Origin of the sequence: Streptomyces klenkii (genome assembly GCF_003626645.1) — a bacterium.
GTDB lineage: Bacteria > Actinomycetota > Actinomycetes > Streptomycetales > Streptomycetaceae > Streptomyces > Streptomyces klenkii.
On record NZ_RBAM01000007.1, the window covers coordinates 337600 to 451553 of the forward strand.

The 113954-nt window shown below is 72.9% G+C and carries 100 protein-coding genes and 2 tRNA genes (1 of these 102 running past the window's edge); 64 read left to right on the top strand and 38 right to left on the bottom strand.

Annotated elements, in window-relative coordinates; genetic code table 11:
* Positions 1-94: 94 nt before the first annotated feature.
* Positions 95-646 (bottom strand): MarR family winged helix-turn-helix transcriptional regulator, encoded by a 552-nt coding sequence (locus tag D7231_RS19140; RefSeq protein ID WP_120756672.1) that lies wholly within the window; start codon positions 644-646, stop codon positions 95-97.
* A gap of 140 nt (positions 647-786) precedes the next feature.
* On the opposite strand from D7231_RS19140, the gene D7231_RS19145 reads away from it, so the two are divergent.
* Positions 787-1557, top strand: coding sequence for a dioxygenase family protein (locus tag D7231_RS19145; protein ID WP_228774223.1), 771 nt, complete (start codon positions 787-789; stop codon positions 1555-1557).
* 194 nt (positions 1558-1751) lie between these two features.
* Here the strand turns inward: D7231_RS19145 and D7231_RS19150 are convergent, their stop codons facing one another.
* The gene (locus D7231_RS19150; protein ID WP_120756674.1) at positions 1752-2198 is read right to left on the bottom strand and encodes a hypothetical protein; all 447 of its coding nucleotides are present in this window, start codon (positions 2196-2198) and stop codon (positions 1752-1754) included.
* Positions 2199-2701: 503 nt separating this feature from the next.
* On the opposite strand from D7231_RS19150, the gene D7231_RS19155 reads away from it, so the two are divergent.
* The gene (locus D7231_RS19155; RefSeq protein ID WP_120756675.1) at positions 2702-3703 is read left to right on the top strand and encodes a sigma-70 family RNA polymerase sigma factor; all 1002 of its coding nucleotides are present in this window, start codon (positions 2702-2704) and stop codon (positions 3701-3703) included.
* A 113-nt stretch (positions 3704-3816) separates the two neighbouring features.
* Here D7231_RS19155 and D7231_RS19160 read toward each other — a convergent pair whose 3' ends face one another.
* Entirely contained in the window at positions 3817-4776 is a 960-nt protein-coding gene (locus D7231_RS19160; RefSeq protein WP_120756676.1) for a helix-turn-helix transcriptional regulator, read from the bottom strand.
* Positions 4777-4890: 114 nt separating this feature from the next.
* Here D7231_RS19160 and D7231_RS19165 point away from each other — a divergent pair, with 114 nt between their 5' ends.
* The 4 genes from D7231_RS19165 (at position 4891) to D7231_RS19180 (ending at position 7908) form a co-directional block, all read left to right on the top strand.
* On the top strand, positions 4891-6378 hold the full coding sequence (locus tag D7231_RS19165; RefSeq protein WP_120756677.1) for an MFS transporter: 1488 nt from the start codon (positions 4891-4893) through the stop codon (positions 6376-6378).
* 179 nt (positions 6379-6557) lie between these two features.
* Positions 6558-6806, top strand: coding sequence for a hypothetical protein (locus D7231_RS19170; RefSeq protein WP_120756827.1), 249 nt, complete (start codon positions 6558-6560; stop codon positions 6804-6806).
* Positions 6803-7204 (top strand): DNA-binding protein, encoded by a 402-nt coding sequence (locus D7231_RS19175; protein ID WP_120756678.1) that lies wholly within the window; start codon positions 6803-6805, stop codon positions 7202-7204. Before D7231_RS19170 ends, D7231_RS19175 begins: the two co-directional genes overlap by 4 nt.
* A gap of 110 nt (positions 7205-7314) precedes the next feature.
* Positions 7315-7908 (top strand): Uma2 family endonuclease, encoded by a 594-nt coding sequence (locus tag D7231_RS19180; protein ID WP_120756679.1) that lies wholly within the window; start codon positions 7315-7317, stop codon positions 7906-7908.
* 12 nt (positions 7909-7920) lie between these two features.
* Here the strand turns inward: D7231_RS19180 and D7231_RS19185 are convergent, their stop codons facing one another.
* The 5 genes from D7231_RS19185 to D7231_RS19205 all read right to left on the bottom strand — a co-directional run bounded on the left by D7231_RS19185 (position 7921) and on the right by D7231_RS19205 (position 11081).
* Positions 7921-9084 carry a methyltransferase domain-containing protein gene (locus D7231_RS19185; protein ID WP_241999793.1) on the bottom strand — a complete coding sequence of 388 codons (1164 nt, stop codon included), beginning with the start codon at positions 9082-9084 and terminating at the stop codon, positions 7921-7923.
* Positions 9081-9416 (bottom strand): hypothetical protein, encoded by a 336-nt coding sequence (locus D7231_RS19190; protein WP_147449763.1) that lies wholly within the window; start codon positions 9414-9416, stop codon positions 9081-9083. Before D7231_RS19190 ends, D7231_RS19185 begins: the two co-directional genes overlap by 4 nt.
* Before the next feature lie 84 nt (positions 9417-9500).
* Positions 9501-10343 (bottom strand): helix-turn-helix domain-containing protein, encoded by an 843-nt coding sequence (locus D7231_RS19195; protein WP_120756681.1) that lies wholly within the window; start codon positions 10341-10343, stop codon positions 9501-9503.
* Positions 10340-10876: a DUF6879 family protein gene (locus tag D7231_RS19200; protein WP_120756682.1), complete on the bottom strand. Its 537-nt coding sequence runs from the start codon at positions 10874-10876 to the stop codon at positions 10340-10342. Before D7231_RS19200 ends, D7231_RS19195 begins: the two co-directional genes overlap by 4 nt.
* Before the next feature lies 1 nt (position 10877).
* On the bottom strand, positions 10878-11081 hold the full coding sequence (locus D7231_RS19205) for a hypothetical protein (protein ID WP_120756683.1): 204 nt from the start codon (positions 11079-11081) through the stop codon (positions 10878-10880).
* A 357-nt stretch (positions 11082-11438) separates the two neighbouring features.
* Here D7231_RS19205 and D7231_RS19210 point away from each other — a divergent pair, with 357 nt between their 5' ends.
* The 6 genes from D7231_RS19210 to D7231_RS19235 all read left to right on the top strand — a co-directional run bounded on the left by D7231_RS19210 (position 11439) and on the right by D7231_RS19235 (position 16425).
* A complete protein-coding gene (locus tag D7231_RS19210) occupies positions 11439-12332 on the top strand; it encodes a hypothetical protein (RefSeq protein ID WP_120756684.1) in 894 nt (297 codons plus the stop codon).
* Between the two features lie 97 nt (positions 12333-12429).
* Positions 12430-12888, top strand: a complete 459-nt coding sequence (locus D7231_RS19215; protein WP_120756685.1) for a GntR family transcriptional regulator — start codon at positions 12430-12432, stop codon at positions 12886-12888.
* On the top strand, positions 12885-13802 hold the full coding sequence (locus D7231_RS19220) for an ATP-binding cassette domain-containing protein (protein WP_120756686.1): 918 nt from the start codon (positions 12885-12887) through the stop codon (positions 13800-13802). The genes D7231_RS19215 and D7231_RS19220 overlap by 4 nt, the downstream gene beginning before the upstream one ends.
* Complete coding sequence (locus D7231_RS19225) at positions 13799-14764, top strand: ABC transporter permease subunit (RefSeq protein ID WP_120756687.1); 966 nt, start codon at positions 13799-13801, stop codon at positions 14762-14764. The genes D7231_RS19220 and D7231_RS19225 overlap by 4 nt, the downstream gene beginning before the upstream one ends.
* Before the next feature lie 91 nt (positions 14765-14855).
* Positions 14856-15641, top strand: coding sequence for a class I SAM-dependent DNA methyltransferase (locus tag D7231_RS19230; RefSeq protein ID WP_120756688.1), 786 nt, complete (start codon positions 14856-14858; stop codon positions 15639-15641).
* A 55-nt stretch (positions 15642-15696) separates the two neighbouring features.
* Positions 15697-16425 (top strand): VIT1/CCC1 transporter family protein, encoded by a 729-nt coding sequence (locus tag D7231_RS19235; protein ID WP_120756689.1) that lies wholly within the window; start codon positions 15697-15699, stop codon positions 16423-16425.
* 59 nt (positions 16426-16484) lie between these two features.
* Here D7231_RS19235 and D7231_RS36555 read toward each other — a convergent pair whose 3' ends face one another.
* The 4 genes from D7231_RS36555 to D7231_RS19250 form a co-directional block, all read right to left on the bottom strand.
* On the bottom strand, positions 16485-16631 hold the full coding sequence (locus tag D7231_RS36555; protein ID WP_158673784.1) for a hypothetical protein: 147 nt from the start codon (positions 16629-16631) through the stop codon (positions 16485-16487).
* A 55-nt stretch (positions 16632-16686) separates the two neighbouring features.
* Complete coding sequence (gene lanL, locus D7231_RS19240) at positions 16687-19527, bottom strand: class IV lanthionine synthetase LanL (RefSeq protein WP_147449764.1); 2841 nt, start codon at positions 19525-19527, stop codon at positions 16687-16689.
* Positions 19528-19618: 91 nt separating this feature from the next.
* Positions 19619-20722, bottom strand: a complete 1104-nt coding sequence (locus tag D7231_RS19245) for a P1 family peptidase (RefSeq protein ID WP_199739411.1) — start codon at positions 20720-20722, stop codon at positions 19619-19621.
* Between the two features lie 13 nt (positions 20723-20735).
* The gene (locus D7231_RS19250; RefSeq protein ID WP_120756692.1) at positions 20736-21950 is read right to left on the bottom strand and encodes a low temperature requirement protein A; all 1215 of its coding nucleotides are present in this window, start codon (positions 21948-21950) and stop codon (positions 20736-20738) included.
* A 319-nt stretch (positions 21951-22269) separates the two neighbouring features.
* On the opposite strand from D7231_RS19250, the gene D7231_RS19255 reads away from it, so the two are divergent.
* Positions 22270-22476, top strand: coding sequence for a hypothetical protein (locus D7231_RS19255; RefSeq protein WP_120756693.1), 207 nt, complete (start codon positions 22270-22272; stop codon positions 22474-22476).
* A gap of 29 nt (positions 22477-22505) precedes the next feature.
* Here the strand turns inward: D7231_RS19255 and mscL are convergent, their stop codons facing one another.
* From mscL to D7231_RS19280, 5 genes are all read right to left on the bottom strand, one after another.
* The gene (gene mscL, locus D7231_RS19260; RefSeq protein ID WP_120756694.1) at positions 22506-22979 is read right to left on the bottom strand and encodes a large conductance mechanosensitive channel protein MscL; all 474 of its coding nucleotides are present in this window, start codon (positions 22977-22979) and stop codon (positions 22506-22508) included.
* Positions 22980-23064: 85 nt separating this feature from the next.
* Positions 23065-23916 (bottom strand): S-methyl-5'-thioadenosine phosphorylase, encoded by an 852-nt coding sequence (locus tag D7231_RS19265; RefSeq protein ID WP_194959971.1) that lies wholly within the window; start codon positions 23914-23916, stop codon positions 23065-23067.
* 115 nt (positions 23917-24031) lie between these two features.
* Positions 24032-24352: an FmdB family zinc ribbon protein gene (locus D7231_RS19270; protein ID WP_120756695.1), complete on the bottom strand. Its 321-nt coding sequence runs from the start codon at positions 24350-24352 to the stop codon at positions 24032-24034.
* Positions 24353-24418: 66 nt separating this feature from the next.
* Positions 24419-25687 (bottom strand): MFS transporter, encoded by a 1269-nt coding sequence (locus tag D7231_RS19275; protein WP_120756696.1) that lies wholly within the window; start codon positions 25685-25687, stop codon positions 24419-24421.
* A gap of 216 nt (positions 25688-25903) precedes the next feature.
* A complete protein-coding gene (locus D7231_RS19280) occupies positions 25904-27427 on the bottom strand; it encodes a potassium/proton antiporter (RefSeq protein ID WP_324196804.1) in 1524 nt (507 codons plus the stop codon).
* A gap of 317 nt (positions 27428-27744) precedes the next feature.
* Between D7231_RS19280 and D7231_RS19285 the strand changes: the two genes are divergently transcribed.
* Positions 27745-30636 carry a penicillin acylase family protein gene (locus D7231_RS19285; protein ID WP_120756697.1) on the top strand — a complete coding sequence of 964 codons (2892 nt, stop codon included), beginning with the start codon at positions 27745-27747 and terminating at the stop codon, positions 30634-30636.
* A gap of 177 nt (positions 30637-30813) precedes the next feature.
* Here D7231_RS19285 and D7231_RS19290 read toward each other — a convergent pair whose 3' ends face one another.
* Entirely contained in the window at positions 30814-31407 is a 594-nt protein-coding gene (locus D7231_RS19290; RefSeq protein WP_241999794.1) for a 5-formyltetrahydrofolate cyclo-ligase, read from the bottom strand.
* Between the two features lie 81 nt (positions 31408-31488).
* Here D7231_RS19290 and galU point away from each other — a divergent pair, with 81 nt between their 5' ends.
* The 7 genes from galU (at position 31489) to D7231_RS19325 (ending at position 36906) form a co-directional block, all read left to right on the top strand.
* Positions 31489-32391 (top strand): UTP--glucose-1-phosphate uridylyltransferase GalU, encoded by a 903-nt coding sequence (gene galU, locus D7231_RS19295; RefSeq protein WP_120756699.1) that lies wholly within the window; start codon positions 31489-31491, stop codon positions 32389-32391.
* A 4-nt stretch (positions 32392-32395) separates the two neighbouring features.
* Entirely contained in the window at positions 32396-33745 is a 1350-nt protein-coding gene (gene glp / locus D7231_RS19300; RefSeq protein WP_120756700.1) for a molybdotransferase-like divisome protein Glp, read from the top strand.
* A 74-nt stretch (positions 33746-33819) separates the two neighbouring features.
* Positions 33820-34323, top strand: a complete 504-nt coding sequence (gene moaC, locus D7231_RS19305) for a cyclic pyranopterin monophosphate synthase MoaC (protein ID WP_120756701.1) — start codon at positions 33820-33822, stop codon at positions 34321-34323.
* Positions 34320-34829 (top strand): MogA/MoaB family molybdenum cofactor biosynthesis protein, encoded by a 510-nt coding sequence (locus D7231_RS19310; protein WP_120756702.1) that lies wholly within the window; start codon positions 34320-34322, stop codon positions 34827-34829. Before moaC ends, D7231_RS19310 begins: the two co-directional genes overlap by 4 nt.
* A 56-nt stretch (positions 34830-34885) precedes the next feature.
* Positions 34886-35449: a GNAT family N-acetyltransferase gene (locus D7231_RS19315; protein WP_228774222.1), complete on the top strand. Its 564-nt coding sequence runs from the start codon at positions 34886-34888 to the stop codon at positions 35447-35449.
* Between the two features lie 151 nt (positions 35450-35600).
* On the top strand, positions 35601-36740 hold the full coding sequence (gene sepX / locus D7231_RS19320; RefSeq protein WP_120756704.1) for a divisome protein SepX/GlpR: 1140 nt from the start codon (positions 35601-35603) through the stop codon (positions 36738-36740).
* Between the two features lie 92 nt (positions 36741-36832).
* Positions 36833-36906 (top strand) — tRNA-Ala (locus tag D7231_RS19325).
* A 107-nt stretch (positions 36907-37013) separates the two neighbouring features.
* Here D7231_RS19325 and D7231_RS19330 read toward each other — a convergent pair.
* Entirely contained in the window at positions 37014-39374 is a 2361-nt protein-coding gene (locus D7231_RS19330; protein WP_120756705.1) for an alpha-N-acetylglucosaminidase, read from the bottom strand.
* A 263-nt stretch (positions 39375-39637) separates the two neighbouring features.
* On the opposite strand from D7231_RS19330, the gene D7231_RS19335 reads away from it, so the two are divergent.
* From D7231_RS19335 to D7231_RS19345, 3 genes are read left to right on the top strand one after another with little or no spacing between them, the layout of a single operon-like run.
* Positions 39638-40192, top strand: coding sequence for a hypothetical protein (locus tag D7231_RS19335; protein WP_120756706.1), 555 nt, complete (start codon positions 39638-39640; stop codon positions 40190-40192).
* A 22-nt stretch (positions 40193-40214) separates the two neighbouring features.
* Positions 40215-41471: a sensor histidine kinase gene (locus D7231_RS19340; protein WP_120756707.1), complete on the top strand. Its 1257-nt coding sequence runs from the start codon at positions 40215-40217 to the stop codon at positions 41469-41471.
* A gap of 37 nt (positions 41472-41508) precedes the next feature.
* Positions 41509-42003, top strand: coding sequence for a DUF1269 domain-containing protein (locus D7231_RS19345; protein WP_120756708.1), 495 nt, complete (start codon positions 41509-41511; stop codon positions 42001-42003).
* A 36-nt stretch (positions 42004-42039) separates the two neighbouring features.
* Here the strand turns inward: D7231_RS19345 and D7231_RS19350 are convergent, their stop codons facing one another.
* Positions 42040-42525 carry a GNAT family N-acetyltransferase gene (locus D7231_RS19350; RefSeq protein WP_120756709.1) on the bottom strand — a complete coding sequence of 162 codons (486 nt, stop codon included), beginning with the start codon at positions 42523-42525 and terminating at the stop codon, positions 42040-42042.
* A gap of 35 nt (positions 42526-42560) precedes the next feature.
* Between D7231_RS19350 and D7231_RS19355 the strand changes: the two genes are divergently transcribed.
* The 3 genes from D7231_RS19355 (at position 42561) to D7231_RS19365 (ending at position 44180) form a co-directional block, all read left to right on the top strand.
* Positions 42561-43352, top strand: coding sequence for an exodeoxyribonuclease III (locus tag D7231_RS19355; RefSeq protein ID WP_194959968.1), 792 nt, complete (start codon positions 42561-42563; stop codon positions 43350-43352).
* Positions 43353-43512: 160 nt separating this feature from the next.
* A complete protein-coding gene (locus D7231_RS19360; RefSeq protein WP_120756711.1) occupies positions 43513-43860 on the top strand; it encodes a hypothetical protein in 348 nt (115 codons plus the stop codon).
* Positions 43857-44180 carry a hypothetical protein gene (locus tag D7231_RS19365; RefSeq protein ID WP_120756712.1) on the top strand — a complete coding sequence of 108 codons (324 nt, stop codon included), beginning with the start codon at positions 43857-43859 and terminating at the stop codon, positions 44178-44180. The genes D7231_RS19360 and D7231_RS19365 overlap by 4 nt, the downstream gene beginning before the upstream one ends.
* Before the next feature lie 213 nt (positions 44181-44393).
* Here the strand turns inward: D7231_RS19365 and D7231_RS19370 are convergent, their stop codons facing one another.
* Complete coding sequence (locus tag D7231_RS19370) at positions 44394-45263, bottom strand: MerR family transcriptional regulator (RefSeq protein ID WP_120756713.1); 870 nt, start codon at positions 45261-45263, stop codon at positions 44394-44396.
* 164 nt (positions 45264-45427) lie between these two features.
* Here D7231_RS19370 and D7231_RS19375 point away from each other — a divergent pair, with 164 nt between their 5' ends.
* The 4 genes from D7231_RS19375 to D7231_RS36560 all read left to right on the top strand — a co-directional run bounded on the left by D7231_RS19375 (position 45428) and on the right by D7231_RS36560 (position 48302).
* Positions 45428-46954 carry a flavin-containing monooxygenase gene (locus D7231_RS19375; RefSeq protein ID WP_120756714.1) on the top strand — a complete coding sequence of 509 codons (1527 nt, stop codon included), beginning with the start codon at positions 45428-45430 and terminating at the stop codon, positions 46952-46954.
* A complete protein-coding gene (locus D7231_RS19380; RefSeq protein WP_120756715.1) occupies positions 46951-47829 on the top strand; it encodes an SDR family oxidoreductase in 879 nt (292 codons plus the stop codon). The genes D7231_RS19375 and D7231_RS19380 overlap by 4 nt, the downstream gene beginning before the upstream one ends.
* 99 nt (positions 47830-47928) lie before the next feature.
* Positions 47929-48114, top strand: coding sequence for a hypothetical protein (locus D7231_RS19385; RefSeq protein WP_120756716.1), 186 nt, complete (start codon positions 47929-47931; stop codon positions 48112-48114).
* Positions 48115-48128: 14 nt separating this feature from the next.
* Entirely contained in the window at positions 48129-48302 is a 174-nt protein-coding gene (locus D7231_RS36560) for a hypothetical protein (RefSeq protein ID WP_158673785.1), read from the top strand.
* Between the two features lie 76 nt (positions 48303-48378).
* Here the strand turns inward: D7231_RS36560 and D7231_RS19390 are convergent, their stop codons facing one another.
* Entirely contained in the window at positions 48379-51723 is a 3345-nt protein-coding gene (locus tag D7231_RS19390; protein ID WP_241999795.1) for a S41 family peptidase, read from the bottom strand.
* 158 nt (positions 51724-51881) lie between these two features.
* On the opposite strand from D7231_RS19390, the gene D7231_RS19395 reads away from it, so the two are divergent.
* From D7231_RS19395 to D7231_RS19405, 3 genes are all read left to right on the top strand, one after another.
* Positions 51882-52481: a TetR/AcrR family transcriptional regulator gene (locus D7231_RS19395; protein WP_241999796.1), complete on the top strand. Its 600-nt coding sequence runs from the start codon at positions 51882-51884 to the stop codon at positions 52479-52481.
* A 115-nt stretch (positions 52482-52596) separates the two neighbouring features.
* The gene (locus tag D7231_RS19400) at positions 52597-54813 is read left to right on the top strand and encodes an MMPL family transporter (RefSeq protein ID WP_120756719.1); all 2217 of its coding nucleotides are present in this window, start codon (positions 52597-52599) and stop codon (positions 54811-54813) included.
* Between the two features lie 227 nt (positions 54814-55040).
* Positions 55041-56237: a MarP family serine protease gene (locus tag D7231_RS19405; RefSeq protein WP_120756720.1), complete on the top strand. Its 1197-nt coding sequence runs from the start codon at positions 55041-55043 to the stop codon at positions 56235-56237.
* A 55-nt stretch (positions 56238-56292) separates the two neighbouring features.
* On the opposite strand, the gene D7231_RS19410 is transcribed toward D7231_RS19405, so the two are convergent.
* Together D7231_RS19410 and D7231_RS19415 are read right to left on the bottom strand one after the other, a co-directional pair.
* Positions 56293-57198 carry an HNH endonuclease family protein gene (locus D7231_RS19410; RefSeq protein ID WP_120756721.1) on the bottom strand — a complete coding sequence of 302 codons (906 nt, stop codon included), beginning with the start codon at positions 57196-57198 and terminating at the stop codon, positions 56293-56295.
* Between the two features lie 144 nt (positions 57199-57342).
* Positions 57343-59367, bottom strand: a complete 2025-nt coding sequence (locus D7231_RS19415; RefSeq protein WP_120756722.1) for an MDR family MFS transporter — start codon at positions 59365-59367, stop codon at positions 57343-57345.
* 158 nt (positions 59368-59525) lie between these two features.
* On the opposite strand from D7231_RS19415, the gene D7231_RS19420 reads away from it, so the two are divergent.
* The 6 genes from D7231_RS19420 (at position 59526) to D7231_RS19445 (ending at position 66002) form a co-directional block, all read left to right on the top strand.
* A complete protein-coding gene (locus tag D7231_RS19420; protein WP_120756723.1) occupies positions 59526-60731 on the top strand; it encodes an energy-coupling factor ABC transporter permease in 1206 nt (401 codons plus the stop codon).
* Between the two features lies 1 nt (position 60732).
* Positions 60733-61500, top strand: a complete 768-nt coding sequence (gene cbiQ, locus D7231_RS19425; RefSeq protein ID WP_120756724.1) for a cobalt ECF transporter T component CbiQ — start codon at positions 60733-60735, stop codon at positions 61498-61500.
* Positions 61497-62309, top strand: a complete 813-nt coding sequence (locus D7231_RS19430) for an energy-coupling factor ABC transporter ATP-binding protein (protein WP_120756725.1) — start codon at positions 61497-61499, stop codon at positions 62307-62309. Before cbiQ ends, D7231_RS19430 begins: the two co-directional genes overlap by 4 nt.
* A 92-nt stretch (positions 62310-62401) precedes the next feature.
* Positions 62402-63583: a serine hydrolase domain-containing protein gene (locus D7231_RS19435; RefSeq protein WP_120756726.1), complete on the top strand. Its 1182-nt coding sequence runs from the start codon at positions 62402-62404 to the stop codon at positions 63581-63583.
* 99 nt (positions 63584-63682) lie between these two features.
* Complete coding sequence (locus D7231_RS19440; RefSeq protein ID WP_422396740.1) at positions 63683-65053, top strand: acyltransferase family protein; 1371 nt, start codon at positions 63683-63685, stop codon at positions 65051-65053.
* A 97-nt stretch (positions 65054-65150) separates the two neighbouring features.
* A complete protein-coding gene (locus D7231_RS19445) occupies positions 65151-66002 on the top strand; it encodes a DMT family transporter (protein ID WP_120756728.1) in 852 nt (283 codons plus the stop codon).
* Between the two features lie 44 nt (positions 66003-66046).
* Here D7231_RS19445 and D7231_RS19450 read toward each other — a convergent pair whose 3' ends face one another.
* The 3 genes from D7231_RS19450 to D7231_RS19460 all read right to left on the bottom strand — a co-directional run bounded on the left by D7231_RS19450 (position 66047) and on the right by D7231_RS19460 (position 70685).
* Positions 66047-66832: an SDR family NAD(P)-dependent oxidoreductase gene (locus D7231_RS19450; RefSeq protein WP_120756729.1), complete on the bottom strand. Its 786-nt coding sequence runs from the start codon at positions 66830-66832 to the stop codon at positions 66047-66049.
* 246 nt (positions 66833-67078) lie between these two features.
* The gene (locus D7231_RS19455) at positions 67079-68719 is read right to left on the bottom strand and encodes a penicillin-binding transpeptidase domain-containing protein (protein WP_120756730.1); all 1641 of its coding nucleotides are present in this window, start codon (positions 68717-68719) and stop codon (positions 67079-67081) included.
* Between the two features lie 205 nt (positions 68720-68924).
* Positions 68925-70685, bottom strand: a complete 1761-nt coding sequence (locus tag D7231_RS19460; RefSeq protein WP_120756731.1) for a dolichyl-phosphate-mannose--protein mannosyltransferase — start codon at positions 70683-70685, stop codon at positions 68925-68927.
* Positions 70686-71354: 669 nt separating this feature from the next.
* On the opposite strand from D7231_RS19460, the gene rsmI reads away from it, so the two are divergent.
* The 17 genes from rsmI to D7231_RS19545 all read left to right on the top strand — a co-directional run bounded on the left by rsmI (position 71355) and on the right by D7231_RS19545 (position 92277).
* Positions 71355-72212 (top strand): 16S rRNA (cytidine(1402)-2'-O)-methyltransferase, encoded by an 858-nt coding sequence (gene rsmI, locus D7231_RS19465; protein WP_120756732.1) that lies wholly within the window; start codon positions 71355-71357, stop codon positions 72210-72212.
* Between the two features lie 183 nt (positions 72213-72395).
* Positions 72396-72938, top strand: a complete 543-nt coding sequence (locus D7231_RS19470) for a hypothetical protein (protein ID WP_120756733.1) — start codon at positions 72396-72398, stop codon at positions 72936-72938.
* Between the two features lie 30 nt (positions 72939-72968).
* Positions 72969-73931, top strand: coding sequence for a TatD family hydrolase (locus D7231_RS19475; protein WP_120756734.1), 963 nt, complete (start codon positions 72969-72971; stop codon positions 73929-73931).
* Positions 73932-74103: 172 nt separating this feature from the next.
* Entirely contained in the window at positions 74104-75699 is a 1596-nt protein-coding gene (locus D7231_RS19480; protein WP_120756735.1) for a resuscitation-promoting factor, read from the top strand.
* Positions 75696-76577 (top strand): 16S rRNA (adenine(1518)-N(6)/adenine(1519)-N(6))-dimethyltransferase RsmA, encoded by an 882-nt coding sequence (rsmA, locus tag D7231_RS19485; RefSeq protein WP_120756736.1) that lies wholly within the window; start codon positions 75696-75698, stop codon positions 76575-76577. Before D7231_RS19480 ends, rsmA begins: the two co-directional genes overlap by 4 nt.
* A 779-nt stretch (positions 76578-77356) precedes the next feature.
* The gene (locus D7231_RS19490; RefSeq protein ID WP_120756737.1) at positions 77357-78256 is read left to right on the top strand and encodes a 4-(cytidine 5'-diphospho)-2-C-methyl-D-erythritol kinase; all 900 of its coding nucleotides are present in this window, start codon (positions 77357-77359) and stop codon (positions 78254-78256) included.
* A gap of 49 nt (positions 78257-78305) precedes the next feature.
* Positions 78306-78716, top strand: a complete 411-nt coding sequence (locus D7231_RS19495) for a hypothetical protein (protein WP_120756738.1) — start codon at positions 78306-78308, stop codon at positions 78714-78716.
* A 113-nt stretch (positions 78717-78829) separates the two neighbouring features.
* On the top strand, positions 78830-79639 hold the full coding sequence (locus D7231_RS19500; protein ID WP_241999797.1) for a helix-turn-helix domain-containing protein: 810 nt from the start codon (positions 78830-78832) through the stop codon (positions 79637-79639).
* A complete protein-coding gene (locus tag D7231_RS19505; RefSeq protein ID WP_338419866.1) occupies positions 79636-79818 on the top strand; it encodes a DUF397 domain-containing protein in 183 nt (60 codons plus the stop codon). The genes D7231_RS19500 and D7231_RS19505 overlap by 4 nt, the downstream gene beginning before the upstream one ends.
* Positions 79819-80194: 376 nt before the next feature.
* A complete protein-coding gene (locus D7231_RS19510; RefSeq protein WP_120756741.1) occupies positions 80195-82747 on the top strand; it encodes an ABC transporter permease in 2553 nt (850 codons plus the stop codon).
* A 61-nt stretch (positions 82748-82808) separates the two neighbouring features.
* On the top strand, positions 82809-84623 hold the full coding sequence (locus D7231_RS19515; RefSeq protein WP_120756742.1) for an ABC-F family ATP-binding cassette domain-containing protein: 1815 nt from the start codon (positions 82809-82811) through the stop codon (positions 84621-84623).
* A 401-nt stretch (positions 84624-85024) separates the two neighbouring features.
* Positions 85025-86815 (top strand): outer membrane protein assembly factor BamB family protein, encoded by a 1791-nt coding sequence (locus D7231_RS19520; protein WP_120756743.1) that lies wholly within the window; start codon positions 85025-85027, stop codon positions 86813-86815.
* 312 nt (positions 86816-87127) lie between these two features.
* Entirely contained in the window at positions 87128-87826 is a 699-nt protein-coding gene (locus D7231_RS19525) for a response regulator transcription factor (protein WP_120756744.1), read from the top strand.
* 74 nt (positions 87827-87900) lie between these two features.
* Positions 87901-88947 carry a galactose-1-phosphate uridylyltransferase gene (galT, locus tag D7231_RS19530; protein WP_120756745.1) on the top strand — a complete coding sequence of 349 codons (1047 nt, stop codon included), beginning with the start codon at positions 87901-87903 and terminating at the stop codon, positions 88945-88947.
* Positions 88944-89918 carry a UDP-glucose 4-epimerase GalE gene (gene galE, locus D7231_RS19535; RefSeq protein WP_120756746.1) on the top strand — a complete coding sequence of 325 codons (975 nt, stop codon included), beginning with the start codon at positions 88944-88946 and terminating at the stop codon, positions 89916-89918. The genes galT and galE overlap by 4 nt, the downstream gene beginning before the upstream one ends.
* Positions 89915-91075: a galactokinase gene (gene galK, locus D7231_RS19540; protein ID WP_120756747.1), complete on the top strand. Its 1161-nt coding sequence runs from the start codon at positions 89915-89917 to the stop codon at positions 91073-91075. Before galE ends, galK begins: the two co-directional genes overlap by 4 nt.
* Before the next feature lie 332 nt (positions 91076-91407).
* Positions 91408-92277 (top strand): response regulator transcription factor, encoded by an 870-nt coding sequence (locus tag D7231_RS19545; RefSeq protein ID WP_241999798.1) that lies wholly within the window; start codon positions 91408-91410, stop codon positions 92275-92277.
* On the opposite strand, the gene D7231_RS19550 is transcribed toward D7231_RS19545, so the two are convergent.
* Entirely contained in the window at positions 92236-92733 is a 498-nt protein-coding gene (locus D7231_RS19550) for a MarR family winged helix-turn-helix transcriptional regulator (RefSeq protein ID WP_106682081.1), read from the bottom strand. The two genes, D7231_RS19545 and D7231_RS19550, sit on opposite strands and share 42 nt — an antisense overlap.
* Positions 92734-92806: 73 nt before the next feature.
* On the opposite strand from D7231_RS19550, the gene D7231_RS19555 reads away from it, so the two are divergent.
* Positions 92807-93598, top strand: coding sequence for a trans-aconitate 2-methyltransferase (locus D7231_RS19555; protein ID WP_120756748.1), 792 nt, complete (start codon positions 92807-92809; stop codon positions 93596-93598).
* 309 nt (positions 93599-93907) lie between these two features.
* Here the strand turns inward: D7231_RS19555 and D7231_RS19560 are convergent, their stop codons facing one another.
* Both D7231_RS19560 and D7231_RS19565 read right to left on the bottom strand, forming a co-directional pair.
* Complete coding sequence (locus D7231_RS19560; protein ID WP_194959945.1) at positions 93908-94600, bottom strand: TetR/AcrR family transcriptional regulator; 693 nt, start codon at positions 94598-94600, stop codon at positions 93908-93910.
* Positions 94597-95577 carry an acyl-CoA desaturase gene (locus D7231_RS19565; protein WP_194959944.1) on the bottom strand — a complete coding sequence of 327 codons (981 nt, stop codon included), beginning with the start codon at positions 95575-95577 and terminating at the stop codon, positions 94597-94599. Before D7231_RS19565 ends, D7231_RS19560 begins: the two co-directional genes overlap by 4 nt.
* Positions 95578-95771: 194 nt before the next feature.
* Here D7231_RS19565 and ppc point away from each other — a divergent pair, with 194 nt between their 5' ends.
* Complete coding sequence (gene ppc / locus D7231_RS19570; protein WP_120756750.1) at positions 95772-98495, top strand: phosphoenolpyruvate carboxylase; 2724 nt, start codon at positions 95772-95774, stop codon at positions 98493-98495.
* Between the two features lie 72 nt (positions 98496-98567).
* Here the strand turns inward: ppc and pth are convergent, their stop codons facing one another.
* The 5 genes from pth to D7231_RS19595 all read right to left on the bottom strand — a co-directional run bounded on the left by pth (position 98568) and on the right by D7231_RS19595 (position 102751).
* Positions 98568-99161, bottom strand: coding sequence for an aminoacyl-tRNA hydrolase (gene pth / locus D7231_RS19575; RefSeq protein WP_120756832.1), 594 nt, complete (start codon positions 99159-99161; stop codon positions 98568-98570).
* A gap of 98 nt (positions 99162-99259) precedes the next feature.
* The gene (locus D7231_RS19580) at positions 99260-99835 is read right to left on the bottom strand and encodes a 50S ribosomal protein L25/general stress protein Ctc (RefSeq protein WP_120756751.1); all 576 of its coding nucleotides are present in this window, start codon (positions 99833-99835) and stop codon (positions 99260-99262) included.
* Positions 99836-100057: 222 nt separating this feature from the next.
* On the bottom strand, positions 100058-101032 hold the full coding sequence (locus D7231_RS19585) for a ribose-phosphate diphosphokinase (protein ID WP_030365148.1): 975 nt from the start codon (positions 101030-101032) through the stop codon (positions 100058-100060).
* A gap of 73 nt (positions 101033-101105) precedes the next feature.
* Positions 101106-102560 carry a bifunctional UDP-N-acetylglucosamine diphosphorylase/glucosamine-1-phosphate N-acetyltransferase GlmU gene (gene glmU, locus D7231_RS19590; protein ID WP_120756752.1) on the bottom strand — a complete coding sequence of 485 codons (1455 nt, stop codon included), beginning with the start codon at positions 102558-102560 and terminating at the stop codon, positions 101106-101108.
* Positions 102561-102679: 119 nt separating this feature from the next.
* Positions 102680-102751: transfer RNA gene (locus D7231_RS19595), tRNA-Gln, on the bottom strand.
* Between the two features lie 195 nt (positions 102752-102946).
* On the opposite strand from D7231_RS19595, the gene D7231_RS19600 reads away from it, so the two are divergent.
* Positions 102947-104344: a sensor histidine kinase gene (locus tag D7231_RS19600; protein ID WP_120756753.1), complete on the top strand. Its 1398-nt coding sequence runs from the start codon at positions 102947-102949 to the stop codon at positions 104342-104344.
* Between the two features lie 264 nt (positions 104345-104608).
* Here D7231_RS19600 and D7231_RS19605 read toward each other — a convergent pair whose 3' ends face one another.
* Both D7231_RS19605 and D7231_RS19610 read right to left on the bottom strand, forming a co-directional pair.
* Positions 104609-105118, bottom strand: a complete 510-nt coding sequence (locus D7231_RS19605; RefSeq protein WP_120756754.1) for an SUKH-3 domain-containing protein — start codon at positions 105116-105118, stop codon at positions 104609-104611.
* 8 nt (positions 105119-105126) lie between these two features.
* A complete protein-coding gene (locus D7231_RS19610; RefSeq protein ID WP_120756755.1) occupies positions 105127-105702 on the bottom strand; it encodes a YwqJ-related putative deaminase in 576 nt (191 codons plus the stop codon).
* A 401-nt stretch (positions 105703-106103) separates the two neighbouring features.
* Between D7231_RS19610 and D7231_RS19615 the strand changes: the two genes are divergently transcribed.
* The 3 genes from D7231_RS19615 to D7231_RS19625 all read left to right on the top strand — a co-directional run bounded on the left by D7231_RS19615 (position 106104) and on the right by D7231_RS19625 (position 110943).
* A complete protein-coding gene (locus D7231_RS19615; protein ID WP_120756756.1) occupies positions 106104-107081 on the top strand; it encodes an HNH endonuclease in 978 nt (325 codons plus the stop codon).
* Between the two features lie 7 nt (positions 107082-107088).
* A complete protein-coding gene (locus tag D7231_RS19620; protein ID WP_120756757.1) occupies positions 107089-109845 on the top strand; it encodes an SUKH-4 family immunity protein in 2757 nt (918 codons plus the stop codon).
* 207 nt (positions 109846-110052) lie between these two features.
* Positions 110053-110943 carry a coiled-coil domain-containing protein gene (locus tag D7231_RS19625; RefSeq protein WP_324196803.1) on the top strand — a complete coding sequence of 297 codons (891 nt, stop codon included), beginning with the start codon at positions 110053-110055 and terminating at the stop codon, positions 110941-110943.
* Positions 110944-111176: 233 nt separating this feature from the next.
* Here the strand turns inward: D7231_RS19625 and D7231_RS38130 are convergent, their stop codons facing one another.
* Positions 111177-112973, bottom strand: a complete 1797-nt coding sequence (locus D7231_RS38130) for a lytic transglycosylase domain-containing protein (RefSeq protein ID WP_158673786.1) — start codon at positions 112971-112973, stop codon at positions 111177-111179.
* 607 nt (positions 112974-113580) lie between these two features.
* On the opposite strand from D7231_RS38130, the gene D7231_RS19635 reads away from it, so the two are divergent.
* Positions 113581-113954: the 5' end (the start) of an ABC transporter ATP-binding protein gene (locus D7231_RS19635; RefSeq protein ID WP_120756760.1), read on the top strand. Its footprint extends 415 nt past the window's final position; only the first 374 of its 789 coding nucleotides appear in the window; its start codon is at positions 113581-113583; the stop codon falls past the right edge of the window.

The following is a 113954-nucleotide window of genomic DNA, read 5'->3' on the forward strand; positions in this document are numbered from 1 at the left end:
CGTTTCCGTGAACGAGGCCCCCGCCGTCCAGGCGGGGGCCTTCGCGCATGTACGCACGGGGCGCAAGCCCCTCAGGCGTACATGCGTACGTACGTCAGCGCAGCCACGGCAGGTCCGCCCCCGCCGGCTGCAAGCCCGTCGCGATCGTCCGGCACATCTCGCCGAACTGGCTCACCTGCTCGGGCGAGAGCCGGTCGAAGAGCGCGGCCCGGACCGCGGCGACGTGCCCCGGCGCGGACCTGCGCAGCATCTCGAAGCCCTCGTCCGTGAGGACGGCCAGCTGGCCGCGCTTGTCGGACGGGCAGTCCTCGCGGCGCACCCAGCCGTTCTTCTCCAGCCGGGCGACGGCGTGCGAGAGCCGGGACCGGGTGATCTTGGCGTGCCGGGCGAGGTCCGTCATCCGCAGCCGCCGCCGCGGGGCCTCGGACAGCTCGACGAGCAGCCCGTAGTAGACGTGCGGCATCCCGGCGTCGCGCTGGAGCTGCCGGTCGAGGTGGTCCTCCAGGAGGGTGGTGGCGTGCAGGTACGCCCGCCAGACGTCCTGCTCGGCATCGGTCAGCCAGCGCGGCCCGGCGGCGGCGCTGCTGTTGCCGGAGGCGGTCTCCCCCTCCGGACGTGCGATGTCCTCTTCGGATCGCTTGGTCATGGCATCCACTGTTTCACCCACTGGTTTCCCGTCGCTCCCGCACTGTGTCCTTGAAGTTTAAATAAGCGAGAGCTAAGCTCGCTCTTAGAGCTTGAACATTCAAGCATTGAGTCGCATCCCGCCATGCCTCGGAGGGCAACATGTCACGCATGCCCGCGCTCTACCTCTCGCACGGCGCCCCGCCCCTCGCCGACGACGAGCTGTGGACCGCCGAGCTCGCCGCCTGGTCCGCCGACCTGCCCCGGCCGGCCGCGATCCTCGTCGTCTCCGCCCACTGGGAAGAGGCGCCCCTCGCCCTCGGCGCGACGGAGACCGTCCCGCTCGTCTACGACTTCTGGGGCTTCCCCGAGCGCTACTACGGCGTCCGCTACGCCGCCCCCGGCGCCCCCGACCTCGCCGAGCGCGTTCGCAAGACGCTGCGCGGCGCCGGCACGCCCGTACAGGACGTCCCGGACCGGGGCCTGGACCACGGCGCGTACGTCCCGCTCGTCGAGATGTACCCGGACGCGGACGTCCCCGTTCTCCAGATATCCCTGCCCACCCTCGAACCGCGCCGGCTGATGGAGATCGGGCGCAAGCTCGCGCCGCTGCGCGACGAGGGCGTGCTGATCGTGGGCAGCGGCTTTTTCACCCACAACCTGGCGGCGCTGCGGCACGCGGGCTCCGGGCCGCCCGGCTGGTCGGCGGAGTTCGACGCGTGGGGGCGGGAGGCCCTCGCGGCGCAGGACGTCGACGCGCTCCTGGACTTCGAGCGCAAGGCCCCGGCGGGCCTGCTCGCCCACCCCCGGACCGAGCACTTCGCCCCGCTGTTCGTCGCGCTGGGCGCGGCCGAGGACGAGCTGGACGGCCAGCGCAGCGTCATCGACGGGTTCTGGATGGGGCTGGCGAAGCGTTCGGTCCAGTTCGGGTAATCCGGGTAATCCGGGTAATCCGGGTAATCCGGGTAAGGCGCGTACGCGGTTGGCAGCGGCGTCAGCGTCGGCGTAGGGGTGCATCGGCCTTCACGCTAAGGCCGGTTGCGGGGCCGCGAAACCGTCTGAGGTCCTACGTCGCAGGCCTTGCCGGCGCCATCCGCTGCCCCGCCGCGTCACATGTCGGCACCGCGTCACATGTCGGCCCGGTGCTCGTGCCAGTAGAAGACGTAGTACGAGGCCAGCCCCATGCCCATCGCCGTCAGCAGGCCGATGCCCGCGGAGCGCAGCACCGTACCGCCGCTGAGCGCGTGCAGGAATCCGATGCTGCCGCCGAAGAGCGCCCCGAAGGCCGCCGCGCGGACCTCGGCGATCATCGTGTTGCGCTCGTGGAGCAGGGCGTAGCCGGCCGCCATGGCGATCAGACCGGCGACCACGCCGATGACGACCGCGGCGCCCGTGGTGTAGCCGTTGTTGCCGGCCAGGAAGATGGCGAAGAGGCCGAGGACGATTCCGCCCGTGACGGGCACGGCCCAGGTCCAGCGGGCCCGCTCCCCGGCGGGGAGGTGAGTGCCGCGCGCCACCGGGCCGGGTCCCTCGTGGGCGGGGTGGTGGCGCCCGGGCATGATCGAGTGCGTCATCGCGGGGCTCCTCTCTCGTCCCACCAGCGCACACCCGCGCCGGGGCGTGAGCAAATCGATCAAACGGAGCAGCGCTCGGGCACCGGGCAAAGCAGCGCTCGGGCACCGGTCAAATCGGGGCATCGATCAAACGGAGCGTGGCAACCGCGGAGCCGCTGCCGCCGTCCTTGAGGGTGGGAGACCGGTCAAGGGCGACGCTCCCGCCGGTGTGACGACCGTCTCGGCCGGCTGCGGCACCAGTGGTCCGAGGGGCTGCCGGGACACCCCCGCCGTGCTGTCTGACCTGCGCTTCCGTGGGTCTCCTCGGCACACCTCCAGGCCTGCGGCCGCGCAGGATACTGCATGGTCACCAAAAAGAAGATGTTCCGTGGGAATTCTGTCCGGATTCCAGTCGTTCTTTCCATCGGACGGGGCAACCGTGGCAGGGTCCGCTCGTACAGGGAAGCCCTACTGGGCCGCGCGCTCCGCCCGTCCCGCGACCGACTCATCGCAAGGGAGTACGCATGGCAACCCGTGCCGTCGCCCGTCGTCAGGCTGCCGACAAGGGCGCTGAGGGGGCGAGCAGTATGCGCGCCTCCGGGGAGATCGCCGACCGCGATCTGGTGGGCATGTATCTCGACGAGATCGCGCGTACGCCCCTGCTCGACGCCGCCAAGGAGGTCGAGCTCTCCCAGACCATCGAGGCGGGCGTCTATGCCCAGCAGATTCTCGACGGCCTGGAGGACCCGGGCAAGGGCGCGAAGGCGGCCTCGCGCGAGGAGCTGGAGGTCATAGCGGCCGAAGGCGCGCGGGCCAAGGACGTCTTCATCAAGTCGAACCTGCGCCTGGTCGTGGCGGTCGCCCGCCGCTACCCGCGCAGCGGCCTGCCGCTCCTGGACCTGATCCAGGAGGGCAATGCGGGTCTCGTGCGCGCGGTGGAGAAGTTCGATTACACCAAGGGCTTCAAGTTCTCCACGTACGCGACGTGGTGGATCCGTCAGGCGATCACCCGTTCGATCGCCGACCAGTCCCGTACGATCCGGCTGCCCGTCCACCTCGTGGAGGAGCTCGGCCGGATCCGGCGCGTCCAGCGCGAGTTCAACCGTGAGAACGGGCGCGACCCCGAGCACGCCGAGATCGCCGAGGAGCTGGGCAGCACCGCCGAGCGCGTCGGCGACGTCCTGGACTGGGCCCGCGACCCGGTCAGCCTGAACATGTCCGTCGATGACGAGGGCGAGACCCAGTTCGGCGACCTGCTGGAGGACACCTCCGCGGTGTCGCCCGAGCAGTCGGTGATCGCCCTGCTGCGCAGCGAGGAGCTGGAGGACCTCATCGGCCGCCTCGACCAGCGGACCGCTTCGATCATCAAGGCGCGCTACGGCATCGAGGACGGCCGCGAGCGCACCCTCACCGAGGTCGGCAAGCAGCACGGCCTGACCCGGGAGCGGATCCGGCAGATCGAGAAGCACGCCCTGCTGGAGCTCAAGAAGATGGCCCACGACACGGGCTTTGACGCGGCGGCGTAGTGACGTAGCGGCTTAATAGGGCATAACCTCATAGACCGGGCCCCGGCGCCACCCCCCCCTGCGCCGGGGCCCTCCTCTGCCCTATCGCCCCCGTCGTCCCTGTCGTCCCTGTGTCATCCGGCCGCGCGGCTGATCCGCGCGCCCAGCTCGCGCAGGTGCTCCACCAGCTCCCGCGGCTCGTGGACGGTGAAGTCGCAGTCCAGCAGGGCCAGCCGCAGGGCCAGCCACTCCAGGGAGTCGGCGACCTCCAGGTCGAGCCGGCAGGTCATCGCGTCGATGGGCTGCGGGGCCCCGAGGTGCTGCGGGAGCCGCGCCGCGACGAACTCCGCGGGGGCCTGCACCGTCGCGACGACCCGGATCTTCGGCTGCATCCGGCCCAGCGAGCGGTTCATGAACTCGGCCGCGTTCGCCGCCGGCAGCTCGCGCGGGGCGAAGCGGGCGCCCGTGGCGAACGGCTCGCTGACCCGGTCGACGCGGAAGGTCCGCCAGTCGCCGCGGTCGATGTCGTAGGCGACCAGATACCAGCGGCGCCCGGTGCTCACCAGGCGGTGCGGCTCGACGAGCCGCTGCATCTCGGTGCCGTCCCCCTTGCGGTACGTGAAGCGCAGGCGCTCGTTGCCGGTGGCCGCCGAGGCCATGGTCGTCAGCGTCCGCGGGTCGACCGTGGCGCCGTCCCCGGAGGTGATCGGGACCGTGGCCGCTTGCAGGGCCGAGACCCGGTGGCGCAGCCGGGACGGCAGCACCTGTTCCAGCTTGGCGAGGGCCCGTACGGACGCCTCCTCGATGCCGTCGACGGCGTGCCCGGCGCCCGCCCGCAGGCCCACGGCGATGGCCACGGCCTCCTCGTCGTCGAGGACGAGGGGCGGCAGTGCGGCGCCGGCCGCGAGCCGGTAGCCGCCGACCGCGCCCATGGTGGCCTGCACGGGATAGCCGAGGTCCCGCAGCCGCTCGATGTCGCGCCGGATGGTGCGCGTGGTCACACCGAGCCGCTCGGCCAGCTCGCTGCCGGGCCACTCGCGGGGCGTCTGGAGCAGGGAGAGCAGGTTCAGCAGCCGTGCCGGAGTGTCGGTCATGACACCAGGGTGGCAGCGAAGTGGGACACAAGCTGTCCTATATGGGGTCTACGGTCGGGTCATACGCCGAAGCACACGCATCCCCTCCACCCCACTGAAAGGCCAGGTCCGTCCATGACCACCGATTCACCGCCCACCGACCGCCGCCGCTGGCTGGCGCTCGCGGTAGTGATGACCGCTTCCTTCATGGATCTGGTCGACGTCACGATCGTCAACATCGCGATGCCCAGCATCAAGCGCGACATCGACGCTTCGTTCAGCGTCCTCCAGTGGCTCAGCGAGGGTTACGCGCTGGCCTTCGCGATCGGCCTGATCACCGGTGGCCGGCTGGGCGACATCTACGGCCGCAAGAAGGTCTTCCTGCTGGGCATGGGCGGCTTCACGCTGGCCTCGATGCTGTGCGGCGTCGTCAGCGACCCGCAGCTGCTGGTCGGGGCGCGGGTGCTGCAAGGCCTGATGGGCGCCCTGATGGTGCCGCAGGTGCTGTCGATCATCCACGTCACGTTCCCCGCGCACGAGCGCGGCAAGGTCTTCGGCATGTTCGGCGCGATCATCGGCCTGGGCGCGGTCTCCGGTCCGCTGCTGGGCGCGCTGCTCACCCAGTGGAACCTCTTCGGCCTCGAATGGCGCCCGATCTTCCTGATCAACCTGCCGGTCGGCATCGCCGGCCTGCTCCTCGGCCAGCGCTTCATCACCGAGTCCAAGGCCCCGAAGGCCCTCAAGCTCGACCTCGTCGGCGTCGCCCTGGCCAGCGTCGGCCTGCTGATGCTGCTCTTCCCGCTCACCCAGGGCCGCGAGCACGACTGGCCGCTGTGGGGCTTCATATCCATGGGCGCGTCCCTGCTCGTCTTCGCCGCGTTCATCGCGTACGAGCGCCACAAGACCCGCAAGGACGGCTCGCCGCTGGTCGAGCTGTCGCTGTTCAAGGTCCGGAGCTTCACGGGCGGCGTCGGCGTCCAGCTGGTCTTCGGCATGACCACGGGCATCTTCTTCATGGTCTGGACGATGTACATGCAGATCGGCCTCGGCTGGTCCGCGCTGCGGGCGGGCCTGACCGGCATCCCGTTCTCGATCGCCGTCTCGGCGGCGGCCGGCATGTCCGTGCAGAAGCTCGTGCCGCGCTTCGGGCGCAAGGTGCTCTCGACGGGCGCGGTCGTGATGGCCGCCGGCGTCCTGATCTACATCTGGGAGGCGAAGCACTACGGCGCGGGCATCGAGTCCTGGCAGATGGCGCTCCCGCTCATCGTGATGGGCGCGGGCATGGGCCTGATCGTCTCCCCGATCACCGACGCGATCCTCTCCGAGGTCCCGCGCGAGCACGCCGGCTCGGCGTCCGGCCTGATCAACACCACGATGCAGCTCGGCAACGCGATCGGGCTCGGCCTGGTCTCCGTGGCCTTCTTCTCGGTCGTCGACGACGCGGACCCGCGGCGCGAGCCGGTGGCCGACATCTTCGGCGGCGCGTTCACCCACGCGATGTGGTGGGTCGCGGGCGGCCTGGTACTGGTCTTCGCACTGCTGTTCCTCCTCCCCAAGCGGCGGACGACGGAGGACGTCCCGGCGATGGAGCAGGAGCCGGAGGCGGAGCTGGCGGCGGCCTGAGCGGTCTCTTTCTGACCTCTGACGTGTGACGTGCCCTGGGCGGGCTGGATGCCATCCAGCCCGCCCAGGGCTTTTCCGCGTACCCCCGCCGCGTACCCCCGCCATGCGGCCCCACCGTGCGCGGAGTCATGCCGGGCCGGACGCCCCGCAGGGCGCGCATACCGCAGTATGCTCGCGTCATGGCGGATACGACACGCATCACGGTGACGCTGCCGACCGAGCAGGTCACCGAGCTGAGGAAGCTCACCGACAACGTCTCCGGTTATGTCGCCGAGGCGGTGGCGCGTCAGCTGCGGCACCAGCTGCTCGGCGCCGATTTGGAGCGTCACCAGGAGGAACACGGGGCCTTCACCGAGGAGGAACTGGCAGAGGCTCGCTCCAGGATCCTCGGGGTGACGGAGGCGGGCGGGTCGGCGAGCGCGGCGTGAACGAGCGCATCGAGACCGTCGTCCTGGACTCTCAAGGACTCTCCGCCTGGATCGCACAGGACCGCAAGATCCTCGCGATGTTCCAGGTGTTCCACGCCATGGGCGCTGATCTCGTCATCGGAGCCGACACCATCGTGGAAGTCAGCCACGCGCGGGTGAACGTGCCTCGGCTGCACCGGGTGCTCTCACGCGTCAAGGTCGAGCCGCTGACCGAGGACGCGGCGAAAGCGTCTGCGGAACTGCTCAAGACCGCAGGTCTGCACGGCCACAAATACGCGATCGACGCGACGGTCGCCGAGGCGGCACTGCGCCAGCCGGGTCCGGTGGCCGTACTCACCTCCGACGTCGATGACATGGCCCGGCTGTGCGGTGACCGCGTCCGGATCATCGGCATCTGAGGGGAGCACCGAAGGTCTTTCGGTTCCGGCCCTCAGGACGCGCGCCGGAAGGTGAGGACGACCCGGACGATCCCGCGCCGCGGACCTGTCCCGGTCGCTACGGTTGAGCCATGACCGCCTTGCCCGACTGGATGCGCCCGCCACGTGCGGAAGGCTGGTTCGCGGAGGACCTGGACCACCTGCCGGAAGCGCCGCGCCACACCGAGCTGGTCGATGGAGCCCTCGTCTTCATGATGTCGCCCCAGCGGTCGTGGCACGGCCGACTCGTCACGGCTCTGACCACGGCTCTCATGAGCCAGGCGCCGGGCGGCATCGAAGTCGAACGCGAGATGACCATCCGGCTCGACGCCCGCAACCGCCCGGAGCCGGGCCTCCTGGCGACCAGGGCGCCGTACGACCCCGATCGCACGTGGTACGACCCCGCCGACGTTCTTCTGGTCGTCGAAGTGGTCTCCCCCGAGTCCGCGCACCGCGACCGCACGGTCAAGCTCCGCAAGTACGCGGAGGCCGGAATCCCGCACTACTGGTGCGTCGAGGACGAGGACGGCCTTCCTGCCGTCCACGTCTACGAGCTGGATATCCCGACGGGCGCCTACGCCCCGGCCGGAATCTTCCGCCGGACATTGGAGCGCCCCGTGCCGTTCACGATCGGCCTCGACCTGGCCTCGCTCGTGCCGGCCAGGATCCGGCAGCCGGGCGCGTAGCCCTGCCATCTCCTATAGAAGATGGTCCGGGCCGTCCAGCCAGACGCGGGTTTGTCCATCCCGCCCGACGGTCAGCCCGAAGCGCTCGTAGCCGGGTCTTTCGTTGGCCTTCCACCACTGGTGTGCGGTCTCCGCTTCCTCCCAGAGCCGGCGCGGTCCGGACTGGTAGACCTTGGCCTCCTTCCGGCCGTCACGGAAGACGGCGACCGCCCATGACGTGTCGGACAGCCCGTAGAGCCATACGGCGCGCCGGCCGCCATCCCGCTCGCGGTCGGCGACGTGAGTGACGTCCCGTACGAGCAGGCCCATGACGAATCCGTCGAGGTCGGTCGCGGGCACCGACGTGAACGACACCTCCGCGCGGTCCATCGCCCCCGGCGGCACGTACGCCGCGTGCTGCCGCCGCACCAGCCGCTGCGCCCGCATCCGCATGAAGCCCACCGGTCGTGTGAAGGGCCCGGACGCGCTCCGGCCGTCCTCGTCGACGACCAGCCGCGCCGTGGCCTCCGCGGGCCCGTAGTACGTGCCCCAGGGGACGAGGATGATCCCGCCCGGCGCCGTCTGCTCGACCCACGCGTACGGGATGTCGCGCACGCCGCACGTGACGATGATCCGGTCGTACGGGGCGCGCTCGGGGAAGCCCAGGTACCCGTCGCGGTGCAGGACGCGGACCGGCAACCCGGCCCGCCGCAGCGCCGCCCTTGCGGTGGCGGCCACGACGCCGTCCACGTCCACGGTGACGACGTTCCCCGCCCCGAGCCGGTGCGCGAGCAGCGCCGCGTTCCAGCCCGTGCCCGTGCCGATCTCCAGCACCCGCTGCCCTTCGCGGACGTCCAGGTCCGCGAGCATGGAGAAGACGAGGCTCGGCATGGACGACGAGGAGCTGAACGACCTTCCCGGCTCGGGTCCGTTGTGGGCCCCGTCGTCCCACTGCGTGACGATGGGGCAGTCGGAGTCGGCGTACCTCTGCCACGCGTCCGGGGCGCGCGCCTTGTCCACTGTGCGGCTGCTGCCGGTTGCCATGTCGTGCGGCCACATCACGTCGGGCAGGAAGCCGGCCCGGCGTACGGCGTCGAAGGCGGGAACCCATGCGGGTTCGAGGGCGCCTGTGCCGAGGAGGAGACGGCGGAGTCCGTCCCGGCCGGGGTCCACGGCGGGCGCGGTCGGCGGCGTCACTTGCCGTGCGTCCCGCCGCCGGGAGGCGTCGACCCGTCCGGGGTCGGCTCGTCGGTCGGGGTCCACGGCTGCCCGGGGTGCCCGTCGCCGTCGTCCTGGGGCTTTCCGTGGCCGCCGGCCTGCGCGTACGGGGTGGTCGATCGGGCGCTCATCATCATGTGCTCCTCCGGTTGATCGGCGTGCTCCTGCTCGTGCTGCGCCCTCGCCTCCGAGAGTGCGATGACGTCGCCCCAGCGGCCGTCCCGCACGGCGGTCGCCCGCGCGAGGGTGAGCCGAATGCACGTCCTGCACAGGACGGTGCGCGTGGCAGGTGCTGCAGTCCTTGTGGTCATGCCCAGAACGTAGGGACGGCGGATGTGCGCCCGCCCGCCGATTGCGTGCGATTGCGCAGGGCTCTGCGCCGTTGCCAAGATTGTTCAGTCCGACGCCAGAGCGGTCCTGGCACGGGCGATCAAACGATGCGCTTGGGCGCCGGATACGGCAGACCGGTGAAGCCGGTCCCAGACCCGTCTGTACAAGGCGACGTCCTCATCCGACTCAAGGTGCAGTTCGGTATTGACGGTCTCGACGATCACGCGCCTGTCATCGAAGATCCAGAATCCGTGCTTCGGGGACAGCGCGAGTGGCGCGCCGAGCGGGATGATACTCAGGTGCACGCGATCCAGTCCGATCAGGCTGACGAGACGGTCGAGTTGTCCGGCCATGACCTCGCGGGGGCAGATCAGCGCGTGCAGCGCGCCCTCCCACACCATGACGTGGAAAGTACGGCCAGGCTGGTACAGCACCTCTTGCCGCTGCATGCGAGCCCGCACCGCTTCCTCGGTGTCCCTTGGCGATTGCATCAACTCGGCGTTGTGCAAGAGCAGGTTCCGGGCGTAGTCCGGGGTCTGGAAGAGACCGGGGATGACAGTAGCCTCGTATCCGCGCACCGTCGAGGTACTGCGGTACTCGACGACGTAGCGCTCTTGGACGCCGCGATGGCCGGAGGCGAGCTGCCGACGCCAGGACCGCTGTTGCGACTCCAGCCCCTTCAGCCGGGCCAGCAGGTCATCGGCCTCGCCGGGGGCTTCGGCCTCCCGTGCCCACGCCTTCAAGTCATCGTCGGTGGCGGTCTGTTTGCCGTGCTCCAGACGGGACACCTTGGAGCGCTGCCAGCCGAGACGGGCGGCCATGTCCTTTCCATTGAGGCCGGCCTCGGTGCGCAGCTCGCGCAGCCGCGCACCGAGGGCTACCCGGCCTGCCTGGAAATCGGTGCTCACACAGTCGAAGGTACCTGTGCCTGGAACTCGGTTGTGGCGATTGCGTAGTGCCAGGCCCTGTCCCGTGCCTGACAGGCCTGGACGACCGTCTCGGCGTCTTCGAGAACGTACACGCCGAGCGTCTCGTCCCGATCGTCGATGACGAACTTCATGACGATGCGGGAGTCGAACAGCCAGAAGTCGTAATCCGGCAGCCCAAGGCGATGAGCCTCGGCTCGGTACATGTTCCGGATGTCCTCGCCCGCCTCGACGTTGCCCAGGCCGGAGGCCAGAAGGAAGCGCTGGCCTTCGGTCGGCGGGTCATCGACGAGTCGAACTCGTTCGAATCGCTTGCCTTGCTCGGTCTGCCGCCGAACACTGGTGTGCCACGGGTTGTCCGAGTTGTAGCTGAATGCTTCCCCGCGCTGGAACCGTCCCCAGCTGGGGCTCAACCGGTCCGAGGCGTACCCGCGCTGGGTTTCCAGACGCCATGCGGTGTGCTCGAATTCCTCGAAGAGGTGTGCGACCTCCTCGAACGGGATCAGCTCGGCCACGTCACTCCTCGGGTGCGAAACGGATCAGTAGCTCGCGCGGGACCACGACGAATGTCTCGGAGCCCTTGACGTCCCGCAGCTGATCGAGGTGCTGGGGGTCGACGAGGCGCTCGCCTTGAACGACGATGTCGCCCGTCTCCTCGACTTCGTACAGGGTGGGGCAGTTCCCGTGCTCGGAGGTCGTGCCCAGGAATCTGAGCGCCATGACCACATCCCTTCGCGGTAGATGCTGAGATCACAGCATGCTGGCCCCTGCCGCGGCGCGAAGCCCGTTTGCCGAACATTGCGCGACTTCCCAAGTCCGGTGTCGATTGCGCGCAATCCCTGAGCTCCGGGCCGCGGGGGTCGGATCCCGAGTGCTTTTTCTGAGGAATGGGTGGTGGGCTCAACCCGCCCTCCCTCCCAACCCCGCCTATACCACGGTCCGTTCACTTTCGGTGATCGGGTTGCGACATCCTGTCGCCGCGCTCTAGCGTTCGCAGCAACAAACAACCCCGGTCAGGTGCTGGAACACCTGCCGGGGTTTGACCATCGAGATCGACAACGGTAGGAACCGATCCCCATGGCTGACGCCGACCTTAGCGCTGCCCCGCGCCCCCCGCACCCCCACCCCTCCGCCGTCCGCGGCTACGGCAAGCGCACCGCACCCGATCAAGCCCCCCGCCGACGCGACGACTTCGCTCATCTCCGGGCCCGCGAAGCCTCCATCGCCGCCTTTATTGACCGGCTCCCCGACGGGGCCGCGATGGATGCGAAGACCCTGGCCGCCCACCTCGCCGACTACGGGCAGGCCGCCTGCCGGACCGCCCTGCGGCGGCTTTCGGAGGCCGGGCATTTGCGGCGGGTGACGGAGCGGATCAAGGGTGACAGTGGTAGCTGGCACTGGGTTACTCGGACCTACTTCTCCCGTACCGCCCGGGATGACGCCTGGTGGGGCGCCCTCCTGGCTGACGGCCTTCCGCCTCGGCCCGTCGATGACCGGCCCGCTCCCCGCCCGCCCCGGCGGGCCCGCTCCCGGGCTTACCTCCTCCTCGCCGGGGTCGGTCGCGTCGACCCCCGTATGACGCTCTCCGCGGCCGAGTGCCAGGCCCTCGAAGGGCTCGTCCGGCAATGGCTGGATCTCGGTGCCGACGACGAGGAAGTCGTACGGGCCCTCACCGGCGGACTGCCGCCGGAAGTGCACAGCGCCGGGGCGCTCGCCCGGCGGCGGCTCACGGACAAGATGCCGCCCGAACGGGCGCCCGCACCGTCCCCGCACCGCCCCCTCCGCATCCTTGAGTGCACCGTCTGCCGCACCCCCGGCCGCCCCGAAGCGCTTCCCGGTGGGCTCTGCCGGGACTGCCGGGGTGAGAGTCCTGCCGATCACCGGCCCGATCCGGCCGCCGTCCGGGAGCGGGCCGACGGCATTCGGCGGCTGGTGAGGGCCGCCGCGCGGGCCACCACCCTTCCCTCGTAACCCAGCGTCACCACCCACCCACACATTGTCTGATTTGACGACCCCCGCACCCCCTCCGCATCATTCCACTAACACGTTAGTGAAACGAGGGTGCCGAATGATCGCGTTCCGGATCGACCGGCGCAGCGGTGTGGCCACCTACCTCCAGCTCGTTCACCAGGTCAGGCAGGCGCTCCGGCTGGGAGTGCTGGAGCCGGGGGACCGGTTGCCGACGGCCAGGGAAGTGGTGGAGGCCGTCGCCGTGAACCCCAACACCGTGCTCCGGGCCTACCGGGAGCTGGAGCGCGAGGGGCTGGTGGAGCCGCGGCCGGGGCGGGGCACGTTCGTGCGGCGGTCCCTGGCGCGGCCCGCCGCGGCCGCGGATTCGCCGCTGCGGGCCGAGGCCGCCGCCTGGGTGGGCCGGGCCCGCGCGGCCGGACTGGAGCGGGAGGACATCGCGGCGCTCGCCGCCTCCGTCCTCGACGACTCCTTTCCGCCCCCCGAGCCACCACCTCCCTTCATCCCGGCCCCCCGGCCACCGCAGACGCACACGCACACGCAGGAGGAAGACACGTGACCGACGACCCCACCACCGCCTTGCGGGCGACCCGCCTGGGGCGGAGGTTCCGCGGTGGCTGGGCCCTGCGCGACTGCGACTTCGCGCTTCCCGCCGGCCGGATCACCGCTCTCGTCGGCCCGAACGGCGCGGGCAAGAGCACGCTGTTCCACCTCGCCACCGGCCTGCTCCGGCCGACCTCCGGCGAGCTGCGCGTCTTCGGCGCCGAACCGGGCACCCCGGCGGCCCGCGACCGCACCGCGTTCCTCGCCCAGGACAAGCCGCTCTACCCCCGCTTCACCGTGGACGACACGCTCCGCTTCGGCCGCGAGCTCAACAGCGACTGGGACCAGGCCTCCGCCGAACGCATCGTGCGGGCGGGCAACATCTCCCTCGACGCCCGCGTCGGCGCCCTCTCGCAGGGCCAGGCCACCCGCGTCGCCCTCGCGCTCGCCTTCGGCAAGCGCCCCGACCTGCTGCTCCTGGACGAACCGCTCGCGGACCTCGACCCGCTGGTCCGCATCGAGGCCATGGGCCTGGTCATGGCCGAGGTCGCCGACCGCGGCACCACCGTCGTCATGTCCTCCCACGTGCTCTCCGAGCTGGAGAACGCCTGCGACCACGTCCTGCTGCTCAAGCACGGCGCCGTGCGCCTCGACGGCGACGCCCAGCGGCTGTGCGACAGCCACCTCCGGATCACCGGGCTCGCCGACCCGGCCACGGACGACGGGCTTCCGCCGGACGTCGACCGCGCCGGCGTCGTCGAGGCCACCCTCACCGGGCGGCAGGTGCACGCCCTCCTCCGTCACAGCGACTGGTCCCCGGGCGCCCCGTGGATCGTCGAGAACCCCTCCCTGGAAGATCTCTTGCTCGCGTACCTGCGCTCCGACAGCACGCCCGGCACCTCCAGCACGTCCGCCGAGGCCGCCGCATGAAGGGAACCCTCTGGCTCGCCTGGCGCCAGCAGCGCGCCCTGATCCTGACCGGCGCCGCCCTCCTCCTCGCCGTCACGGCCTGGGTCGTCGTCATGCGTACCGGCATGACCGGCTTCATCAGCAGCCACCACATCCCCACCTCCACCTGCAAGGGCTGGGACGGCGACTGCGAGAGCGAAGCCGCCCGCACGCTGCTGGACGACTACAACGGCCCCCTGCGCGCCCTCGGCAGCCTGAGCACCGCCCTGCCCGTCCTGATCGGCATCTTCTGGGGCGCGCCGCTCCTCGGCCGCGAACTGGAGAGCGGTACGTGGAAGCTCGCGCTCACCCAGGGCGTCGGCATCGGCCGCTGGTTCACCACCCGTTACGCCCTCGCCGCCGCCTGCACGGTGCTCGGCTCGGCCGTCCTCGCCGCGCTCGTCGCCTGGTGGTGGTCGCCGGTCTCCAACATGCTCAACGGCCTCTATTGGCACGACGGCTACATCTTCAACGCCACCGGCCCCGCCGCCATCGCCTGCGCCCTCTTCGGCCTCGCCGCCGGCACGGCCGCCGGCCTGCTGATCCGGCGCACACTGCCCGCGATGGCCGCGGTGCTCGGCGCCGTCGTCGCCGTCCGGTTCGCGCTCAACAGCTTCCGCTCCGACTGGATCTCGCCCCAGCTGTGGATCAGCCAGGGCGACGCGCCCCGCCGGGAGGTCGGCAGCGGCTGGTCGACCGGCGAGTTCGGCTTCGTCGACGCCGCGGGCCGCAGGCACGCCATCGCGGACGCCTGCCCGTGGGGCGAGGGCCTGCCCGACCTCAAGACGTGCATGGCCCAGAAGGGCTTCACCGGCCGCTACCGCACGGTCTACCCCAGCAGCGACTTCTGGACCTTCCAGTGGATCGAGACCGGCATATTCCTCGGCCTCGCCGCCGTGCTGACGGTCCTCATCGCCTACGTCCTGCGCCGCCGCCTCCTCTGAGCCTTGCCGCCTTGCCGCCTTGCGGCCTTACGGCCCCGTCCCGCCCCGCGTGTCCCGCCACGTCCGCCAACCCCCTACGGAGGTCCCGCCCGTGTCCTCGCGCAAAGCAGCCGCCCTGCTCAAGAACCGCAGCAACCTCTCCCACAAGGTCCGCTACGCGGTGACCCACCCCGCCCGCATCGCCCCGTACCTCAAGCGCACCGCCCGCGACGGCTGGCTGCGCCTGAAGCACCCCGACCACGTCGGCTACTACCGCGCCGTGATGGCCTCCGACACCGCCCGCAACCCCGAGGCCGCCGTCGGCAGCAAGACCCACGACCGCTGGCTCGCCCTCGGCAAGATGCAGTTCGACTACCTCACCGAGCACGGCCTGGCCCCGCGCCACCGCATGCTCGACATCGGCTGCGGCAACCTCCGGGCCGGCCGGCTCTTCATCGACTACCTCGACGCCGGCCACTACTACGGCATCGACATCTCGCCCGACATCCTCATCTCCGCCAAGCGCACCCTCACCACGTACGGGCTCCAGGAGAAGCTCCCGCACCTCACCATCACCCAGAACCTCACCCTCGACTTCCTCCCCGACGCGCACTTCGACGTCGTCCACGCCCACAGCGTCTTCTCGCACTCGCCCGTCGAGGTCATCGAGGAGTGCCTGGCGCACGTCGGCCGGATCCTCGCGCCCGGCGGCTTCTTCGACTTCACGTTCGACCGTACGGAGGGCGCGGAGCACCAGGTGCTCCGCGAGGACTTCTACTACCGCACCGGCACGCTCATCGCCCTCGCCGAGAAGCACGGGCTGCGGGCCCGCTTCATGGACGACTGGGAGAAGCGGCCGCACGGCCAGTCGAAGATCCGGGTGAGTCTGCCCGAGTGAGCGCGGGGTGCGGTGGGAACCTCGCTTCGTGAGCGATCAGACCCCCACCGCGCCCATGCCCTCCGGGCGGGAACCCGGCCAGGAATCCCACCACGAGCCCCACGAGGGCTCCCTCGGCAACCGCCTCAACCGGCTGCGGGCCGCCGTCCTCGGCGCCAACGACGGCGTGGTCTCGACGGCCGGCCTCGTCGTCGGCGTCGCCGGCGCCACGGACTCCCGCGGCACGCTGCTGACCGCCGGGCTCGCCGGACTGCTGGCCGGATCCATGTCCATGGCCGCCGGCGAGTACGTGTCGGTGAGCACCCAGCGCGACTCCGAACAGGCCGCGCTCGCCCTCGAACGGTGCGAGCTCGCTGTCGCGCCGCAGGCGGAACTCGACGAGCTCACCGGCCTCCTCGAAGGCAAGGGGCTCACCCATGACCTCGCCCGCGAGGTCGCCGAGCAGCTCACCGAGCACGATGCGCTGCGCGCGCACGCCGAGGTCGAGCTCGGGATCGATCCCGACGAGCTCACCAGTCCCTGGCAGGCCGCCGGGGCGAGCTTCCTCGCCTTCACAGCCGGGTCGCTGCTGCCGCTGCTCGCCATCGTGCTCCCGCCTCCGTACGTACGGCTGCCGGTCACTGTGGTGGCGGTGCTCGCCGCGCTCGTGGTGTGCGGGTGGGGGAGTGCGCGGATGGGGGATGCGCCGGTGGGGCGGGCGATGCTGCGGAACGCCGCGGGCGGTGCGCTGGCGATGGCGGTCACCTACGCGGCGGGGTCCCTGCTGGGGGCGGCCGGGGTGTGACACGGGCTCTGACATGGGCCCTGGGCGGGCGGCGTCGCCCGCCCAGGGCCGTGAAGCGCTCAGACCTCGATGCCGCCCCCGTTGAGGGTGATGAGGCAGATCCCCGACTCGGCGTGGCCGGCCGGACCCTGCGGTGCCGCGTCCGGCAGTTCCTCCAGGGCGTAGTGGAGCTGTTCGAAGGACTCCAGGGATTCCATGTCGGCCATTTTCGTCTCCTTTGTTCCGGTGTCCGGGTGTTCCGGTCTTCATGCCTGCTGCGGACTACGCATCCGTCCACATGCGCGGCTCGCCGTGTCGCAGCCGCAGCAGGAACGCCAGCGCTCCCGCGGTGCCGGTCCCGTACGCGGCGGCGGAGCCGTGGCCGGTCTCGTCGAGGGTCACCAGGAGCCCGCCGGGGGTGATGGTGCTGCGGGCCGCCAGCAGGGCCGCGACTGCCCGGGCTCCGGCGTGGAAGCGGGCCGAGCCGGTGGCGCGGGCGAGGTCGAGCAGGAACTCGCCGTCCCCGGCCAGCCCGTGACAGGCCGCGGTCGTACCGCGCCAGCGGGCGCGCAGCACCGCTTCCCCGGCCGCGAGGGCGAGTTCGAGGGCGCGCGCGTCACCCGTGGCCTGCCAGAGCCGGACGAGGAAGGTGCCCACGCCGGACGAGCCGCCGCACCAGTGAGCCGACGGGGCGGTCGGGGCCGGAGTGTCCGTACGCTCGGGCCACCAGGCGGCGCCCCCGTGCGGTCCGTCGTCCCTGCGCGCCGTCGCCGCCAGCGTGCCGCCCGCCCGTACCGCCGCCTCCAGGAACGCGCCCTCGCCGGTGGCCTCCGCCGCCGCCAGCAGGAAGGCGCCGATGCCGGCGACCCCGTGTGCGTACCCGAGATACGTGCCGCCGGCGAACGCGGAGTCGAAGCCCTCCGGCACCGGCCACTCCAGCCCGTGCGGGGTGCGGCGCGCGGCGGCGAGCAGCCCTCGTGCGCAGGCCCCGGCCCGGCCGGTCGCCAGCCGCAGGTGCATGAGCCCCGCGCCCGCCGCGCCGTGGCACACGTCCGGCTGGGGCCCGCGCACGGGCAGGGCGCGGGCGAGGGCGCCGGCGTACGCGGCGAGGCCGTCGTCCGCCAGGAGGCCGGCGGCGTCACACAGGGCCCACGCCGTGCCTGCCCGGCCGAAGTACAGGCCCGGCAGGCGGGCGGGGTCGGCGGCCGTCCGCCGGACGATCCAGTCGGCGGCCGCCCGCGCGGTCGTACGGGCGGAGGCGCGTACGTCCGCGGGCAGCGTGCCGGTGGCGGCGGCGCGGACGAGGACGCCCAGGACACCGGCCGCCCCGTGCTGGATGTTGCACGGGTCGGTACGCAGCCCGCCGGGTGTGGTGGGCCACAGGCGCTCGGGGCTGCGGGGTCGGGCGGTGGCGGCGAGGTGGGCGACACCGTCGCAGAGGAGGCGGCCGAGCAGGGCGTCGGACAGAGCGCCGGACAAGCCCTCGGACAGAGCCTCAGGCGAGGCCTCGGGCGGGGCGTCCTGGACGACGTCGGGCGAGGCCTTGGGCAGGGGGTTCTGTACCGCAGCGGGCAAGGCCCCGGGAGAGGCTTCCGGTACGGCGCCCGGCGAGGCCCCGCCGGCACCGGTCACCGGCCCCCGCGGCCCCGCCGTGACGCGGTTCCGCGCCCCGCCGCAGGGCCGCGGCCCCACCCAGCGGAGCTCCGCCCTCGCGTGCGGCAGTGGCATCCGGCTTCCCCGTGCTGTGCTCCTAAGGCCGTTGATCAGGGGTGTCAGGCGTCGCGCCGCCTCCCCTTCGCGCGCTGTGAGCCGCAGCCATCCGTGGGGGACGCCGCCCGCCGCGTCCGGCGGCGGAGGGTCGTGGCCGGTGGCGAGCAGGAACAGCAGGCCGCCGAGGGCGAACAAGTCGTCCCGCGGGTCGGCGTCCGTTCCCCTTCCCGGCGCCCGGTAGCCCGGCGTGCCCGCAAGGCCCACCGCCTCGCCCGCCCGCGCCGCCGACTCCAGGTCGATGAGCCGCAGACCGCCGTCGGGCCGCACGATCACATTGCCCGGCGCGAGGTCCCCGACGGCCACCCCGGCTCCGTGCACGGCCTCCACCAGCGCGAACAGCGCCTCCACGAGGGGCGCGGCCACCGGCCAGGGCACGCCGGGGCGGCCGTCCCCGCCGCGGTCCTGCTGCCGCGTCACTTCCGTCACCCGGCAGCACAGCGCTGTACCGGGCACCTTCTCGCGGACGAGGAAGACCTGGCCTTCCCGCTCGATGAGTTCCAGGAGACGGGGCGTGAGCCCCGGGGCCGCTCGTGTCAGCACGTCCGCCGTCTCCGCTTCGTGGCGCAGGGCGGTGCACGCGTCACGCCCCGAGCCGTCCACCTCGATGTGCGCGAGGGCCTGCTTGACCACGACCTCCTCGCCGGTCATCGTGTCCGTCCCGGCGTAGACGCCGCCCCGGGTCGAGCGCCGGAGGGCGCCGGTGAGGGCGTAGCGCCCGGCGAGGAGCGAGGGCGGCCCCGGCCCGGCGGGCGGCCCCGGGCCGAGCGGGTCGGCGGCCCACGGCGGCGGGCGGAAGCGCGGCCCGCGGACGTCCTCTGTCCGCTGCCCGCCGGGCGCGGTGAGCATCGTCCGGTACAGGCCGTCGGGGCTGAGCTCGGGGCGGCCGGCGAAGGCCCCGTAGCGGTAGTGCACGCGGCTGCCGGGCCGGTAGGGCCGGTCGGAGAGGACGGCCGGGCCGGGCAGCCCGGCCGTGGCCGCGTGCAGGGCCTCGGCCAGCGCGAGGAAGCTGTCGTCGTCGGCGGGGTAGAGGGTGATGAACTTGCCCGCCGAACCGCGCTCGCAGTTCCGTGAGTTGACGCCCGCGAGCTGCGCGGGTCCCGCCGCGAACTTGAAGGCGCACCGCGCCCCGGCGACGACCCCCGCCACCCGGTGCAGGACCTCGGCGCCCGCGCCGGTCGCCGCGCTCACGTGGATCTTCCAGCCTTGGGTGCGCGGTACGTGGAGGGGCGGGCGCGCCGTCGCCCACAAGTCGCCCACGGACACCTGCCATTCGCCCCCGGGCATCTGCCGCGCGGGCTCACCGGTGCCCTCCAGAGCCGTGACCACCGCGCCCACGAAAGCGTTCTCGCTCATGACGGGAAAATGCCCATGGGGCAAACCGACTCGCCCACAGCGACGAGTTGTTCATCCGAACGAGTGAGGGCTTCCGGTGTCTGTTCGCCGCTCAGTCGTACAGCTCCCCGTACGACGGGAAGACCCCTCCCGGGCCGTCCACCGACTCCGCTGCCAGCACTCCCTTTGCCACCGCGCGCGTTACTACGTCCGCTCCCGCCGCCAGGATTTCGTTCACCGCGCCCGCCGCCAGCAGCGTGGCCGTGTCGCCGAAGACGTCTTCGGCGATCAGGGGGCGGTCGCCCGTGGCCAGGGCGAAGACCGTGTCGCCGTCGTTGAGCAGGTGCACCGGGCGGATGGCGCGGGCCAGGCCGTCGTGGGCCGTGCCGGCGAGCTTCTGGGCCTGGGCGCGGGTCAGTTCGGCGTCGGTGGCGACGACCACCAGCGTGGTGTTGAGCGGCGGCCGCACCGACGCGGCCGAGCGCTTGGCGGACTCCTCCCGGGCCGCGGCCAGCCGCTCCTGCGCGGCTGCATGGCGGTCCGCCGACGGATATTCGACCCGGCCCTCGTAGAACTGTCCGTACAGGACGCCCGTCGCCGGATCGGCCGCCGAACCCGCGGCGTTGACGACCGCCAGCGCCGCGACCGTCGTCCCCGAGGGCAGCACGGCGCTCGCCGTGCCGACTCCGCCCTTCATGCCGCCGGCCACCGCGCCCGTGCCCGCGCCGACGTTGCCCTGCGCGACGGGCGCCCCCACGTCCTCGCGGGCCGCGGCCTCGGCGGCCTCGCGGCCCAGGGCGGCGTCCGGGCGGGCCCGCCAGTCGCCGCCGCGGCCGAGGTCGAAGAGGGCGGCGGCGGGGACGACCGGGACGACCTGCGCGGGGTCGGGGCCGACGCGGAAGCCGCGGCCGCAGTCCTCCAGCCAGGCCACCACGCCGGACGCGGCGTCCAGTCCGTACGCGCTGCCGCCGGAGAGGACGACCGCCTCCACGCGCTGGACGAGGTTGCGCGGGTCGAGGGCGTCGGTCTCGCGGGTGCCGGGGCCGCCGCCGCGCACGTCCACCGCGGCCACGGCGCCGCCTTCCGCGGTGAGGATGACGGTGGTGCCGGTGAGCGCGCCGGGGCCGGTGCGACGGGCGTGTCCCACGCGGATGCCGGGGACGTCGGTGAGCGCGTCCATGGGCCCGCGGGCGGGTACAGCGGCTGCATTCGTCATACAGCCATGCGTATCACGCCTCTGCGAGCGGCGGGTTCTTTGTGGACAACCAGACCCCCACCGCCACCGTCACCGACGCCACCAGCCCCGTCAGCAACACCGCGCCGCCACCCGCGAACGTGCAGGCCAGAATGGCCAGTGCGGACAACGGGAGCACCAACTGCTGGGCCGTGCCCCGCTTGTAGTGCCGGGAGTGGAACAGCCAGACCAGGAACATGAACAGCGCGCCGGGGACCGTCACCGCGCCCGACGCCGCGAACGTGGAGACGTGCGCCTTGCCGACGGCCTCCTCGACCGCCACCTCGATGCCGGCGCCGATCGCCGCCGCCGACGCGAACACGAAGTAGTGCCCGTAGCCCCACAGGAACGACTGCCGGTTGGACGCCAGGTGCTGGTGGATGGGGACGGCGAAGTAGATCCAGAACGCGGCGAAGATCAACAGCAGGCCGCCCGCCGCCATCGGCAGCAGCTCGCCCAGCGCCTCGCTCTCCTCCAGCGCCGACTGCACGGCCACCGTGGCCGCCGAGACCGTCTCGCCCAGCACGATGATGGTGAACAGCCCGTACCGCTCGGCGATGTGGTGCGGGTGCCAGGCCGTCTGCCAGTGCCGCTCGGCGAACATCGGCACGGCCAGCTCCGCGCAGGCCATCGCCAGGAACACCCACGGCTTGGCCCGGTCCGGCAGGAACAGCAGGCCCAGCCAGCCCACCTGGCACAGCGAGACCCCGGCCGCGTACTTCAGCGCGGTCCGCCGCTCCGCGCCCCGCGTGGAGCACGCGGCCCGCAGCCACTGCGACACCAGCGCCAGCCGCATCACCAGATAGCCGAACCACACCACCGAGAAGTCGCTGTGGTCGAAGGCGCGCGGAATGCCCGCCGACAGGATCAGTACGCCGGTGATCTGGATCAAGGTCACCACGCGGTAGAGGACGTCGTCCGTGTCGTACGCGGACGCGAACCACGTGAAGTTCAGCCACGCCAGCCAGATGGCGAAGAACGCCATCAGATAGCCGGGCACGCCCTGTGCCGCGTGTCCCTCGGCGAGCGCGTGCACCAGCTCGCGGCCCGCGACGGCCACCGCGACCACGAAGCACAGGTCGAAGAAGAGCTCCAGCGGCGTGGCCGCCCGGTGCTCCTCCTCGCGCCCGCGGCCCGCCATCCGCCGCAGCACGGGTCCGCCGTGCGGCGGGGCGGGGCCGCCTCCCGGCGGGGGTGCGTCCTCGCTCATACGGCGATTCTCACCGGGCGCGGGGTCGCTCGCGCGGCGGAGGAGTGCGTACGGGTTCGCCCGCGCGGCGGAGCGGTACGCACGGGGTCCCGCCCGGTCCGGCACCGCCGATTCACGTACGGGGTGGTTGCTCGCCGTGGGGCGGGGACATCTCCGGGGGAGCGGGTACGGGGTGCGCCCGGTCCGGCACCGCCGGTCCGTGCCGTCGTGGGTCTCGCCGTGGTGGCGGGGACGGCTTTCCGCCGTGACGGCGAGCGCCCCGCGGAATCCGTGGTCAGCGCGGCCGGGGCAGTCGCTGCACGACCCGTACCCTGGGCGTATGAGTGACACCGCCCCCGAGGCCGCCGCGCAGCCCGCCCCGCGGCCGCGCAACCCCGCAGCCGCGGCCCTGATCTTCGACGACCCGCTGGCGCAGCAGTCCTCGGACGACACCGACCGCGGCTGGGGCGACCGGCCGGCCGGCGGCGGCGGGTCCGCCGCGGACCTCGCCCGCTTCCTGGACGAGAAGCCCCCGCACCACATCTGAGCCGCACCACACCCGACGGGCGCCGGCGGCTACCTCTGCGCCGGGACCGTCTCCGAGCCCGGCTCGCGCCGCTGCTCCACGAGCGCGTCGCGGATCTGGGCGAGCAGCTCCAGCTCGGTCTCCTTGGCCGGGGCGGCCGGCTGCCGCGCCGCCTGCCGGTCCTGCCAGCGCTTCATGGGCAGCAGCATCAGGAAGTAGACGACCGCGGCCGTGATGAGGAACGTGAGGCTCGCGCTGAGCACCGAGCCCCACTGGATGAAGACGCCCTTGGTGACCTCACCGGCCGCGTTCTTGACGCAGGGGCCCTTCAGGCAGGATGCGTAGTGGTCGAGGTCCTTCGTGCCGAAGGCCCCCACCACGGGGTTGATCACGCCCTTGACCACCGAGTTCACGATGTTCGTGAACGCGGCGCCGATGACGACGGCGACGGCGAGGTCTATGACGTTGCCCCGCATGAGGAACGCCTTGAATCCGCCGAGGATCCCTGTCTTCGTCGTCGTCACTGCACAGCCCTTTCGCTCCTGTCTCCGGCCGAATGTCCCGGAACTTCCGGAATAGAGGATTCCACATCGGCCGGGGACACCGTCGTCAAGGCAGTTCGATACCCAGGTCCCAGCCCTTGTGCGCGTCCGCGCACAGGCAGTTGCGCTCCTTGGTCTCCGGCAGCGCGGTCACGGCCGCGAAGAGCACCTCGCGCAGCCGGCCCACGTTCTCCCCGAAGACCCGCATGACCTCGTCGTGCGAGACGCCCTCGCCGCTCTCGGCGCCCGCGTCCAGGTCCGTGACCAGCGCCATCGAGGTGTAGCAGAGCTCCAGCTCGCGGGCGAGGACGGCCTCGGGGTGCCCGGTCATGCCGACGACCGACCAGCCCTGGGCGGCGTGCCAGCGCGACTCGGCGCGCGTGGAGAAGCGCGGCCCCTCTATGACGACCATCGTGCCGCCGTCCACCACCGGCTCCCAGCCCTTGCCGCGCGCCACCGCGACCGCCACCGCGCGGCCGGTGGGGCAGTAGGGGTCGGCGAAGCTGGTGTGGACGACGTTGGGCACCCGGCCGTCGGGCAGCATCTCGCCGTCGAAGAAGGACTGCGCCCGTGCCTTCGTGCGGTCCACGAGCTGGTCCGGCACGACGAGCGTGCCCGGACCGTACTGCGGCTGGAGCCCGCCGACCGCGCACGGGGCGAGGACCTGGCGCACGCCGAGCGAGCGCAGGGCCCACAGGTTGGCCCGGTAGTTGATGCGGTGGGGCGGCAGGTGGTGGCCGCGGCCGTGGCGGGGGAGGAAGGCGACCCGGCGCCCGGCGAGCTCGCCGACGAAGACGGAGTCGCTCGGCGATCCGTACGGGGTCATCACCGTGACCTCGGTCACGTCCTCCAGGAAGGAGTAGAAGCCCGACCCCCCGATGACGCCGATGTCCGCCCGCGCGCTCTGCATTTCGACCATGGACGTCACCCTAACGGCGGTGGCCCGTACGCCACAGGGCCCTTCACCGCCGTACGGGATCCGTAAGGGATCCGCAGGGAGATGAAGGGCCCTGTGGGGAAAGCGCGGGACGGCCTCAGGCGGCCGACGAGCCGGTGGCGGCAGGCGCCGACGACTTCGACTCGCTGCTCTTCGCGGCCGGAGCCGCGGTCGAGGTGCTCGACGACGAGGACGACGAAGAAGACGACGAGGACTTCGCGGGCGAGCTGCTGGACGACGAGCCGCGGCTGTCGTTCCGGTAGAAGCCGGAGCCCTTGAAGACGATGCCGACCGCAGAGAAGACCTTCTTCAGGCGCCCCTCGCAGCTGGGGCACTCGGTCAAGGCGTCATCGGTGAACTTCTGCACCGCCTCGAGGCCCTCGCCGCACTCGGTGCACTGGTACTGGTAAGTCGGCACTTGCTCCTCCTGGCACTCTCACTCATTGAGTGCTAACGACGCTCCATAGTGCAGTATTCCGGTCCGTCAGTCCACCGATACCGGCTCACGGTGACCGACCCCACGTGCCGCGACGACCGACTCCGAGCGCGGAGTCAGCGCCTTGCGCATCGCCAGCAGGACCAGCAGCGCGACCGCCGTGCCGCCCAGCGGCACCAGGAAACCGGCGCTCGCGTCGTGGGCGTCGATCAGCCGGCCGCCCACGGTCGCACCGGCCGCCTGGCCGAGGCCGACGGCGCCGGTGAGCCACGTGAACGCCTCGGTGCGGGCGCCCGCCGGGACCAGCTTCTCCACCAGCGTGTAGCCGGTGATCAGCGAGGGCGCGATGCACAGGCCCACCAGCATGCCCAGGGCACCCAGCAGGACCATGTGGTGCGCCGCCCACAGCGGGGTCGTGGCCAGCACCAGCAGCGGGAAGCCCAGCAGCAGGCGGCGCTGCGGGCTCAGCTTCCAGGCGATGACGCCGCAGGCGATGCCGGCGATCATGTTCCCGGCCGCGAAGGCGCCGTACATCAGGCCGTTGAGGCCCGGCTCGCCCATCTCCTTGGTGAAGGCGGTCATCGAGACCTGCATGCCGCCGAAGACGGTGCCGATGCCCAGCATGACGACCGCCAGCACCCGCACGCCCGGCACGGACAGCGCGGAGACGCGCTCGCCCGCGCCCGCACCGGCGGCCCCGCGGCTCGCCTGCGGCTGCGTGCGCCGCTGCGAGGCGAACAGCAGACCGCCGGCCAGCGTCAGCGCGGCCTCCGCGACCAGGCCGGCGGCCGGGTGGACGCCGGTGCACAGCGCCGTGGCCAGCACCGGGCCGATCACGAAGGTGAACTCGTCGGTGACGGACTCGAAGGCCGCCGCCGTCGACATCAGCGGGGAACCGTCCAGCTTGGCGGCCCAGCGGGCCCGGACCATCGGGCCGATCTGCGGGGTCGACGCACCGGCCGGCACCGCGGCCACCAGCAGCGCCCACAGGGGCGCGTCCGACAGCGCGAGCACGGTCAGCAGCGAGATCGCCGCCGCGTGCACGATGACGCCGGGGATCAGGACCGCGGACTGGCCGAAGCGGTCCGCGAGCTTGCCGCCCTGCGGCGCGAACAGGGCCATCGCCACGCCCGCGGTCGCCGAGACGGTGCCCGCGGTGCCGTAGGAGCCGGTGGTGTCGTTGACCAGCAGCAGGATGCCGATGGTCAGCATGGCGAACGGCTGCCGGGCCAGGAAGCCCGGCAGCAGGAACGTCCACGCGCCGGGGGTGCGCAGCAGCTGCCCGTATCCGGGCCGTTCGTTGACCGTGGATGCCACGGCCCAGGCCTTTCCGCCGCCTGGTAGCGCGCCACCGGAACGGCAAGCCGCCACGGAGCGCGCCGAGAGCTGTCCTCTCGCGCAGGACCGTGGTAGATGCCTTCCGGCCGCCTCTTGCGACCGCGGCCGCCGTGCGGTCGCGCCAGCCCTGCATCAGGCAGAGTTGGTTCGGTGTGAATCTGGGGGAATCCTCCCGCGGGGAGCGGGAGTGAATGATTACTTCCTCTTTATCATACGGGGACCCTTGGATATGCCTATGGCCTTCGTCACAGAGGGCCCCGCGGAGTGCTCCGCGTGCTCCTCGCCCGTCCCCAGCCAGCCCGCCAGCTTGCCGCCCTCGCCGACCGCCCGCAGCCGCTTCTCGGTCGCGTCGCGCACCGGGTTCGTGGCCACCACCAGCAGCTCGTCGCCCAGCCGCAGCACCGTCGAGGGCCCGGGCACGAAGCTCTTGCCCTCCCGTACGACGAGGGTGACCGCCGCCCCGGCGGGCAGCCGCAGCTCCGAGACCTCCACGCCGTGCATCCGCGAGCCCTCCGGGATGGAGACCGACAGCAGGTGGCCGCGCAGCCGCTCCAGCGGCGCGGACTCGATGCCGAGGTCCTCCGGCGGCTCGTTCTCGCCCAGCCGCAGGTGCCGGGCCAGCCACGGCAGCGTCGGCCCCTGGACCAGCGTGTAGACGATCACCAGCACGAAGACGATGTTGAAGATCGTGCGGCTGTCCTCCACCCCGGCCACCATCGGGATGGTGGCGAGGACGATCGGCACGGCGCCGCGCAGCCCGGCCCACGACAGCAGCGCCTTCTCCTGCCAGGGGGTGCGGAAGGGCGCCGTGCTGAGGAAGACGGACACCGGCCGCGCGACCATCGTCAGGACCAGCCCCACGACCAGCGCGGGCAGGATGTCGTCGCCCAGCTCGTGCGGGGTGACCAGCAGGCCCAGCAGGACGAACATGCCGATCTGGGCGATCCAGCCGAGCCCCTCGGCGAAGCCGCGCGTGGCCGGCCAGTGCGGCAGCTTGGCGTTGCCGAGGATCAGCGCCGCGAGGTAGACGGCGAGGAAGCCCGAGCCGTGCGCGAGGGCGCCGCCCGCGTAGGCCGCGGTGGCGATGGCCATCACGGCGATGGGATAGAGGCCGGAGGCGGGCAGGGCCACGCGCCGCAGCCCGTAGGCGCCGAGGAAGCCGATGGCGAGGCCGACGGCGGCGCCGATCGCCAGCTCCAGGGCGATCTTCCCGAGGAGCAGGTACCAGTGCTCGACGGGCCCGGCCGCCGAGAAGGCGACGACGAGGATGACGACGGGGGCGTCGTTGAAGCCGGACTCGGCTTCGAGGACACCGGTGAGCCGGGACGGCAGGGGAACGTTGCGCAGGACGGAGAAGACGGCAGCCGCGTCCGTCGAGGACACCACCGCACCGATGATCAGGGCCTGCCGCCAGTCGACGCCCGCCAGATAGTGCGCGGCGGCGGCCGTCAGGCCCACGCTCACCGCGACGCCGAAGGTGGACAGCACGGCCGCCGCGGGCAGCGCGGGTTTGATTTCGTGCCACTTCGTCCCGAGTCCGCCCTCGGCGAGGATGACGACCAGGGCGGCGTAGCCGATGACCTGGGTCAGCCCCACGTCATTGAAGGAGACGCCGATGCCGTCCTGGCCGATGGCGACCCCTATGCCGAGGTAGATGAGCAGGCTGGGCAGCCCGCTGCGCGAAGAGATGCGCACCGCCGCCACCGCGACGAGCAGCACGAGGGAGCAGATCAGCAGGAGTTCGTTGAGGTGGTGGACAGTCAGGGGCCGGTCCCTTCACGCGCGCACCGGAGTGCGTGGTCGGTGCAATGGCGGAGCGCATTGCCATGGGCAGGGCCGGAACGTTCCTCCGGCCGGGCGGTAGTTCATTTCCTCATCTAATATTTTACGGGTTCTTAACGCGTTACGGGCGGGTGAGGGCGCCAAGAGGGATTGATGTCACTGCACGGTCCGGCATCCGCGTCCGGCCGCTCAGCGCCCTGCGCCTATGGTTGCTTCCAGCACTCCAGGACCACCCTGCCCCTCTAAGGACAGCGATGCCCGCCAACAAGACCGGCCCTTCCGGCAAGTCCGGCAAGAAGAAGAAGGGGCGCCGCGCCCGCCTGCTCGCGATCACCGTCGTGCTGCTGCTCGTCGCGGGCATCGGCTACGGCGCGTACTGGAGCGTCAGCACCGTGCGTGCCTCCTTCCCGGAGACCAGCGGCACCCTCCAGCTCAAGGGTCTCAGCGGGGAGGTCAAGGTCGCACGCGACGACCACGGCATTCCGCAGGTCTACGCGGACAACGCCGAGGACCTCTTCCGCGCCCAGGGCTTCGTGCAGGCGCAGGACCGGTTCTGGGAGATGGACGTCCGGCGCCATCTGACGGCGGGCCGCCTGTCCGAGATGTTCGGCGAGGACCAGGTCGAGACCGACGCGTTCGTCCGCACCATGGGCTGGCGGAAGGTCGCGCAGGAGGAGTACGACACCAAGCTGTCGGCCGCCACCAAGAAGTACCTCCAGGCCTACTCCGACGGTGTCAACGCCTACCTCAAGGACCATCAGGGCAAGTCGCTGTCCGTCGAGTACGCCGCCCTGGAGTTCCAGAACGACTACAAGCCCGAGAAGTGGACCCCGGTCGACTCGGTCGCCTGGCTCAAGGCCATGGCCTGGGACCTGCGCGGCAACGTGCAGGACGAGATCGACCGCTCCCTCGCCTCGACGCGGCTGAGCCCCCAGCAGATCGACCAGCTCTACCCGGCGTACCCGTACGACCGGAACAAGCCGGTCGTCGAGGGCGGCGGCATCGACCCGGCGACGAAGGAGTTCGACCCGAAGGCCACGCCGTCGGCGCCGGGCTCGACGCCCGGTGAGACGGGCGGGACCGGGCGGACCGGCGGAGCGCGTACGGGCAACCAGGGCAACGCCGGCAACCAGGGCGCCCAGGGCAACGCCGGCACCCCCGGCACGCAGGGCGGCGCCAACAACAACGGCAGTGCGGCCACCGGCGGTGGCGCCGGCGCGGCCGGCGGCCTGCACACCGGCCTGACGGCGCTGTCCAAGACCCTCGACAAGATGCCGGCGCTGCTCGGCAAGTCCGGCAACGGCCTCGGCTCCAACGCGTGGGTCGTCTCCGGCCAGTACACGACGACCGGCAAGCCGCTGCTCGCCAACGACCCGCACCTGGCCCCGCAGATGCCCTCGCTCTGGTACCAGATGGGCCTGCACTGCACCAAGACCGGCCCGTCCTGCCCGTTCGACGCCGCCGGCTACACCTTCGCCGGCGTGCCCGGCGTCGTCATCGGCCACAACCAGGACATCGCCTGGGGCATGACCAAGATGGGCGCGGACGTCTCCGACCTCTACCTGGAGAAGGTCACGTCCGGCAGCTACCTCTACGACAACCAGCAGGTCCCCTTCGCCACCCGCAAGGAGACCATCAAGGTCGCCGGCGGTGACACCCGCACCATCACCGTCCGCTCCACCCGCAACGGCCCCGTCGTCTCCGACCGCAACAGCGAGCTGGGCAAGGTCGGCCAGGACGCCCCCGTGAAGGACCCGGCGCCGGACCGCGCCGAGGGCTACGCCGTCTCCCTGCGCTGGACCGCGCTCGAAGCCGGCCGCACGATGGACGCGCTGCTGGACATCAACCGCGCCACCGACTTCGCGTCGTTCCGCAAGGCCGCGGCGGGCTTCGATGTCCCCTCGCAGAACCTGCTCTACGCCGACACCAAGGGCAACATCGGCTACCAGGCCCCGGGCCGCATCCCCGTCCGCAAGGGCGACGGCCGCATGCCCGCGCCCGGCTGGGACCCCGCCTACCAGTGGACCGGCTACCTCAAGCCGGGCGAGCTGCCCTGGGAGCTCAACCCCAAGCGCGGCTACATCGTCACCGCCAACCAGCCGGTCACCGACAAGAAGTACCCCTACTCCCTCACCGGGGACTGGGGCTACGGCGCCCGCAGCAAGCGCATCGACGACCTGATCCAGTCGAAGATCAAGGACGGCGGCAAGATCTCGACGGACGACATGCAGAAGATGCAGATGGACAACAGCAGCGAGATCGCCAAGCTGCTCACGCCCTACCTGCTGAAGATCGACGTCAAGGGCTCCAACGAGCGCGAGACGAAGTACGTCCGCGAGGCGCAGAAGCTCCTGGAGGGCTGGGACTACAACCAGGAGGCCGACTCGGCCGCCGCCGCGTACTTCAACGCCGTCTGGCGCAACACCCTCAAGCTCGCCTTCGGCAACAAGCTCCCCAAGGAGCTGCGCGTCAAGGGCCAGTGCCTGCGGGTGCGCCCGGCGAACGACGCCGGCCCGCAGGAGGACCTCGACGGCAACACCCGCCTGGTGCGCGAGTGCGGCGAGCGCGAGCCCGACGCGGCGCAGCCGGACGGCGGCGACCGCTGGTTCGAGGTCGTCCGCTCCATCCTCGACAAGCCCGGCGACGACTGGTGGAAGACCAGCGGCACCCGCGCCAACCCCGGCGCCGCCAACCGTGACGAGCTGCTGGCCCGCGCCATGAAGGACGCCCGCTGGGAGCTGACCTCCAAGCTCGGCAAGGACGTCAACTCCTGGAGCTGGGGCCGCCTCCACCAGCTCAACCTGAAGAACCAGACGCTCGGCAAGGACGGCCCCGGCATCGTCCAGTGGATGCTCAACCGCGGCCCGTGGAACCTGGCCGGCGGCGAGGCCGCGGTCAACGCGGCGGGCTGGAACGCGGCGGGCGGCTACGAGGTGACCCGGGTCCCCTCCATGCGGATGGTCGTCAACCTCGCCGACCTCGACAAGTCCCGGTGGATCAACCTCACCGGCGCGTCCGGTCACGCGTACAACGCGCACTACTACGACCAGACGGACAAGTGGGCCAAGGGCGAGCTCCTGCCGTGGGCTTTCAGCCCGGATGCGGTGAAGAAGGGCACGGACGCGGAGCTGACTCTTAAGCCGTAAGCCCTGCGGGCGGCACCCTTCCCGGGAGGGGCTCCGCCCGGCTCGGCACCGCCGGTCACGCCGGTGGGGGCTGAGCGCCGCTGCGGCGGGCATGCAGTGCCGGACGGGCTGGATATTTATCCAGCCCGTCCGGGGGCACCTCCCAGCGGTAGCTGGGGGAGTTTGAGGACGAGCGCGCTAGCGCGAAAAGCGGCGCACCCCGCTCGGGGTGACCACCGCGTCCACGGGGCCGTCGTGCGGCTCCGCCGGCACCTCGGCGATCACTTCGCTGTCGTACAGCAGAACCACCCGCGCCGGGGCGACCCCGGCCCGGTCCAGACGGGCCAGGACCCGGTCATAGGAACCCCCGCCGCGGCCGAGCCGCATCCCCCGGCCGTCCACGGCCAGCCCGGGCAGCAGCACCGCGTCTGCGGACGTCACGGCCTCCGGCCCGAGCCGGAGGCCGTCCGGCTCCAGGAGCCCCCGCCCGGCCCGTACGAGATGGTCCGGCCCCTCGTACGCCGCCCAGTCGAGATCGTTGTCCGCCAGGAGCACGGGAAGCAGCACCCGTACCCCCCGCCGGCGGAGCGCCTCCAGGAGCGCGCGCGTGCCCGGCTCGCGCCCCACAGACACGTAGGCGGCCACCGTTCCCGCCTCCGCGAGCTCGGGGAGCTCCAGTGCGCGGCGGGCCAGCGCGTCCCCCGTCGCGACCACGTCATCCGTGGTCAACGCGGATCTCACCGCCAGGAGACCCCGCCGCAACTCGGCCTTCGTACCGTCGTACTTGATCACTGTGCGTACAAACTCCTTGCCTGGGGGCATACTCGGTGGAGCCTCATCCTCCGCACAATCTCAACGGATAGTGTTCGGCCCATGACTCACTCGCGTCCTCGGATCAGCAAGGCTGTCATCCCGGCAGCCGGTCTCGGCACCCGATTTCTGCCTGCCACCAAGGCCACGCCCAAGGAAATGCTGCCTGTCGTGGACAAGCCGGCGATCCAGTACGTGGTGGAGGAGGCCGTCCTCGCCGGCCTCTCGGACGTCCTCATGATCACAGGGCGTAACAAGCGACCGCTCGAGGACCACTTCGACCGCAACTACGAGCTGGAAGAGGCGCTGCGCCGCAAGGGCGACGAGTCGCGGCTGGCACGCGTGCAGGAGTCGAGCGACCTGGCGACCATGCACTACGTCCGCCAGGGCGATCCCCGGGGCCTGGGCCACGCCGTCCTGTGCGCCGCCCCGCACGTCGGGAACGAGCCGTTCGCCGTCCTCCTCGGCGACGACCTGATCGACATCCGGGACCCGCTGCTGTCCCACATGGTCGCGATCCAGCGCAAGCACGGCGGCAGCGTGATCGCGCTGATGGAGGTCGAGCGCGCCCAGATCGGGATGTACGGCTGCGCGGCCGTGAAGCCGACCGACGCCGAGGGTGTGGTGCAGGTCACGGGCCTCGTCGAGAAGCCCGACCCGTCCGAGGCGCCCAGCAATTACGCGGTGATCGGCCGGTACGTCCTCGACCCGGCCGTCTTCGACGTGCTGCGCGAGACCCCGCCCGGCCGCGGCGGGGAGATCCAGCTCACGGACGCCCTCCAGGCGCTGGCCGCCGAGCCCGGCCTCGGCGGGCCCGTGCACGGCGTGATCTTCAAGGGCCGCCGCTACGACACCGGTGACCGCGGCGACTACCTCCGCGCCATTGTCAGACTGGCCTGCGAGCGCGAAGATCTTGGTCCGGACTTCCGCGCCTGGCTCCGTCGCTATGTGACCGAGGAGATGTAGCCCCTTGAGCAGCACCGCCGACACGGCCACCGGCTCCGTTCCCGCCCCGACGGACGGGCGGGACGATCCGGGCCGCCTGTGGACGGTGGACGAGCACCTCGCCGACATCCTGGCGAAGGTCCGTCCCCTGGAGCCGATCGAGCTTCAGCTGCCCGAGGCCCAGGGGTGCGTCCTGGTCGAGGACGTCACCGTCCCGGCCGCCCTCCCGCCCTTCGACAACAGCTCCATGGACGGCTACGCGGTCCGCACGGCCGACGTCGAGGGCGCCACGGAGGAGTTCCCGGCGGTTCTCACCGTCATCGGCGACGTCGCGGCGGGCAGCGGCACGCCGCCCGCCGTCGGCCCCGGCGAGGCCGCCCGGATCATGACCGGCGCCCCGCTGCCGCCCGGCGCGGAGGCCGTCGTCCCCGTCGAGTGGACGGACGGCGGCGCGGGCGCCGGCCCCGCCGCCGCCATGGCCGCCCACAGCGCCGTCCCCGAGCGCTCCGGCGGCGAGGTCCGCATCCACCGGCCCGTGGCCGCCCGCGCCCACGTCCGGGCCCGCGGCAGCGACGCCTGTACGGGCGAGCTCGCGCTCGCCGCCGGGACCGTCCTCGGCCCGGCCCAGATCGGGCTGCTCGCGGCCATCGGGCGCGCCACGGTCCTGGTGCGCCCGCGCCCGCGCGTGGTCGTCATGTCCACCGGCAGCGAGCTCGTCCAGCCCGGCGAGGAGCTCGCGCCCGGCCGGATCCACGACTCCAACAGCTTCGTCCTCTCCGCCTGCGCGCGGGACGCCGGGGCCATCGCGTACCGCGTCGGCGCCGTCGACGACGACGCCGCGACCCTGCGCGCGACCCTGGAGGACCAGCTCATCCGCGCCGACGCCGTCGTCACCAGCGGCGGCGTCAGCGTCGGTGCGTACGACGTGGTCAAGGAGACGCTGTCCGGGCTCGCGGGCGAGGAGGGCAGCGTCGCGTTCCGGGGGCTGGCCATGCAGCCCGGCAAGCCGCAGGGCTTCGGCCGGATCGGCCCCGACCGGGTCCCGCTCTTCGCCCTCCCCGGCAACCCCGTCAGCTGCTACGTCTCCTTCGAGCTCTTCGTCCGCCCCGCGCTGCGGGCGCTCATGGGGCTCGAACCGGTCGACCGCACCCCCGTGCGCGCCGTGTGCGCCGACGCCGTCACGTCCTCGCCGGAGGGCCGCCGCCAGTTCCTGCGCGCGCGGTACGAGGCGGGCGACGGCACGGTCTCGCTCGTGGGCGGCGCGGGCTCGCACCTGGTGAAGGCCCTCGCGCAGGCCAACGCGCTCGTCGTCGTCCCGGAGGCGGCCACGGCGCTGGAAGCGGGCACGGAGGTCGACGTCATCCCCCTGGGCTGACCTCTCCTGCCCGCCCCGCGCCGGGGCGCTGCCGGTACGGTGTCTGCCCACACAGGACCCGGACCAGGAGAAGCATGAGCAGCGCCGCCGCCCAGGACCCGCCCGAGCCCTCCCGCCTCACCCACCTCGACAGTGCGGGAGCGGCCCGGATGGTCGACGTCTCGGCCAAGGAGGTCACCGCGCGCACGGCCCGCGCCGCCGGCCGCGTCCTCGTCTCGCCGCGCGTCGTGGAGCTCCTCCGCGGCGAGGGCGTGCCCAAGGGCGACGCCCTCGCCACGGCCCGCATCGCCGGCATCATGGCCGCCAAGCGCACCCCCGACCTGATCCCGCTCTGCCATCCCCTGGCGCTCTCGGGCGTGACCGTCGACCTGTCCGTCGCCGACGACGCGGTGGAGATCACCGCCACGGTCAAGACGACGGACCGCACGGGCGTGGAGATGGAGGCGATGACCGCGGTGAGCGCGGCGGCCCTGACGGTCGTGGACATGGTGAAGGCCGTCGACAAGGGCGCGGTGATCACGGACATCAGGGTGGAGGAGAAGACGGGCGGGAAGTCGGGCGACTGGAGCCGGTCATGAGCGTCCCGGAGCAGGCTATGAGGGCCCTGGTCGTCACGGCGTCCAACCGCGCCGCCGCGGGCGTCTACGAGGACAAGGGCGGCCCCCTCCTCGCCGCCGGCCTCACGGCCCTGGGCTTCGCCGTGGACGGGCCCGTCGTCGTCCCCGACGGGGAGCCCGTCGCGGCGGCCCTGCGGGACGGGGTCGCCGCCGCCTACGACGTGATCGTCACCACCGGCGGCACCGGCCTGTCCCCGACCGACCGCACGCCCGAGGCGACCCGCCCCCTCCTCGACCGCGAGGTCCCCGGCATCGCCGAGGCCGTCCGCGCCGAGGGCCTGGCGAAGGTGCCCACGGCCGCGCTCTCCCGCGGCCTGGCCGGGCTGGCCGGCCGGACGCTGATCGTGAACCTGCCCGGGTCGGCGGGCGGCGTCCGCGACGGCCTCGCCGTGCTGGGCCGGCTGCTGGTCCACGCCGTGGAGCAGGTCCGCGGGGGCGACCACCCGAGACCGGGGGGCCCGCACTGAGCGCCGGCTGGCCGGCCCGGCCGGCGGACGGGGACGTCGTCCTGCGCCCCATCCGGATGCGCGACCAGCACGCGTGGCGCGAGGTCAACCGGCGCAACCGCGACTGGCTGCGGCCCTGGGAGGCCACGATCCCGCCGCCCCCGCCGGGCGGCCCGGTCACGCACCGCCCCACGTACCGGCAGATGGTGCGGCACCTGCGGGCCGAGGCGCACGCGGGGCGCATGCTGCCGTTCGTCATCGAGTACCAGGGCCGGCTGGCCGGCCAGCTGACCGTGGCGGGGATCACGTGGGGCTCGATGTGCTCGGCCCACATCGGCTACTGGGTGGACGAGGCCGTCGCGGGCCGCGGCGTGATGCCGACCGCCGTCGCGCTCGCGGTGGACCACTGCTTCCGCTCCGTCGGCCTGCACCGCGTGGAGGTGTGCATCCGGCCGGAGAACCTCCCCAGCCGCCGCGTGGTGGAGAAGCTGGGCTTCCGCGAGGAGGGGCTGCGGCCCCGCTACCTCCACATCGACGGCGCCTGGCGTGACCACCTGGTCTACGCACTGACGGCCGAGGAGGTCCCGGAGGGGCTCGTGCAGCGCTGGCACCGGTCCCGCCCCGGCACCCCCCAGAAATAGAATAGATATTCGAAAGTGACCGTCATTGGACGGTATTCGAGTGGACTCGGTCCCAACAATCACAAAAAAAGTTCGAGATATCAGCCGGATCGTGCGACACACCGGGCCAATTGGCGGAATCCCCTGCGCGTACCCCTCTACGGTGTGAAGTGTGAGCAGCAGCGGCCTCATCTACGCAGTCATCGTCGGGGCCTGGGCCGCCTACTTGGTGCCGATGTGGCTCCGTAGGCAGGACGAGCTCAATGAAGCCCGTCCGACGGAACGCTTCAGCACCGCCATCCGGCTCTTGTCCGGGCGGGCGGGGATGGAGCGCCGTTACGCCAAGGACCTGGAAGTGCGCGCCGCCGACGACGCGCCGGTCTCAAGCGACCCCGCGGAGCCGGCGGCCCGCGGGCCCGAGCCGGAAGCGCCGACCGAAATGGTCGACGTCCGGTCCTTCGGCATGCCCGGGGGAGGTGTGCCCGGGGCGGGCGGCGGAGCCCCGGCGGAAGCGCCGGCCCCGGCGGGCCCGCCCGCGGGCCACGCCGGGCCCCCGGGCGCCCAGGGAGCCGCGGGGGAGCGTGCCGGGTCCTCCGCGACCCCGACGGCCGCCGCCGCGCGCGCCCGGCGCACCAAGGTCCTCGCGCGCCGGCGCCGCACCACGGTCGTCCTCTTCCTGGCCTTCACCCTGGGCGCGGTCGTCGCCGGCGTCGGCGGGCTGGCGTTCCTGTGGGTGCCGGCCGTCCCCGCGGCGCTGCTCAGCGCCTACATCGTCTACCTGCGCATGCAGGAGCGGCGGCGCTTCGCCTTCACCATGGACCAGCGGCGCGCCGAACTGGCCGCCCAGCGCCTCCGCGAGGGCCGCGTCCGCCCTCGCCAGGCGGCGGACCCCCACGCCGCCGCCGACCCCGTTGACACCGTCGCCCACCCGGCGCCCGCCGCCGACCACGCGCCCGAGCCCTCGCCCGCCGCGGGCCGCCGCGCCCTCGTGGAGCAGACGGACCACGCGGAGTGGGTCGACCAGCAGCGCGACCGCGGCGCGGCCGAGAGCTGGGACCCGGTCCCCGTCCCCCTGCCCACGTACGTCACCGCGCCCGTCGCCCCGCGCGCCGGCGACAACGTCGACCTGGGCGCCCCCGACACCTGGAGCTCCGCCCGCTCCTCCACCGCCGACCCGGCAGCGGACCGCGCCCGCGCCGCCGCGGAGGAGCGCCGCCCCTCCCGCCCCCGCCGCCGCACCCGCGAGGGCGGCCGCACCCCCCTCTTCGACCAGTACGCCGACGACGACCGCCCCCGCGCCGCCAACGAGTGATCCACGCCACTTCACCGGCCCCGGCCGCCTGACCAGCGAGGAGCGGATTACCGGGCACCCGGATGGAGCTGCTAGAGTTTCACTCGTTGCAAGGGCCTGTGGCGCAGTCCGGTAGCGCACCTCGTTCGCATCGAGGGGGTCAGGGGTTCGAATCCCCTCAGGTCCACAGCAATGGATCCCGTCCGATCTGATAGATCGGGCGGGATCTTTTTATGTGCCCCTGCGGGTTTATGTGCCCTTGCGGGCGCCGCAGTTGTGCGGCGCGGGCTGTGGTCAGAGTTTGCGGGCGACCCTGCGGGCCACCTTCACCACGTCTCCCGACGGCTTCGTCCTGAGGGTGGGGTGGTGGTGCAGCCAGTCTTCTTCCAGGGCGTACCAGTCGATGGGCTTCGGCTTGCGGCGGGTGGTCAGGGCGGCGTCCAGTTCCGTGAAGTAGGCCGTCCAGCGCTTGCGGTAGAGGCCGCCGACCAGGCCCGACCACTCGCGGTTGGCGTAGTCGTGGAGCTTGCCGGCGTCGGCGGAGGGGCGGGGGCCCCAGGTGGTGAGGAGGGTGAGGGCGTCCTGTTCGAGGCGGTCGCGTTCGGCCTCCGAGGAGCCCCAGGCGCGGGCGGCGGCCGTCCAGTGGCTGAGCAGGTGGCGTTCGTCGGTGGCGACGGTCTCTTCGAGGAGGGTCATCCAGTCGAGCCACTGGCGGGTCAGGTCGCGCAGGCGGGCCCGGTCGCCCGCTTCGTAGGCCGTCCTGATCCGGGGGAGGAGGACGCGGCTGCGGTTGGAGATGGACTGGCGGGTGACGTCCAGGAGGTCGTAGCGGTAGGCCGGGGTGCCGCGCAGGGACGGGGCCACCGCCAGGAGTTCGGGGAGGGCCGCCTCGAAGGCGTCCGGGTCGTAGCGGAGTTGGCGCGGCGACCAGTTGGCGGCGTGGGTGACGGCCAGGTCGGGGCGGGCGCCGAAGAGGCCGTCGGCGGCCTCGCTCCAGCCGTCCTCGCGGGTCGTGCCGTAGGCGGTGCGGCGCAGGACGTCCCAGGCGCGGACGGCGTGCGGGTCGGCGGCGCCGTAGCGGTAGCGGGGCCACTGCCTGAACCAGTCCTCCAGGTCGATCCGGCCGTCGGTCCAGGCCAGGTCGCTGAAGAGGGCGAGCGCCGCGGGGTTGTTGTCGGCGGCCTCGGGCATCAGGGCGATGCCCCTGAGCGCGCTGCCGGGCTTGGTGCGCCAGTTCTCGTAGAGCGCCGCCCAGTCGCGGGTGTTGGCGCCCATGGCGGTGTGCCCGCCGAAGTTCCAGATCGAGCCGAAGGCGTACGGGGTGCCGCCCCAGTCGTCCTCGCGGTCGGTGACCTTGGGGTAGTGGTCGGGGACACCGTCCAGGACGAGCATCCGGCGGCGGTCGACGGCGTCGAGGATCGCGCGCCGCGGGTTCTCCTGCCAGCCGAGGATGGCCCAGGTGGCGCGCGGGTGGGCGGCGCGCAGGGCCTTCTCGACGGCGCGGGCGGCGTCGGCGACCGGCACGTCGCCGGGTTTGCCGCCCTCGTGCAGCAGGTCCATCTTGTACATGGACGTGGCGCCGTAGAGCTCCTTCTGGACCCGGTAGAAGGTCGCCGCGACGCGGCGGAAGTGCGCGGTGCGCGGGTCGAGCCAGTCGGGCCGGCGGAAGCCGCCCCAGGTGCCCTGCGGGACGGTGCGGGCGCCGGGGTTGTGCTGGGCGAAGCCGGGCGGGACGGTGCCGTAGTAGCCGGGGAGGACCGGGGTCATGCCCAGTTCGCGGAGCCGGCCGACGATCTTCTTCGCCAGGGCCGTGCGGCGCTCCAGGAGACCCGCCGACAGCGGGCCGCCGTAGCCCTCCATGTTCTGGAGCAGCCACCACGGCTGGTGCGCCGGGCCCGGCAGCCACGCGCGCAGCTCGGCGTCGCCGTAGCCGTGCTCGCGGAACGTGCGGTGGTAGACGGCGTCCGCGCCCGCGTAGACCAGCACCTCGTTGAAGCCGTGCAGCGCCAGGACGTCGATCTCGTGCTGCCAGTAGTCCCAGCCGTTGTACGGGCCGGTGTAGCCGTCGCTGGTGTCGTTGAGGACGAAGCGGTGGGGGACGTTCGCCGCCCTGACGACGGGGGTGCGGACGCCGGGGAGGCGGGCGGGCAGGGCGGCGGTCTGCGCGCCGTTCCAGGAGAAGTGGGCGTGGGCGACGTGCCTGAGGTACCAGTGGAATCCCGTGAGCTGCACGGCGGGCGTCGTGCCCGACACCTCCAGCGCGCCCTCCCGCCCGGACACGCGGAAGGCGTCCGCGCCGCCCTTGCGCGGCACCGTGCGGAAGGTGACCTGCCGGTGGTGGCGGGGCAGCAGGCGGGCGAGGGCCGCGGCGGCGGCTCCGGCGGCTCCCGGGGCGGCCCCGGCGCCCTCCGCGTCCGGGAGGCCGGCCGCGGCGCTCCCGTCCCCGGCGGAGACCACGTCGTCGAAGGCGGAGGAGCCGGAGGAAGCGGAGGAGGAGGCGGAGGAGGCCGCGGAGCCTGCCGCTCCGGAGCCCCCGTCCGGGCCGCCCGGCCCTCCGGCGCTCCCCGGACCGGCCGCGGCGGCCACGCCGGGCACCGTCCCCAGAGCCGCCGCCCCCGCAAGGGCACCCAGGAGCCTGCGACGGGCCATGTACATGAGTGACCTCCACCGTGACGAGCGCGATGCCCCTGCGACAGGAGCGAGGCAGGAGTGAACGGACCGGACCACTGGGGCGCATTACGCGCATTAGGCGCGGCGATCCTACGAGCTGATGAGCGCCACGCCGCAAGGACGCGGGCGCCGAACCAGCCACGCCGGTTACATTTGGCACGAATGGCCCCATCGGAACGCCCGGCCTGCTAGGCGCCACCGCTCCGGCCACCGGCCGCCGGCCCCGCCGGCCCGACCCGAGGAACCGCGTGCGACCGCTCACCGCAGCGCCCGGCGCCGTGGCCCTCGCCGCGGGCCTGCTCGGCATGGCCGTTCTGCTGGGCGGCTGCGCCGACCCCGGCGGCCTGGAGGTCTCCGGCCCCGCCCTCAGCCCCTCGCCGGGCACCGAAGCCGTCTACGTGATGGGAGCCGCCGAGGCCGCGGACGAGCCGCCGCTGCGCCGTCCCGCCGCCCTGACCCTCTCTCCCGCGGCCTCCCTCACCGAGCTGCGCTGGCTGTCCTGGGGCGGCCCGACGGCGGAGGCATACGGCAGCGTGCGCGGCACCTGGTGCCGGCCCGCCTGCGCCCCCGACCGGCCGTACGCCGCCAAGGTCACGCTCAGCGGCCTCGTCAGCCGCGCCGCCGATGGGAAGGGCGGGGATGGTGGGAAGGGCGGGAAGGGTGGGAACGACAGGAACGGCGGGGACGGCGGCGCCGGCGAGGACACCGCCTACTACACGCGCGTCACCGTCGACCCCGAGGGGCTGCCCGCCTCGCTCGCCCGCGAGCTGCGCGACCTGCGGCTCCCCGTCCCCCCGCGTTAGCCGCCGAGGAGAGCTGGAAGCCATGGGACTGCGCACGAAGATCGGCGTGGCGATCACCGCCACCGCCGCGCTGGTCGCCGTCATCATGGGCCTCGTCGTGCACCACCGGACCGCCACCAGCCAGCTGGAGACCGCGCGGGAGTCCCTGGAGGGCCGGCTCGCCGCGGCCGTCGAGGACCACGCCGCGGGCGCCGACCGGCCGCACACGCTCATCAACCCCGAGCGCATACCCGGGCCGCTGCGGAAGGCCGTCGACGCGGGCAAGCGCGCCACGTACCTCGACCGCAGCGGCCCCGTACCGATGCTGTGGGCCGGCACGCGCCTCGGCCGCGACACGATCGTCGTCCGGCACCCGTACACCCGGCAGACCGACAACCTCCGCAAGCTCGACGAGGCCCTGTGGTGGGCGGGCGGCCTCGGCACCGCCTTCGCCGGCGTCGTCGGCGTGGGCCTCGCGACCGTCGCCGGGCGCCGCCTCAACGCCTCCGCCCGGACGGCCGAACGCATCGCCGACGGCGACCTCAGCGCCCGCCTCAAGCCGCGCGGCGGGCAGGACGAGATCGCCCGCCTGATCGTCGCCGTCAACACCATGGCCGACGCGCTGGCCGCCCGCCTCCAGGCCGAGCGCGAGGTCACCTCGAACATCGCCCACGAGCTGCGCACGCCCGTGGCCGGCCTGATCGCCGCCGCCGAGGTGCTGCCGCCCGGGCGGCCCGCCGAGCTGGTGCGGGAGCGGGCGGAGCGGCTCCGGGCGCTCATGGAGGACGTCCTGGAGGTCGCCCGGCTGGACGGCACGGCCGAGCAGGCCGACACCGAGCTGCGGATGCTGGGCGAGCTGGCGCGGCGCGCGGTCCGCGTGGCCGGGATGGACGGCAAGGGCCCGGCCGCGGAGGTGCGGGTCGTGCGGGACTGCCTGGTCGAGACCGACGGGCGGCGCGTCGAGCGGATCCTCGCCAACCTGGTCACCAACGCCTTCCGGCACGGTGGTGCGCCCGTGGCCGTGGAGGTCGACGGCGGCACCGTCCGGGTCCGCGACGGCGGCCCCGGCTTCCCGCCCGAGCTGCTGACCCGCGGCCCCCAGCGCTTCCGTACGGGCTCGCGCTCCGGGCTCGGCCTGGGCCTGACGATCGCCGCGGGCCAGGCGCGGGTGCTGGGGGCGGGGCTGTCCTTCGCCAATCCGGAGGGCGGGGGCGCGCTGGCGACGCTGGACCTGACGGCGTCGGTACGGGACGGGGAAGGCGGGGAAGGCGGGGCGGACACGGCGGGTGGGGCCTCCTGAGGTGCGGGGCGGGCCCGCAGCCCCAACAGTGGAAGCCATGAAAGACGACAACGTCCTCTTCCTGAACGTCACCTCGCCCGAGAAGGGCCACCGGGCCCTGGACGCCCTCCGCGAGGCGCACGCCGCGGGGCGGCTCAAGCTCCGCGAAGGCGCGGTGATCTCCCGCGCCGACGACGGCACCCTCGACTTCCCCGACGCCGTCGACAACTCCGGCACGGCCCGCGCCTTCGCCGTCGGCGGCCTGATCGGCGGCCTCCTGGGCATCCTCGGCGGCCCGCTCGGCGTCATGATCGGCTTCGGCGCGGGCGGCCTCATGGGCGGCGTCCGCGACGCGCGCGAGGCCACGGCCGCGAACGCGGCCCTGGAGATGCTCGCGGCGGAGGTGCCGCCGGGCAGCACGGTCCTGGTCGCGGAGCTCGTCGAGGACGGCCCGGCGGAGGCCGACGCGATCCTGGAACCGTACGGGGAAGCCACGCGCTACCGGACGGAGGACATCCGCCACGAGGTGGAAGCGGCGATCGCTTCTACGTGACGCACGCGCTCGAGGCCGCCGGGCCGCCCGGCGGGTCTACAGCGGCTTCGTGAAGCAGCGGCTGCTCTCGTACGTGCGGTACATGCCGAACTTCTCCCGCTCCGGCACCGGCGCGTACCCGCTCGACACGTACAGCTCGATCGCCTCCGGCTGCCTGTCGCCCGTCTCCAGGACCATCCGGGTCCGGCCCGCCGCCCGGGCGTCCCGCTCCAGCTCCGCGAGGATCCGCCGCGCGAGCCCGCGCCCGCGCGCCTCCGGTATGACGTACATCCGCTTCAGCTCGGCGTCGCCGTCCGCGTAGCCCTCGCCGCCCGCCGCCTCGCGGGCGCGCCAGCCGCCGGTGGCGACGGGCGCGCCGCCGGGCTCGTAGGCGATGAGATACAGGCCACACGGCGGGGCGAACTGGGCCGGCTCCAGCGGGGTGACGTCACCGTCTCCGTACCGTTGCGCGTACTCCAGTTGCACCCGGTCCTGGAGCTTCAGCGCGTCGGGATGGTCGTATGCGACCGGCAAGATCTGCATTCAAGGCATCGTACGGAAGTCGGTATCGTGCCGGAATGCTGACCGTTACGAGCGTAAATGTGAATGGACTCCGCGCGGCCTCCAAGAAGGGCTTCGTGGAGTGGCTGGCGCGGACCGAGGCGGACGTCGTGTGCCTCCAGGAGGTCCGGGCCGAGCCGCACCAGCTGCCCGACGAGGTGCGCGAGCCGGAGGGCTGGTTCACGCTCCACGCCCCGGCGGCGGCCAAGGGCCGCGCGGGCGTCTCGGTCTACTCGCGGCGCGAGCCGGAGGCGGTGCGGATCGGCTTCGGCTCGGCCGAGTTCGACGGCAGCGGCCGCTACGCCGAGATCGACCTCCCCGGCGTCACCGTCGCGAGCCTCTACCTGCCCTCCGGCGAGGTCGGCACGGAGCGGCAGGACGAGAAGGAACGCTTCATGGCGGAGTTCCTGCCGTACCTGGTGGGGCTCAAGGTGCGCGCCGCGGCCGAGGGCCGCGAGGTCCTGGTCTGCGGCGACTGGAACATCGCCCACACCGAGGCCGACCTCAAGAACTGGAAGGCCAACCGCAAGAGCGCGGGCTTCCTGCCCGAGGAGCGCGAGTGGCTCGGCAAGGTCTTCGACGAGTACGTGGACGTGGTCCGCTCCCTCCACCCGGGCGTCGACGGCCCGTACTCGTGGTGGTCGTACCGCGGGCGCGCCTTCGACAACGACTCGGGCTGGCGGATCGACTACCAGGTCGCCACGCCCGGGTTTGCCCGGCGGGCAGTGAAGGGGCTGGTGGAGCGGGCCGCGAGTCACGGGGAGCGATGGTCGGACCATGCCCCGGTGACGGTGTTCTACGAGCTCTAGTCCGGCGGGGGCGCCTCGTCCATGCGCCACATGGGGCAGCGCATGGACGAGCCCTGCTCGGATCCGCCCTGTACGCCCCCGCCCACGGCCGGCGCGGCGATAGGCTGCACGGGCGGAAATCCCGTACCAGGAAGCACGGGCCGGACGGAGGAGAGCAACGATGACTACTGCTGCTGCGGGCGAGCCGGGCATCCCGCCCATGCCGGAGAGAACCCCGAAGGCCCTCCGCGATGCCATCGCCCGGCACGCGCCCCAGCTCCTGTCCGATTTCGACGCGCACTGGAAGCGGTACGTCGCCGACGCATACGACATCAGCACCGTTCCCGCCTTCATGGCGCGGTGGTGGGGCGAGTACGCGATCGCCCGCGACCCGCGGCTCGACGCCCACGTCACCGGCCTCGAACGCCGCGCCGCCTATGAGTGCTCCGATCTGGCCGAAGCCAAAGCACTCCTGGAAGAGGCGTCCAACATCCGCCACATGGCAGCCCGCACGGAGCCTGGTCAGTGACCAGCGGGTTCATGGGTCCGCCCTGGCAGATGGACTGGACCCTCAAGGCCCAGGCCGCCCGCGACGCGCTGCCCGAGCACGTGCGCAAGATGATCGACGCAGCTCGTGCGGAGCTGGTCACGACGGAAGACCCGTACTTCCGCGGGGTCGACGCGGACGTAGACCTGCCCGAAGGCATGCTTGTCGAACCCGCCAGGTCCAGCGATCCGAAAGGCCCCCGCATCCTGCACTTCGACAACGGGCACGGCTGGTTGAAGTACACGTTCGTGCGGCGGACCCAGGACCCGCAGATTGTTGTGGAAGAGATCTTCTGGCAGTGACGGGACCGCTGTCAGCCGATGCGGGCTCCGGCTGATTCGGAGGGCTTCGGTTCATTCGGCGGAATCACGCCGTTTGCGCGCGCAGACTCCGGCTTCCCGCCCAACCTCGGGCGCGGGGCTGCTTCAATTCACCTCTGTGGACGCACAGTTGGTCTGACCGGCCGGCGTGCGGGCGTGGTCGCGGCATGGCGCGCCCGTGCGTCCTCGCCGCCGTCAGCCGGGTCTGGCGGGTCCCGGTTCGCCGGCGGCGCCGTGCGCACCGAGCCAGACAGCCGGCTCGGTGCGCACGCGCCGGTCCAGGGCCATGGTGATCTCCGCGTCCATGACCGTCTTGGCGATGCCCCGCAGCTCGTCGAGCGCCGCGCCGGTGGCGGGCTCGCCCGGTTGCAGGCCGGGGAGGACGTGGGCGCGGATGAGCTCGGTGAACGTCCCGGCGAGGGCGTCCGCGTGGGCCCGCACCTCGCGGCCCGCGGCGAGCACCGCGGCCAGTGGGACGCCGTGCCGCCGCACGAGCGCGGTCGAGGCGTCGAGGAGGCGCCGGCTGACGTGCACGATCTCGTCCCCGTCGCCGCCGCTGTCGACGCCGAGGTAGCCCATGTCGAGCGAGGCGGTCACGTTCTCCGGGGTGATCTCGCCGCCGAAGCGGTCGGCCAGCTCGGCCGGGGTGAGGCGGACGGCGGGCTCCTCCTGCCACGGGACGGCGACGGCCGCGCCCGCGCCCGCCAGCCCCAGCAGCTCGCCCACGTCCCGCCCGCACTCGAAGGCGCTGATCAGCTCGGCGATGCCGCCGAGGGTGTGCCCGCGCTCCAGGAGCGCGGCGATCGTCCGCAGCCGGGCCAGGTGCGGCGGGCCGTACCAGGCGATGCGGCCCTCGCGCCGCGGCGCCGGCAGCAGTTTGCGCTCGCGGTAGAAGCGCAGCGTGCGCGGGGTGATCCCGGCGGCGTCGGCGAGCTCGGCGGCCCGGTACTGCCGCGCGGCGGCCCCGGCCGGCTCCGGGGAGCGGGCCTCGCGCCCGGCCGGCTCCGGTGCGCGGGCCTCCTGCCCGCCCGCGTCCACCACCCCGCGGACCCCTCCGTCACCCATCGCGTCGTCCCCTCGTCCGTGGTCACGCGCGTAGCGTAAGCGCCCGTGCGACCGGCGGTAACTTCCTTTCCCTGTACCCCTATCGCTTCTCCAGGCTCTGCCCTACGCTCCCCATCGTGCCAGTGATTGCTGGCGCAGTTGTGTCGAATCCGGGAGGCGGCGGCATGGCCGAGCACGAGCGTCAGCACGTACGGGTGGCGGTGATCGGGTCCGGCTTCGGCGGGCTGGGGGCGGCGGTCCGGCTGCGCCGCGAGGGGATCACCGACTTCGTGGTCCTGGAGCGCGCGGACTCCGTGGGCGGCACCTGGCGCGACAACACCTACCCCGGCTGCGCCTGCGACGTGCCCTCCCACCTCTACTCCTTCTCCTTCGCCGCCAACCCCGCCTGGCCGCGCAGCTTTTCCGGCCAGCCGCACATACGGGCGTACCTGGAGCACGTCACCGACACCTTCGGCCTCCGCCCCCACCTGCGCCTCAACTCCGAGGTGCAGCAGATGCGCTGGGACGAGGAGCGGCTGCACTGGGAGATCACCACGGCCGGCGGCGACTGGACCGCCGACGTCGTCGTCTCCGCCACCGGTCCCCTCGCCGACCCGCGCATCCCGGAGATCCCCGGCCTGGACTCCTTCCCCGGCAAGGTCTTCCACTCCTCCCGCTGGGACCACGACGCCGACCTGCGCGGCAAGCGCGTCGCCGTGATCGGCACCGGCGCCTCCGCGATCCAGATAGTGCCGGGCATCCAGCCCGAGGCGGGCCGCGTCACCCTCTTCCAGCGCACGCCGCCGTGGGTGCTGCCCCGCTTCGACCGCCCCGTCTCGGCCGCCGAGCGCCGGCTGCACACCCTGCTGCCCGCGACGGCGGCGCTGCGCCGCGGCATCCTGTGGGGCATCCGGGAGCTCCAGGTCAGCAACTTCACCAAGCGCCCGGAGCGGATGCGCTTCGTGGAGAAGCTGGCGCTGGCCCACATGCGCAAGGCCGTCGCGGACCCGGCCCTGCGGGCCCGGCTGACCCCGGACTACCGCATCGGCTGCAAGCGCATCCTGCTCTCCAGCGACTACTACCCGGCGCTCGCCCGCCCCAATGTGGACCTGGTGGCCTCCGAGCTGGCCGAGGTGCGGGGCCGGACGCTGGTCGCCGCCGACGGCACGGAGGCCGAGGCCGACGTCCTCGTCTTCGGCACGGGCTTCCGGGTCACGGACATGCCGATCGGGGAGCGGGTCACCGGCGCCGGCGGCGTGACGCTCGCCGAGGCGTGGAAGGACGGCATGGCGGCCCTGCGCGGCACCAGCGCCGCCGGCTTCCCCAACTTCCTCACCGTCATCGGGCCCAACACCGCGCTGGGCAACAGCTCGATGATCCTCATCATCGAGTCCCAGCTGAACTACCTGGCCGACTTCATGCGGCAGCTGAACACCCTCGGCGGCAAGGCGGCCCTGGACGCCCGCCCCTCCGCGGTCAACGCCTGGAACCGGCACATCCAGCGCCGCATGGAACGTACGGTCTGGAACACCGGCTGCCGGAGCTGGTACCTGGACGCCAACGGCCGCAACACCACGGTCTGGCCCGGCACCACCGCCGAGTTCCGCAAGGTCACCCGCGAGGTGAACCTCTCCGAATACCAGGTGCTGCGGCCGCCGCGCACGCCCCGCACAGCCGTCCCCGCAGCGGCCGGGACGGGGGCCGCGCGATGAGCCGGGTGAGCCTCGAAGGCCAGGTCGCCGTCGTCACCGGCGCCGCCCGCGGCGTGGGCGAGCAGCTGGCCCGCAAGCTGTCGGCGCGCGGCGCCCGCGTCGCGCTGGTGGGCCTGGAGCCCGACGAGCTGGCGCGCGTCGCGGCCTCGCTGCACGAGGACGCCGCGCACTGGCACGCGGACGTCACCGACCACGAGCGCATGGCGCAGGTCGCCCGCGAGGTCAAGGCCCGCTTCGGCAAGACCGACATCGTCGTGGCCAACGCGGGCGTCGCCGGGGGCGGCCCGTTCATCTCCTCCGACCCGGAGAGCTGGCGCCGCGTCGTGGACGTCAACCTCGTCGGCAGCGCCGTGACGGGCCGCGCCTTCCTGCCCGTCCTCGCCGAGAGCCGCGGCTACCTCCTCCAGATCGCCTCGCTCGCCGCGATGGCCCCGGCGCCGATGATGAGCGCCTACTGCGCGTCGAAGGCGGGCGTCGAAGCGTACGCGCGCTGCGTGCGCGGCGAGGTCGCCCACAAGGGCGTGCGGGTCGGCGTCGCCTACCTGAGCTGGACCGACACGGACATGGTGCGCGGGGCCGACGAGGACGAGGTGATGCGCGAGATGCGGCAGCGCCTGCCCTGGCCCGCCAACCGCACCTATCCTCTCGGCCCGGCCGCGGACCGCCTGGTCGACGGCATCGAGCGGCGCGCGGCGCAGGTGTACGGGCAGGGCTGGCTGCGGGCGATGCAGGGCGCCCGGGGCTGGCTGCCCGGCCTGCTCGCCCTGGGCGCGCGGCGCGAGATGCGGCGGTACGAGCCGAGGCTCGCGGGCGTGCGCGCGGGGCTGGTGGGCGCGGGCGGGGCGGCGGACGAACGGGAGCGTACGCGGGCGTAGCGCAGCGTAGTCCTACGATATGCGGGCTAAGATGGGGCATGTCAGGCTGTTCCGGGGCAAAACGTCCCCATCCCCTCTCGCTGAGGAGTGAGAACAGCCATGGGCATCAAGGACGAGATGCAGGGCAAGGCGCAGCAGGCCAAGCAGAAGCTGGAGCGGTCCAAGCAGCAGGCGCAGCAGAAGGGCCAGGAGGCGCAGGACAAGCTCCGGGAGCGCAAGCAGCAGCAGGAGGGTCAGCAGCGGTCCTTCGACGACCTGCGCGACGAGCTCGACGACCGCACCTGAGGGAGCTGAGTCCCGTGGCCAAGGGAGACAAGGCCAGGAGCAAGGCCGAGCAGCAGGCCGGAAAGGCTGCGCAGACCGGTAAGAAGTCCCAGCAGGACGCCAACGACAAGGCCCGCCACGAACTGATCCGCAAGGAGCAGGAGGAGTGGGACCGCCGCGACACGTTCGACGAGAACTTCGAGATCTGACAGCGGAACACGCGGCAAATGCACGTATCAGGGGCGCACCCCGCGAGGGGTGCGCCCCTGACCCGTGGCGCCGTGGTCAGCTCCGCGGCGGCAGCTTCGGCCGCCTCAGGTCCGGCACCCCCGAGTAGTCCGGCGGCTGCGCCGCGCCGTGCCGTTCCAGCAGGTCGAGCGCGATCTGCACCGCGTCGTCCAGCTGCTTGTGCCGGCCCTCGGCCCAGTCGAGCGGCGTGCGGTCGATCTCGACGTCGGGTTCGACGCCCCGGTTCTCGATCGTCCAGCCGTACGCGTCGAACCACGCCGCGTTCATCGGCACCGTGATCGCCGTGCCGTCCCCGAGCCGGTGGCGGCCGGTCATCCCGACCACGCCGCCCCAGGTGCGCAGGCCGATCACCGGGCCGATGCCCTGCAACTTGAAGGCCGCGGTGATCATGTCGCCGTCGGAGGAGGTCATCTCGTCGGCGATGGCGACGACCGGCCCGCGCGGGGCGTTGCTCGCGTACGACACGGGCTGGGCGTCGCGCGTGAGGTCCCAGCCGATGATGGTGCGGGTGAGCTTCTCCACGACCAGCTCGCTGATGTTGCCGCCCGCGTTGCCGCGCACGTCCACGATCAGGGCGGGGCGGGACATCTCCATGCGCAGGTCGCGGTTGAACTGGGCCCAGCCCGAGCCGCCCATGTCGGGGATGTGGAGGTAGCCGCACTTGCCGCCGCTGAGCTCGCGGACGACCGCGCGGCGCTTGGCCACCCAGTCCTGGTAGCGCAGCGGGCGCTCGTCGACGAGCGGGACGACGGCGACGCGGCGCGGGTGCCCCTCCGGTCCGGGGGAGCGGAAGGTGAGCTCCACGGTGGTGCCGCCCGCCGCCGCGAGCAGCGGGTACGGGCCGGCCACCGGGTCGACGGGGCGGCCGTCGACGTGCGTGAGGGCCGCGCCCTCGCGGATGCCCGAACCGGCCAGCGGGGAGCGGGCCTTGGAGTCGGAGGAGTCGCCGGGCAGGATGCGCCGGACCGCCCAGGAGCCGTCCTTCCGGTGCGTGAGGTTGGCGCCGAGCAGGCCGATGGCGCGCTGGTAGTGCGGCGGGCCCTCGTTGCGGCGGGCGGGGGCGACGTAGGCGTGCGAGGTGCCCAGCTCGCCGAGGACCTCGCGCAGCAGGTCGGCGAAGTCGTCGGGGGTGGCGACCCGGTCGACCAGGGGCCGGTACTGGCCGAGCACCGCGTCCCAGTCGATGCCGCACATGCCCGGCTCCCAGAAGTACGCGCGGACGATGCGCCCGGCCTCCTCGTAGGCCTGCCGCCACTCGGCGCCGGGGTCGACGTCGTGCAGGATGCGCCGCATGTCGATGAAGACCGTCGACTCGGGGTCGGGGGTGTCCGTGGCGGGGACGGCCCGCAGGTCGCCCTCGTCGTTGACGACGAGGCGGCTGCCGTCGCCGCTGACCGCGAACCAGTCGAGGGAGCTGCTGAGTTCGGTGCGCTTGGCCTTGGTGAGGTCGAAGTGCTCCAGCGTGGGGCGGCCCGAGGTGTCGGCGGGGTTGGCGAAGGTCTCGCCGAGCGCGCCGGAGATCGGCCAGCGCAGCCAGACCAGGCCGCCGCCGCTGACCGGCCGCAGCGCCGAGTACTTGGAGGCGGCCACGGGGAAGGGCGTCACCCGGCTCTCCAGGCCCTCCGCCTCGACCAGCGTCGGCCCGGCCCCGGTGTCCTCCAGGTCCAGGCCGCCCGCCGCCGGCCGGCCCTCGGCGGACAGCGCGAACGGCGAGGGCGTCGCCGAGGACAGCGGGACGAGGTAGGGGCGGCAGCCCAGCGGGAAGGACAGGTCGCCGGTGTGCACGTCGTAGACGGGGTCGAAGCCGCGCCAGGAGAGGAAGGCGAGGTAGCGGCCGTCGCGGGTGAAGACCGGCTGCTCGTCCTCGAAGCGTCCGTTGGTCACGTCGACGACCAGCCGGTCCTTCAGCCGTGCGATCTTGATCTGGCGCAGGGAGCGGCCGATGCCGGGGTGGGACCAGGCCAGCCACTCCGAGTCGGGTGAGAAGGCGAGGTCGCGCACCGGCCCGTTGGCCGACCGGATCAGCTCGCTGACCTCCCCGGCGCCGGCGCCCGGCCCCGCGCCCTCGTCTGATCCCGAGCCGGAGCCCTCGCCCTCGCTTTCACCTTCGCCTTCGCCCGGCCCCGTGCCGTCGGCCGAGGTGTCCACGAGCAGCAGCCGCCCGTCGTGCGTGGCCAGCGCCAGCCGTTCCCCGTCGGGGGAGGCCAGGGTCTCGTGCACCCGCCCGATCCGGCCCGCGCCGAGCCGCCGCGGCTCGGCCGGGCCCGCGGCGCGCGGCAGCTGGGCGATCTCGATCGCGTCCTCGCCCTCCGCGTCCGTCACGTACGCCACCCGCCCGGACGCGCCGAGCATCTCCGGCAGCCGCACCCGGACGCCCGGGGTGTCGGCGATGGTACGGGCGGGGCCGTCGCGGTGGGTGAGCCAGTAGAGGCTGCCGCGCACCTGGACGGCGCTCGCCCGGCCCGTGGTGTCCACGCTCACGCCGTCCACGTTGGAGGCGGCCTGCACCTGGTAGGGGCGCCGCCCGGCGCGCGGCCCGCCCAGCGTCACTTCCAGGCGGCGCGGCCGTCCGTCCGGCCCGAGGTCGTCCACCAGCCACAGCTCGCCCGCGCACTGGTAGACGATGCGCTCGCCGTCGGTCGAGGCGTGCCGGGCGTAGAAGTCGTCGTGGTCGGTGTGGCGGCGCAGCTGCGAGCCGTCGGGCAGGCAGGAGTAGAGGTTGCCGACGCCTTCGTGGTCGGAGAGGAAGGCGATCCGGCCGCCCGCGAACATCACCGAGTCGAGGTGGCCGCCGATGTCCGGCACCAGCCGCCGCTCCTTCGCGCCCAGCAGCCACAGCCGGCCCGTGGCCCCGCCGCGGTAGCGCTTCCAGGCGGCCGGCTCGTGCGGCGGCTTGCCGGCCAGCAGCAGCGTGCGGTGCTCGCCCCCGGCCTCGCCGATCGCGATGTCGGAGACCGGCCCCCAGGGCAGCCGCAGCCCCGGGCCGCCGTCGGTCGGCACCCGGTAGGCCCACGAGAAGTACGAGAACGGCTGGCCGTGCGAGGAGACGGCGAGGACGTCGTGGCCGCCGTTGCGGTCCGAGGGGGCCCAGCCGCAGACGCGGGCGTCGGTGCTGCCCCAGTAGGTGAGCCGGCGGGCGGGGCCGCCGTCGACCGGGGCCAGGTGGATCTCGGGGTCGAGGCTGCGCCAGTTCGTGTAGGCGATGTGGCGGCCGTCGGGGGAGAAGCGGGGATGGCCGACGCGGGTGCGGTCGACGGTCAGCCGCCAGGCCCGGCCGCCGGACGTCCCCGGCGCCAGGGGGGCCAGCCACAGGTCGTCCTCCGCGGTGAAGCAGAAGAGGTCACCGTGGAGATGAGGAAATCTCAGGTAAGAATCACTCACTCCACCATCGTTTCGGCCCGCGGGTGGCGCGGCAACCGGAGCCTCCGCGCTCCGTGATGGAGAACACGTGCGAAACGGCATCGTTTCGCAAGGGGGCGTCGTACGCTCGATGTGTACGAAACCGTTTCGTACGTGTGCGCACGCTCAAGGAGGCGGACGTGTCCACGGAATCACCCAGGCCGGCGGCGCGCCGCACCCGGCTCACCCCCGAGCGCGAGGCCGAGCTCTACGAGGCGGTCCTCGCGATCCTGCGCGAGGTCGGCTACGACGCCCTGACCATGGACGCCGTCGCCACCCGCACGCACGCCAGCAAGGCCACCCTCTACCGCCAGTGGAAGGGCAAGCCCGAGCTGGTCGTGGGGGCCCTGCGCCACAAGAAGCCGATCAAGCTGGCGGACATCGACACCGGCACACTGCGCGGTGATCTCCGAGCGATGGTGTGCGAGGCCGACGATGAGCAGATGGCACAGGACGCCGCCCTTATGCGGGGGCTGGGGCACGCGATCCACGCGAACCCCGATCTGCACCGGGCGCTGCGCGAGCTACTGATCGAGCCGGAGGCCGAAGGTCTCCGGGCGATGCTGCGGCGCGCGGTCGAGCGGGGCGAGATCGCCGCGGACAACCCCGCGACCGACTTCGTCGCGCACATGATGCTCGGCGCGTTCATGACCCGTCCGCTGGTCGAGGACCGGCCCGCGGACGCCGCGTACCTGGTCCGCTACCTCGACGCCGTGGTGCTCCCCGCTCTCGGCGTCTGACTTCCCCCACACAACTCCCCACCCCCCCACCGCCCAGCTGACGCGCCGCTCTCGTCGTCGGGCTGCATCCCCATGCCCTTGTTCATCCACTGATCCGACGGGAGCACCACCCCTAGTGGCCACGTTCCTCTACAGACTCGGCCGGCTCGCCTACCGGCGGCGCTGGTACTTCGCCCTGATATGGGTGCTGCTGCTGGTCCTCGCCGGGGCCGGCGCAGCCACCGCGTCCAAGTCCAGCAACAACGACTTCTCCATCCCGGGCACGGAGGCGCAGCGCGCCTTCGACCTGCTGGAGAAGCGCTTCCCGGGCAACAACGAGCAGAACGCCTCCGCCCGCATCGTCTTCAAGGCCCCCGAGGGCCAGAAGCTCACGGACGCCAAGAACAAGGCGGCCGTCGAGAAGGTCATCGCCGAGCTGAAGCACAGCCCGCAGGTGGCCGGCGCGGCCGACCCCTTCGTGGGGAAGACCGTCAACCCGGCCGGCACCACCGGCTACGCGTCCGCCGCGTACAAGGTCAAGTCCATGGACCTGACCGAGGACTCGCGCACCGAGCTCAAGGACGCGGCCCAGCACGGCCGTGACGCCGGGCTGACCGTCGAGGTCGGCGGCAGCGTGCTCCAGGAGATGCCCGAGGGCGGCTCCGAGGTCATCGGCATCGCCGTGTCCGCGGTCGTCCTGCTGATCACCTTCGGCTCGCTGGTCGCCGCGGGCCTGCCGCTGCTGACGGCCATCATCGGCGTCGGCATCGGCGTCTCGTCCATCGCGGCGCTCGCGCCCCTGCTGGACCTCTCCACCAGCACCTCCACGCTCGCCATGATGATCGGCCTCGCGGTCGGCATCGACTACGCGCTGTTCATCGTCTCCCGCTACCGCGCGGAGCTGGCCGAGGGGCGTGAGCGCGAGGAAGCGGCCGGACGGGCCGTCGGAACCGCCGGTTCCGCGGTGGTCTTCGCCGGCCTGACGGTCGTCATCGCGCTCGCGGGCCTCATGGTCGTCAACATCCCCATGCTGACGAAGATGGGCATGGCCGCGGCGGGCACCGTCACCATCGCGGTGCTGATCGCGCTCTCGCTCATCCCCGCGCTGCTCGGCTTCGCCGGCAAGCAGGTGCTGGCCCGCAAGGTCCGCAAGGCCCCGCCGGGCGCGGCCGCCGACGAGAAGCCCAACATGGGCACCCGCTGGGCCCGCCTCGTCCTGCGCAAGCCCGTCCTCGTGCTCGTCGCGGGCGTGCTCGGCCTCGGCGCGATCGCCGTCCCGGCGGCCTCGCTGGAGCTGGGCCTGCCGGACGACGGCGCGGCGTCCAAGAGCAGCACGCAGCGCAAGGCGTACGACCTGCTGTCCGAGGGCTTCGGCCCCGGCTTCAACGGCCCGCTCATGGTCATCACCGACGTGGCGGACGCCAAGGACCCCAAGGGCGCGGTCCAGAAGGTCGGCGACACCCTGAAGGGCCTGGACAACGTCGCCACCGTGACCCCGGCGCACTTCAACCCGGCCGGTGACACGGCCATGCTCACCGTCGTCCCCAAGTCCAAGCCGACCAGCACGGACACCGAGGACCTCGTCCACGCGATCCGCGCCGAGGGCGGCTCGCTCAAGGCGGACACGGGCGCGGAGGTGCTCGTCACCGGCTCCACGGCGATGAACATCGACGTCTCGCAGAAGCTCAACGACGCCCTGCTGCCCTACCTGGCGCTGGTCGTCGGCCTGGCCTTCCTGCTGCTGATGGTCGTCTTCCGGTCCGTGCTGGTGCCGCTGAAGGCCGCGCTCGGCTTCCTGCTGTCGGTGGTCGCCGCGCTGGGCGCCGTCGTGGCGGTCTTCCAGTGGGGCTGGCTGGGCTCGCTCTTCGGCGTCGAGGAGACCGGGCCGATCATGAGCATGATGCCGATCTTCATGGTGGGCGTCGTCTTCGGCCTCGCCATGGACTACGAGGTCTTCCTCGTCACGCGGATGCGGGAGGCGTTCGTCCACGGCGAGCGGCCGGGCCAGGCCGTCGTGACCGGCTTCAAGCACGGTGCGCGGGTGGTGACGGCCGCGGCGATCATCATGATGAGCGTCTTCGCCGGCTTCATCGGCTCCTCCGAGCAGATGATCAAGATGATCGGCTTCGGCCTGGCCATCGCCGTCTTCTTCGACGCGTTCGTCGTCCGGATGGCCATCGTGCCGGCGGTGCTGGCCCTGCTCGGGAAGTCGGCCTGGTGGCTGCCGGGCTGGCTGGCGAAGATCCTGCCGAACGTGGACGTCGAGGGCGAGGGCCTTCAGAAGCAGCTGGCGGAGCCGGTGGCGCCGAAGGCGCCGGACGCGGACGAGGACCGGGAGCTGATCAAGGCCTGAGTCCGGCCCGACACCCGGCGCGGCCCGGTGGTGCCCCCACGCAAGTGGGCCCGGCACCGCCGGGCCGCGCCGCTGTCGTACGTACGCGCCCCCCGACGCAACGTGTCGTACGCCATGAATTCGCCCGGAATGGGAACCACCCCCCGCCTCGCTCGCGTTTTCCCCAGTCCACGGGTCGACGACCCGGGGAGCGTGTCGGGGGCGCGTGCGAAGGAAAGGGCTCCACGTTGAACCTGCTCGATCTGCTGCTGTTGCTCGTCGTCATCGGCTACGCCGTCTCCGGCTACCGCCGCGGCCTCGTGGCGAGCGTCGTGCTGCTCGCCGGCTTCCTCGGCGGAGCCGTCCTCGGCGTGTGGGCGCTGCCGTTCGCCCTGGAGCCGTTCGACGCGGGGTCGGCCGCCTCGGCGGTCGTCGCCGTCCTCGTGGTCCTCGTCCCGGCGGGGATCGGCCACGCCCTGGCCGGCCGCCTCGCCTACGGGCTGCGCCGCAAGCTCACCTGGGCCCCGGTCCGGGGCGTGGACGGCATAGGCGGCGCCGCCGTGAACTCCCTGGCCGTGCTCCTCGTGGCCTGGGTCGCCGCGAGCGTGCTCGTCTCGGCGAACTCCCCGCTCCTCTCCCGCCAGATCAAGGACTCCACCCTCCTCGGGGCCGTGCAGAAGGCGATGCCCGAGCAGGCCCCCACGTGGTTCAGCCGCACCACGGACGCCCTGACGGGCGCGGGCTTCCCGCAGGTCTTCAACCCGTTCGAGAACGAGCCGGCGACCGGCGTCCCCGAGCCGTCCGGCGACACCGTCACCCCGGCCGCGCAGCGCGTCGCCCGCGAGAGCGTGGTCAAGGTCGAGGGCGTCGCCGACACGGGCGAGGGCCGCCGCGGCCAGGAGGGCAGCGGCTTCGTCTACGCCGCGCAGCACGTGATGACGAACGCCCACGTCGTGGCGGGGGTGCGGACCCCCACCGTGCGCGTGGGCGGCGTCGGCAAGGCCTACCAGGCGAAGGTCGTGCTCTTCGACCCGCGCACGGACGTCGCCGTCCTGGACGTGCCCGGCCTGCGGGCCCCCGTGCTGCCGTTCGACAAGAGCGCCAAGCGCGGCGACGCGGCGATCGTCGCGGGCTTCCCGGAGAACGGCGGCCTCGACGTCCGCGCGGCCACGGTCGCCAACGAGCTCCGCGCCAAGGGCCAGGACATCTACGGCGACGGCGTGACCACCCGCCAGGTGTACTCCGTACGGTCCACGATCCGCCCGGGCAACTCGGGCGGCCCGCTCCTGACCCCCTCCGGGCAGGTCTACGGCGTCGTCTTCGCCCGCTCCACGTCCGACGCGGAGACGGGCTACGTCCTGACGGCGGCGCAGGTCGCGGACGCCGCCCGGAGCGCGGCCACGGCGACGGCGCCGGTGAGCACCGGGAGCCGGGCGGCGCTGTAGCACCGCCCGGCTCCGGGGCACGGCCGGGGCCGCCGCGGCCGGCCCCGGCGGCCGGTCAGTCCCGGCAGCCGGACAGGACCTGGGTGAGCTTGGCCTTCTCGGAGGTGGTGACGCTCAGCCCGTAGTAGTCCTTCACCCCGATCCAGGCCCGGCTGTAGTTGCACTCCGCTCCGGCCGCCGGCATCCACTGGTCCGGGCCCTTGTCCATCTTTCGCCGGTTGGACCAGGTGGACACGGCGACCAGCTCCGGCGAGGCGGTCAGGTCGTTGGCGAACTCCCGCCGCTTCCGGTCCGTCCAGTCGTGGGCCCCGGCCCCCCACGCCTGCCGCAGCGGCACGATGTGGTCGATGTCGACGTGCGCCGGGTCGGCCATGTCCCTGTTGTCGTACTCGCTGTGCCAGCGGCCGCCGACGACCTTGCACCGGCCGTCGAGCTTCGCGGGGACGACGGACTGGAGCTTGAGGGCGACCTCCCGGGTGGTGCACTGGTCGATGCCGTGCCGGACCCAGCAGGAGGAGCCGCCGAAGTACTTGCGCTGGTAGCCCCTGCTGTTGAACGTCCTGACCTTGAGGTCGCCCAGCATGCGCACGGCCTCCTTGGTGTCCGGCACGTTCCGGGGCCACTTCTGCGGGAGGACGCGGTGGTGCGCGGGCCGCGTGTGCGAGGTCTGCGCGTGCGGTGGCTGCGCGTGCGGCGGCTGGGCGTGCGGTGGCTGCGCGTGCGTGCCCGCCGGGTGGCCGGTCGTGTCGGTCTTGGGGGGTGCGAAGACGTCGCCCTCGTCCGCCGTGGCGCCTTCGCATTCGTTCTCGTCGTAGTCCAGCGGGGCCCGGTGGTGCCCGGACTGCGGGGCGTCGGGTCCGGGCGGCGGGGGAGTGGCCCGGGCCGCGGTTCCGGGGAGGGCCGCCGGAAGGAGGGCGGCGGCGGTGGCGAAGGTGATGACCAGGCGTCTGGACCGGCTCATGACGCATCTCCTCGTGGCTGCTGCGGATGCCGATGTGGCCGATGTAGCTGTCAAGAGGAATTGCCCAAAGAGAGGTCAAAACTGCATATATTATGACGAATTCACTCATCTGAGGAGGCCGCCGCGCGCGGGAGGCCGCCGCCGTCACACCCCCACCCGTTCGTCCTCCTCCTCCGACTCCTCCAGGAGGCGGGCCGCCAGGGCGTCCAGCGCGCGGTCGAGGCGGGCGCGGTCCTCCGGGGCGCCCGGGTCCCAGTCGTCCAGGCGGTCGGCGAGCCACGAGCGCCACGTCGCGGCCAGCCGCTCGATCTCCGCCTCGCCCGCGGGCGTCAGCGACAGCACGTCGCCGTCCACCCGCGCGTACCCCGCCCCCGCCGTCCGTACGAACACCGGCTCCAGCGCCTCCGGCGGCATCCGGTGCGCGGCCGCCACCGACGACAGCGTCGCCTCGCCGCGCACGCGCAGCCGCCAGTGGATCTGGCCCAGCGTCCACGCCTCCGCCGGATCGAGCGGACTGCCCGACTCCGCCAGCATCTGCCGCCCCACCGGCCCCCCGGCCTTGCGCAGCATGCCCGCGACCGCCCGCTCCAGCTGCCGCTCCGCCTCCGCGGAGTCCGGCGCCGCGAAGCCCTCGCCCATGTCGGCCGCCCCGGCCCGCGCGCTGTCGCGCAGCGGCACCTCCTTGAGGAACCACGCCGCCACGAAGCCCGCCAGCGCCACCGGCACGACCCACAGGAAGACGTAGTTCACGGTCTCCGCGTACGCGTCGACGACCGGCCGGGCCTGCGCGGGCGGCAGCGCGGCCAGCCGCTGCGGGCTGACCACGGCGGACGGCGGCACGCCGGGCGAGCGCAGCAGCGCCTCCTCCAGGTTCGGTTTGAGCCGGTTGCTGTAGAGCGTGCCGAAGATGGCCGTCCCGAAGGAGCTGCCGAGCGTGCGGAAGAACGTGACGCCGGAGGTGGCCGTGCCCAGCTCGTGGTACGGGACCGTGTTCTGCACGGCGATCGTCAGCACCTGCATGGCCAGCCCGATCCCGGCCCCCAGCACGAACATGTACAGGGACTCCAGCCACGCCCCCGTCGACGCCCCCATCGTCGACATCAGGAACAGCCCCAGCGCCATGACCGCCATCCCGGCGACGGGGAACCAGCGGTAGCGGCCGGTGCGGCTGATCACGATGCCCGAGACCATGGACGCGCCCAGCAGCCCCGCGACCATCGGCAGCGCCCGCACGCCCGACATCGTCGCCGACACCCCGTCCACGTACTGCAAGTACGTCGGCAGGTACGTCAGCGCGCCCAGCATCGCGAAGCCGACGATGAAGCTGAGGAGGGAGCAGACGGTGAAGACGGGGTTGCGGAAGAGGTGCATGGGCAGCATGGGCTCCCGCGCCCGCAGCTCCACCAGGACGAAGCCGGTCAGCAGGACGACCGCGCCCGCGAAGAGGCCGACGATCACCGCCGAGCCCCACGCGTACGTGTTGCCGCCCCACTCCAGGCCGAGGACGAGCGCGGAGGCGCCCGCCGCGACCAGGGCGATGCCCAGGTAGTCGATCACCGGCCGCACGGCCGACCGGACGACGGGGATCGTGCGGGCGGCCATCACGACCATGACGACGGCGACGGGCACGTTGACGTAGAAGCACCACCGCCACGTCGCGTGATCGGTGAAGACGCCGCCCAGGGTCGGGCCGACCACCGTCGTCACCCCGAAGACCGCGCCCAGCGCGCCCTGGTACCTGCCGCGCTCGCGCAGCGGGATCACGTCCGCGATCAGCGCCATCGCGGTGACCATCAGCCCGCCGCCGCCCGCGCCCTGCACGGCCCGCGCCGCGATCAGCATCGCCATGGAGCCGGCGGCGCCCGCGAAGACCGAACCGGCCGTGAAGACCACCGCACTGAGCTGGAAGACGACCTTCCGGCCGAAGAGGTCGCCGAACTTGCCGACGAGGACGGTCGCGACGGTCTCGGCCAGCAGGTACGCCGTGACCACCCAGGCCATGTGCCCGCCGCCGCCGAGGTCCGCGACGATCGTCGGCAGCGCGGTCGAGACGATCGTCTGGTCGAGGGCCGCGAGCAGCATGCCGAGCACGATCGTGACGAAGACCAGGTTCGTGCGGCGGCGGCTGAGCACGGGCGGGGCCGTGGTCGCCGGGGTGGCCGTGGTCATAGGCCCAGCATTCGGGCGATGGGCGGCGGCCGCCACCGGGGGAGGCGCACGGAGGGGCGAGGGGCGCGCAGAAGCGCGATGCGAGCTCTTGCGAACGATTCGCAGAGAGCCCCTATCATCGAGCGGCCCGTTGCGGGCAGGAAGTGAGGGGCGACGCCATGCACGTACCCGACGGATTCATCAACGCGCCGGTCTCCGCCGCCACCGCCGCCGTGGCCGCGGCGGCCGTCGCCGTGAGCCTGCGCGGCGCCCGGCGCGAGCTCGACGACAAGGCCGCGCCGCTGGCCGGCCTCGTCGCGGCGTTCATCTTCGCCGTCCAGATGCTGAACTTCCCCGTCGCGGCGGGCACCAGCGGACACCTGCTGGGAGGCGCGCTCGCGGCGATACTCGTCGGCCCGTACACGGGAGTGCTCTGCATATCCGTCGTCCTGCTCATGCAGGGCGTCCTCTTCGCGGACGGCGGGCTCACCGCGCTCGGCGTCAACATCACCGACATGGGCATCGTCACGACGGTGGTGGCCTACGGGATCTTCCGCGTGCTGGTGCGGCTGCTGCCGCGGGGGCGCACGGGCCTGACCGCGGCGTCCTTCGCCGCGGCCCTCGTCTCCGTGCCGGCCGCCGCGGCGGCGTTCACCCTGATCTACGCGCTCGGGGGGACGACGGACGTCCCGGTGGGCCAGGTGTTCACGGCCATGGTCGGCGTCCACGTCCTGATCGGCCTCGGCGAGGCCGTGATCACCGCGCTGACGGTCAGCGCGGTGGCGGCGGTCCGCCCGGACCTGGTCCACGGGGCGCGGGACTTGATGCGCCCCCTGGAACTGCGCAGGGTGCGCCCGGCGAACGCCTTCCGCCCCGACGGGGCCGGGACCGCCTCTTCCGTGCCGGGAAGCCCGGCAGCCTCCTCCCGCCGCGACGGCGATCAGGCCCCGCGGCGCGGCCCGGCGGTGCCCGGCAGCCTGAGCGAGGACCGGCACCGCCGGACAGGTCCGGACGGGGCGGACGCCGTCGCGGCGGAGAAGACGGCCCCGCGCCGCAGCGTCGCGCGCCTCTGGATGGCCGGCGTCGCCGCCGCCCTCGTCTGTGCCGGCGGGCTCAGCTACTACGCCTCCACCAGCCCCGACGGCCTCGAAAAGGTCGCCCACGACAAGGGCATCGACAGCAAGGAAGAAGCGCACGCCGCCAAGGACTCCCCCCTGGCCGACTACCAGGTCAAGGACGTCGCGGACGAGCGCCTCTCCGGCGGCCTGGCCGGAGTGATCGGCGTGGGCGCCACCCTCGCCGCCGGCACGGGCGTCTTCTTCACCCTGCGCTGGAAGCGCACCCGCACGGCGGCCCGCGCCGCATCCGAGTCGGCAGCGCTCTGACATGTCCGCCGGCCACACCCACAAGCTCTACCGCCCCGCCCGCACCCCCGTGCACTCCCTCCCCCCGCACTGCAAGATCGCAGCCGTCCTGGCCTTCGTCGTCACCGTCGTGGCGACCCCGCGCGAGGCGGTCTGGGCGTTCGCCCTGTACGCGGTGCTGATCGCCGCCGCGGCGGCAGCGGCCCGCATCCCCGCCGCGTTCCTGCTCCGCCGCCTGCTGATCGAGATCCCGTTCGTGGCGTTCGCGCTGCTCATGCCGTTCGTCGTGCCGGGCGAGCCGGTGGCGCACCTGCTCGGGCTGCCGCTCAGCGGCCCCGGCCTCTGGGGCGCCTGGAACGTCCTGGCCAAGGGCACCCTCGGCGTCGCCGCCTCCGTCGTGCTCGCCTCGACGACGGAGCTCCGCTCGCTGCTCCTCGGCCTGGAGCGGCTGCGCATGCCCCCGCTGCTCGTCCAGATCGCCTCGTTCATGATCCGCTACGGGGACGTGGTGACCGACGAGATGCGCCGGATGCGCATCGCCCGCGAATCCCGCGGCTTCACCGCCCGCGGCGTGCGCCACTGGGGCGTGCTGGCCAGGTCCGCGGGCGCGCTGTTCATCCGCTCCTACGAGCGCGGCGAGCGCGTCCACCTGGCGATGGTCAGCCGGGGCTACACCGGCACGATGCCGGTGACCGACGACGCGCCCGCGACCCGTACGCAGTGGACGTACGCCGCCACGCTGCCGCTGGCCGCCCTCGCGGTCTGCCTGACCGGATGGACCCTCACATGACCGCCGCACCCCGCACGGCCGACGCCCCCTCCCTCGCCGTCTCCGGCCTCGCCTACGCCTACCCCGACGGCCACCAGGCCCTCTTCGGCGTCGACCTGGAGGTCGCCCGCGGCGAGCGCGTCGCGCTCCTCGGCCCGAACGGCGCCGGCAAGACGACCCTCGTCCTGCACCTCAACGGCGTCCTCGGCGGCGGCCTCGGCACGGTCCGCGTCGCGGGCCTGCCCGTCGAGAAGCGGAACCTCGCCGAGGTCCGCCGCCGGGTCGGCATCGTCTTCCAGGACCCCGACGACCAGTTGTTCATGCCGACCGTCCGCGAGGACGTCGCGTTCGGCCCGGCCGCCGCGGGCCTGCGCGGCGCCGAGCTCGCGGCGTGCGTGGAGAAGGCCCTGGCGCAGGTCGGCATGGCCGGCTACGCGGACCGCCCCCCGCACCACCTGTCCTTCGGGCAGCGCCGCCGGGTCGCCGTGGCGACCGTCCTCGCCATGGAGCCGGAGATCCTCGTCCTGGACGAGCCGTCCTCCAACCTCGACCCGGCCTCCCGCCGCGAGCTCGCGGACATCCTGCGCTCCCTGGACGTGACGGTGCTCATGGTCACGCACGACCTCCCGTACGCCCTGGAGCTCTGCGAGCGCTCCGTCGTCCTCAGCGACGGCGTCATCGCGGCCGACGGCCCGACCCGCGACCTGCTGTGTGACGAGGACCTCATGCGGGCGCACCGGCTGGAACTGCCGTTCGGCTTCGACCCGCGCACCCCGCGCCTCCCGGGCGCCGCACGGCCCGGCGCGGCCGCCGGGACGGCCCGCGGCTGACGGACTCCGTCCACCCCGGTCTACGCGCATTGACGAACACGTTGCACCATGGGTGGAGGAATTTGCAGCAATCGGCACAGGAGCAGGCAACAGTGGTGGACGTCCAGGGCACGGTGACGGACGGTTTCGAACCGGTCCGGGACGCCTTCGCGGAGAACTTCGCCCGGCGCGGCGAGCGGGGCGCGGCGGTCGCCGTGTACCGCGAGGGGCGCAAGGTCGCGGACCTGTGGGGCGGCGTGCGCGACGCCGACGGCGGCGAGGAGCCGTGGCGGCACGGCACCGCGCAGATCGTCCGCTCCGCCACGAAGGGCGTCGCCGCGGCCGTCCTGCTGCTCCTGCACCAGCGCGGCCAGGTCGACCTGGACGCGCCCGTCGGCACGTACTGGCCCGAGTTCAAGGCGGCCGGCAAGGAGCGCGTCCTCGTCCGGCACCTCCTCTCGCACCGCGCCGGCCTGCCCGCCCTCGACGTGCCCCTCACCCCGGCGCAGGCGATCGACGGCGTCAGCGGCCCCGCGGCCGTCGCCGCCCAGGCCCCGGCCTGGGAGCCCGGCACGGCGCACGGCTACCACGCCCAGACGTACAGCTGGCTGATCGGCGAGCTCGTCGAGCGCATCACCGGGCGGCCCATCGGCCGCTGGGTCGCCCAGGAGATAGCCGGGCCGCTGGGTCTGGACCTGTGGATCGGCATGCCGGAGGCCGAGCAGGCCGCCCGCGCCGGGCGCATCGCCGACATCGAGCCGCCGGCCGCCGCCGCGCCCTCGGCGGGCCTGCGCGTGCGCCCCAAGCAGTCCGTCACGGACGCCTACGGCGACCCGGAGTCCCTGACCCGGCGCGCCTTCGCCGCGATCTCCCCGGCGGCGGACGAGAACGACCCGGCCTACCGCGCCGCCGAACTGCCCGCCTCCGCGGGCATCGCCACGGCCGACGCCCTCGCCCGCTTCTACGCCTCCCTCATCGGCGACGTGGACGGCGTACGGCGCCTCTTCGCCCCCGCGACGCTGACCCTGGCCCGCACGGAGGAGTCCGCCGGGCCGGACAAGGTCCTCGTCGTCAACACCCGCTTCGGCCTCGGCTACATGCTCCACGGCCCGGCCTCCCCGCTCCTGGCCCCCGGCTCCTTCGGCCACCCGGGCCGCGGCGGCTCCCTGGCCTTCGCCGACCCGGAGTCCGGCCTGTCCTTCGCCTACGTCACGAACGGCATGCAGAAGAACGTCACGGCGGACCCCCGCGCCCAGGCCCTGGTCCGCGCGGTCTCCCGCGCGCTGTCGGCGTAGTCGCCCGTTGCCCCCGGGGGTACTCAGAAGCGATCTGAGTACCCCGGCGCTGGTGGGCGGTCGCCCGCGCGAGCGAGGCTCACGCTCATGGGAACGAAAATGAGCGCGCGAGACATCGCCGCGGCGACGCCCGGCGGGCGCGACCGCGTCATCGACCTGCTGCGCGTGGCGTCCCTCGGGACCGTCGTGTTCGGGCACTGGCTCATGGCGGCCGTCACCGTGGACGACGACGGCCGCGCCGCCGTCGGCAACCTCCTCGCGGTCGAGCCGAAGCTGCAACTGCTGACCTGGTTCCTCCAGGTCATGCCGGTGTTCTTCTTCGTCGGCGGCTTCTCGCACGCCCTCTCGTACCGCTCCCTCACCCGCCGCGCCGGCGGAGCCCCCGCCTACGCGCTCTTCCTCCGCGCCCGCCTCCAGCGCCTCCTCCGCCCCACGATGCTCTTCGTCGCCGTGTGGGGCGCGGGCGCGCTCGCCGTGCAACTGGCCGGCGGGAGCGGGAACCTGACGGACGTCGCCGCCCGGCTCGTCGCCCAGCCGCTGTGGTTCATCGGCATCTACCTCGCCATGGTGGCCTTCACGCCGCCCCTCCTGCGCCTCCACGAGCGCTACGGCTGGGGCGCGTTCGCCGCCCTGGCCGCCGCGGCCGCGGCCGTCGACGTCCTGCGCTTCGCCGCCGGCGTCCCGTACGTGGAGTTCCTCAACTTCGCCTTCGTCTGGCTGGCCGTCCACCAGCTCGGCTTCCTCCGCGCGGACGGGCGCCTGCGCCACCCGGCGCTCCTCGCCGCCGCGGGACTCGCCGGGGCCGTCGCCCTCGTCGCCTCCGGCCCGTACCCGCTGTCGATGGTGGGCATGCCGGGCGAGAAGATCAGCAACATGGCGCCGCCCACCGCCGCCCTGCTCTGCCACGGCATGTGGCTGATCGGCGCGGTCGAGCTGCTGCGCGGCCCCATGACCCGCGCGGTGGCCCGCCCCCGCGTCTGGCGCACGGTCGTCGCCGCGAACGGCATCGCGATGACGGCGTTCCTGTGGCACCTCACGGCAATGCTGGGCGTGTACGGGGCGATGCTCGCGGCGCACGTGTCCCTGCCGGCGCCCGCGAGCGCGGCCTGGTGGCTGCACGTCCCGCTCCGCCTCGCGGCCGCGGCGGGCGTCACGGCGCTCCTCGTCGCGGTCTTCCGCAGGGCCGAGCAGCCGCCGGCGCCCGCTTCCGCCTCTGCTTCCGCTTCCGCTTCCGCTTCCGCGGGGACGTCCGCCGCCCGGCGCGGCGCCGCTCCCGCCGCCGCGCTCGGCGTCACGCTCGCCCTCTTCGGCGTGCTCGGGCTGTCCATGGTGGGCTTCGGCGGGCTCCTGGAGGGGCACTCCGCCGTGCTCGTCGCGGTACGGGTCACGGCCCCCGTCACCGTCCTGATGTGCGGGGCGGGCTGGCTGCTCGTGGAGACGGCGGGACGGGCGCGGCGCCCCGCGGCGTGAGGCGGGCGTGGGGGGGCAGGCGTGGGGGCGGGCGTGAGGCGGGCGTGAGACGCACGTCATCGCGTGCGCTCTACACACAGCGCTAGCGTCCTGAACCATGACGCCATTGGTCGCCACGGCCGTCCTCATAGCCGCCATCACGCACGCCAGTTGGAACGCCGTCGCGCACGGCATCAAGGACCAGCTCCTCGCCTTCACGCTCGTCGGAGGCGGCGGGGCGCTGTGCGGGGTCGCGATGGCGGGCTTCGTCCCCCTGCCGGCGGGCGCGGCCTGGCCGTACCTGCTGGGCTCCGCGGTCCTGCACGTCGTCTACCAGCTGCTGCTCATGCGGTCGTTCACGCTCGGCGACTTCGGGCAGATGTACCCGATCGCCCGTGGCACGGCGCCGCTCGCGGTCACCGTGCTGGCCGCCGCGTTCGCCGGCGAGACGCCCGGCGGCTGGCAGGCGGCGGGCGTCCTCGTGGCCTCGGCCGGGCTGGTCGGGCTCGCGCTCTGGGGGATCCGCGGCTCGGGGAAGCGGCCGCACTGGGCGGCGATCGCCGCGGCCGCGGCCACGGGCCTCGCTATCGCCGCGTACACGGTCGTGGACGGCCTCGGCGTCCGCGCCTCCGGGACGCCGCTCGGCTACATCGCGTGGCTGATGATCCTGGAAGGGCTTCCGATCCCGGTGTACGCGATGGTGACGCGGCGCGGCGGGTTCGCGGCGCAGATCCGGCCGTTCGCGGTGCGGGGGCTGCTGGGCGGGGTGCTGTCGGTGGCCGCGTACGGGCTGGTGCTGTGGGCGCAGACGCGGGCGGACCTCGCGCCGATCTCGGCGCTGCGGGAGTCGTCGATCCTGGTGGGGGCGGCGATCGGTGCGGTGTTCTTCAAGGAGCGGTTCGGGGCGCCGAGGATGGCGGCGGCGGGGCTGATGGTGGCGGGGATAGGGATGATGCTGCACGCGGGGTGAGGTGTGGTGAGGCGAGGCGGGCTGATGGCCGCCGCGCTACGCGCTCACTGCCCCTTGAACGCCCGCTGCAAGCCGATGTTGCCGATGAGGATGCCGCCGTCCACGGGGAGGGTGACGCCCGTGATCCACGAGGCGTCGCGCGAGGCGAGGAAGGCGACGGCCGCCGCGATGTCCTCCGGCTCGCCGACCCGCCCCAGCGGGTACTGCCCCGCCGCCCGTTCCAGCGCGCCCGGCCGGTCGTCCCAGCCGGGCGTGCGGACCGTGCCGGGGGCGACGAGGTTGACCCGTACGCCCCGGGGCGCGCACTGCCCGGCCAGGGTGCGGGTCAGGCCCGCGAGGCCGGCCTTGGCGGCGCTGTAGGCGTGGTTGCCGTAGTCCTGCTCGCCGTTGACGGAGCCGATGCTGACGACGGCGCCGCGGCCGTCCGGTGCGGCGGCCAGGTGCGGCATGGCGGCCCGGACACAGCGGAACGCGCCGGTCAGGGTGATGTCGAGGTCCCGGGACCAGGTCTCGTCGGTGACGTCCTCGACGAGCGGGGGGTCGGAGTGGAACGAGTACGCGTTGTTGACCAGGACGTCCAGCCCGCCGAACCGCTCCACGGCGTGCGCCACCGCCGCCTCGACGGCCGCCCGGTCGCCCACGTCGCACGCGTACGCCTCGGCCCCGAGGCCGTCCGCGCGAAGCCGGGCCGCGGCGCGGTCGGCACGGCCGCCGTCGAGGTCCGTGACGAGCACGCGGGCGCCCTCCGCGGCGAGTCGGCGCGCGGTGGCGGCACCGATGCCGCGACCGGCGCCGGTGACGAGGACGACGTACCCGCCGAAACGGCGCATGGCCTCCATGGACGGCAACGGTAGGCACCCGCCGCGGCCGGCGGAAGACCGCGGGCTGCGCGCGGGCCCCTTCCCGTGCCGGGGAGCCCGGCAACCGCCCTCCGCCGCGGCGGTGCTCAACCCCCTTGGCGCAGCCCGGCGGTGCCGGACCGGCCTGGCGACCGGCTCGGCACCGCCGGATTCGTCCGTACGGGCTGAGCGGGCGGAGGGGACGGCCGGGGCCGTCAGCCGGTCGTGCGGGTGGTCTTAGGACGCCCGCAGGACCGACGCGACGATCGGGCCCGCCGAGTCGCCGCCGTGGCCGCCCCGGGGGACGACCGCCGCCGCGGCGACGTCGCCGCGGTACGCGGTGAACCAGCCGTTCGGCTCGGCCTGGCCGTCGACCTCCGCGGAGCCGGTCTTCGCGCCGATGTCCGGGCCGAGCCCGGACATCGCCCGGGCGCCCGTCCCCGCCGTCGCGGTGAGCCGCATCATGCCCCGCAGCTGCTCGGCGACACCCCCCGGCAGGGCCCGCGGCGCACGCGCGAGCTGCCGGTCGCCGAGCGTCGGGTCGACGACGTAGGGCTGGTGGAAGGAGCCGGCCCGTACCGTCGCCGCCATCGAGGCGACGTTCAGCGCGGACATCTGCACCTTGCCCTGTCCGATCATCGCCGCCGCCTTGCCCGCCCCGGACTCGGCCGGCACGCTGCCGTCGAACGTGGCGACGCCCGTCTTCCACTCCAGCCCGAGCCCGAAGACGTCCCGCGCCTCCGCCGCGAGCGCCCCGTCGCCGACCTCACCCGCCAGCGAGATGAAGGCGGTGTTGCAGGAGGCCGCGAAGTCCTGGGCGAAGGTCGCGCCGGGGTTCTCGCTCTCCTCCACGTTGTGGAAGCGCATCCCGTACGTGGCGTACTTCGGACACGGCAGCGGCTTGCCGGGGGACGCCTTTCCGGCTTCCAGCAGCATCGCCGACGTGATGATCTTCATCGTGGAGCCGGGCGCGGTCTGCCCCATCAGCGCGGTGTTGAACTCGGTCTTCTTGGAGTTGGCGACGGCGAGGATCTCGCCCGTACTGGCCTTGACGGCGACGACGGACGCGTCGTCGCGGAGGTTCACGGCCGCCTCGGCCGCCCGCTGGACCCCGGCGTCGAACGTGGTCTTCAGCGTCGCGGGCTTGCCCTTGGAGACGACGTACAGCGTCTTGGGGGCGATCCCCTGCCCGGCCGCGGCCTCCGCCCCGCCTTCCGGCACGGCCTGCACCTCCACCCCCGGCGCACCCCCCGCGTCCTCCGCGAACCGCTTGCGCAGCTGCGGCAGGACGGACGCGAGCGAGGGATAGTCCTTGGCGTCCAGCTTCGCGCCGTTCCGGTCGACGGCGTCGACCTGCGGGGCCGCGCCCGCGTCGGTCCTCAGGGTCTCGCCGCGCGCGAGCTTGGGGTGGACGACCGAGGGCTGCCAGTCGACGAGCGCCTGCCCGGTGGTGCGCCCGCGGACGACGTCGAGCGAGGAGTCGTACGTCCACGTCGAGCGCTGCTTGCCGTAGGAGATCTCGGCGCTCACCGAGAACGGCACCTTGGCGCCCTGCGGCGTGCCCGGCTTGAGGGCCACCTTCTCGACGTGGGCGGTCTCGCGGTAGCCGGTGAGGGCGGTGGTCGCCGCGCCGGAGTTGTCGGTCAGGGCGGCGGCCTTGGCCGTGTCGCCGGACTCCCACGCGGCGAGGAAGTCCTGCGCGGTCTTCTTGATCTCGGCCGCTGTCGGCGGCCCGGTTCTCAGCGGGGCGGGCTCGCCGTGGGCGCCTGTCGAGCCGTCACCCGCCACCGCGTCGACCAGGTTGTACGCGCCCAGGCCGGCCGCCCCCACGACCGCCGTCGCCACGACGCCGATCGCGATCTTCGCTCCCTTGTGCATGTGTTCCCCCTCCAGGCCCGTACCGGGCCTCCCCGCCCGACCGGTTTAATCATCCGATTAAAACCTCTGTGCGGGCACTTTACGGGAAGGCCGGGGCGGGGAAGGGGGCTATGGCCGGAACCTATCCTTCAGGGTTATTGAATTGTCGTCAGATCCACGCCGGATCTCTGTCACGTCACGTCAGATCACGTCACATCACGCGACGTCAGATCCACGAGTCGAACCACATCCGGTTCCGCCACGCGTCCACCGGGATCGCGTGGCCGGTGTAGATCGGCCAGAAGTAGATGAAGTTCCACGCGATCAGCAGCACCAGCGTGCCCGCACCGACCGCGCCCGCCACCCGCCGCCGCTCCGAGGACCCCGGCGGCCCCAGGATCGCGCCGATCATCATGGCCAGCGCCAGGCACAGGAACGGCAGGAACACCACCGCGTAGAAGACGAAGATGGTCCGCTCCTGCCACAGGAACCACGGCAGGTAGCCGGCCGCGACCCCGCACAGCACCGCGCCCGCCCGCCAGTCGCGCCGCAGCGCCCACCGGTAGAGCAGGTACGCCAGCGCGAAGCACGCCGCCCACCACAGCAGCGGGGTGCCCAGCGCGAGCACCTCGCGCGCGCACTTGTCCGCCGCGTCCACCGGGCAGCCGTCCTCGCCCGGCTTCGGCGACTCGTAGAAGTACGAGACCGGGCGCGCCTGGACGAGCCAGCTCCACGGGTTGGACTGGTACGTGTGGGGCGACGAGAGCGTGGTGTTGAACTGCCACACTTCCTGCTCGTACTTCCACAGGCTGCGCAGCGGGTTGAGGACGCCGGCGAGGAAGCCGTCCGTGCTGTAGCCGCCGTCGTTCTCGGCCCAGTGCCGGTTGTAGCCGCTGTGCTGCCAGCCGTTCGTCCTGTCGTACGTGCCGCTGCCCGCGAACCAGCCGGTCCACGACGCCAGATAGACCGCGATCGCCACCGGGACGGTCGACAGGAACGCCCACGGCACGTCGCGGCGCAGCGCCGAGCGGTACGGGCGGCGCGCGCCCGCCGTCCGCCGGGACGCCGCGTCCCACAGGACGATCATCAGGCCGAACGCGGCCAGGAAGACGATGCCGTTCCACTTCGTGGCGCAGGCCAGGCCCAGGAAGACGCCCGCGGCGATCCGCCACGGGCGCGGGCCCAGCCGCAGGCCGTCACCGACCCCGTCGTCGGGGCGGGCCGTGCCGTCCGGGCCGACCGGCAGCGCGGCGGCCAGCCGGGCCCGAGAGCGGTCCCGGTCGACCAGGACGCAGCCGAACGCCGCCAGCACGAAGAACATCAGCACCGAGTCGAGCAGCGACGTGCGGCTCATGACGAAGTGCAGGCCGTCCACGGCCATCAGCGCGCCCGCGAGGCAGCCGAGGAACGTGGAGCGGAAGAGGCGGCGGCCGATGCGGCACAGCATCAGGACGGACAGGGTGCCGAGCACCGCCACCATGAAGCGCCAGCCGACGGGGTTCAGCCCGAAGAGCCACTCGCCCAGGCCGATGACCCACTTGCCGACCGGCGGGTGCACGACGTAGCCGGGGGCGTCCGCGACGTCGGACCAGCCCCCGATGACCTTGTCGTTGATGTCGTCCGGCCACTTCGCCTCGTAGCCGTACTTCCACAGGGCCCACGCGTCCTTCGCGTAGTAGGTCTCGTCGAATATGACGGCCTTGGGGCTGCCGAGGTGCCAGAAGCGGATGAGGCCGGCGAAGAGGGTGACGAGCAGCGGGCTCGTCCAGCCCGACCAGCGGGCGAGGCGGTGCGCGGCGTCCTGCCGCACGCCCAGCAGTGACCACACGCGCGTCCCCGGCTCCGGGAACGGGGGGACGAGCCGCTCCCGCACGTCCTGCTGCGGCCGGGCCGCGTAGCCGAACCGGCGGAGTCTGAGCTGCCACGGTGGCGGTTGCTCGGCTGCCGTCCGGCCTTGCGAGGCGTGCGTCGCGGTGTCACTGGTCACCGCGCCATCGTAGGGAACCAGCCTGTGGACCGGCGGATCACCGCCCGGGCATGTTCGCCCGCATCGCCTCCGCCACGACGCGGAGCCTGTCGCCCGGCGCCGGGCGAGGACGTCCCGCCGCGATGGCGATCGGCCCCCGCCGGGATATCCGGCGGTGCCGGACCGGCCGCTCGCGCGGGGGGCGGTTCCGGCACCGCCGGAAGCCGCCGTGGGTGGTTGCGCGCCGCCGCGGTGGATTGTCTTGCCTGCGGCAAGGGGCGGGCCCCTCGTCCGGCGTCCAGGGCAAACGCCTCCCGCCGCGGCGGGGCTTTCTTGCCTGCGGCAAGGAGGCGAGCCCGCTGCCCGGTGCCGGGCAGACACCTCCCGCCGCGATGGCGATCAGCCCCCGCCGGGGCGTCCGGCGGTGCCGGACCGGGCTCCGCTTGCCTGCGGCAAGGCGGCGGGCCCGCTGCCCGGGCAAGAACCTCCCCGCTGTGGCGGATCTTCCTTGCCCGCGGCAAGAAGGCTAAGGCCGGCTTTACCTGTCGGCCGGGTGGCCGGACACGCACTCTTGCCACGGGCAAGGAACCCCGCCCCGCCGGGGGCACCGCCCCCGCCGCGACGGGGGCGCAACCCCCGTCGTCGCGCGACCCGCGCCGGAGGCGCCCCCGCGCCTGGGAGGATGGGGGCGTGACTGGAACGCTCGTACTTGCTGGTACTCCCATCGGGGACGTCGCCGACGCCCCACCCCGCCTCGCCGCCGAGCTCGCCGCCGCCGAGGTGATCGCCGCGGAGGACACGCGCCGGCTGCGCAGGCTGACCCAGGCGCTGGGCGTGCACACGACCGGCCGCGTCGTGTCGTACTTCGAGGGCAACGAGTCGGCCCGCACCCCCGAGCTGGTGGAGGCCCTGGCCGGCGGCGCCCGCGTGCTGCTGGTCACCGACGCCGGCATGCCCTCCGTCTCCGACCCGGGCTACCGCCTCGTCGCGGCCGCCGTCGAGCAGGACATCAAGGTGACGGCCGTGCCGGGCCCGTCCGCCGTGCTGACGGCGCTGGCCGTGAGCGGCCTGCCCGTGGACCGCTTCTGCTTCGAGGGCTTCCTGCCCCGCAAGGCCGGCGAGCGCCTCGCCCGCCTGCGCGACGTGGCCGCCGAGCGCCGCACGCTCGTCTACTTCGAGGCCCCGCACCGCCTGGACGACACCCTCGCGGCCATGGCGGAGGCCTTCGGCGCGGACCGCCGCGCCGCGGTCTGCCGCGAGCTGACGAAGACCTACGAGGAGGTCAAGCGAGGCCCGCTGAAGGACCTCGCGGCCTGGGCGGCCGAAGGCGTGCGCGGCGAGATCACGATCGTCGTGGAGGGCGCGCCCGAGCCCGGCCCCCAGGAGCTGGACGCCGAGGAGCTCGTGCGCCGTGTGCGGGCGCGCGAGGAGGCCGGTGAGCGCCGGAAGGAGGCCATCGCGGCCGTAGCTGCGGATGCAGGCCTACCCAAGCGCGAGGTCTTTGATGCGGTCGTCGCAGCAAAAAATGCGCCACACCAGGGCCCATAAGACAGTAAAGGGATAATCTGAAAAGCAAAGCTTAGGCCTGGCAACCTGGGACTTTGGGCAGTACACCGCCAAGTTTGCCCCAATTCGGGGGATAGGCTGCTGCGCCGTCGCCGGGATGGGCGTTCCCTGGTTGTGGGACGTCCGGTCCCGGAGAGACTTGTCCTCAGGACAAGAGGAGCTGCCATGAGCGAGATCGCAGGAACCTCGAACGGTGTCCACTCGATAGCCGGCACGCAGCCGGTCCCCGAGCGCAGCACATTCGCCGCCGCCGCACCTCCGACCGTGCTGGAGACGGAGACGGTGCACGAGTCGTACTCGTTCGCCTGCATGCGGTGCGGCCACGGCTGGGAGCAGTCGTACGAGATCAAGCACCACACGGACGCCGAGGGTCGGCCCTTCGTCATCTACTACGCGGACGGCGAGCGCGTCCCGTCCCCGCTGACCCGCCCCACCTGCGTGAACTGCGGCGAGCACGTCGTGCGCATCATGCGGTCCGGCCGCGTCTCCCTGATCGCGGACGTCCTGCACCGCCCCGCCCACGAGGTCCCCGCCACCCAGCAGGCCCCCGCGGGGCCGCTCCACGCCGGCGGCCCGGAGCCGTGGCACCGGGCGCGCCGGGAGCGCGCGGAGAAGGCGGAGGGCTCCGGCGAGCCCGGCCAGGCGCACCACTGGCACCTCTCCGATCTCCTCCACCCCTTCCGGGCCCACCGCGAGCACCAGCGCTGATGGCCGCGGCCGCTGCCTAGAATCGCTCGCATGGCGGCAACAGCATCGAACAGCAGTAGTAACGGCAGGACCGGCAGCGGCAAGGCCGACAAGGACGCCCCACCGCCGCTCCCGGCCCCGCTCAACGTGCCTGTTGCCGACGCGCACACCCATCTGGACATGCAGGGCGGAACCCCTGTCGCCGAAGCGCTCGCCAAGGCCGCGTCCGTCGGCGTGACGACGGTCGTCCAGGTGGGGTGCGACGTGGCCGGTTCCCGCTGGGCCGCGGAGACGGCTGCCGCCTGGGAGAACGTGTGGGCCACAGTGGCCCTGCACCCGAATGAAGCCCCGCGCATCGTGCATGGGGTGAAGGATGATTCTTCTTCCGGGGGGCAAGCCCCCCAGGCCCCCCAGCGGCGGAGCCGCCTGGAAACCCGCCCTGCCGGGGGTGACGCTGCACTCGAGGACGCGCTCGCCGAGATCGACGCCCTCGCGGCCCTGCCGCATGTCCGCGGCGTGGGGGAGACGGGCCTCGACTATTTCCGAACCGGCCCGGAGGGCATCCGCGCGCAGGAGTACTCCTTCCGCCGCCACATCGACATCGCCAAGCGGCACGGCAAGGCCCTGGTCATCCACGACCGCGAGGCCCACGCCGACGTCCTGCGCGTCCTGGAGGAGGAGGGCGCGCCCGACGCCGTCGTCTTCCACTGCTACTCCGGCGACGCCGAAATGGCGAAGGTCTGCGCTGACAACGGCTACTACATGTCGTTCGCCGGCAACGTCACCTTCAAGAACGCCCAGCCCCTCCGCGACGCCCTCGCCGTCGCGCCCCTCGACCTGATCCTCGTCGAGACCGACGCGCCCTTCCTGACCCCCGCCCCCTATCGCGGACGGCCCAACGCGCCGTACCTCATTCCGGTCACGTTGCGCGCCATGGCGGGCTACAAGGAGATCGGCGAGGACGAGCTCGCCACGGCCGTCGCGGCGAACACGGCGCGGGCCTTCGGCTACTGAAATCCGGCCGCCCCGGCGGCTGCCGGGGCGGCTCCCGAGGTGGTCCGCGGGGGCCGCCGCGCGCCCCCTCCGCACCCCCGCGCCCCGCGACACCGTGTGATGATCCGACTTTGGAGAGTGACTCCCCCTCCGCTACAGTCCCGGGCCGAAGCCCGTCCCAGGGGAGCGTCACGTGACTCATGCACAGGGCAGCCCCCGCGCCGCACGCAGCGGTGCGGCGGAAGCACCGCCGTACGACCCGTTCGACCCGTACAGCCCGTACGCCGCTCACGACCCGTACGACCCGCACGATCCGTACTTCGCCGGGCGCTACGACGACGGTCGTTACGGTGACGGCCGCGGTCCTTACGGTGACGGCCCGTACGGCGGCGGCGACGGCCAGTACGACGGCGGTCGCTACGACCTCTACGCCGCCTACGCCGCCCCCGCCGGGCCCGCAGGGTCCCACCCGATATACGAACCGGTCCCCGCCCCCGAGGCGCCCTACGACGCACCGCCGCCGTACCTGCCGCGCCAGCCGCTCACCAGGGACGCGTACGCGGCCGGGCAGGTCGTCGCGGGTGAGGTCGTCTCAGAGGTGGCCGCGGTCCCCGAGGCCGCCCCGGAAGCCCCCCGCTCCGCCCCCGAGCGCCGCTCCGGCGGCCGCGGCCGCAAGCGCCCCGGCGACCGCCCCGACGCCCTCCGCAAGCTCCTCCCGCAGGCCCTCGTCGTCGCCTTCCTCGCCGGCGGCACGTCCGCGTTCGTCGCCGACGACAAGACCGTCCGCCTCACCGTCGACGGCCGCGAGCGCGTCCTGCACACCTTCGCCGACGACGTCGACGAGCTCCTCGCCGACCAGGGCATGGCCCTCGGCGAGCACGACGACGTCTCACCCGGCCACGGCCACGACCTCACCCGCGGCGACGAGATCCACGTCCGCTACGGCCGCCCCCTCGCCCTCACCCTCGACGGCGAGCACCGCCGCATGTGGACCACCGCCCGCACCGTCGACGGCGCCCTGCGCCAGCTCGGCGTCCGCGCCGAAGGCGCCTACCTGTCCGCCGCCCGCTCCGCCCCCATCAGCCGCGAAGGCCTCGACCTCGACGTCCGTACGGAGCGCACCGTCACCTTCATGGCCGACGGCCGCGAACGCACCATCCGCACCAACGCCGCCACCGTCCACGAAGCCGTCGAACAGGCCGGCATCTCCCTGCACGGCGAGGACACCACCTCCGTCGACCCCGACAGCTTCCCCCGCGAAGGCCAGACGATCTCCGTCATGCGGATCACCGGCAGCGAGGAGGTCCGCGAGGAGCCCATCGACTTCACCACCGAGCGCCACGACGACCCCGAGCTCTTCAAGGGCACCGAGGTCGTCTCCCAGCGCGGCGAGAAGGGCGTCGAACGCATCACGTACGCGCTGCGCACCGTCAACGGCGTCAAGCAGAAGCCGCGCCGCGTCGCGTCCGAGACCGTGCGGGAGCCCCGCACCCAGATCGTCCGCGTCGGCACCAAGGCCCGGCCCGTCTCCGTCCAGAGCGTCAGCGGGGACGGCCTGAACTGGGACGGCCTCGCCCAGTGCGAGGCCGGCGGCCGCCCCGACGCCGTCGATCCGTCCGGCACGTACGGCGGCCTGTACCAGTTCGACGTGCACACCTGGAGGTCCCTGGGCGGCAGCGGCCGGCCGCAGGACGCGCCCGCCTCCGAGCAGACGCTGCGGGCCAAGAAGCTGTACGTCAGCCGGGGGGCGAGCCCGTGGCCCGTGTGCGGCCGTAAACTTCACGGGTGAGCTCCAGCCCCAGCACAGACGAGTCCGGTCCCGGCGCACTGCTCGGCCCCGCCGACATCCGCGAGCTGGCCGCAGCCCTCGGCGTACGTCCGACGAAGCAGCGCGGCCAGAACTTCGTGATCGACGCCAACACGGTCCGGCGCATCGTCCGCACCGCGGAGGTCCGGCCCGACGACGTCGTCGTCGAGGTCGGCCCCGGCCTGGGGTCGCTGACCCTCGCCCTGCTGGAGGCCGCCGACCGGGTCGTCGCCGTCGAGATCGACGACGTGCTGGCGGGGGCGCTCCCGTCGACGATCGCGGCGCGCATGCCTGAGCGGGCGGGCCGTTTCTCGCTCGTGCACAGCGATGCGATGCACGTGCAGGAGCTTCCGGGGCCCGCCCCTACGGCGCTCGTGGCCAACCTTCCGTACAACGTCGCCGTGCCGGTGCTGCTGCACATGCTCGATCGTTTCCCGAGCATCGAGCGGACGCTGGTGATGGTCCAGGCCGAGGTCGCGGACCGGCTCGCCGCCCGGCCCGGCAACAAGGTCTACGGCGTGCCGTCCGTGAAGGCGAACTGGTACGCGGAGGTCAAGCGGGCGGGTTCGATCGGCCGGAACGTGTTCTGGCCGGCGCCGAACGTCGACTCGGGTCTGGTGTCGCTCGTACGCCGCGACAAGCCGATCGAGACGACCGCGACCAAGGACGAGGTCTTTGCGGTTGTGGACGCCGCGTTCGCACAGCGGCGCAAGACGCTGCGGGCCGCGCTGGCCGGCTGGGCCGGTTCGGCGGCGGCTGCGGAGGCGGCGCTGGTCGCGGCCGGGATCTCGCCGCAGGCGCGGGGCGAGGCGCTGACGGTGTACGAGTTCGCGGCGATCGCGGAGAACAAGCCGGCGTAGCGGGGCGGGGCCGGGCCCCGGTGGTGGGTGCCGGTGGCGGGGGCTCCGGGGTGGGGGTCCGGGGCCGTATATTTACGGGCCCGTTGCCGCGAACGTCGAGGGCGCCCCGGTATTGGGCCCACAAATACACGTCAGCGCCCCGGACCCCCACCCCTGCGCCCCCACCACCTCCCGCCGTCTTCCGGCCGGTGCGTACGCCGTACGGCAGCGGAGCAGCGGCGGCGAGCAGTGTGGCCTATAGACGCGTCCAGGCACGCACAAACAGCTGAACCTCGCCCAAGCTGATGAACGGCTGATCCCCGACCCGCGCCGGGTCAGTAACGTCGGACACGGCGCGCCACGGTGTGCCTCCCCTCAAGGCGCCTCCCTCATGGATCGTCTCCGGGTCCCGTCCCCTCGGGGCCCGGCCCGAACCGAAGAAAAACCGTCGACCGGGAATCTCGACGGTTGATCTGAGGGAGGCGCCGATGGGGCGTCACGGGAAGTCGAAGCCGTCACTCCGGCAGCGCGCCGAGGACCTTCTGGTCCGGATCGCGGGGAAGCTGGGGAGGTGATTCAAGGGGTGACCTGAGCCCCGAGTTACGAGGCTCAGGACAGTAACCCTGTACTGACTTCCGGGCTCCCGCCCATTGCGGTTCCCAGCCCTTGGGCGGGGGCTTACGTGACCCCCACGGTAGCGGAAACCCGTGCCTCGGGGACATGGCCGACTCCGATCTCGTGACGACTCGGCCGTACGATCGGGATGCCCGCTATCATCCCCACCCCGAGGAGCCCGCTCCGTGTCCGTGACCGTTCGCGTTCCCGCCAAGGTCAACGTCCAGCTCGCGGTCGGCCCGCTGCGGCCTGACGGCTTCCATGACCTGGCCAATGTGTTTCTGGCGGTCGGTCTGTACGACGTGGTGACGGTGACGGCTGCCGATGAGCTGCGGGTGACCTGTTCGGGGCCGGACGCGGACAAGGTTCCGCTGGATCCTTCTAATCTGGCGGCTCGGGCGGCGCTGGCCCTGGCCGCGCGGCACGGGCGCGAAGCGAACGTCCACATCCACATCGAGAAGGACATCCCCGTCGCGGGCGGCATGGCGGGCGGCAGCGCGGACGGCGCGGCCGCGCTGGTCGCGTGCGACGAGCTGTGGGGCACGGGCGCCTCGCGCGAGGAGCTCCTGGAGATCTGCGCCGAGCTGGGCAGCGACGTGCCGTTCAGCCTGGTGGGTGGCGCCGCGCTGGGCCGGGGGAGGGGCGAGCTCCTGACGCCGGTCGAGACGGGCGGCAGCTTCTGGTGGGTGTTCGCGGTTGCGGATGGCGGTTTGTCGACCCCGGCCGTGTACGGGGAGTGCGACCGCCTGCGGGGCGACGCGTTCGTTCCGGCGCCGGACCCGTCTCCTGAGCTGATGGAGGCTCTGCGGACGGGAGACGCGGTCGCGCTGGCGGGCGCCGTGGCCAACGACCTCCAGGCGGCGGCCGTCTCGCTGCGGCCGTCCCTGGCGGAGACGCTGACGGCCGGTACGGAGGCGGGCGCGCTGGCGGCGATGGTGTCCGGTTCCGGCCCGACGACGGCGTTCCTGGTGAGTGACGAGGCGGAGGCGGAAAAGGTCGCGGAGGCGCTGCGGGCGTCCGGTACGTGCCGGGCCGTCCGGGTGGCCGCGGGGCCGGTGCCCGGGGCGACGGTCACTGTCGGTTAGGCTCTGCGATTCCGCGCCCGGGAGGGGCGCCTGAATCGGGGGTTACACCGTGGCGACTCCGCCGCCGTACCAGCAGCAGAATCCGTACCAGCAGCAGCCACCCGCGTACGGCTATGCCGCGCCCGGGCCTGCGCCTGCGCCCATGTTCGGGGGGCCGTCGTGCCGCATGTGCGGCGGGTTCCCCGCCGTCGAGGCGACGGTCCGGCAGCACCAGGGATTCCTCATCATGATGCGGTTCCTGCACGTGCGGGGGCCGTTCTGCCGCAACTGCGGGTTGGCCGTGGTCCGCGACATGACGGGCAAGACGCTGTGGCAGGGCTGGTGGAGCCCGGTCTCGCTGGTGATCTTCACGCCCTTCACGCTGATCTGGAACATGGTCGTGAAGTCGAAGCTGGAGAAGCTCTCGCCGCCCACGCCTGGGCAGATGCCCAACCAGGGCTCCGGCCAGCAGTGGCTGTAAGTTCCCCCGTTCACCCGTTCGGGGAGTAGTTCTTCGAGTCCGGCGTGTTCGCACCTTGCCCGCCTTAGCGTCCCTTGCTACCGACAGAGGTAGGCAGAAGGGCGGGATGCCGGATGGAAGCACGACCCGATGCGCCGATGGCCTGGCGGCTGTGCGGGAACCAGATCAAGCTGTGGCGCCAGGCCGCGGGCGTCAGCCGTGAGGAACTGGCGGCGGAAGCGGGGTACGGGGTCGAGGCCGTCCGGTCCATGGAAATGGGCCGACGGAGGCCGAGCCAGCACCTGCTGCGGGTCGCGGACAGCATGTTCGGCGCGAACGGAAAGCTGGAGTCGACGCACCAGTACTTGGAGCCGGATCGGGCTCTCGTACGCACGGCGGAGTACATGGCGATCGAGGCCGAAGCGGTCGCTATGGACTGGTACGAGGTGCTGCTCATCCCCGGCCTTCTTCAAACCGAAGAGTATGCGCGTGTGCTCATGGCCAGCCACTGCCCTCCAGTCAGCGACGAGACCGTCGAAGTACGAGTCGTCGCACGAATGGAACGCCAGAAACTCCTGGAGAAGAAAACGACGTTGTTCAGCTTCGTGATCCACGAGGCCGCGTTGAGGAGTTTGGTGGGTGGCCGCGAGGTGATGAAGAGGCAGCTCAACCGTCTTCTGGAAGTGGGCGAGTTGCGCAATGTGTCCATCCAGGTGCTGCCCAACGGGCGAGGCGCCACCCCTGGGCTGGTAGGCGGGTTCGTCCTGCTGGAGACTTCTGAGCATAGGCACTACTGCTACGGGGAGACGCAGGTAGGCAGCATGTTGCATGCGGACCCCGAGAGGGTGAGCGCCCTTATGAAGCGGCATGCCGTGATCCGTATGCATGCTCTCGATGAAGTGGAATCGGCCCGATTTATCAGAGAGGTGGCAGAAGAGTTGTGAGCACCGAACCGGCCTGGTTCAAGTCCAGCTACAGCGGGTCCGAGGGCAGCTTGTGTGTCGAAGTCGCCATCCTCCCCCTGGCCATACGAATACGCGACTCCAAACACAGAAGCGGGCCCCAACTCGCCGTAGGCGCCCCCGCCTGGAAGGCTTTCGTGGGCCACGTAACCATCGTCTGATCTCCAGCCGAGAGACAGGCCGCTGGCCCCGCATGCGATGGGAGCCCACAACGGGCGGGAGGGGGCCGGGGGCGCAGGGGTGGGGGTCCGGGGCGCTGACGTGTATTTGTGGGCCCAATACCGGGGCACCCTCGACATTCGCGGCAACGGGCCCGTAAATATACGGCCCCGGACCCCCACCCCGGAGCCCCCGGCCCCCGGAGCCCCCGGCCCCCGGCACCCACCCGGCCCCCGGCACCCACCCGGCCCCCGGCACCCACCCGGCCCCCGGCACCCACCCGGCACCGGGCCCACCCGGGTAGGGCTATCCCCACCCCGGAGACGCCCGCTGCTCCCATGGGGCGAGCGCGCCCCGCTCCCTAGCGTGAACCCAGTGATGGGCAAACTCGCAGCGCGGTCGCTGCGCTACAGAATCGGCGGCTTCGCCGCCACCTTCCTCGCGCTGTTCATCGGCGCCACGCTGGTCATGGCCTGCGGCGGCCTGATGGAGACCGGCATCCGGAACAACGTGCCGCCGCAGCGCCTCGCAGGCGCCGACCTGCTCATCACCGGCGACCGCACCCACGCCGTCCAGACGGGCAAGAAGCACAAGAAGGAGACCACTCTCCCCGAACGGGTCGAGCTCCCCGCCCCGCTCACCGAGAAGGTCCGCACCGTCCCCGGCGTCCGCACCGCCACCGGCGAGCGCACCTTCGATGCCGCCGTGCTGGGCAGCGGCGGCACCGCAACGGCCACCGCCCAAGCCCACGGCTGGGAGTCCGCGGCGCTCACCCCGTACGCCCTGACATCCGGCAACGCGCCCGCCCGCGGCGAGGTCGTCCTCGACGCGGCCACCGCCCGCCGCGCGGGCGCCACGACCGGCGACCGGATACGGATCGCCGCGCACGGCGGATCCGCGACCTACCGGGTGAGCGGCGTCGCCGCCCCGCAGGGCAACGTCCCGCAGGCGACGCTCTTCTTCTCGGCGGCGGACGCCGCCGCCCTGTCCGGCCGCCCGGACACCGTCGCCGACATCGCCGTCACTCTCACCCCCGGCGCACACCCGGACGCCGTCCGCAAGGGCATCACGAAGGCCCTCGCCGGCCGGCCGGACACGCCCGTCACTCTCCTCTCCGGGGACGACCGGGGCGCCGTAGAGCACCCCGAGGTGCTGCAAGGCAGCGATGACCTGGTCGCGCTGTCCGGCGTCGTCGGCGGACTCGTCGTCCTCGTCGCGGCGTTCGTCGTGGCGGGGACCGTCGCCCTGTCCGCGCAACAGCGCAGCCGCGAACTGGCCCTCCTGCGGGCCATCGGCACGACCACCCGCCAGCTCCGCCGGATGCTGCTGGGCGAGACGCTCATGGTCATGGCGCTGGCGGGCGCCGCGGCATGGCCCGCCGGGCCGCTGGTCGGGCGCGCCCTCTACGACACCCTCGTGGACAGCGGCATGATCGCGGACGCGGTCGTCTTCACCCAGGGCTGGATCCCGGCGCTGCCCGCCTACGGGGCGCTGCTCCTCACCGCCGTCCTCGGCGGCCTGCTGGGCAGTGCGCGGGCGGTCCGCGCCAAGCCCGTGCAGGCACTCGGCGAGGCGGCCGTTCAGGCGCCGGGCCTGCACCCCGTACGGATCGCCGCAGGGCTGCTGTTCCTCGCCGGAACGATCGCCCTCACTCTCGTCACCGCGCTCGTCCTGCGCGGCCCGGTGGCGGCCAGCACGGCCGGCCCCACGGTGATGTGCTGTGCGATCGCGCTCGCCCTCCTCGGCCCCTGGTTCACCAAAGCCGTCACTCTCCTCCTGCACTGGCCCGTACGGCTCCTGACCGGCCCCGCCGGGCGCCTGGCCGTCCTCAACTGCCGGGCCCGTACGGCCAAGCTGGCCGCCATCGCCACTCCGGTCATGCTGGCCAGCGCGATCGCCACCGGGAACCTCTACCTCCAGACCACCACGGCCGCCGTGGCCGACAAGGCGTTCGCGGAGAACCTCCGGGCCGACGCCGTCCTGACCTCCGCCGCGGGCGGCGTGGACCCGGCCCTCCTCGCACACATCCGGACGCTGCCGTCCGTCGCGGGGGCGAGCGCGTACGTGACCAGCGCCGCGCACACCGAGAAGCCGCACGACGGCGACGAGAACAAGAAGGGCCTGCCCCTCCAGGGCGTAAGCGCGGAGGGCGTCGCGCAGACCCTCGCCGTGAAGGCGAGCACGGGCAGCCTCGACGGGCTGCGGGGCAACGCGATCGCCCTGCCCGAAACCGTGGCGCACCGCATCCACCGCACCGTGGGGGACACGATCACCCTCCGCATGGGCGACGGCGAGCGGGCCGACGTACGGGTCGTGGCGCTGTTCAAGGGGCGCGAGGGATTCGATTCGGCGCTGACGAGTGCCGAGCTGCTCGCCCCGCGCACCACCGCCGGGCTGCCGGCCCAGCTCCTCGTCCGGGCGGCACCCGGCGCCGAGGGCCGGCTGACGGCCGACCTCACCGCGTTCGCCGCGCGGCACCCGGGGCTGAAGGTCATGGACCGGGACGCGGTGACGGCCGCGCACGCGCAGAGCAGCCGCACGCAGGCGTCCGTCAACTACCTGATCATCGCGATGCTCGTCGCGTACACGGCGCTGTCCGTCGTGAACACGACCGCCGTCTCCGTCGGCAACCGCCGCAAGGAGTTCGCGCTCCAGCGGCTCACGGGGGCCACGCGCGGGCAGGTGCTGCGGATGATGGCGGTGGAGGGCGGCCTGGTGGCCGTGGTGGGCCTCCTCCTCGGCGGGGCGGCCGCGGCGAGCACGCTGGTCCCGTTCGGCTACGCGCTGGGCGGCGGTACGGGGGCGATCTCCGGGCCGCCGGAGATCGCCGTCACGGTGATCGGCGCGGGCCTGGCCCTGACGCTGGCGGCGACCCTCGTCCCCACGTGGTGGGCGCTCCGGCACCGGCCGGTGGAGGCGGCCCGGATCTGACCCCGGGGCCCCGTCCCGGGCATGGGATCCTGGAAGCCAGGAACCCCACGCAAGGAGCGGCATGGCAGCCAACCTCGTCAATCTGGAAGCCGTCGACAAGGTGTACGGCACCCGTGCACTGCTCGACGGCATCTCCCTCGGCGTGAACGAGGGCGACCGGATCGGCGTGGTCGGCCGCAACGGTGACGGCAAGACCACCCTGATCCGGATCCTCGCCAAGCTGGAGGAGGCGGACAAGGGCCGCGTCACCCACGCCGGCGGCCTGCACCTCGGCGTGCTCACGCAGCACGACTCGCTCGACCCGGCCGCCACCATCCGGCACGAGGTGATCGGCGACCTCGCCGACCACGAGTGGGCGGGCAGCGCGAAGATCCGCGACGTGCTCACGGGCCTCTTCGGCGGGCTCGACCTGCCCGGCTTCGCGGACGGCCTGGACACCGTGATCGGCCCGCTGTCCGGCGGCGAGCGCCGCCGCATCGCGCTCGCCAAGCTGCTGATCGCCGACCAGGACATGATCGTCCTGGACGAGCCCACCAACCACCTCGACGTCGAGGGCATCTCCTGGCTCGCCAGCCACCTCCAGCAGCGCCGCTCGGCGCTCGTCTGCGTCACGCACGACCGCTGGTTCCTCGACCAGGTGTGCACGCGCATGTGGGACGTGCAGCGCGGCGTCGTCCACGAGTACGAGGGCGGCTACAGCGACTACGTCTTCGCGCGCGCCGAGCGCGAGCGCATCGCCGCGACCGAGGAGGCGAAGCGGCAGAACCTCATGCGCAAGGAGCTGGCCTGGCTGCGCCGCGGCGCCCCCGCCCGCACCAGCAAGCCGCGCTTCCGCATCGAGGCCGCGAACGAGCTGATCGCGGACGTGCCGCCGCCGCGCGACAGCGCCGAGCTGATGAAGTTCGCGAGCTCCCGCCTCGGCAAGACCGTCTTCGACCTGGAGAACGTCTCCATCCAGGCCGGCCCCAAGGAGCTCATCAAGCACCTGACGTGGCAGCTCGGCCCGGGCGACCGGATCGGCCTCGTCGGCGTCAACGGCGCCGGCAAGACCTCGCTGCTGCGGGCCCTCGCGGAGGCGGCCGCCACCGAGGGCGAGAAGCAGCCGGCCGGCGGCAAGGTCGTCGTCGGCAAGACCGTCAAGCTGGCCTACCTGTCCCAGGAGGTCGGCGAACTCAACCCCGCCATGCGGGTGCTGGAGGCCGTGCAGCAGGTCCGCGACCGCGTGGACCTCGGCAAGGGCCGCGAGATGACGGCGGGGCAGCTGTGCGAGAAGTTCGGCTTCACGAAGGAGAAGCAGTGGACGCCGGTCGGCGACCTCTCCGGCGGTGAGCGCCGCCGGCTCCAGATCCTGCGCCTCCTCATGGACGAGCCCAACGTCCTCTTCCTCGACGAGCCGACCAACGACCTCGACATCGAGACCCTGACCCAGCTGGAGGACCTCCTCGACGGCTGGCCCGGCTCGATGATCGTCATCAGCCACGACCGGTACTTCGTCGAGCGCACCACCGACAGGGTGTACGCGCTGCTCGGCGACCGGGCGCTGCGGATGCTGCCGCGCGGCCTGGACGAGTACCTGGAGCGGCGCCGGCGCGTCATCGAGGCCGCCGTGCCCGCCGCGGCTCCGGCCGCGGCCCCGGCGGCGGGTGCGCCCGCGCAGAAGTCCGCGGCGGACGCGCGCGCGGCGAAGAAGGAGCTCCAGAAGATCGAGCGCCGCCTGGACCGCATCAGCGAGCAGGAAGCGAAGCTCCACGCCCAGATCGCCGAAAAGGCCACCGACTTCGAGGCCGTCGCCAAGCTCGACACCGAACTGAGGGAACTCTCCGCCGAACGAGACGACCTGGAACTCCGCTGGCTGGAACTGGCCGAGGACGCGTAGGCCTTGCCGGCGGTCGCTCAGACGTGACGGTTCCGGCAGCCGCCCATGCCGCCGGACCCTCGCCGTTGTGGTGGCGCGCCGCTGCGGCGGATTCAAGGATGCGACAGCATCCTTGACCTGCCGGGCACCGGGCAGGTGAAAGGCGGTGCCCGTCACCCTTCAACCGGCCCCGGCGGCCGGGCAGCTGGGCCGGTCAAGGATGCGCCCGCATCCTTGAATCCGCCGCCGCGGCGCGTCACCACAACGGCGGATACCGGCGGTGCCGAACGCACCCAAACCCGTACGGCACCGTAGAAGCCCGGAGGGCAACGGTCTCGTCACGGCCCGGTCTCAGCCCGTGTCCCGTCCGTACCGGGTGATAAAAAGAACATCCGCCAGCCCCGCCGCAACGAGGAAAGCTGATGTCAACACCGCCCCCGCCCCAGCCGCCCAACCAGCCGCCGCAGGGCTTCGGGGCACCCAGCCCCTCGTACGGCTACCCGCCCCAGCAGCCCCCGCAGGGACCCCCGCAGCCCCCGCAGGGACCCCCCGCGGGTCAGCCCGGCTACGGCTACCCGCAGACGCCCCCGCCCCCGCCGCCCCCCGCCGCGCCGCAGACCCCGCCCCCGGGCGGCTACGGCTACCCGGGCCCGGCCGGCGGCGGCCAGCCTGCGCAGGGCTACCCGCAGTACAACGCGTACCCGACGCAGCCGCCCGGCCCGTACGGCGCCCCCGGCCAGTACCCCGGTGCGCCCGGGGGCCCGGGCGCGCCCGGCGGTGACGGCGCCAAGAAGAAGCGCATGGCGATCATCGCCGGCGCCGTCGCGGCCGTCCTCGTCCTCGCCGGCGGCGGCATCTGGTTCGCCACCAGCGGCAGCGGCGACGACGAGCCCAACGTCTCCAGCGCGGGCCAGACCGGCGGCAGCGGCGACAAGGGCAACAAGGGCGGCGGCGGAGGCGGCGGCAAGCCCAAGTCCATCGACGGCAAGATGCTCTTCAACGTCGAGCAGGAGAAGGTCGACGACCTCGTCAACACGAAGGGCATGTGGGCCACCGACCAGGCGCTCGCCAAGGCCGACGTGTACAAGATCGTCGGCTACGGCCTGGACGGCGGCAAGAAGTGGGAGCTTCCGCTTGACGGCGCCGTCTGCTGGTCCAACCCGCAGGCCACCGACGACGGCAAGGCCGTCATCCTGGTCAGCGACGGCAAGCCCAGCCAGGAGAAGAAGTACGGCGGCCCCTGCACCCAGGTCATCGCCTTCGACGTCAACAAGGGCACCAAGCTCTGGCAGAAGTCCGCCAAGTCCGGTGACCGCGACGTCATCTTCGACGAGGTCACCATCGGCGGCGGCACGGTCGCCGCGGGCGGCACCAGCGGCGGAGCCGCCTGGTCCCTGGACGACGGCAAGGAGCTGTGGGCGCCGAAGGCCGACGGCGACGACTGCCGCGACGGCGGCTACGGCGGCGGCAGCAAGCTCGTCGCCGTGCGCCGCTGCGGCGACATCGAGCGCGGCATCGTCACCATCCAGACGCTCGACCCCAAGACCGGCGCGGTGAAGTCCAAGTACCAGATGCCGCCCGGCCTGAGCTGGCCGCACATCGCCTCCACCGAGCCCCTCGTCGTCGCCGTCAACGCCGGCGGCAGCACGGGCAACGGCGCCTCCGACTTCTTCGTGGTCGACGACAGCGGCAAGGAGGGCAAGCTCCGCAGCAAGATCTCCACGGACAACGGCAAGTACGAGCCGCGCTGCCCGTCGACCGACGTCGAGGGCTGCACCAAGCTGTCCATCACCAAGGACACGCTCTACATGCCGACCGCGGACCACTCCTCCGGCAACGCGGACGGGCCCGGCCGCGTCAACGAGATCGTCGCCTTCGACCTGGCCACCGGCCAGACCAAGGGCAAGACGGACGGCACCCCCGGCTCCACCCTCGTGCCGCTGGGCACCGACAAGGACGGCTACCCGGTCGCGTACCAGATCCCGACCTACAACGCCGGCGGCAAGGTGCTGCGCATCGACCCCAAGACGTACAAGGCCGACGTGCTGCTGAAGAACGCCGACGAAACGTCACGCCCGGAGCGGGAGCTCTCGCCCGACTACCAGCAGGGCCTGTGGGCCCAGGGCCGGCTCTACCTCGGCTCGACCTCCGCGCACCGCAGCTCGGCCGCGCTGGGGAAGCAGTACATGCTGATGGCCTTCGGCGGGAGCTGACCCGACCCGGAAGGCTGACCGCCCGCGTTGACGCAACTTGATCACGGCGCTGCCCGTGCAGCGGTTTCCGACCGCTTGGCGCCGTGATCAAGCACAATTGGCGTCGGAGAAGTCGTATCCCTGCTCGTCGCGCTGCCGTGCCTGAACGATCCGTTTCAGTCGCGAAGTACACGTGATTGGCAGGGATTTCGGCATTCCGGGGGACTTCTCACCGGTAAGGGGCGCGCAACGTCGAACAAGCGTGTAGCTTCCGGGGTCGAGGGGTCGACAAGGAGACGTAGAGACGTACGCGGGGCGACAGGGGGCAAGCGCATGGGCGTGCGGCTCATGGTGGTCGATGATCACCGACTGCTGGCCGAGGCGCTCGCCTCGGCCCTGAAGCTGCGCGGGCACCGGGTCCTGGCCGCGGCCGCGCCGAGCGCGGGCGCCGCCGACCTGGTGGTGAGCCGCGCACCCGAAGTGTGCCTGCTGGGCACCGCCACACCGGCCGAGCCGGGGGCCTTCGACCCCGTCGTCCGCATCAAGCGGGAGCGGCCGCAGGTGGCCGTCGTCGTGCTCGGCCCGGTGCCGAGCCCGCTCGGCATCGCCGCGGCCTTCGCCGCCGGCGCCTCGGGCTACGTGCGGCACAACGAGCGGATCGAGGGCGTCGAGCGCGCCATGATGAAGGCGCGGGCGGGGGAGGCGGCGGTCGATCCGCAGCTCCTGCAAGGCGCGTTCGCGGAGCTGCTCAACCCCGCGGCCCAGCCGGACGACGAAGGAGCGCGGCTGCTCCAGCTCCTCACCCCGCGTGAGGTGGAGGTCCTCGTCCGGGTCGCCGAGGGGGAGGACACGCGCCTGATCGCGGCGGGCATGGGGATAGCGCCGAGCACGGCGCGCACGCACGTCCAGCGGGTGCTGATGAAGCTGGGGGTGGGGTCGCGCCTGGAAGCGGCGGCCCTGGCCGCGCGTACGGGGCTGCTGGACCGCGCGGCAGCGGGGCCCGGCCCGCTGCCCCCGCCGAGGGGTTCCTAGGGGGCCGGGGGCGTGCCCCCAGTTACGGGAAGGGGCGGGGTGGGGAGAAGGACCCCGTGAGCCCCGCGATCCCCATGAGGAAGACGGTCACCAAGCTCGCCGACGGCCGCGAGCTCATCTACTACGACTCCCGCGGCGACGTCATACGCGACGCCGCCGACCCCCGCCCCCTCCACCCCGTCCTCACCACCACCGAAATCCGCCACGACCCGATCCTCGGCGACGACGTCGCCATCGCCTCGCACCGCCAGACCCGCACCTTCCTCCCACCCGCCGAAGCGTGCCCCCTGTGCCCCTCAAGTCCCGGGCGTCCCACGGAAATCCCCGCCCCCGACTACGAGGTCGCCGTCTTCGAGAACCGCTTCCCCTCCCTCACCGGCGAGGCGGGCCGCTGCGAAGTCGTCTGCTTCACCTCCGACCACCACACCTCCTTCGCCGCCCTCGGCGAAGACCGCGCCGCCCTCGTCCTCGCCGCCTGGACCGACCGCACCGCCGGACTGGCCGCGCTCCCCGCCGTCCGGCAGGTGTTCTGCTTCGAGAACCGCGGCGAGGAGATCGGCGTGACCCTCGGCCACCCGCACGGCCAGATCTACGCGTATCCGTTCGTCACCCCGCGCACCGAGCGCATGCTCGCCTCCGCCGCCGCCCACGCGGCCCGCACGGGCGGGCGCAACCTCTTCGACGACACCGTGGCCGCCGAGCGCGACGACGGCCGCCGCACCGTCCTCGCCACCGAGCACTGGACGGCCTTCGTGCCGTACGCCGCCCACTGGCCCTACGAGGTGCACCTCTACCCCCGCCGCCGCGTGCCCGACCTGCTCGCCCTGGACGACGCGGCGCGCACAGAGTTCCCACAGGTGTACCTGGAACTCTTGCGCCGGTTCGACCGGATCTTCGGCCGGGGCGCGCCGCCGACCCCGTACGTCTCCGCCTGGCACCAGGCGCCGTTCCACGACCCCCGCAGGAGTGAATTCGCGCTCCACCTCGAGCTCTTCACCATCCGCCGGGCTCCCGGAAAGCTGAAGTTCCTCGCGGGTTCCGAATCCGGCATGAACGTGTTCATCAACGATGTGCCGCCCGAGGCCGCGGCGGAGCGACTGCGAGAGGTAGCGGGTCCATGAGCGAGAGCAGCAGGAAGTGCCTGGTCACGGGCGGCGCGGGCTACGTCGGAAGCGTCGTGGCGGCGCATCTGCTGGCCGCCGGGCACACCGTGACCGTCCTCGACGACCTCTCGACCGGGCACCGGGCCGCCGTCCCCGAAGGCGCCGCCTTCATCCACGGCCGTGTGCAGGACGCCGGGCAGTGGCTCGACAGCTCCTACGACGCCGTCCTGCACTTCGCGGCCTTCTCGCAGGTCGGCCAGTCCGTCGCCGACCCCGAGCCGTACTGGCGCAACAACGTCGGCGGCACCGCCGACCTGCTCGCCGCCATGCGCGACGCCGGCGTGCGCACTCTCGTCTTCTCCTCCACGGCCGCCACCTACGGCGAACCGGCCGCCGTCCCCATCACCGAGGACGCCCCCACCGCCCCCACCAACCCCTACGGCGCCACCAAGCTCGCCGTCGACCACATGATCGGCGGCGAGTGCGCCGCCCACGGCCTGGCCGCCGTCTCCCTGCGCTACTTCAACGTCGCGGGCGCGTACGGCCCCTACGGCGAGCGGCACGCCCCCGAGACCCACCTGATCCCGATCGTCCTCCAGGTGGCCCGCGGCGAGCGCGAGGCCGTCGCCGTCTACGGCGACGACTACCCCACCCCGGACGGCACCTGCGTCCGCGACTACATCCACGTCGCCGACCTCGCCGAGGCCCACCTCCTCGCCCTCTCCGCCGCACGCGACGGCGAACACCTCATCTGCAACCTGGGCAACGGCAACGGCTTCTCCGTCCACGAGGTCATCGAGACCGTCCGCAAGGTCACCGGCCACCCCGTCCCGCAGACCGCCGCGCCGCGCCGCCCCGGCGACCCGGCCGTCCTCGTGGCCTCCGCCGAGCGCGCCCGCGAGACCCTCGGCTGGACCCCGCGCCGCCCGGACCTCGCCGGGATCGTCGCCGACGCCTGGGAGTTCGCGCGCCGCGGGCCGGAGCAGTGAACGGCGCGGCCGAGGGCTTCGAGCGCGCTTACGGGTACGCCCCTGAGGGCGTCTGGGCCGCGCCCGGCCGCGTCAACCTCATCGGCGAGTACACGGACGTCAACGAAGGACACGTCCTGCCCATCGCCCTCCCGCACCGCACCCGCGTGGCCGCCGCGGCCCGCACGGACGGCGTGCTGCGGCTGCGCTCGCGCGAAGCGGCGGAGGCGGGCACGGCCGAGCTGTCCCTGGCCGGCCTCGCACCCGGCGGCGTCACGGGCTGGGCCGCCTACCCGGCGGGCGTCGCCTGGGCGCTGCGCGAGGCGGGCCTGCCCGTGGGCGGGGCGGACCTGTACGTGGAGAGCGACGTGCCGGCGGGCGCCGGGCTGTCGTCCTCCGCCGCCCTGGAAGTCGCCACCGCCCTGGCGCTGACCGAGCTGCACGGGGCGGTGTGCGAGCGCCCCGGCCTCGCCCGGCTCGCCCAGCGCGCCGAGAACGCCTTCGTGGGCGTCCCCTGCGGCGTCATGGACCAGACGGCGTCCGCCTGCTGCACCGCCGGCCACGCCCTGCACCTCGACACCCGCGACCTCGCGCTGCGGCAGGTGCCCTTCGACCTGGCGGCCCACGGGCTGCGGCTGCTGGTGGCCGACACCCGCGTCCGGCACGCCCTGGCCGACGGCGCCTACGCGGCGCGGCGGGCCGGCTGCGAGGCGGCGGCGCGGGCCCTGGGCGTACGGGCCCTGCGGGACGTGCCGCACGCGGAGCTGGAGGACGCGCTGGGCCGGCTCGCCGACGCGTCCCTGCGGCCCCTGGTGCGGCACGTGGTGACCGAGGGCGAGCGCGTACGGGAGGTCGTGGCGCTCCTCGCCACGGGCGAGCCGCGCAAGGCGGGGCCGCTGCTGACCGCCGGGCACGCCTCCCTCCGCGACGACTTCGCCGTCTCCTGCCCGGAGCTCGACCTGGCCGTCGCGGTCGCGAACGAAGCGGGCGCGCTCGGGGCGCGGATGACCGGCGCCGGATTCGGCGGCTCCGCGCTGGCGCTCGTGGAGGAGGGAGCGGCGGACGCGGTCGGCGCGGCCGTCACGGCGGCCTTCGCGGCGGCCGGGCACCGCCCGCCGCGGGTCTTCGCAGCGGTGGCGGGCGAAGGTGCGCGGCGGGTGCTCCGGGGCGAGGGGTGAAACCGGGCCGGCGGGCCCTGCCCGATCGTGCAGTCGCGCATGGTCAACTTCGCGTCGTTCCACGTCGTTCACTGCCTCAATACTGAACAGAAAGCTCACCATAAACAGGCGGGTCGAGCAGTTTTGCCAATCGGCTTCCGTTGCGGGACCCCCGCCGTACGCTGATGCACAGTGCCGGTGGGGGCCGGCGCTGATCAGGGGGCGAGACAGGCAGGTACGACGCCCGGGGCGGGGTGGAAGTCGACAAGTGCGGCGGCGGCCGTGCGGTGTGCGGCGGCCCCGGACCGGGCGCCGTACCCGCACTGACCGCCGCCCAGGATATGGGGGTGGCTGTGGCACGTATTCGGGTACTGGTGGTCGACGACCACCGCATCTTCGCCGAGTCGCTCGCCGCCGCCCTCGCGGCCGAGCAGGACGTGGAGGTCTCGGCGGCCGGCAGCGGGCCGGCGGCGCTGCGCGCGCTGGAGAGGGCGGCGGCCGAGGGGCGCCGCTTCGACGTGCTGCTGATCGACGCCGATCTCGGCACGGTCGGGCAGGACGGCGCCGGGGTGGTGCCGGGCCAGCTCAGGGGGCCGGCGCCGCACGGCGCGGGCCTCGGGCCCGGCCACGGTCCGGGTCACGGCCCGGCCCACGGCGTGGGCCATGTGCCGCCCGTGCACGACGGCGGCGGGTCCGGTGAGGGCACGGTCGACGGGATCTCGCTCGTGGCCGGGGTGCGCACCGCGCACCCCGCGGTGCGCACGGTGGTCCTCGCCGAGCGCGACGACCCACGGAGGGCCGCGGCGGCCCTCCAGGCGGGCGCCGGCGGCTGGGTGGCCAAGGACTGCTCGCTGTCCCGGCTGCTGGCCGTCATCAGGGGCGTCCTGCGCGATGAGACGCACCTGCCGCCCGCCCTGCTCACGGGCGTGCTGCGGGAGCTCACGGCGGCCCGCAAGCACCGCACGGAGAGCGAGCGGCTCGTGGAGTCGCTGACGCCGCGCGAGCGGGAAGTGCTGCGCTGCATGGTGGCCGGGCTGGGCCGCAAGGCCGTCGCCGAGCGGCTCTACCTCTCCCCGCACACCGTCCGCACCCACATGCAGAACGTGCTGGGGAAGCTGGGCGTCCACTCCACCCTCGCCGCGGTCGCGCTCGCGCGCCGCGCCGGGGTCGGGCCCGTGGACCTAACCGGGAGTGTTGTCGAACGGGGCGGTCAGCTGGCGTAGTAGATCGGCCAGCTCGCGGCGCTGGGTGCGGGACAGCTCGGAGAGGATGGCGCGCTCCTGCTCCAGGAGCCCGGCCAGGGCCTCGTCCGCGCGGTCCCGCCCCTCGTCCGTGAGGCGTACGAGCACGCCCCGGCGGTCGCTCGGGTCCGGCTCGCGCCGGACCAGGCCCTTCTTGGCGAGCCGGTCGATGCGGTTGGTCATCGTGCCGGACGTGACCAGCGTCTGGGTCAGCAGCTGCCCCGGCGAGAGCTGGTACGGGGCCCCGGCGCGGCGCAGCGCGGTCAGCACGTCGAACTCCCACGGTTCGAGCTCGTGCTCGGCGAAGGCGAGGCGGCGGGCGCGGTCGAGGTGGCGGGCCAGCCTGCTCACGCGGCTGAGCACCTCGAGTGGCTCCACGTCGAGGTCAGGGCGCTCGCGACGCCACGCTGAAACCAGCCGATCGACCTCGTCCTCCATGACGATCAGTGTAGAGGGTCTGTCGACATGAAGTCTCTTGACGTCAAGATACTTAGGTGGCGATCCTGGAGGTATGACCACTCACGCTGCCACGCCTGTCTGGGACCCGGAGCAGTACCTGCGTCACTCCGGCCCCCGCGCCCGGCCCTTCCACGACCTGCTGGCCCGCGTACCGGTGCGCGATCCCGCGCGGATCGTGGACCTCGGGTGCGGCCCGGGGAACGTCACGGCACTGCTCGCCGAGCGGTGGCCCGGGGCGCGCATCACGGGCCTGGACACCTCGGAAGAGATGCTGCGGCAGGCGCGGGAGCGCCTTCCCGGCGCGGAATTCGTCCACGCGGACCTGCGGGGATGGGCGCCGGAAGGCGCGTACGACCTGATCATCTCCAGCGCGACGTTCCAGTGGGTGCGGGGGCACGCGGAGCTGTTCCCCAGGTGGGTGGAGGGGGTCGCCCCGGACGGGGTCTTCGCCTTCACGGTGCCGGGCAACTTCGACGCGCCCAGCCATGTCCTGCTGCACGAGCTCTGCGAGAGCGGGGCGTGGCGGAGCCGGCTGGGAGGGCTCTACCGCCCCGGGTACGTGCTGACGCCCACGGAGTACTTGGAGCGGCTGGCGGGCCTGGGGCTGACCGTGGACGCCTGGGAGACGACGTACGTGCACGCCCTCCCGGGCGAGGATGCGGTCCTGGACTGGACGAAGGGCACGACGCTGCGGCCGGTCCTGACGGCGCTGGGCGACGACGAGGAGGCGACGACGCGGTTCCTGTCGCAGTACGGGGCGCTCCTGCGCGAGGCCTACCCCCGGGGCCCCCACGGCACGCTCTTCCCGTTCCGGCGCGTTTTCGCCGTGGCTCGCCGGGGCTGACCTCCGGTCCGGGGCGTGAAAGGGGCTCCGCCCCTTTCTTCCCGCCGCGACGGCGATCAGCCCCAGCGCTGCTGTCCGGCGGCGCCGGGCGCACCTGAGCCCGTACGGCACCGCCGGGCTCCACCGTGGTGGCTGATCGCCGCTGCGGCGGTTTCAAGGATGCGAGCGCATCCTTGACCTGCGCGGACCTGCGCGGCGAGCGCACCGGTGAAGGGGCTCGGGCCCTTCGAATCCGCCGCCGCGGTGAGCAACCACCGCGGACGTACTCGGCGGTGCCGAGCCCACCGCACCCCGTACGCCGGGGCACCGCTACGCGCGACGGTGCCCCACAAGCCGCGGCTTCGGCTCCAGGCCGTCCAGGCCGTGCCACGCCAGGTTCACCAGATGCGCCGCCACCTCCGCCTTCTTCGGCTTGCGGACGTCCAGCCACCACTGGCCCGTGAGGGCCACCATGCCGACGAGGGCCTGGGCGTACAGCGGGGCGAGCTTCGCGTCGAAGCCGCGGGCCTTGAACTCCAGGCCGAGGATGTCCTCGACCTGCGTGGCGATGTCGCTGATCAGAGAGGCGAACGTGCCCGTCGACTGGGCCACCGGCGAATCCCGGACGAGGATGCGGAAGCCGTCCGTATACCGCTCGATGTAGTCCAGCAGGGCGAACGCCGCCTGCTCCAGCAGCTCCCGCGGGTGGCCCGCGGTCAGCGCCCCCGTGACCATGTCGAGCAGCTGCCGCATCTCGCGGTCGACGACCACCGCGTACAGCCCCTCCTTGCCGCCGAAGTGCTCGTAGACGACCGGCTTGGAGACCCCGGCCTTCGCCGCGATCTCTTCGACCGACGTGCCCTCGAACCCCCGCTCGGCGAAGAGTGTGCGACCGATGTCCAGCAGCTGCTCCCGGCGCTCCGCGCCGGTCATCCGCACCCGCCGGGCGCGGCGGGCCCCCGCAGCAGGGGCCCGGTCCTTGTTACTGGTGGTATTGCTGTCGATCGCCACGCTGTCAATCATGCCGCCTCGGCGGCACTCTCCTTCCGTCGGGAGTCCAGGCGGTCGGCCTTGGGCCACCGCACGTCGTAGGCCCAGCCCGCCTGCTCGAACCAGCGGATCAGGCGGGCGCTGGAGTCCAGCTGCCCCTTCAGCACACCATGCCGGGCCGACGTCGGGTCCGCGTGGTGCAGGTTGTGCCAGGACTCGCCGCAGGAGAGGATCGCCAGCCACCACACGTTGCCCGAGCGGTCACGCGACTTGAACGGCCGCTTGCCCACGGCGTGGCAGATCGAATTGATCGACCACGTCACATGGTGCAGCAGGGCGACCCGGACCAGCGAACCCCAGAAGAACGCCGTGGCCGCCCCCTGCCAGGACCAGGTGGCCAGACCGCCGACGAGCGGTGGGATCAGCAGGGACACCGACGTCCACAGCACGAACTGGCGGGAGATCGCCCGGATCATGGGGTCCTTGATCAGATCGGGCGCGTACTTGTGCTGCGGGGTCTGCTCCTCGTCGAACATCCAGCCGACGTGGGCCCACCACAGCCCCTTCATCAGCGCCGGCACCGTCTCGCCGAAGCGCCACGGCGAGTGCGGGTCCCCCTCCGCGTCCGAGAACCGGTGGTGCCGGCGGTGGTCGGCGACCCAGCGCACCAGCGGGCCCTCCACCGCCATCGACCCCATGATCGCCAGCGCGGCCCGCAGCGGCCGCTTGGCCTTGAACGAGCCGTGCGTGAAATAGCGGTGGAAGCCGATCGTGATGCCGTGGCAGCCGATGAAGTACATCGCGACCATCAGCCCGAGATCCAGCCAGCTCACCCCCCAGCCCCAGGCCAGCGGGACCGCCGCGACCAGGGCGAGGAACGGCACGGTGATGAAGAGCAGCAGGGCGAGCTGCTCGACGGAACGCTTGCTGTCGCTGCCCAGCGTGGCGGAGGGGAGCGGGGCTTCCTGGGCCTTCGGCGCGTCTTCGAGCACGTCGGGGCTTGCAGTCATGGGTTCCCTCATGGGGGTCGGAGCATGGCTACGGTTCCGTAACCTACGGCTTCGTAAGTATGGCAGGGCGGGGGCGGGGAGCAAGAGGGCTGTGGATAACCGCGCGTCGTGCGGAGACCTATGCTGGTGGGCGTCGGACAGCGCGGTCCGCAACCCCTCCAGACGTGCCGGAAACTCTGCAAGGAGCAGCACCTGTGAGCAGTGCCGACAACACCAACGCCGCCCTGCGCGCCGACATCCGCCGGCTCGGCGATCTCCTCGGCGAGACCCTGGTCCGCCAGGAGGGGGAAGAGCTCCTCGACCTCGTGGAGCGGGTCCGTGCCCTGACCCGCAGCGACGGCGAGGCCGCCGCCGAGCTGCTCGGCGCGACCGACCTGGAGACCGCCGCCAAGCTCGTGCGCGCCTTCTCCACCTACTTCCACCTGGCGAACGTCACCGAGCAGGTGCACCGCGGCCGCGAGCTCGGCGCCAAGCGCGCCGCCGAGGGCTCGATCCTCGCCCGCACCGCGGACCAGCTCAAGGAAGCCGACCCCGACCACGTGCAGCAGACCGTCGAGAACCTCGGCGTCCGCCCCGTCTTCACCGCACACCCCACCGAGGCCGCCCGCCGCAGCGTCCTCAACAAGCTCCGCCGCATCGCCGCCCTCCTCGACACCCTCGCCGCGGGCACCGGCGACAAGCGCCGCACCGACCTGCGCCTCGCCGAGAACATCGACCTGCTCTGGCAGACCGACGAGCTGCGCGTCGCCCGCCCCGAGCCCACCGACGAGGCCCGCAACGCCATCTACTACCTCGACGAGCTCCACGCCAACGCCGTCGGCGACGTCCTGGAGGACCTCGCCGCCGAGCTGGAGCGCGTCGGCGTCACCCTGCCGCCCACCACCCGCCCCCTGACCTTCGGCACCTGGATCGGCGGCGACCGCGACGGCAACCCCAACGTGACCCCCCAGGTCACCTGGGACGTCCTCCTCCTCCAGTACGAGCACGGCATCACCGACGCCCTCGACCTCGTCGACGAGCTGCGCGGGGCCCTCTCCAACTCCATCCGCAACAGCGGCGCCACCGAGGAGCTCCTCTCCTCCCTCCAGCGCGACCTCGAGCTCCTGCCCGAGATCAGCCCGCGCTACAAGCGCCTCAACGCGGAAGAGCCCTACCGCCTCAAGGCCACCTGCGTCCGCCAGAAGCTCGTCAACACCCGCGAGCGCCTCGCCCGCAACACCCCCCACGAAGAGGGCCGCGACTACCTCGGCACCACCGAGCTCCTCGCCGACCTCCAGATCCTCCAGGACTCGCTGCGCGCCCACCGCGGCCGCCTCATCGCCGACGGCCGCCTGGAGCGCGCCCTGCGCACCCTCGCCGCCTTCGGCCTCCACCTGGCCACCATGGACGTCCGCGAGCACGCCGACGCCCACCACCACGCCCTCGGCCAGCTCTTCGACCGCCTCGGCGAGGAGTCCTGGCGCTACGCCGACATGCCGCGGGACTACCGCCGCAAGCTCCTCGCCAAGGAGCTGCGCTCGCGCCGCCCCCTGGCCCCCAGCCCCGCCCCCCTCGACGCGGCCGGCGCCAAGACCCTCGGCGTCTTCGGCACCATCCGCGAGGCCCTGGAGAAGTTCGGCCCCGAGGTCGTCGAGTCGTACATCATCTCGATGTGCCAGGGCGCCGACGACGTCTTCGCCGCCGCCGTCCTGGCCCGCGAAGCCGGCCTCATCGACCTCCACACGGGCTGGGCCAAGATCGGCATCGTGCCCCTCCTGGAGACCACCGACGAGCTCAAGGAAGCCGACCGCATCCTCGACGACATGCTCGCGGACCCCTCCTACCGGCGCCTGGTGGCGCTGCGCGGCGACGTCCAGGAAGTCATGCTGGGCTACTCCGACTCCTCCAAGTTCGGCGGCATCACCACCTCCCAGTGGGAGATCCACCGCGCCCAGCGCCGCCTCCGCGACGTCGCCCACCGCTACGGCGTCCGCCTCCGCCTCTTCCACGGCCGCGGCGGCACCGTCGGCCGCGGCGGCGGCCCCACGCACGACGCGATCCTCGCGCAGCCCTGGGGCACCCTCGAAGGCGAGATCAAGGTCACCGAGCAGGGCGAGGTCATCTCCGACAAGTACCTCATCCCGGCCCTCGCCCGCGAGAACCTGGAACTGACGGTCGCCGCGACCCTCCAGGCCTCCGCCCTGCACACCGCGCCCCGACAGTCCGACGAGGCCCTGGCCCGCTGGGACGCGGCCATGGACACCGTCTCCGACGCCGCCCACTCCGCCTACCGGCGCCTGGTCGAGGACCCCGACCTCCCCGCGTACTTCTTCGCCTCCACCCCCGTCGACCAGCTCGCCGAGCTCCACCTCGGCTCGCGCCCCTCGCGCCGCCCCGACTCCGGCGCCGGCCTCGACGGCCTCCGCGCCATCCCCTGGGTCTTCGGCTGGACCCAGTCCCGCCAGATCGTGCCCGGCTGGTTCGGCGTCGGCTCCGGCCTCAAGGCCGCCCGCGAAGCCGGCCTCGACACCGTCCTGGACGAGATGCACGAGCACTGGCACTTCTTCCAGAACTTCCTGTCCAACGTCGAGATGACCCTCGCCAAGACCGACCTGCGCATCGCCCAGCACTACGTCGACACCCTCGTCCCCGACGACCTCAAGCACGTCTTCGACGTCATCAAGGCCGAGCACGAGCTCACCGTGCAGGAAGTGCTGCGCATCACCGGCGAGGCGGAGCTCCTCGACGCCAGCCCGGTCCTCCGCCAGACCTTCCGCGTACGGGACGCCTACCTGGACCCGATCTCGTACCTCCAGGTGACGCTCCTGCACCGCCAGCGCCTCGCCGCGGAGAACGGCGAGAGCCCCGACCCGCTGCTGGGCCGGGCCCTGCTGCTGACCGTCAACGGCGTTGCGGCGGGCCTGCGCAACACGGGCTGACGCCGGCGCACCTACGCGAAGCGGCCCCTCGCCACAGGGCGAGGGGCCGCTTCGCGCATATACAGGGGGCAGTCAGGAGTTGTACGTGGTCTGGGCCCGCTCCAGACCGTCCACGATCAGGGACTCCACCGCGTCCGCGGCCCGGTCGACCTGGTAGTCCAGTTCCTTCCGCTCCGTGGACGAGAAGTCCTTGAGCACGAAGTCCGCCACCTGCATCCGGCCCGGCGGCCGCCCGATCCCGAAACGTACGCGCAGATAGTCCGGACCCAGCGCCTTCGTGATCGACTTCAGGCCGTTGTGGCCGTTGTCGCCGCCGCCGAGCTTCAGCCGCAGCGTGCCGTAGTCGATGTCCAGCTCGTCGTGGACGGCGATGACCCGGTCCGCCGGCACCTTGTAGAAGTCGCGCAGCGCGGCCGTCGGCCCGCCCGACAGATTCATGAACGACATCGGCTTGGCCACCACGACCCGCCGGCTCGATGGGCCGGGCGCGCCGAGGCGGCCCTCGACGACCTGGGCCCGCGAGGCCTTGTGCGCCTTGAACTTGGCGCCCATCCGCTCCGCGAGCAGGTCCGCGACCATGAAGCCCACGTTGTGGCGGTTGCCCGCGTACTCCGGCCCGGGGTTGCCCAGGCCCACGATCAGCCAGGGGCTGGAGTCGTCCGTCATCTGCATGTCTCCTTCATAGCCAACCGCTCAAAGCCGACCGCCGTCCCACTCCGGTGGAGCGGGACGGCGGTCGGAAGAAAAGCCGGGTGCGGCGAGGATCAGGCCTCGGTGCCCTCGGCCTCGGCCGGGGCCTCGGTCGAACCGGCGACGACGTGCAGGACCACGGCGTCGGCGTCGACGGCGAGGGCGACACCGGCCGGCAGGACGACGTCCTTGGCCAGGACGGAGGCGCCGGCCTCCAGGCCCGCGATGGAGACGATGACGGCCTCGGGGATGTGGGTGGCCTCAGCCTCGACCGGCAGGGCGGTCAGGGTGTGCTCGAGCAGGTTGCCGCCGGGGGCCAGGTCGCCCTCGGTCTGGACCGGGATCTCGACGGTGACGGTCTCGCCGCGCTTCACGACCAGCAGGTCGACGTGCTCGAGGAAGCCCTTGAGGGCGTCACGCTGGACGGCCTTGGGGATGACGAGCTCGTCGCGGCCCTCGATGTCCACGGACAGCAGGACGTTCGGGGTCTTGAGGGCCATCATCAGGTCGTGACCCGGCAGGGTGATGTGGACCGGCTCGGAACCGTGGCCGTAGACGACGGCGGGAACCTGGTTGGCGCGGCGGATGCGGCGGGCGGCACCCTTGCCGAACTCGGCACGGACCTGGGCGGGGATCTTGATCTCAGCCATGGTGCACTCCTCGTGAGCGGTGATCGTGGACCGTTACCCGGCCACATACGGACCTGCTACGAAGAGCGCGTCGATAACGGACCGCCGCACATGAGTGCGGCCTCCCTCGCCGAGCAACTCTGGGAGTGTACCCGGCGGGGGAGGCCGCTCAGAAATCGATCAGGACCCTCACGGACCCGGGCCGATCGTTTTTGCAGCCGGCAGGCTAGGGCTGCGGGAGGCTCACTGCTCCTCGAACAGGCTCGTCACCGAGCCGTCCTCGAAGACCTCGCGCACGGCGCGCGCGATCGTCGGCGCGATCGACAGCACCGTGATCTTGTCGAGCTCCAGCTCGCCCGGCGTCGGCAGCGTGTTCGTGAAGACGAACTCGCTCACCTTGGAGTTCTTCAGACGGTCCGCGGCCGGGCCCGAGAGCACGCCGTGGGTGGCCGTCACGATGACGTCCTCGGCACCGTTCGCGAACAGGGCGTCCGCGGCGGCGCAGATCGTGCCACCGGTGTCGATCATGTCGTCGACCAGGACGCAGACGCGGCCCTTCACGTCACCGACGACCTCGTGCACCGTCACCTGGTTGGCGACATCCTTGTCACGGCGCTTGTGGACGATCGCCAGCGGCGCGCCCAGGCGGTCGCACCAGCGGTCGGCGACGCGCACGCGGCCGGCGTCCGGGGAGACGACGGTCAGCTTCTCGCGGTCGACCTTGGCGCCCACGTAGTCCGCGAGGATCGGCAGCGCGAACAGGTGGTCCACCGGGCCGTCGAAGAAGCCCTGGATCTGGTCCGTGTGCAGGTCGACCGTGAGGATCCGGTCCGCGCCCGCCGTCTTGAACAGATCGGCGATCAGGCGGGCCGAGATCGGCTCACGGCCGCGGTGCTTCTTGTCCTGACGGGCATAGCCGTAGAAGGGCACGACCACCGTGATGGAGCGGGCCGACGCGCGCTTCAGCGCGTCGAGCATGATCAGCTGCTCCATGACCCACTTGTTGATGGGAGCCGTGTGGCTCTGCATCAGGAAGCAGTCCGCGCCACGCGCCGACTCCTGGAAGCGGACGTAGATCTCGCCGTTGGCGAAGTCGAATGCCTTGGTCGGGACCAGGCCGACGCCCAGCTGGTGCGCGACCTCCTCGGCAAGCTCGGGGTGGGCGCGGCCGGAGAAGAGCATCAGCTTCTTCTCGCCGGTCGTCTTGATCCCGGTCACAGCACAGTCTCCTTGGATGTCGCTTTGTGTGCGCTTATCACGGTACGCCCCGCACGACGTACCCGTGTCACGGTCACTGCTCGCCGTCGGTCTCCCGGTGAGCGGCGGAAGCGGCCTGTGCGGCTGCGCTTCCCGGGCGCTTACGTGCCACCCAGCCCTCGATATTCCGCTGCTGTCCACGTGCGACGGCCAGCGAACCCGGGGGCACATCCTTGGTGATGACCGAGCCGGCAGCGGTGTACGCGCCGTCCCCGATCGTGACCGGAGCCACAAACATGTTGTCCGATCCGGTACGGCAGTGCGAGCCGATCGTGGTGTGGTGCTTGTTCACACCGTCGTAGTTCACGAAGACGCTCGCCGCGCCGATGTTGCTGTACTCGCCGATCGTCGCGTCACCGACGTAGGACAGGTGGGGCACCTTGGTGCCCTCGCCGATCTCGGCGTTCTTCATCTCGACGTACGCGCCGGCCTTCGACTTCGCGCCGAGCTTCGTGCCCGGGCGCAGGTAGGCGAAGGGGCCGACAGTGGCGCCCTCGCCGATCAGGGCCGAGTCCGCGACGGTGTTGTCCACGCGGGCGCCCGCGCCGACGGTGGTGTCCGCCAGGCGCGTGTTCGGGCCGACCTCGCTGCCGGCGGCCAGGCTGGTGGCGCCCGTCAGCTGGGTGCCGGGGTGGACGAGCACGTCCGCCTCGAAGGAGACCGTGACGTCGATCCAGGTCGACGCCGGGTCCACGACCGTCACGCCGCTCATCATCGCCGCGTGCAGCAGCCGCTCGTTGAGCAGCTTGCGGGCCTCGGCGAGCTGGACGCGGTTGTTGATGCCGAGGATCTCCCGGTGGTCGTCCGCGACGGCCGCGCCCACCCGGTGCCCGGCCTCGCGCAGGATGCCCAGGACGTCCGTCAGGTACTCCTCGCCCTGGCTGTTGTCCGTGCGGACCTTGCCGAGGGCGTCCGTCAGCAGCTGGGCGTCGAACGCGAACACCCCGGAGTTGATCTCGCGGATCGCGCGCTGCTCGTCGCCGGCGTCCTTGTGCTCGACGATCGCCGTGACGGCGCCGGCGCCGTCGCGCACGATGCGCCCGTAGCCGGTGGAGTCGGGGACCTCGGCGGTCAGCACGGTGACGGCGTTGCCGTCGGCGGCGTGGGTGTCGCTGAGGGTCTTGAGCGTGGCGCCGGTGAGCAGCGGGGTGTCGCCGCAGACGACGACGACCGTGCCGTCGAGGACGATCCCGCTGTTCGACAGCTCTTCCAGGCCCATGCGCACGGCGTGGCCGGTGCCGTTCTGCTCGTACTGGACGGCGGTGCGGACCTCGGGGTCGATCTGCGCGAGGTGCGCGGAGACCTGCTCGCGGGCGTGCCCGACGATCACGACGAGGTGCTCGGGGTCCAGTTCGCGGGAGGCGGCGACGACGTGGCCGACGAGGGAACGTCCGCAGATGGCGTGCAGGACCTTGGGGGTCGCCGACTTCATGCGGGTGCCCTCACCCGCTGCGAGAACGACGACGGCTGCCGGGCGGTTGGCGCTCACGGGTGTGCCCTTCGGCTTCGGGTGGTGGACATCCGAAGGATACCGGTGCGTTTTACTGCTGAAACGCGGGCGGGTCCTGACCTGGGCGGTCAGGACCCGAAGTATTTCGAAACCTTGCGCTCCCCCGCCAGGACTCGAACCCGGACAAATGGCACCAAAAGCCACGGTGCTGCCAATTACACCACGGGGGATGGTAGAGCTCACCAAAACGGACAAATTTCTAGATCGCCGCCTTGGCCCCCACCACTATGCCGTACCACCGGCCTCCGACGCGACGGTGCGGCTCGGCGCTTCTCCGGACGCCGCCGGCGGGGCGCCCCCGGCGGCTGCCGCCGAGGTTGTCGCGGACAGGAAAAGCCGTGGCGGGCTTCCGTAGTCTGGGTGGTATGACCACAACGGGGGCAAACGCGGAGGCGGGCGCGCGCGGCGCGCCGGACGGGCCTTGGTGGTGGGCGCGGCGGCGGAGCATGGTGTTCGACGTCGTGCTGGCGTTGGTGTCCGCGCTGGAGTGCGCGGCGGAGGGCGCGGCGTTCGCCGGTGATCACGGGATGCCGATGGCGCTCCCGACGCTGGTGGGGCTGCTTGTCGGTGCCACCTTGATCTTCCGGCGCCGGTGGCCGGTGGCCGTGGTGCTGCTGGGGATCGCGATCACCCCGGCCGAGCTGGGGTTCCTGCTCGGGATCGTCGGGCTGTACACGCTGGCCGCGTCGGACGTGCCGCGCCGGCTGACGGTGATCCTGGCCGGGGTGTCCGTGCTGGGGACGTTCGCGGTCACGCTGGCGAAGTTCCACCAGAACGTGGCCGACGACGGCACCCCGCAGGACCTGTGGGCGATGCTGTTCTTCTCGGCCCTGGTGGCGCTGGGGCTCACGGCGCCCCCCGTCCTGACGGGGCTGTACGTGGGCGCGCGGCGCCGGCTGGTCGAGAGCCTGCGGGAGCGGGCGGACGGCCTGGAGCGCGAGCTGTCGCTGCTCGCGGAGCGGGCCGAGGAGCGCGCGGTCTGGGCGCGCAACGAGGAGCGGACGCGCATCGCGCGCGAGATGCACGACGTCGTGGCGCACCGGGTGTCGCTGATGGTGGTGCACGCGGCCGCGTTGCAGGCGGTGGCGCTGAAGGACCCCGAGAAGGCCTCGCGGAACGCGGGCCTGGTGGGGGACATGGGCCGGCAGGCGCTGACCGAGCTGCGGGAGATGCTCGGGGTGCTGCGGACGTCTTCCGAGGAGTCGCTGCCCGAGGCGGCTTCGGCGCTGGACTCGCGGCGGCTGGCGGAGGTGGCCGCGGCGGCTTCGGCGCGGGTGTCCGCCGGGGTCGGTGCCGCGGGCCGGGCCGGGGCCGGTCCGGTGGACGGCGGGTCGCCGTCCGGTGACGGTCCGTGCCTGGACGGCCTGGAGGATCTCGTCGGGCAGTCGCGGGCGGCCGGGATGGTCGTGGAGCTGTCCGTGGAGGGCGAGGAGCGTGCGTACGGCGCACGGGTCGAGAGCACGGCGTACCGCGTGGTGCAGGAGGCGCTGACCAACGTCCACAAGCACGCGCCGGGGGCGAAGGCCGTCGTGCGCGTGGCGCATCGCGGGGGCGAGGTGGCGCTTCAGGTGGAGAACGGCCCGTCGGACGGCGGTGCGGCCGCGCCCGGCCTGCCGAGCGGCGGCAACGGCCTGGTGGGGATGCGCGAGCGGGTGTCGGCGCTGGGCGGTGTGTTCGTGTCGGGCGCGACGGACGCGGGTGGTTTCCGGGTGTCGGCCGTCATACCGGCGGGGGCGGCGGACGGCGTCGGCGCGGGGGCGTAGGGCGGCGCGGGGGCGCGTGGCGGGGCCGCGGGCGCTCGGCCTTTCCGGTTCGGCGGGGTGTGTGCCGTTGTGTGACCGGTCGGCGGCGGGCTGGTTTTCGGCCGGTTCTCGCCTGGCTTTTGGCCGGTTCGTGTTGCTCCGGTCGGCGGCGTTCGTACGGGGATCCGCGTTCATACGGGGATCCGTACGCGTACGCGTGCCCGGCTCGTACGCGTACCCGTACGGAACGGACTCGTACGCGCACCCGTACCCGTACGGAACGGATCAGCGGCGTCCCGTGCCCGCCGACAGCCGCGACGGCCGGGTCCCGCTGACGAGCGTGCCGATGGCGTGGTCGATGTCCGAGCCGAGGTACCAGTCGCCGCTGTGGTCGAGGCTGTAGACGCGGCCGTGGGCGTCGATGGCGAGCAGCGCCTGCCCGTCCGCCTCCTGGCCGAGCGGGCACACGTCGGCTCCGAGCGCGCGTCCCAGGTCGGCGACGGTGCGGGCGAGGTGGAGGCCGTGCAGCGGGTCGACGTGGAAGGGCGTGGGGGCGATGTGCCGGCCCGGCCCGGTCCCGGTGATGTGCAGGCCGCCGAACTCGGCCCAGGCCTCGACGGCGGCGGGGAAGACGGTGTGCCGGTGGCCGGCGGGGGAGGAGTGGGCGCGCAGGGCGTCGGCCCAGTTCTCGGCGGCCTTGATGTCCCAGCGCCCGGGCTGCCAGCCGGCTTCGCGCAGGGCGGCGTCGACGGCGGCGGGGAAGCGGGTGGCCGCGGTGCGGTCGAAGGCGCGCATGTGGTGGTTCAGCCCTTGTTCTTGAGTGCGGCGGCGTTCTTGAGCGCGGCGGCCTTGGCGGGGGGCGCGGCGGGGTCGACGCTGCGTACGCCGAAGTGCGTCAGCAGGGCCGTACAGGAGCGGCAGGGCGGGGCGTACGCGCCGTGCCGGGGGTCGCCGTCCTCGCGGATGTGCCGGGCGGTGAGCTTGGCGTGCTTGAGGGCGCGCCGGGCCTCGCCGTGCGTCAGGGGTTTGCGGGCGGCACGTTTGCTGCGGGCGTTCTCGTGGGCGGTGAGGAAGCGGGTCAGGAGCAGCGCCTCGGAGCAGCGGCCGGTGAAGCGTTCGCGGCGGTCGCTGGTGAGGGTGTCGAGGAAGTCCTGGACGAGGGGGTGGAGCGCGGGAGGCACGTCGGCCTTGCCCCCGGTGCAGGTCAGCGTCTCGCCGCGGACGGACAGGGCGGCCGCGACGGCGGGCAGGATGCCGTCGCGGCGGTGCAGCAGGGCGGGGGGCCGGTCGGCGTCCTCGGTGCTCCAGCTGAGCCGCGGGTCGCCGGAGGCCGTCGTGCCGTGGTCGTCGGCCGGCGGTCGGTCCTGAGTCGTGTGCATGGTGGTTCTTCCCTCCCTGCAATCCCCCTGTTGCGGGGATCAGACTGCCAAACGGGACGGCAGGTGCGGAAGTCAGGTCGGGGTTGGCGGGGTGTCGTGTGATGTTCATGGGTCGGATGGTCGGACGGTTGGGGGCGTGGCCGCTTCGGCCGGGCGGTGCTCACGGGGCGTGACGGATGGCCGTGGGCGTGCCCGCCGCCCGGCCGGGGCGGCGGGGGCGGACCTGGGCGCGGACCCTGTCTTGCGGTACCGCATAGGCTGTGCCGCACGGGGTGTTCTCGGCCATGGGGACACCGGCCGGCCGGGCCGCCCCGTGGCCCGGGCGGGGGCCCGGTGACGCGCGGCGACCGCGGCGTTCGCCGGGGCCTTTTCGGATCCACAGTCAGCAGGGGGCTTCCGCCATGACGACAGGTCGGCTCGGGCAGCAGGCCGCGCCACCGAATGCGGCCTACGCCGGGCAGGTCGTGCACTTCCCGGACCCGGTCCGCGCCAGCCGCTACCCCAAGGGGGTGCGGATGGACGACTCGGGTCACCCGGTCTTCTCGCCGTACGCGCGGGCCGCCGCGGAGATCGCGGAGCCGCCGGAGGGCTTCGGCGTGGACGAGTTGCGGCTGACCGACTACGTGTCGGCGAACGCCGCGATGCACGCCGCCGGCCACGAACTGTGGGCGAGCCTGCCGTCGGTCGCGACGCCGCACGGCTGGACGTGGCACCACGTGGCGGGCACGCGCCGGCTGGAGCTGGTCCCCGCCGAGGTGAAGGCGCTGCTGCGGCACCACGGCGGGCTCGCGACGGCCGCCGTGGACCAGGAGAAGCGCGGCACGCGCCCGTTGCAGGAGACCCGGCCGGTGCACTTCGTACTGCCGCAGCGGGACCTCGCGGTGACGGAGGAGCAGATCCAGGGCGTCGAGGAGGACCTCGGCTACCGCCTGCCCGGCGCGTACCGGGCGTTCCTGAAGGCCGCGGGCGGCTGCGCGCCGGTCGGCGCCGCGCTGGACGCGGAGCTGGGCCTGCTGATCGACCAGCCGTTCTTCACGGTGCGCGACGAGGCGGCGGTGAACGACCTCGTCTACGTCAACAAGTGTCTGCGCGACCACTTCACCAAGGACTATCTGGGCGTGGGATTCGTCCAGGGGGGCGTACTCGCGGTGAAGGTGAAGGGCGAGGCCGTCGGCTCGGTCTGGTTCTGCCCGTACGACGACGCGCGTGACCGGGACGGCTGGTCGGTGCAGGAGCGGGTGGAGCGGTTGCTGCTGCCCTGTGGTGAGGACTTCGACGTGTTTTTGTCGCGGCTTGCGGGCGGTCCGCCCGAGCTGGAGACGGTGGCCGGCCTGATGGTGGACGGTGGCTTCGCCTTCGCCGTCCCGGTGGAGGGGTGAGCGCGCGGTGGTGACGTTCGCGCAGGCGCAGGAGCGCGGTGAGCGCTGGGTCAACGGTGACGTGGCGGCGTATCAGCACCGGGAGGTGCGGGTCCGCGAGTTCGACCTGGGGTTCGTGGTGTGGGCGGAGGACCGCGAGGACGGTCCGACGTCCGACGGCGGGCACGCCAGGCTGGTGATCGCCCGGGACAGCGGGGAGACGACGCTGTGGCCGGCACTGCCGGTGGGCGAGGTCATCCGGCGCTACGAGGAGGAGTACGGAGCGGTGGCCGTGGAAGAACCGGAACCGTCGGACGCCCCGCCGAAGCGGCTGGACCTGAACGCGACGTCGTTCCTGCTGAGCCCGCCGCAGTGGCTCCAGGACGCGGCGGACGCGATGGGGATTCCGGACCGGAGGAGCGACGGGTCGACATCTGGCGGTTCGACGTCGGGCGGCGGGGCGCCGGTTGGCGGGGGTATGTCTGCCTCTGCGCCTGCGGGCGGGGCTGCCGGTGGGGCTTCGGGCTCGTCGGCCGGTGCGGCTGCGGGCGGCTCTGCGGGTGGCGCTTTCAGCGCGCCTTCCGGTGCGCCCTCGGGTGCTTCTGACGGTACGTCTACGGGTGGCGCTTCGGGTCTGCCGGCCGGTGGGCATGGGGCCGGGTCCGCCGGTGGTGCTTCCGGTGCGCTTACGGGCGCTCCTAGCGGCGCGCCCGCGGGTGCCCCCGGGGACTCTTCCGCCGACGCGCCGTCCGACGGCGCTTCCGGCACGTCCGCGCGCTCCGCGGCGTCCTCGGACGCGTCGCTGGGCCGGCCGGTGCCGCTGTCCGCTCCCGAGGGGGCTGCCGCCTCCTCGGAGGGCCCGGAGCCGGTGGCGCCCGCCGCACCGCCCGCACCGCCTGCGCCGCCGGTCGCGCCCCCCGTGCCGGAGGCGACCCCCTGGGCCGCGGCGGCCACGCACACCGCCGATGACGACGACCGCTCGGTCGGCCTGCCGGCCACCGTGCTGGCGCCGGCCCTGTCGGGTACGGACGAGGACGACACGCCTCCTCCGGGCGTCGGCCCGGAGGCGAAGACGGCCCTGATGTCGGCCGGCAGCGCGCTGCCGAAGACGGCCATAGCCCCGTCCCTCGACTCCCTTGAAGGCCCGTCGGCAGCTCAGGGCGCCCCCGGCGCCCCGGTCCCGCCGCCCGCGGCGCCCGCCGGAGCCCCCGTGCCGCCGCCCGCGGCGCCGGCCGGGCCGGGTGCGCCCGTTCCGCCGCCGCCCGCTCCCGGTGCCGGTGGCCCGCAGGCACCCACGCCGCCCGGCCCGCCCGCGGCCCCCGGGGCGCCCGCCCCGGCCGGTCCGGGCACCGGTGCGGCCTATGCCGCGACGATGCTCGCCCACCCCGGTACACCGGGCATGCCCGGAGCCGCACCCGGCGCCCCGGCGCCCGGCGCGCCCGTACCGCCCGGTCCGCCCGGTGCCCCGGGCCGCCCGTCGGGCCCCGCCGCGCCGCCCGCGGCACCGCCTGCCGCTCCGGCCGGCCCTGGTGGGGTGCACCACGCGGCGACCATGCTCGCGAGCGCCCCCGGCGGCCCGGCCGCTCCAGGCGCTCCCGGCGCCCCGGGGCAGCCCCCCGCGGCCCCCGCCCGCCCCGGCGGCACCCCGCCGCCCGCCGGCCCCGGCGGCGTGCACCACGCGGCCACCATGCTGGCGAGCCCGGGAGGCCCCGGCATGCCCCCCGCCCCGCAGGGCCCTGCCGCGCCGCAGCCGGCCCCCGCGGCCCCCGCGTACGGCTACCCGCAGCCCCCCAGCGGCCTGCCGACCGTAGGCCCGGGCTACATGGCCGTCCTGCGCTACCGCGCGCACGACGGTTCCGAGCAGCAGCTCATCCGCCGCAGCGCGCCGGGCACGCCGCACCCGGAGTGGCAGATCCTGCACGAGCTGATGGCGCTGAACGTGCCGCGCGAGCAGGTGCTGGAGCTCCACACGGAGCTGGAGTCCTGCGACGGCCCCGGCGGCTACTGCGCCCGTATGGTGCGCGACAACTGGCCGCAGGCGACGGTCAGTCACACGGCCGCGTACGGCCGCGACCACGCCACGCGCCAGCAGGGCGTCCGGCACCTGATCGAGCATCAGGGCGAGCTGCATCAGGTCGCGGACGGACCGGCGCGCCCCGCGCCGAACCGGGTGCCGCTGCCGCACCCCGGCCAGGTGCAGCAGGCGCCGCCGGTCGGCCCGGACGTGATCGCCCGGGAGCTGGCCGAGTCGTTCGGCCCGCAGGGCGTGTTCCGGTTCGAGCAGCGCGCGGTGTCGCGCCAGGGCGTGCCGGACATCGTGGCGCAGACGCTGGTGTGGGCCGGCGTGCCCGTGGACTGCGGACCGTTCTTCTGGGGCCAGGCGCAGCCGGGCCGGCCCGTGCCGACGCTGGCGGAGCTGGCGGCGGAGCGGCGGGTGCAGGCGGCGCCGGACGCGGGTTCGTATCTCGTGATGGGCACGGACTTCGGCAAGCAGCTGTGCGTCCAGTACGGGACGGCGCACATCGTCGCGGTGCCGCTGGAGGCGGGGCCGGGCGGTTCGTCCGTTCCGCCGCAGTTCGTCAACACGAGCCTGCCTCAGTTCGTTCGCTCTTTGGCGCTGCTCGGGAAGATGTGGCGGTGGCGCTACGGATTGACGCCGGAGCAGGCGGGCCGCTGGACGGTGGATTTCCAGGAACAGCTGATGGCGCTGGACACGGCCGCCTTGTCCTCGCCGGAGAACTGGTGGTCGGTGCTGGTGGAGCAGATGTGGGACGGCCTGTTCTAGTGGCGCGGCCGGTGCGCTGAGGGCGCGGGGCGCCCGATCCGGGGTGAGGGTCGGGCGCCCCGTGTCGTAGGTTGGCGCATCCTTGACAGAAGAAGCGGGCGGAGTGTCGCGTCATCGGCACTTCCCGTGGTCCAGGGATGATGTGCGCCAGACTGCGTCACATACCGGACATCCGGGATATAAGGGGCTTCAAGGATGAGTGCATCGGTGTCTCCCGACGGTTTCGCTGTCGTACGGGGCCGGGGTTACCGGCCCGAGCAGGTCGATCGCGTGCTCGCCGAGTTCGCGCGCCAGCGGGACGCGGCCTGGGAGCGGGTGGCGCGGCTGACCGTACTCGCGCGCGAGATGGAGGAGGAGACGCAGCGGCTGGGGCAGGTGGTGACGCAGCTCCCCCCGCAGACGTACGAATCGCTCGGCCAGCGCGCGCAAGGGCTCCTCATCACCGCCCAGGCCGAGGCGACCGGGCTGCGGGAGCGGGCCGAGGCGGCCGCCGCCGAGCTGATGGAGGCCGCCGAGGCGCACGGGCGGGCCGCCCGGGACGCGGCCCACCAGGCCGCCACGGCGGTGCGCGCCGAGGCCGAGGAATGGGCGCGGCAGGCGCTCGTCGCGGCCGAGTCCGTCGCCGACGACGTCATCGCCGTGGCGCGGCGCGACGCCAAGCAGCGGCGCGAGGACGCGGTGGCCGCGCTGGCGGAGATGCGCGAGCGGACGGCGGCGGCGCTGGCCGAGCAGGAGAAGGACCACGCGGAGCGATGGGAGGCGTCGGGGCGCGAGATCGCCGAGCGCGAGGCGGCGCTCGACACGCGCATCGCCGCGATGGAGGAGTACGCCCGCAACGCCCTGGCGGAGGCGCAGCGCCGCTACGCGGAGGCGGAGGAGGCGGCGCGGCACGGCCAGGAGGACGCGGAGGCGCAGGGCGCCGCCCTGATCGCGCAGGCGCGGGTCCGCGAGGAGCGGGTCGTGCGGGACATGGAGCGCAACCTCCGCGAACACGAGGAGCGCCGCGAGGAGCTCCGCGCCCACATGGCCCACGTCCGCCACAGCCTGGCAGCCCTCACGGGCAAGCCGGTGGCGGAGGATCTGGGCGCGGGGGAGTAAGGCGGGGCACGTACGCGTACGGCCGGTCCGGCACCGCCGGGTACCGCCGTTGTGGCTGACCGCCGCGGCGGCGGGGTGAAGGGTGCGCGGCGTCACCCTTCACGGACGGCGCTCCGGCTGCGCCCGGCTTCCTTACCGACGAGGTTTCAAGGAAGCCGGCTTCCTTGAAACCGCCGCGGCGGATCGAAGGGTGCGGGCAGCACCCTTCACCCGTGCCGGGCCCCCCGCAGGGGCTACGCCTTCGGTGTCGGGAGTTCGGCCGTGGGGGCCTTCACCGTCAGGTGGAAGGCGTGGGCCTTGCCGTCCGCCGTCGTCACGTTCAGCACGTAGTCGCCGGACTTCGCGTCCGTCAGCAGCTCCGGCAGCTCCAGGACGCCGTCCTTGTCCGTCGTCCCGGCCTCCAGCCGCCACGTCCGCTTGCCGTCGGGTCCCTTGAAGTAGGGGCCGACGGCCTTGCCGTTTTCGGTGGCGGGCGTCGTGCCGTCGGCCTTGGTGACCGTGGCCGTGATGGCCGAGCCGACGACGTCCTTGCCGTCCTTCGCCAGCACCTTGACCGTGAACCGGTCGGCGAACGCGCCATTGGGGTCGGCCTTCAGGCGCGGGTCACCGACAAAGATGACCCGGTCGGCCGTCAGCACGGACACCGTGCCCGTGAACTCCACCGCCGGAAGGTCGCGCCCGACGACCGTCGCCGTCACCTTGACCTTGCCGATCTTGAGCCCGGCCGTGACCCGCGGAGCCTTGGCCGTACCGTCCTTGCCCGTGACGACGGTCGTCTCCGTGGAGCCGTCCGTGAACGCGGCACCGTCACCGCTCACCACGAACCGTACGCGCGCCCCCGCAACCGCCTTCCCGGACTTGTCCTTGACCAGGACCTGCGCCGACTCCTTGAACGTCTCGCCGGCGTTCGCCTCCCAGGCCTTGTCGCTGCCGACCCGCTCCAGGCGGCTCGGCTGCGGCGCGGGCGGGTTCGGCTTGCCGGGATCGGGCTTGCTGGGATCCGGCTTGCCGGGATCGGGCTTGCCGGGATCAGGCTTATTGGGCTCGGGCTTGCTCGGCTTCTCCGGCTTGCCCGGCTGCGTGCCGGGCTTGCCCGGCGTCGTCCCCGTCGACCCGCCGGGCGACGGCGGCACCGGCTTCGAAGGCTGCGGCTTCTGCGAAGGAGTACTGCCCGAAGGGGCATTGCCCGACGGCGTGTTACCGGACGGCGTATTGCCCGACGGCACACCCGGAAGGTCCGGCAGCGACGGCACGTTGCCCTGCTGGTACGCGCGCATCCACTCCGTGACGGCGTTCACGTACGAGCGCGAGTTGTTGTAGCTGAGGATCGCCCGGTCGAGGTCCTCGGGCCGGTTCATGTCCTTGCCGCCCGCGCACAAGTACTTGGCGGTGCCGAGCGCGGCGTCGTAGACGTTGTTGGGGTCCTTCACCCCGTCGCCGTTGCCGTCGGCGCCGTACTGCGCCCACGTGGACGGCAGGAACTGCGTGGGGCCGACGGCCTTGTCGTAGACGGTGTCGCCGTCCCAGCGCCCCTGGTCGGTGTCCTTGACGGTGGCGAAGCCGTTGCCGTCCAGCTGCGGGCCGAGGATCGGCTTGTCCGTCGTGCCGTCGGAGGTCATGCGCGCGCCGTTGTACGTGGCGTGCTGCGTCTCCACCTGGCCGATGCCGGCTATGAGCTCCCACGGCATGTGGCAGCCCGGCATGTCGGCCGCGGCGCGCTGCGCGGCCTTGCGGTAGGCGTCCAGGGCCGTCGCGGGGATGCCCGTGGCGGCGTCCTTGGAGTCCTCCTTGCCGGCGCCGGGCGTGCCGGGCAGGCCGGGGCGGCCCTTCGGTCTGAGGTCGGGCAGCGTGAGGTTGGGCGTGCCGTGCGGCATGCCCTGGGGGTTCTTCGGGTCCTTCGCGGGGTCGTCCGCATCCGCCGTGTTGTGCGGGGGACTGACGCCGACCGCGGCCGTCAGGCTGGCCACGAGCAGGGCCGTGCACAGGCCCTGCCGGGAGACACTGGCAGCGCGCGTAGGGAGTATCTTCACGATGCTGCTTCCTTCGGAGACCTGCGGCCCGTGCGAAGGGGTGCACGACATCCCCCCTCGACCATGACACCGAACACTAATTCCCTGTGGCCCCAATTGTCTTGCCCGGTGGCCGCCTTCACGTAGTATTCGCCCTTCGTTCCTCCGCGACTTCCTCCCCTTTGGTCGTTTCCTGCCGTTTGTCCGTGGCGGGTTCGGTGAGCCCGGCGCCTTCACGGCAGCCACAGGGGAGCCGGGGCGCCCCGCCCCGCCCGCCCCCGGATCGTTTCCCCGGACACGCATCCCCCCGCCGGCGGCTTATTTGCGCCTTACGTAACGGCAGGGTGCAGACTCGGCCCCCGGCGGACCCCGAGACCGGCGGGTCCGCCGGCCCCGCAACCCCTAAGGGTCTTTCCCGGCTTTCTCCTGCTCGTCCCGGCCACCCGGTTCGTACCGCAGGGGGAGGGGCGGGCACGACCCGCTGCCTAGCCTTTTCATGGCGATGCCGGCCGGAGAGGCGGTGGTGGGGCTAGCCCCACCTCGGATACACGGACGAGCACCATCGCGCCGGCCTCCCGCCGCCGGGCAGGCTGTGGACCGCACCGCATGAGCACCAAGGAGTTTCACCGTGACAACGGCTGTATCGATTCCCAAGACCGGGGGCAGCGGAGGGCGTACGGCCGTCGCGGCGAGGGCCCGCCAGGTCGTCAAGGCCTACGGGGCCGGCGAGACCCGCGTCACCGCCCTCGACCAGGTGGACGTGGACATCGCCCGCGGGCAGTTCACCGCCATCATGGGCCCCTCCGGCTCCGGCAAGTCCACCCTGATGCACTGCCTGGCCGGCCTGGACACCGTCACGTCCGGCCAGATCTTCATCGACGAGACCGAGATAACCGGCCTCAAGGACAAGAAGCTCACCCGGCTCCGCCGCGACCGCATCGGCTTCATCTTCCAGGCGTTCAACCTGCTCCCGACGCTCAACGCGATCGAGAACATCACGCT

What these genes read in the sequence shown, in the direction of transcription:
- D7231_RS19140 (WP_120756672.1), bottom strand. Translation starts at nt 646, where the DNA reads ATGACCAAGCGATCCGAAGAGGACATCGCACGTCCGGAGGGGGAGACC.
- D7231_RS19145 (WP_228774223.1), top strand. Translation starts at nt 787, where the DNA reads ATGTCACGCATGCCCGCGCTCTACCTCTCGCACGGCGCCCCGCCCCTC.
- D7231_RS19150 (WP_120756674.1), bottom strand. Translation starts at nt 2,198, where the DNA reads ATGACGCACTCGATCATGCCCGGGCGCCACCACCCCGCCCACGAGGGA.
- D7231_RS19155 (WP_120756675.1), top strand. Translation starts at nt 2,702, where the DNA reads ATGGCAACCCGTGCCGTCGCCCGTCGTCAGGCTGCCGACAAGGGCGCT.
- D7231_RS19160 (WP_120756676.1), bottom strand. Translation starts at nt 4,776, where the DNA reads ATGACCGACACTCCGGCACGGCTGCTGAACCTGCTCTCCCTGCTCCAG.
- D7231_RS19165 (WP_120756677.1), top strand. Translation starts at nt 4,891, where the DNA reads ATGACCACCGATTCACCGCCCACCGACCGCCGCCGCTGGCTGGCGCTC.
- D7231_RS19170 (WP_120756827.1), top strand. Translation starts at nt 6,558, where the DNA reads ATGGCGGATACGACACGCATCACGGTGACGCTGCCGACCGAGCAGGTC.
- D7231_RS19180 (WP_120756679.1), top strand. Translation starts at nt 7,315, where the DNA reads ATGACCGCCTTGCCCGACTGGATGCGCCCGCCACGTGCGGAAGGCTGG.
- D7231_RS19190 (WP_147449763.1), bottom strand. Translation starts at nt 9,416, where the DNA reads ATGACCACAAGGACTGCAGCACCTGCCACGCGCACCGTCCTGTGCAGG.
- D7231_RS19205 (WP_120756683.1), bottom strand. Translation starts at nt 11,081, where the DNA reads ATGGCGCTCAGATTCCTGGGCACGACCTCCGAGCACGGGAACTGCCCC.
- D7231_RS19210 (WP_120756684.1), top strand. Translation starts at nt 11,439, where the DNA reads ATGGCTGACGCCGACCTTAGCGCTGCCCCGCGCCCCCCGCACCCCCAC.
- D7231_RS19215 (WP_120756685.1), top strand. Translation starts at nt 12,430, where the DNA reads ATGATCGCGTTCCGGATCGACCGGCGCAGCGGTGTGGCCACCTACCTC.
- D7231_RS19225 (WP_120756687.1), top strand. Translation starts at nt 13,799, where the DNA reads ATGAAGGGAACCCTCTGGCTCGCCTGGCGCCAGCAGCGCGCCCTGATC.
- D7231_RS19235 (WP_120756689.1), top strand. Translation starts at nt 15,697, where the DNA reads ATGCCCTCCGGGCGGGAACCCGGCCAGGAATCCCACCACGAGCCCCAC.
- D7231_RS36555 (WP_158673784.1), bottom strand. Translation starts at nt 16,631, where the DNA reads ATGGCCGACATGGAATCCCTGGAGTCCTTCGAACAGCTCCACTACGCC.
- lanL (WP_147449764.1), bottom strand. Translation starts at nt 19,527, where the DNA reads ATGAGCGAGAACGCTTTCGTGGGCGCGGTGGTCACGGCTCTGGAGGGC.
- D7231_RS19245 (WP_199739411.1), bottom strand. Translation starts at nt 20,722, where the DNA reads ATGACGAATGCAGCCGCTGTACCCGCCCGCGGGCCCATGGACGCGCTC.
- D7231_RS19250 (WP_120756692.1), bottom strand. Translation starts at nt 21,950, where the DNA reads ATGAGCGAGGACGCACCCCCGCCGGGAGGCGGCCCCGCCCCGCCGCAC.
- D7231_RS19255 (WP_120756693.1), top strand. Translation starts at nt 22,270, where the DNA reads ATGAGTGACACCGCCCCCGAGGCCGCCGCGCAGCCCGCCCCGCGGCCG.
- D7231_RS19265 (WP_194959971.1), bottom strand. Translation starts at nt 23,916, where the DNA reads ATGGTCGAAATGCAGAGCGCGCGGGCGGACATCGGCGTCATCGGGGGG.
- D7231_RS19285 (WP_120756697.1), top strand. Translation starts at nt 27,745, where the DNA reads ATGCCCGCCAACAAGACCGGCCCTTCCGGCAAGTCCGGCAAGAAGAAG.
- galU (WP_120756699.1), top strand. Translation starts at nt 31,489, where the DNA reads ATGACTCACTCGCGTCCTCGGATCAGCAAGGCTGTCATCCCGGCAGCC.
- moaC (WP_120756701.1), top strand. Translation starts at nt 33,820, where the DNA reads ATGAGCAGCGCCGCCGCCCAGGACCCGCCCGAGCCCTCCCGCCTCACC.
- D7231_RS19310 (WP_120756702.1), top strand. Translation starts at nt 34,320, where the DNA reads ATGAGCGTCCCGGAGCAGGCTATGAGGGCCCTGGTCGTCACGGCGTCC.
- D7231_RS19315 (WP_228774222.1), top strand. Translation starts at nt 34,886, where the DNA reads ATGCGCGACCAGCACGCGTGGCGCGAGGTCAACCGGCGCAACCGCGAC.
- D7231_RS19330 (WP_120756705.1), bottom strand. Translation starts at nt 39,374, where the DNA reads ATGTACATGGCCCGTCGCAGGCTCCTGGGTGCCCTTGCGGGGGCGGCG.
- D7231_RS19340 (WP_120756707.1), top strand. Translation starts at nt 40,215, where the DNA reads ATGGGACTGCGCACGAAGATCGGCGTGGCGATCACCGCCACCGCCGCG.
- D7231_RS19345 (WP_120756708.1), top strand. Translation starts at nt 41,509, where the DNA reads ATGAAAGACGACAACGTCCTCTTCCTGAACGTCACCTCGCCCGAGAAG.
- D7231_RS19350 (WP_120756709.1), bottom strand. Translation starts at nt 42,525, where the DNA reads ATGCAGATCTTGCCGGTCGCATACGACCATCCCGACGCGCTGAAGCTC.
- D7231_RS19355 (WP_194959968.1), top strand. Translation starts at nt 42,561, where the DNA reads ATGCTGACCGTTACGAGCGTAAATGTGAATGGACTCCGCGCGGCCTCC.
- D7231_RS19360 (WP_120756711.1), top strand. Translation starts at nt 43,513, where the DNA reads ATGACTACTGCTGCTGCGGGCGAGCCGGGCATCCCGCCCATGCCGGAG.
- D7231_RS19370 (WP_120756713.1), bottom strand. Translation starts at nt 45,263, where the DNA reads ATGGGTGACGGAGGGGTCCGCGGGGTGGTGGACGCGGGCGGGCAGGAG.
- D7231_RS19375 (WP_120756714.1), top strand. Translation starts at nt 45,428, where the DNA reads ATGGCCGAGCACGAGCGTCAGCACGTACGGGTGGCGGTGATCGGGTCC.
- D7231_RS19380 (WP_120756715.1), top strand. Translation starts at nt 46,951, where the DNA reads ATGAGCCGGGTGAGCCTCGAAGGCCAGGTCGCCGTCGTCACCGGCGCC.
- D7231_RS19385 (WP_120756716.1), top strand. Translation starts at nt 47,929, where the DNA reads ATGGGCATCAAGGACGAGATGCAGGGCAAGGCGCAGCAGGCCAAGCAG.
- D7231_RS19410 (WP_120756721.1), bottom strand. Translation starts at nt 57,198, where the DNA reads ATGAGCCGGTCCAGACGCCTGGTCATCACCTTCGCCACCGCCGCCGCC.
- D7231_RS19415 (WP_120756722.1), bottom strand. Translation starts at nt 59,367, where the DNA reads ATGACCACGGCCACCCCGGCGACCACGGCCCCGCCCGTGCTCAGCCGC.
- D7231_RS19420 (WP_120756723.1), top strand. Translation starts at nt 59,526, where the DNA reads ATGCACGTACCCGACGGATTCATCAACGCGCCGGTCTCCGCCGCCACC.
- cbiQ (WP_120756724.1), top strand. Translation starts at nt 60,733, where the DNA reads ATGTCCGCCGGCCACACCCACAAGCTCTACCGCCCCGCCCGCACCCCC.
- D7231_RS19430 (WP_120756725.1), top strand. Translation starts at nt 61,497, where the DNA reads ATGACCGCCGCACCCCGCACGGCCGACGCCCCCTCCCTCGCCGTCTCC.
- D7231_RS19440 (WP_422396740.1), top strand. Translation starts at nt 63,683, where the DNA reads ATGAGCGCGCGAGACATCGCCGCGGCGACGCCCGGCGGGCGCGACCGC.
- D7231_RS19445 (WP_120756728.1), top strand. Translation starts at nt 65,151, where the DNA reads ATGACGCCATTGGTCGCCACGGCCGTCCTCATAGCCGCCATCACGCAC.
- D7231_RS19450 (WP_120756729.1), bottom strand. Translation starts at nt 66,832, where the DNA reads ATGCGCCGTTTCGGCGGGTACGTCGTCCTCGTCACCGGCGCCGGTCGC.
- D7231_RS19455 (WP_120756730.1), bottom strand. Translation starts at nt 68,719, where the DNA reads ATGCACAAGGGAGCGAAGATCGCGATCGGCGTCGTGGCGACGGCGGTC.
- D7231_RS19470 (WP_120756733.1), top strand. Translation starts at nt 72,396, where the DNA reads ATGAGCGAGATCGCAGGAACCTCGAACGGTGTCCACTCGATAGCCGGC.
- D7231_RS19475 (WP_120756734.1), top strand. Translation starts at nt 72,969, where the DNA reads ATGGCGGCAACAGCATCGAACAGCAGTAGTAACGGCAGGACCGGCAGC.
- D7231_RS19500 (WP_241999797.1), top strand. Translation starts at nt 78,830, where the DNA reads ATGGAAGCACGACCCGATGCGCCGATGGCCTGGCGGCTGTGCGGGAAC.
- D7231_RS19510 (WP_120756741.1), top strand. Translation starts at nt 80,195, where the DNA reads ATGGGCAAACTCGCAGCGCGGTCGCTGCGCTACAGAATCGGCGGCTTC.
- D7231_RS19515 (WP_120756742.1), top strand. Translation starts at nt 82,809, where the DNA reads ATGGCAGCCAACCTCGTCAATCTGGAAGCCGTCGACAAGGTGTACGGC.
- D7231_RS19520 (WP_120756743.1), top strand. Translation starts at nt 85,025, where the DNA reads ATGTCAACACCGCCCCCGCCCCAGCCGCCCAACCAGCCGCCGCAGGGC.
- D7231_RS19525 (WP_120756744.1), top strand. Translation starts at nt 87,128, where the DNA reads ATGGGCGTGCGGCTCATGGTGGTCGATGATCACCGACTGCTGGCCGAG.
- galT (WP_120756745.1), top strand. Translation starts at nt 87,901, where the DNA reads ATGAGGAAGACGGTCACCAAGCTCGCCGACGGCCGCGAGCTCATCTAC.
- galE (WP_120756746.1), top strand. Translation starts at nt 88,944, where the DNA reads ATGAGCGAGAGCAGCAGGAAGTGCCTGGTCACGGGCGGCGCGGGCTAC.
- D7231_RS19550 (WP_106682081.1), bottom strand. Translation starts at nt 92,733, where the DNA reads ATGGAGGACGAGGTCGATCGGCTGGTTTCAGCGTGGCGTCGCGAGCGC.
- D7231_RS19555 (WP_120756748.1), top strand. Translation starts at nt 92,807, where the DNA reads ATGACCACTCACGCTGCCACGCCTGTCTGGGACCCGGAGCAGTACCTG.
- D7231_RS19560 (WP_194959945.1), bottom strand. Translation starts at nt 94,600, where the DNA reads ATGATTGACAGCGTGGCGATCGACAGCAATACCACCAGTAACAAGGAC.
- D7231_RS19565 (WP_194959944.1), bottom strand. Translation starts at nt 95,577, where the DNA reads ATGACTGCAAGCCCCGACGTGCTCGAAGACGCGCCGAAGGCCCAGGAA.
- pth (WP_120756832.1), bottom strand. Translation starts at nt 99,161, where the DNA reads ATGACGGACGACTCCAGCCCCTGGCTGATCGTGGGCCTGGGCAACCCC.
- D7231_RS19580 (WP_120756751.1), bottom strand. Translation starts at nt 99,835, where the DNA reads ATGGCTGAGATCAAGATCCCCGCCCAGGTCCGTGCCGAGTTCGGCAAG.
- D7231_RS19600 (WP_120756753.1), top strand. Translation starts at nt 102,947, where the DNA reads ATGACCACAACGGGGGCAAACGCGGAGGCGGGCGCGCGCGGCGCGCCG.
- D7231_RS19605 (WP_120756754.1), bottom strand. Translation starts at nt 105,118, where the DNA reads ATGCGCGCCTTCGACCGCACCGCGGCCACCCGCTTCCCCGCCGCCGTC.
- D7231_RS19610 (WP_120756755.1), bottom strand. Translation starts at nt 105,702, where the DNA reads ATGCACACGACTCAGGACCGACCGCCGGCCGACGACCACGGCACGACG.
- D7231_RS19615 (WP_120756756.1), top strand. Translation starts at nt 106,104, where the DNA reads ATGACGACAGGTCGGCTCGGGCAGCAGGCCGCGCCACCGAATGCGGCC.